General features: G+C 69.6%; 104 protein-coding genes and 1 pseudogene (2 of these 105 cut by a window edge). 47 read left to right on the top strand and 58 right to left on the bottom strand.

What is annotated here, in order from left to right:
- Positions 1 to 1,274: the 5' portion of a glycoside hydrolase family 2 protein gene (locus tag ACFLIM_RS27950; RefSeq protein WP_393170405.1), read on the bottom strand. The gene continues 2,161 nt to the left of window position 1, outside the view; the window shows 1,274 of its 3,435 coding nt (coding positions 1-1,274); the start codon lies at positions 1,272 to 1,274; its stop codon lies off the left edge, out of view.
- A 26-nt stretch (positions 1,275 to 1,300) separates the two neighbouring features.
- Positions 1,301 to 3,034 (bottom strand): apiosidase-like domain-containing protein, encoded by a 1,734-nt coding sequence (locus tag ACFLIM_RS27945; protein WP_393170403.1) that lies wholly within the window; start codon positions 3,032 to 3,034, stop codon positions 1,301 to 1,303.
- Positions 3,035 to 3,296: 262 nt separating this feature from the next.
- On the opposite strand from ACFLIM_RS27945, the gene ACFLIM_RS27940 reads away from it, so the two are divergent.
- Positions 3,297 to 5,036: an apiosidase-like domain-containing protein gene (locus ACFLIM_RS27940; protein ID WP_393170401.1), complete on the top strand. Its 1,740-nt coding sequence runs from the start codon at positions 3,297 to 3,299 to the stop codon at positions 5,034 to 5,036.
- A gap of 16 nt (positions 5,037 to 5,052) precedes the next feature.
- On the opposite strand, the gene ACFLIM_RS27935 is transcribed toward ACFLIM_RS27940, so the two are convergent.
- Complete coding sequence (locus ACFLIM_RS27935) at positions 5,053 to 6,099, bottom strand: LacI family DNA-binding transcriptional regulator (RefSeq protein WP_393170460.1); 1,047 nt, start codon at positions 6,097 to 6,099, stop codon at positions 5,053 to 5,055.
- Positions 6,100 to 6,254: 155 nt separating this feature from the next.
- On the opposite strand from ACFLIM_RS27935, the gene ACFLIM_RS27930 reads away from it, so the two are divergent.
- Genes ACFLIM_RS27930 through ACFLIM_RS27905 form a run of 6 tightly spaced genes read left to right on the top strand, consistent with a single transcriptional unit; the run spans position 6,255 to position 12,492 of the window.
- Positions 6,255 to 7,355, top strand: coding sequence for a sugar ABC transporter substrate-binding protein (locus ACFLIM_RS27930; RefSeq protein WP_393170400.1), 1,101 nt, complete (start codon positions 6,255 to 6,257; stop codon positions 7,353 to 7,355).
- The gene (locus tag ACFLIM_RS27925) at positions 7,352 to 8,440 is read left to right on the top strand and encodes an ABC transporter permease (protein WP_393170398.1); all 1,089 of its coding nucleotides are present in this window, start codon (positions 7,352 to 7,354) and stop codon (positions 8,438 to 8,440) included. Before ACFLIM_RS27930 ends, ACFLIM_RS27925 begins: the two co-directional genes overlap by 4 nt.
- Complete coding sequence (locus tag ACFLIM_RS27920; protein WP_393170397.1) at positions 8,437 to 9,219, top strand: ATP-binding cassette domain-containing protein; 783 nt, start codon at positions 8,437 to 8,439, stop codon at positions 9,217 to 9,219. Before ACFLIM_RS27925 ends, ACFLIM_RS27920 begins: the two co-directional genes overlap by 4 nt.
- Positions 9,216 to 10,409, top strand: a complete 1,194-nt coding sequence (locus tag ACFLIM_RS27915; RefSeq protein WP_393170395.1) for a glycoside hydrolase family 99-like domain-containing protein — start codon at positions 9,216 to 9,218, stop codon at positions 10,407 to 10,409. The genes ACFLIM_RS27920 and ACFLIM_RS27915 overlap by 4 nt, the downstream gene beginning before the upstream one ends.
- Entirely contained in the window at positions 10,406 to 11,560 is a 1,155-nt protein-coding gene (rhaI, locus tag ACFLIM_RS27910) for an L-rhamnose isomerase (RefSeq protein ID WP_393170393.1), read from the top strand. Before ACFLIM_RS27915 ends, rhaI begins: the two co-directional genes overlap by 4 nt.
- Positions 11,557 to 12,492, top strand: coding sequence for an alpha/beta hydrolase fold domain-containing protein (locus ACFLIM_RS27905; RefSeq protein WP_393170391.1), 936 nt, complete (start codon positions 11,557 to 11,559; stop codon positions 12,490 to 12,492). Before rhaI ends, ACFLIM_RS27905 begins: the two co-directional genes overlap by 4 nt.
- Before the next feature lie 115 nt (positions 12,493 to 12,607).
- On the opposite strand, the gene ACFLIM_RS27900 is transcribed toward ACFLIM_RS27905, so the two are convergent.
- Entirely contained in the window at positions 12,608 to 13,795 is a 1,188-nt protein-coding gene (locus ACFLIM_RS27900) for an MFS transporter (protein ID WP_393170389.1), read from the bottom strand.
- A 31-nt stretch (positions 13,796 to 13,826) separates the two neighbouring features.
- Here ACFLIM_RS27900 and ACFLIM_RS27895 point away from each other — a divergent pair, with 31 nt between their 5' ends.
- Positions 13,827 to 14,885, top strand: coding sequence for a LacI family DNA-binding transcriptional regulator (locus ACFLIM_RS27895; RefSeq protein ID WP_393170387.1), 1,059 nt, complete (start codon positions 13,827 to 13,829; stop codon positions 14,883 to 14,885).
- 324 nt (positions 14,886 to 15,209) lie between these two features.
- On the opposite strand, the gene ACFLIM_RS27890 is transcribed toward ACFLIM_RS27895, so the two are convergent.
- Positions 15,210 to 15,692, bottom strand: coding sequence for a GbsR/MarR family transcriptional regulator (locus tag ACFLIM_RS27890; RefSeq protein WP_393170385.1), 483 nt, complete (start codon positions 15,690 to 15,692; stop codon positions 15,210 to 15,212).
- Positions 15,693 to 15,780: 88 nt separating this feature from the next.
- Here ACFLIM_RS27890 and ACFLIM_RS27885 point away from each other — a divergent pair, with 88 nt between their 5' ends.
- Positions 15,781 to 16,596 carry a class I SAM-dependent methyltransferase gene (locus tag ACFLIM_RS27885; protein WP_393170383.1) on the top strand — a complete coding sequence of 272 codons (816 nt, stop codon included), beginning with the start codon at positions 15,781 to 15,783 and terminating at the stop codon, positions 16,594 to 16,596.
- Between the two features lie 159 nt (positions 16,597 to 16,755).
- Here ACFLIM_RS27885 and ACFLIM_RS27880 read toward each other — a convergent pair.
- The 3 genes and pseudogenes from ACFLIM_RS27880 to ACFLIM_RS27870 form a co-directional block, all read right to left on the bottom strand.
- A pseudogene (locus tag ACFLIM_RS27880) lies at positions 16,756 to 16,985 on the bottom strand (transposase family protein); the annotation flags it as partial.
- Positions 16,940 to 17,611: a class I SAM-dependent methyltransferase gene (locus tag ACFLIM_RS27875; protein ID WP_393170381.1), complete on the bottom strand. Its 672-nt coding sequence runs from the start codon at positions 17,609 to 17,611 to the stop codon at positions 16,940 to 16,942. The pseudogene ACFLIM_RS27880 and the gene ACFLIM_RS27875, both read right to left, overlap by 46 nt.
- Entirely contained in the window at positions 17,587 to 17,790 is a 204-nt protein-coding gene (locus tag ACFLIM_RS27870) for a winged helix-turn-helix transcriptional regulator (protein ID WP_393170379.1), read from the bottom strand. Before ACFLIM_RS27870 ends, ACFLIM_RS27875 begins: the two co-directional genes overlap by 25 nt.
- 71 nt (positions 17,791 to 17,861) lie before the next feature.
- Between ACFLIM_RS27870 and ACFLIM_RS27865 the strand changes: the two genes are divergently transcribed.
- A complete protein-coding gene (locus ACFLIM_RS27865) occupies positions 17,862 to 18,485 on the top strand; it encodes a hypothetical protein (RefSeq protein ID WP_393170377.1) in 624 nt (207 codons plus the stop codon).
- A gap of 127 nt (positions 18,486 to 18,612) precedes the next feature.
- On the opposite strand, the gene ACFLIM_RS27860 is transcribed toward ACFLIM_RS27865, so the two are convergent.
- Both ACFLIM_RS27860 and ACFLIM_RS27855 read right to left on the bottom strand, forming a co-directional pair.
- Entirely contained in the window at positions 18,613 to 19,662 is a 1,050-nt protein-coding gene (locus ACFLIM_RS27860; protein ID WP_393170376.1) for a zinc-binding dehydrogenase, read from the bottom strand.
- A 41-nt stretch (positions 19,663 to 19,703) separates the two neighbouring features.
- The gene (locus ACFLIM_RS27855; RefSeq protein WP_393170375.1) at positions 19,704 to 21,857 is read right to left on the bottom strand and encodes an amidase family protein; all 2,154 of its coding nucleotides are present in this window, start codon (positions 21,855 to 21,857) and stop codon (positions 19,704 to 19,706) included.
- Between the two features lie 274 nt (positions 21,858 to 22,131).
- Here ACFLIM_RS27855 and ACFLIM_RS27850 point away from each other — a divergent pair, with 274 nt between their 5' ends.
- From ACFLIM_RS27850 to ACFLIM_RS27810, 9 genes are read left to right on the top strand one after another with little or no spacing between them, the layout of a single operon-like run.
- Positions 22,132 to 23,745 (top strand): ABC transporter substrate-binding protein, encoded by a 1,614-nt coding sequence (locus tag ACFLIM_RS27850; RefSeq protein ID WP_393170373.1) that lies wholly within the window; start codon positions 22,132 to 22,134, stop codon positions 23,743 to 23,745.
- A 40-nt stretch (positions 23,746 to 23,785) separates the two neighbouring features.
- Positions 23,786 to 24,682 (top strand): ABC transporter permease, encoded by an 897-nt coding sequence (locus tag ACFLIM_RS27845; protein ID WP_393170371.1) that lies wholly within the window; start codon positions 23,786 to 23,788, stop codon positions 24,680 to 24,682.
- A complete protein-coding gene (locus ACFLIM_RS27840) occupies positions 24,679 to 25,545 on the top strand; it encodes an ABC transporter permease (RefSeq protein WP_393170369.1) in 867 nt (288 codons plus the stop codon). The genes ACFLIM_RS27845 and ACFLIM_RS27840 overlap by 4 nt, the downstream gene beginning before the upstream one ends.
- On the top strand, positions 25,542 to 26,567 hold the full coding sequence (locus tag ACFLIM_RS27835) for an ABC transporter ATP-binding protein (protein ID WP_393170367.1): 1,026 nt from the start codon (positions 25,542 to 25,544) through the stop codon (positions 26,565 to 26,567). The genes ACFLIM_RS27840 and ACFLIM_RS27835 overlap by 4 nt, the downstream gene beginning before the upstream one ends.
- Complete coding sequence (locus tag ACFLIM_RS27830) at positions 26,564 to 27,625, top strand: ATP-binding cassette domain-containing protein (protein ID WP_393170365.1); 1,062 nt, start codon at positions 26,564 to 26,566, stop codon at positions 27,623 to 27,625. Before ACFLIM_RS27835 ends, ACFLIM_RS27830 begins: the two co-directional genes overlap by 4 nt.
- Positions 27,622 to 28,569 carry a N(4)-(beta-N-acetylglucosaminyl)-L-asparaginase gene (locus ACFLIM_RS27825; protein ID WP_393170364.1) on the top strand — a complete coding sequence of 316 codons (948 nt, stop codon included), beginning with the start codon at positions 27,622 to 27,624 and terminating at the stop codon, positions 28,567 to 28,569. The genes ACFLIM_RS27830 and ACFLIM_RS27825 overlap by 4 nt, the downstream gene beginning before the upstream one ends.
- The gene (locus ACFLIM_RS27820; RefSeq protein WP_393170362.1) at positions 28,566 to 29,390 is read left to right on the top strand and encodes a M55 family metallopeptidase; all 825 of its coding nucleotides are present in this window, start codon (positions 28,566 to 28,568) and stop codon (positions 29,388 to 29,390) included. Before ACFLIM_RS27825 ends, ACFLIM_RS27820 begins: the two co-directional genes overlap by 4 nt.
- Positions 29,387 to 30,673 (top strand): methylaspartate ammonia-lyase, encoded by a 1,287-nt coding sequence (locus ACFLIM_RS27815; protein ID WP_393170360.1) that lies wholly within the window; start codon positions 29,387 to 29,389, stop codon positions 30,671 to 30,673. The genes ACFLIM_RS27820 and ACFLIM_RS27815 overlap by 4 nt, the downstream gene beginning before the upstream one ends.
- Positions 30,670 to 31,899, top strand: a complete 1,230-nt coding sequence (locus ACFLIM_RS27810) for a CaiB/BaiF CoA transferase family protein (protein WP_393170358.1) — start codon at positions 30,670 to 30,672, stop codon at positions 31,897 to 31,899. The genes ACFLIM_RS27815 and ACFLIM_RS27810 overlap by 4 nt, the downstream gene beginning before the upstream one ends.
- Before the next feature lie 45 nt (positions 31,900 to 31,944).
- Here ACFLIM_RS27810 and ACFLIM_RS27805 read toward each other — a convergent pair whose 3' ends face one another.
- A complete protein-coding gene (locus tag ACFLIM_RS27805; RefSeq protein ID WP_393170356.1) occupies positions 31,945 to 32,514 on the bottom strand; it encodes an Lrp/AsnC family transcriptional regulator in 570 nt (189 codons plus the stop codon).
- A gap of 234 nt (positions 32,515 to 32,748) precedes the next feature.
- Between ACFLIM_RS27805 and ACFLIM_RS27800 the strand changes: the two genes are divergently transcribed.
- The 7 genes from ACFLIM_RS27800 to ACFLIM_RS27770 are packed head-to-tail and all read left to right on the top strand — an operon-like array spanning position 32,749 to position 40,249.
- Positions 32,749 to 33,462: a creatininase family protein gene (locus tag ACFLIM_RS27800; protein WP_393170354.1), complete on the top strand. Its 714-nt coding sequence runs from the start codon at positions 32,749 to 32,751 to the stop codon at positions 33,460 to 33,462.
- Complete coding sequence (locus ACFLIM_RS27795; RefSeq protein WP_393170353.1) at positions 33,447 to 34,157, top strand: SDR family NAD(P)-dependent oxidoreductase; 711 nt, start codon at positions 33,447 to 33,449, stop codon at positions 34,155 to 34,157. Before ACFLIM_RS27800 ends, ACFLIM_RS27795 begins: the two co-directional genes overlap by 16 nt.
- Positions 34,144 to 35,523, top strand: coding sequence for a dipeptidase (locus ACFLIM_RS27790; protein ID WP_393170351.1), 1,380 nt, complete (start codon positions 34,144 to 34,146; stop codon positions 35,521 to 35,523). Before ACFLIM_RS27795 ends, ACFLIM_RS27790 begins: the two co-directional genes overlap by 14 nt.
- Entirely contained in the window at positions 35,520 to 36,719 is a 1,200-nt protein-coding gene (locus tag ACFLIM_RS27785; protein ID WP_393170349.1) for a dipeptidase, read from the top strand. Before ACFLIM_RS27790 ends, ACFLIM_RS27785 begins: the two co-directional genes overlap by 4 nt.
- An 18-nt stretch (positions 36,720 to 36,737) precedes the next feature.
- Entirely contained in the window at positions 36,738 to 38,456 is a 1,719-nt protein-coding gene (locus ACFLIM_RS27780; RefSeq protein WP_393170347.1) for a DUF885 domain-containing protein, read from the top strand.
- Between the two features lie 27 nt (positions 38,457 to 38,483).
- Positions 38,484 to 39,341 carry an alpha/beta fold hydrolase gene (locus ACFLIM_RS27775; protein WP_393170346.1) on the top strand — a complete coding sequence of 286 codons (858 nt, stop codon included), beginning with the start codon at positions 38,484 to 38,486 and terminating at the stop codon, positions 39,339 to 39,341.
- The gene (locus ACFLIM_RS27770; protein WP_393170344.1) at positions 39,338 to 40,249 is read left to right on the top strand and encodes a succinylglutamate desuccinylase/aspartoacylase domain-containing protein; all 912 of its coding nucleotides are present in this window, start codon (positions 39,338 to 39,340) and stop codon (positions 40,247 to 40,249) included. Before ACFLIM_RS27775 ends, ACFLIM_RS27770 begins: the two co-directional genes overlap by 4 nt.
- 179 nt (positions 40,250 to 40,428) lie before the next feature.
- Here the strand turns inward: ACFLIM_RS27770 and ACFLIM_RS27765 are convergent, their stop codons facing one another.
- A complete protein-coding gene (locus tag ACFLIM_RS27765; RefSeq protein ID WP_393170342.1) occupies positions 40,429 to 41,682 on the bottom strand; it encodes a serine hydrolase domain-containing protein in 1,254 nt (417 codons plus the stop codon).
- A gap of 416 nt (positions 41,683 to 42,098) precedes the next feature.
- On the opposite strand from ACFLIM_RS27765, the gene ACFLIM_RS27760 reads away from it, so the two are divergent.
- The gene (locus ACFLIM_RS27760; RefSeq protein WP_393170340.1) at positions 42,099 to 43,142 is read left to right on the top strand and encodes a trypsin-like serine peptidase; all 1,044 of its coding nucleotides are present in this window, start codon (positions 42,099 to 42,101) and stop codon (positions 43,140 to 43,142) included.
- 329 nt (positions 43,143 to 43,471) lie between these two features.
- Here ACFLIM_RS27760 and ACFLIM_RS27755 read toward each other — a convergent pair whose 3' ends face one another.
- The 3 genes from ACFLIM_RS27755 to ACFLIM_RS27745 all read right to left on the bottom strand — a co-directional run bounded on the left by ACFLIM_RS27755 (position 43,472) and on the right by ACFLIM_RS27745 (position 45,613).
- The gene (locus ACFLIM_RS27755) at positions 43,472 to 44,020 is read right to left on the bottom strand and encodes a hypothetical protein (protein ID WP_393170338.1); all 549 of its coding nucleotides are present in this window, start codon (positions 44,018 to 44,020) and stop codon (positions 43,472 to 43,474) included.
- Positions 44,021 to 44,197: 177 nt separating this feature from the next.
- On the bottom strand, positions 44,198 to 44,647 hold the full coding sequence (locus ACFLIM_RS27750) for a hypothetical protein (RefSeq protein WP_393170336.1): 450 nt from the start codon (positions 44,645 to 44,647) through the stop codon (positions 44,198 to 44,200).
- Positions 44,648 to 44,659: 12 nt separating this feature from the next.
- Positions 44,660 to 45,613: a helix-turn-helix transcriptional regulator gene (locus ACFLIM_RS27745; protein WP_393170334.1), complete on the bottom strand. Its 954-nt coding sequence runs from the start codon at positions 45,611 to 45,613 to the stop codon at positions 44,660 to 44,662.
- 310 nt (positions 45,614 to 45,923) lie between these two features.
- On the opposite strand from ACFLIM_RS27745, the gene ACFLIM_RS27740 reads away from it, so the two are divergent.
- Positions 45,924 to 47,921 carry an ATP-binding cassette domain-containing protein gene (locus ACFLIM_RS27740; protein ID WP_393170332.1) on the top strand — a complete coding sequence of 666 codons (1,998 nt, stop codon included), beginning with the start codon at positions 45,924 to 45,926 and terminating at the stop codon, positions 47,919 to 47,921.
- A gap of 57 nt (positions 47,922 to 47,978) precedes the next feature.
- Here the strand turns inward: ACFLIM_RS27740 and ACFLIM_RS27735 are convergent, their stop codons facing one another.
- The 10 genes from ACFLIM_RS27735 to ACFLIM_RS27690 form a co-directional block, all read right to left on the bottom strand.
- A complete protein-coding gene (locus ACFLIM_RS27735; RefSeq protein ID WP_393170331.1) occupies positions 47,979 to 48,152 on the bottom strand; it encodes a hypothetical protein in 174 nt (57 codons plus the stop codon).
- 41 nt (positions 48,153 to 48,193) lie between these two features.
- Positions 48,194 to 49,084, bottom strand: a complete 891-nt coding sequence (locus ACFLIM_RS27730) for a carbon-nitrogen hydrolase family protein (RefSeq protein ID WP_393170329.1) — start codon at positions 49,082 to 49,084, stop codon at positions 48,194 to 48,196.
- A 47-nt stretch (positions 49,085 to 49,131) separates the two neighbouring features.
- The gene (locus ACFLIM_RS27725; protein WP_393170327.1) at positions 49,132 to 49,776 is read right to left on the bottom strand and encodes a transaldolase family protein; all 645 of its coding nucleotides are present in this window, start codon (positions 49,774 to 49,776) and stop codon (positions 49,132 to 49,134) included.
- Positions 49,773 to 51,248, bottom strand: coding sequence for a polysaccharide deacetylase family protein (locus ACFLIM_RS27720; protein WP_393170326.1), 1,476 nt, complete (start codon positions 51,246 to 51,248; stop codon positions 49,773 to 49,775). Before ACFLIM_RS27720 ends, ACFLIM_RS27725 begins: the two co-directional genes overlap by 4 nt.
- Before the next feature lie 25 nt (positions 51,249 to 51,273).
- Positions 51,274 to 52,194 (bottom strand): carbohydrate kinase family protein, encoded by a 921-nt coding sequence (locus ACFLIM_RS27715; RefSeq protein ID WP_393170324.1) that lies wholly within the window; start codon positions 52,192 to 52,194, stop codon positions 51,274 to 51,276.
- Entirely contained in the window at positions 52,191 to 53,015 is an 825-nt protein-coding gene (locus ACFLIM_RS27710) for a BtpA/SgcQ family protein (protein WP_393170323.1), read from the bottom strand. The genes ACFLIM_RS27715 and ACFLIM_RS27710 overlap by 4 nt, the downstream gene beginning before the upstream one ends.
- Positions 53,008 to 53,820: an ATP-binding cassette domain-containing protein gene (locus ACFLIM_RS27705; RefSeq protein WP_393170321.1), complete on the bottom strand. Its 813-nt coding sequence runs from the start codon at positions 53,818 to 53,820 to the stop codon at positions 53,008 to 53,010. The genes ACFLIM_RS27710 and ACFLIM_RS27705 overlap by 8 nt, the downstream gene beginning before the upstream one ends.
- Positions 53,821 to 53,843: 23 nt before the next feature.
- Entirely contained in the window at positions 53,844 to 54,848 is a 1,005-nt protein-coding gene (locus ACFLIM_RS27700; RefSeq protein WP_393170319.1) for an ABC transporter permease, read from the bottom strand.
- A 22-nt stretch (positions 54,849 to 54,870) separates the two neighbouring features.
- Entirely contained in the window at positions 54,871 to 56,040 is a 1,170-nt protein-coding gene (locus tag ACFLIM_RS27695; protein WP_393170317.1) for a substrate-binding domain-containing protein, read from the bottom strand.
- Positions 56,041 to 56,144: 104 nt separating this feature from the next.
- Positions 56,145 to 56,894 carry a GntR family transcriptional regulator gene (locus tag ACFLIM_RS27690; protein ID WP_393170315.1) on the bottom strand — a complete coding sequence of 250 codons (750 nt, stop codon included), beginning with the start codon at positions 56,892 to 56,894 and terminating at the stop codon, positions 56,145 to 56,147.
- 278 nt (positions 56,895 to 57,172) lie between these two features.
- Between ACFLIM_RS27690 and ACFLIM_RS27685 the strand changes: the two genes are divergently transcribed.
- Entirely contained in the window at positions 57,173 to 57,664 is a 492-nt protein-coding gene (locus tag ACFLIM_RS27685; RefSeq protein WP_393170314.1) for a nitronate monooxygenase, read from the top strand.
- 125 nt (positions 57,665 to 57,789) lie between these two features.
- Here ACFLIM_RS27685 and ACFLIM_RS27680 read toward each other — a convergent pair whose 3' ends face one another.
- The 6 genes from ACFLIM_RS27680 to ACFLIM_RS27655 form a co-directional block, all read right to left on the bottom strand.
- Entirely contained in the window at positions 57,790 to 59,163 is a 1,374-nt protein-coding gene (locus ACFLIM_RS27680; RefSeq protein WP_393170312.1) for an MFS transporter, read from the bottom strand.
- Positions 59,164 to 59,229: 66 nt separating this feature from the next.
- Positions 59,230 to 60,846 carry an FAD-dependent oxidoreductase gene (locus ACFLIM_RS27675; RefSeq protein ID WP_393170310.1) on the bottom strand — a complete coding sequence of 539 codons (1,617 nt, stop codon included), beginning with the start codon at positions 60,844 to 60,846 and terminating at the stop codon, positions 59,230 to 59,232.
- On the bottom strand, positions 60,846 to 61,454 hold the full coding sequence (locus ACFLIM_RS27670) for a CoxG family protein (protein WP_393170308.1): 609 nt from the start codon (positions 61,452 to 61,454) through the stop codon (positions 60,846 to 60,848). The genes ACFLIM_RS27675 and ACFLIM_RS27670 overlap by 1 nt, the downstream gene beginning before the upstream one ends.
- A gap of 13 nt (positions 61,455 to 61,467) precedes the next feature.
- On the bottom strand, positions 61,468 to 62,697 hold the full coding sequence (locus tag ACFLIM_RS27665) for an alcohol dehydrogenase catalytic domain-containing protein (protein ID WP_393170306.1): 1,230 nt from the start codon (positions 62,695 to 62,697) through the stop codon (positions 61,468 to 61,470).
- The gene (locus tag ACFLIM_RS27660) at positions 62,694 to 64,262 is read right to left on the bottom strand and encodes a phytoene desaturase family protein (RefSeq protein ID WP_393170458.1); all 1,569 of its coding nucleotides are present in this window, start codon (positions 64,260 to 64,262) and stop codon (positions 62,694 to 62,696) included. Before ACFLIM_RS27660 ends, ACFLIM_RS27665 begins: the two co-directional genes overlap by 4 nt.
- 40 nt (positions 64,263 to 64,302) lie before the next feature.
- Positions 64,303 to 65,754 carry an aldehyde dehydrogenase family protein gene (locus ACFLIM_RS27655; protein WP_393170304.1) on the bottom strand — a complete coding sequence of 484 codons (1,452 nt, stop codon included), beginning with the start codon at positions 65,752 to 65,754 and terminating at the stop codon, positions 64,303 to 64,305.
- Between the two features lie 312 nt (positions 65,755 to 66,066).
- Between ACFLIM_RS27655 and ACFLIM_RS27650 the strand changes: the two genes are divergently transcribed.
- Both ACFLIM_RS27650 and ACFLIM_RS27645 read left to right on the top strand, forming a co-directional pair.
- Entirely contained in the window at positions 66,067 to 66,873 is an 807-nt protein-coding gene (locus ACFLIM_RS27650) for an SDR family NAD(P)-dependent oxidoreductase (RefSeq protein ID WP_393170302.1), read from the top strand.
- On the top strand, positions 66,870 to 67,868 hold the full coding sequence (locus tag ACFLIM_RS27645) for an ABC transporter substrate-binding protein (RefSeq protein WP_393170300.1): 999 nt from the start codon (positions 66,870 to 66,872) through the stop codon (positions 67,866 to 67,868). Before ACFLIM_RS27650 ends, ACFLIM_RS27645 begins: the two co-directional genes overlap by 4 nt.
- Positions 67,869 to 67,931: 63 nt before the next feature.
- Here ACFLIM_RS27645 and ACFLIM_RS27640 read toward each other — a convergent pair whose 3' ends face one another.
- On the bottom strand, positions 67,932 to 68,687 hold the full coding sequence (locus tag ACFLIM_RS27640; RefSeq protein WP_393170298.1) for an IclR family transcriptional regulator: 756 nt from the start codon (positions 68,685 to 68,687) through the stop codon (positions 67,932 to 67,934).
- Between the two features lie 246 nt (positions 68,688 to 68,933).
- Between ACFLIM_RS27640 and ACFLIM_RS27635 the strand changes: the two genes are divergently transcribed.
- The gene (locus ACFLIM_RS27635; RefSeq protein ID WP_393170297.1) at positions 68,934 to 69,905 is read left to right on the top strand and encodes a hydroxyacid dehydrogenase; all 972 of its coding nucleotides are present in this window, start codon (positions 68,934 to 68,936) and stop codon (positions 69,903 to 69,905) included.
- Here ACFLIM_RS27635 and ACFLIM_RS27630 read toward each other — a convergent pair.
- A complete protein-coding gene (locus tag ACFLIM_RS27630) occupies positions 69,902 to 70,774 on the bottom strand; it encodes a LysR family transcriptional regulator (protein ID WP_393170295.1) in 873 nt (290 codons plus the stop codon). The genes ACFLIM_RS27635 and ACFLIM_RS27630 overlap by 4 nt on opposite strands.
- A gap of 136 nt (positions 70,775 to 70,910) precedes the next feature.
- Between ACFLIM_RS27630 and ACFLIM_RS27625 the strand changes: the two genes are divergently transcribed.
- The 9 genes from ACFLIM_RS27625 to ACFLIM_RS27585 all read left to right on the top strand — a co-directional run bounded on the left by ACFLIM_RS27625 (position 70,911) and on the right by ACFLIM_RS27585 (position 83,361).
- Positions 70,911 to 71,840, top strand: a complete 930-nt coding sequence (locus tag ACFLIM_RS27625; RefSeq protein WP_393170293.1) for a 5-dehydro-4-deoxyglucarate dehydratase — start codon at positions 70,911 to 70,913, stop codon at positions 71,838 to 71,840.
- 13 nt (positions 71,841 to 71,853) lie between these two features.
- Complete coding sequence (locus ACFLIM_RS27620; RefSeq protein WP_393170291.1) at positions 71,854 to 72,936, top strand: isocitrate/isopropylmalate dehydrogenase family protein; 1,083 nt, start codon at positions 71,854 to 71,856, stop codon at positions 72,934 to 72,936.
- 82 nt (positions 72,937 to 73,018) lie between these two features.
- The gene (locus ACFLIM_RS27615; RefSeq protein WP_393170289.1) at positions 73,019 to 74,014 is read left to right on the top strand and encodes a tripartite tricarboxylate transporter substrate binding protein; all 996 of its coding nucleotides are present in this window, start codon (positions 73,019 to 73,021) and stop codon (positions 74,012 to 74,014) included.
- Positions 74,015 to 74,025: 11 nt separating this feature from the next.
- The gene (locus tag ACFLIM_RS27610) at positions 74,026 to 74,610 is read left to right on the top strand and encodes a tripartite tricarboxylate transporter TctB family protein (protein ID WP_393170287.1); all 585 of its coding nucleotides are present in this window, start codon (positions 74,026 to 74,028) and stop codon (positions 74,608 to 74,610) included.
- Positions 74,607 to 76,112, top strand: a complete 1,506-nt coding sequence (locus ACFLIM_RS27605; RefSeq protein ID WP_393170285.1) for a tripartite tricarboxylate transporter permease — start codon at positions 74,607 to 74,609, stop codon at positions 76,110 to 76,112. Before ACFLIM_RS27610 ends, ACFLIM_RS27605 begins: the two co-directional genes overlap by 4 nt.
- Positions 76,109 to 77,830: a thiamine pyrophosphate-dependent enzyme gene (locus ACFLIM_RS27600; RefSeq protein WP_393170283.1), complete on the top strand. Its 1,722-nt coding sequence runs from the start codon at positions 76,109 to 76,111 to the stop codon at positions 77,828 to 77,830. Before ACFLIM_RS27605 ends, ACFLIM_RS27600 begins: the two co-directional genes overlap by 4 nt.
- Before the next feature lie 49 nt (positions 77,831 to 77,879).
- The gene (locus ACFLIM_RS27595; RefSeq protein WP_393170281.1) at positions 77,880 to 78,092 is read left to right on the top strand and encodes a hypothetical protein; all 213 of its coding nucleotides are present in this window, start codon (positions 77,880 to 77,882) and stop codon (positions 78,090 to 78,092) included.
- A gap of 191 nt (positions 78,093 to 78,283) precedes the next feature.
- Entirely contained in the window at positions 78,284 to 82,096 is a 3,813-nt protein-coding gene (locus tag ACFLIM_RS27590) for a Pls/PosA family non-ribosomal peptide synthetase (protein ID WP_393170279.1), read from the top strand.
- A complete protein-coding gene (locus ACFLIM_RS27585; RefSeq protein ID WP_393170456.1) occupies positions 82,093 to 83,361 on the top strand; it encodes a M1 family metallopeptidase in 1,269 nt (422 codons plus the stop codon). Before ACFLIM_RS27590 ends, ACFLIM_RS27585 begins: the two co-directional genes overlap by 4 nt.
- Here the strand turns inward: ACFLIM_RS27585 and ACFLIM_RS27580 are convergent.
- Positions 83,358 to 84,971: a glycosyltransferase family 2 protein gene (locus ACFLIM_RS27580; RefSeq protein WP_393170277.1), complete on the bottom strand. Its 1,614-nt coding sequence runs from the start codon at positions 84,969 to 84,971 to the stop codon at positions 83,358 to 83,360. The genes ACFLIM_RS27585 and ACFLIM_RS27580 overlap by 4 nt on opposite strands.
- Before the next feature lie 301 nt (positions 84,972 to 85,272).
- Between ACFLIM_RS27580 and ACFLIM_RS27575 the strand changes: the two genes are divergently transcribed.
- Positions 85,273 to 85,710, top strand: a complete 438-nt coding sequence (locus ACFLIM_RS27575; RefSeq protein WP_393170275.1) for an anthrone oxygenase family protein — start codon at positions 85,273 to 85,275, stop codon at positions 85,708 to 85,710.
- A 125-nt stretch (positions 85,711 to 85,835) separates the two neighbouring features.
- Here the strand turns inward: ACFLIM_RS27575 and ACFLIM_RS27570 are convergent, their stop codons facing one another.
- A complete protein-coding gene (locus ACFLIM_RS27570) occupies positions 85,836 to 86,852 on the bottom strand; it encodes a phage baseplate protein (protein ID WP_393170273.1) in 1,017 nt (338 codons plus the stop codon).
- 123 nt (positions 86,853 to 86,975) lie between these two features.
- Here ACFLIM_RS27570 and ACFLIM_RS27565 point away from each other — a divergent pair, with 123 nt between their 5' ends.
- A complete protein-coding gene (locus tag ACFLIM_RS27565) occupies positions 86,976 to 87,200 on the top strand; it encodes a hypothetical protein (protein ID WP_393170271.1) in 225 nt (74 codons plus the stop codon).
- A 79-nt stretch (positions 87,201 to 87,279) separates the two neighbouring features.
- Positions 87,280 to 87,813: a carboxymuconolactone decarboxylase family protein gene (locus tag ACFLIM_RS27560; protein WP_393170269.1), complete on the top strand. Its 534-nt coding sequence runs from the start codon at positions 87,280 to 87,282 to the stop codon at positions 87,811 to 87,813.
- A gap of 58 nt (positions 87,814 to 87,871) precedes the next feature.
- Here the strand turns inward: ACFLIM_RS27560 and ACFLIM_RS27555 are convergent, their stop codons facing one another.
- Entirely contained in the window at positions 87,872 to 88,393 is a 522-nt protein-coding gene (locus ACFLIM_RS27555) for a phospholipase (RefSeq protein WP_393170268.1), read from the bottom strand.
- Positions 88,394 to 88,572: 179 nt separating this feature from the next.
- On the bottom strand, positions 88,573 to 89,253 hold the full coding sequence (locus ACFLIM_RS27550) for a GNAT family N-acetyltransferase (protein ID WP_393170266.1): 681 nt from the start codon (positions 89,251 to 89,253) through the stop codon (positions 88,573 to 88,575).
- A gap of 21 nt (positions 89,254 to 89,274) precedes the next feature.
- On the opposite strand from ACFLIM_RS27550, the gene ACFLIM_RS27545 reads away from it, so the two are divergent.
- On the top strand, positions 89,275 to 90,312 hold the full coding sequence (locus tag ACFLIM_RS27545) for a helix-turn-helix transcriptional regulator (protein ID WP_393170264.1): 1,038 nt from the start codon (positions 89,275 to 89,277) through the stop codon (positions 90,310 to 90,312).
- On the opposite strand, the gene ACFLIM_RS27540 is transcribed toward ACFLIM_RS27545, so the two are convergent.
- Both ACFLIM_RS27540 and ACFLIM_RS27535 read right to left on the bottom strand, forming a co-directional pair.
- The gene (locus ACFLIM_RS27540; RefSeq protein ID WP_393170262.1) at positions 90,294 to 91,391 is read right to left on the bottom strand and encodes a Gfo/Idh/MocA family protein; all 1,098 of its coding nucleotides are present in this window, start codon (positions 91,389 to 91,391) and stop codon (positions 90,294 to 90,296) included. The two genes, ACFLIM_RS27545 and ACFLIM_RS27540, sit on opposite strands and share 19 nt — an antisense overlap.
- Positions 91,376 to 92,071 (bottom strand): ThuA domain-containing protein, encoded by a 696-nt coding sequence (locus tag ACFLIM_RS27535; protein WP_393170260.1) that lies wholly within the window; start codon positions 92,069 to 92,071, stop codon positions 91,376 to 91,378. The genes ACFLIM_RS27540 and ACFLIM_RS27535 overlap by 16 nt, the downstream gene beginning before the upstream one ends.
- 399 nt (positions 92,072 to 92,470) lie before the next feature.
- On the opposite strand from ACFLIM_RS27535, the gene ACFLIM_RS27530 reads away from it, so the two are divergent.
- Complete coding sequence (locus tag ACFLIM_RS27530) at positions 92,471 to 94,501, top strand: SpoIIE family protein phosphatase (protein ID WP_393170258.1); 2,031 nt, start codon at positions 92,471 to 92,473, stop codon at positions 94,499 to 94,501.
- A gap of 35 nt (positions 94,502 to 94,536) precedes the next feature.
- Here ACFLIM_RS27530 and ACFLIM_RS27525 read toward each other — a convergent pair whose 3' ends face one another.
- The 18 genes from ACFLIM_RS27525 to ACFLIM_RS27440 all read right to left on the bottom strand — a co-directional run bounded on the left by ACFLIM_RS27525 (position 94,537) and on the right by ACFLIM_RS27440 (position 112,987).
- On the bottom strand, positions 94,537 to 95,163 hold the full coding sequence (locus tag ACFLIM_RS27525) for a dihydrofolate reductase family protein (RefSeq protein WP_393170257.1): 627 nt from the start codon (positions 95,161 to 95,163) through the stop codon (positions 94,537 to 94,539).
- 223 nt (positions 95,164 to 95,386) lie between these two features.
- Entirely contained in the window at positions 95,387 to 97,627 is a 2,241-nt protein-coding gene (locus tag ACFLIM_RS27520) for a prolyl oligopeptidase family serine peptidase (protein ID WP_393170255.1), read from the bottom strand.
- Positions 97,628 to 97,850: 223 nt separating this feature from the next.
- Positions 97,851 to 98,915, bottom strand: coding sequence for a Gfo/Idh/MocA family protein (locus ACFLIM_RS27515; protein ID WP_393170253.1), 1,065 nt, complete (start codon positions 98,913 to 98,915; stop codon positions 97,851 to 97,853).
- Entirely contained in the window at positions 98,908 to 100,071 is a 1,164-nt protein-coding gene (locus tag ACFLIM_RS27510) for a Gfo/Idh/MocA family protein (RefSeq protein WP_393170251.1), read from the bottom strand. Before ACFLIM_RS27510 ends, ACFLIM_RS27515 begins: the two co-directional genes overlap by 8 nt.
- Before the next feature lie 25 nt (positions 100,072 to 100,096).
- Positions 100,097 to 100,963, bottom strand: a complete 867-nt coding sequence (locus ACFLIM_RS27505) for a carbohydrate ABC transporter permease (protein ID WP_393170250.1) — start codon at positions 100,961 to 100,963, stop codon at positions 100,097 to 100,099.
- On the bottom strand, positions 100,960 to 101,826 hold the full coding sequence (locus tag ACFLIM_RS27500; RefSeq protein WP_393170248.1) for a carbohydrate ABC transporter permease: 867 nt from the start codon (positions 101,824 to 101,826) through the stop codon (positions 100,960 to 100,962). Before ACFLIM_RS27500 ends, ACFLIM_RS27505 begins: the two co-directional genes overlap by 4 nt.
- Positions 101,827 to 101,912: 86 nt before the next feature.
- Positions 101,913 to 103,193, bottom strand: coding sequence for an extracellular solute-binding protein (locus ACFLIM_RS27495; protein ID WP_393170247.1), 1,281 nt, complete (start codon positions 103,191 to 103,193; stop codon positions 101,913 to 101,915).
- A gap of 259 nt (positions 103,194 to 103,452) precedes the next feature.
- Complete coding sequence (locus ACFLIM_RS27490; protein ID WP_393170245.1) at positions 103,453 to 104,808, bottom strand: xylulokinase; 1,356 nt, start codon at positions 104,806 to 104,808, stop codon at positions 103,453 to 103,455.
- Positions 104,805 to 105,854, bottom strand: coding sequence for a zinc-dependent alcohol dehydrogenase (locus tag ACFLIM_RS27485; RefSeq protein ID WP_393170243.1), 1,050 nt, complete (start codon positions 105,852 to 105,854; stop codon positions 104,805 to 104,807). Before ACFLIM_RS27485 ends, ACFLIM_RS27490 begins: the two co-directional genes overlap by 4 nt.
- A complete protein-coding gene (locus ACFLIM_RS27480) occupies positions 105,854 to 106,660 on the bottom strand; it encodes a class I fructose-bisphosphate aldolase (RefSeq protein ID WP_393170242.1) in 807 nt (268 codons plus the stop codon). Before ACFLIM_RS27480 ends, ACFLIM_RS27485 begins: the two co-directional genes overlap by 1 nt.
- Complete coding sequence (locus ACFLIM_RS27475) at positions 106,657 to 107,682, bottom strand: alcohol dehydrogenase catalytic domain-containing protein (protein WP_393170241.1); 1,026 nt, start codon at positions 107,680 to 107,682, stop codon at positions 106,657 to 106,659. The genes ACFLIM_RS27480 and ACFLIM_RS27475 overlap by 4 nt, the downstream gene beginning before the upstream one ends.
- Positions 107,679 to 108,611, bottom strand: coding sequence for an amidohydrolase family protein (locus ACFLIM_RS27470; protein ID WP_393170239.1), 933 nt, complete (start codon positions 108,609 to 108,611; stop codon positions 107,679 to 107,681). The genes ACFLIM_RS27475 and ACFLIM_RS27470 overlap by 4 nt, the downstream gene beginning before the upstream one ends.
- Positions 108,608 to 109,567: an acetylxylan esterase gene (locus ACFLIM_RS27465; RefSeq protein WP_393170238.1), complete on the bottom strand. Its 960-nt coding sequence runs from the start codon at positions 109,565 to 109,567 to the stop codon at positions 108,608 to 108,610. Before ACFLIM_RS27465 ends, ACFLIM_RS27470 begins: the two co-directional genes overlap by 4 nt.
- 11 nt (positions 109,568 to 109,578) lie before the next feature.
- Positions 109,579 to 110,232 carry a type 1 glutamine amidotransferase domain-containing protein gene (locus ACFLIM_RS27460; RefSeq protein ID WP_393170236.1) on the bottom strand — a complete coding sequence of 218 codons (654 nt, stop codon included), beginning with the start codon at positions 110,230 to 110,232 and terminating at the stop codon, positions 109,579 to 109,581.
- On the bottom strand, positions 110,229 to 111,275 hold the full coding sequence (locus tag ACFLIM_RS27455; RefSeq protein ID WP_393170234.1) for a phosphotriesterase family protein: 1,047 nt from the start codon (positions 111,273 to 111,275) through the stop codon (positions 110,229 to 110,231). The genes ACFLIM_RS27460 and ACFLIM_RS27455 overlap by 4 nt, the downstream gene beginning before the upstream one ends.
- The gene (locus ACFLIM_RS27450; protein ID WP_393170232.1) at positions 111,272 to 111,709 is read right to left on the bottom strand and encodes a DJ-1/PfpI family protein; all 438 of its coding nucleotides are present in this window, start codon (positions 111,707 to 111,709) and stop codon (positions 111,272 to 111,274) included. Before ACFLIM_RS27450 ends, ACFLIM_RS27455 begins: the two co-directional genes overlap by 4 nt.
- 54 nt (positions 111,710 to 111,763) lie before the next feature.
- Positions 111,764 to 112,171, bottom strand: a complete 408-nt coding sequence (locus ACFLIM_RS27445; RefSeq protein WP_393170230.1) for a GlcG/HbpS family heme-binding protein — start codon at positions 112,169 to 112,171, stop codon at positions 111,764 to 111,766.
- Between the two features lie 66 nt (positions 112,172 to 112,237).
- Complete coding sequence (locus ACFLIM_RS27440) at positions 112,238 to 112,987, bottom strand: SDR family NAD(P)-dependent oxidoreductase (RefSeq protein ID WP_393170228.1); 750 nt, start codon at positions 112,985 to 112,987, stop codon at positions 112,238 to 112,240.
- A 139-nt stretch (positions 112,988 to 113,126) separates the two neighbouring features.
- On the opposite strand from ACFLIM_RS27440, the gene ACFLIM_RS27435 reads away from it, so the two are divergent.
- A complete protein-coding gene (locus tag ACFLIM_RS27435; protein ID WP_393170226.1) occupies positions 113,127 to 114,248 on the top strand; it encodes a C45 family autoproteolytic acyltransferase/hydolase in 1,122 nt (373 codons plus the stop codon).
- Here the strand turns inward: ACFLIM_RS27435 and ACFLIM_RS27430 are convergent, their stop codons facing one another.
- A protein-coding gene (locus ACFLIM_RS27430; protein ID WP_393170224.1) for a FadR/GntR family transcriptional regulator crosses the window boundary here: on the bottom strand, positions 114,249 to 114,427 show its 3' portion. Its footprint extends 502 nt past the window's final position; only the last 179 of its 681 coding nucleotides appear in the window; its start codon lies off the right edge, out of view — the gene reads right to left on this strand; its stop codon occupies positions 114,249 to 114,251.

The raw sequence follows: 114,427 nt of genomic DNA, 5'->3' as shown, positions 1-114,427 counted from the left end.
GGGTGGTTCCGCACCCGCCGGATGACGTCGATCATCTCCTCGTACCAGGCGTCGACGTAGACCTGGGCCGGTGCCGGTTCGCCGCTGAAGGCCCACTGGCGGATGCCCTCCATGTCCACGCCGAACCCGATTTCGTCGGTCAGGTCGAACCAGGGTGAGGGAGCTGGACCCATGTGCATGCGGGTCACCCGCACGTTGTCGTCGCGTAACAGCTCGAGCCACTGGCGCATCTGCGGGATCTTCTCCCGGCCGACCATGACCGTCGGCAGGTGGCCGGCACCGCGCATCCAGTACGGGTTTCCGTTGAGGTGGAAGGTGTTGCCCCGCACTTCGAACGTCCGGAACCCGACCCGGATCGTCACCTCGTCGAGGACCGTGCCGTCGCGCTCGACCGTGGTGGTGAGCAGGTACAGCCTGGGGTCGTCCGGCGACCACAGCCGGGGTTGCACGCCGGACGCCGACGCGGTGATCATCCCGGTGGCACCCGCGCCCACCGTGACCTGGTCGACACGCTCGAACAGCGTCGCACCGCCGTCGACCGCGGTCGCCACGTTCCGGACGGTCAGCGTCGCGCCGGTCGACGAGTGGTTGGCGACCGTCACGTCGATGTCCGCGCCGTCGGTGCGCGGCTTGAAGAACACGTCGTCGACGAGGATCGGGTCGGTCGCGACGAGCCGGACCGACTCCCAGATGCCCATCGCCTTCGACGTCGCCGCGCGGCTCAGGCCGCCGAACTCGCCGTGTGAGTAGGTGTCGGCCCGCTGATCCATCTTCACGTAGACGTCGATAGTGAGCGGCTGGCCCGCCTGCACGTGCCCGGTGACGTCGAGCCGGTGGGTGCGCCACATGCCCCACGACGACTCCGTCAGCGTGCCGTTGACCCTGATCTCGGAGTACATCGCGATGCCGTCGAACCGCAGCTCGACCCGCCGGCCCGCCCACGCCGCCGGGATGGTGACCACGCGGCGGTACCAGCCCTCGGTCAGCGTCGAGGCGTCGTAGCCGTAGCTCGCGATCCGGTTGACCTCCTCGGGGAAGTCGTCCGGCGTGTAGATCCACCAGCCGACCGGCACGAGGAAGTTCGGCACGGCGACCGAATGCGGATAGGTCGCGCCGTCGGTGCCGAACTCCCACATACCCGCCAGGTCCAGCGTCTGCCGCGTGGCTGACGTCTCGGCGGACGCGTACGCCGTGGCGCCAGCGGGTACGGCGAGCACCACCGCCGCCGCCCCCATTCCCTTCAGCACATCGCGCCGGGTGACATCGAATGACATTTCGGCTCCTTCACGAGTGGCGGGTGCTAGTGCCTGGTGACGAGCAACGTCCAGTCGTCCGCGGCGGTGAGTTGGGGCGGGAGTTGTGCCGAGCCGTGCGCGGTCGTGACCGTGAACGAGCCGGCCGAGGTGTACTGACCGCTGCGGGGGTTGAACCACTTCATGACGTAGTGGCCACGCGGCAGTCCGGTGAGGGAACCGCGGTAGGGCGCGCCCCCGTCGAGCCGGTGCGGGTAGTACACGACCGTGTGGGAACGGTCCGGGGTGGCGGACGCGAACGCGAGTTGCGTGTCGGTGGGAACGGTGGCCGCCCAGGTGATGGCGGTCGGCGCCGGGGCGAGCCTCGACCACGGCAGCGCGGTGAAGAACGCCTTCAGGTAACCCATCTGCGCCGCGCCCGGCAGGAACAGCCCCTCGTTCCAGGGCGTGCTGCCGAAGTTCTGGCAGTTCCAGTCCGGGTCGTCCGGGGTGTAGCACGCCCACCAGACGCCGGCCGCGCCGTAGTCGTTGCCGGCGACGCCGCCGACCCGGGCCTTCCACGCGCTCTCCCGTGTCTGCCACGTCTGCACGATCGCGTGGTTGTCCCAGAACACGTCGATGCCTTCGTAGTTGGCCTCGGCCTCCACGACCGGGCGGACCGGCGTTTGCTGGTACTGCTTCAGCCAGTAGTCCGATACGCCGTCGACCCGGTTGTGGCCTTCCTGCAGCGCCACAAGTCCGTACCAGGACTCATCGCGTGGCTGCACCCCACCGCCCGCGTAGATGGGGTAGTTGTGCAGCGTCGTGGGCTGGCGGTAGGGATCGGTGTCGGCGAACACCTGCGCGACCTGCTCCCAGCACTGGGCGCAGTTGCCCGGTGCGTCGAACTCCTGCGCGGTCAACCAGACCATCGGGTAGGCGGCGTAGCGCGCCACCATGTAACGCGCAAGGCGTTGGTACTCCGGCAAAAGGTCCTTGCTCGCGTCGGTCAGGCTGCTGCCCACGCCCATCGCGATCGCGTCGACCACACCCTTGCCGGCGATGTAGCCGATCCGCTCGTCGATGTTGTCCCAGAACCCTGGGTTGAGGGTGTGGAACGTGCCGCCGATCCAGTCCGGACCGCCCTCGTTCGCGTTGCCCCCGTTGTTGGCGAACGTCTCGTTCCAGATCACGTTGAAGCCCTGCTTGACCCGGGTGTCGACGATGCCTTTGAACATGGACGGGAACCGCGGGTCGTTCGATTCGTAGAGCCGGGTCTGGCCGGCCAGGTTGCTCTGCTGGTTGTCCCCGAGCCAGAAGAACGGTGTGCCGTCCGCGTAGGTGAAGTAGCGGTTGTTCGCACTGGTCTTCAGGAAGCCATGCCGGTAGATGGCCAGGTTTCCCGTGTACCGGGCGGCCAGGATCGTGCCGTGGTGTCCATTGAGGCCGGTGTTCGCGGCGTCGGTGCTCGATGTCGTGTACTGCCAACGGCCCGGCGTGGGGGCCGCGAACCGGACGCGCCACGTGGTGCCGCCGTCCCAGAAGCCGGGCATGGTCAGCCGCTGGCCGTTCGGCCCGGTGAAGGTGGCGACGAGATCGACGTCCCGGTACGGATCCGCGTAGTCGACCGTGCTGTGCAGCGTGAACTCGACGGCCCGCCAGGTCTGGGCGTGCAGCGTCGGGCCTTGACCGACCGGGTGCACCGAACCCGCGCCGCTCGCTTGGGCGTTGGGGCCTGCCGCCAGCAGGGCCAGGAGGGTGATTGCCGCGGGGATTACCAGGCGGCGCCGACGTAACGACACAACTTCACCTCTTGAACCGTTTCTACCGCGACCTCCAGCGGCACGTGGCCACGTGGTCGATCGCGTGGGAGGGAAGGCGGACGATGCTTAGAACGTTTCAAACGAGCCGTAGGTTATGTGGCTGTTAACGGAGCCGTCAAGAGGCAGACCTGGGGCGACTCGCATGGGGGTTCGTGGCCGGCACTCTTGACGTGAGTGTTGGCCCAGGGTTACGGTCCGCCGGGCAGCGTTGAAACATTCCAACTCGATCCGCGGAGCGCCCATGAGCAGAACCACTCCCCGGGTGCTGGGCATCGTCGTCACACTGGCGGTGTTCGTCACGTCAAGCACGGTTGCCTCAGCGCACGCTGAGCCGACAGCCACGGAGTCCCCGGCCCTGTCAGCCAAGCCGTGGCGGCCGGTCGACATCGCCCTTCATGCCGCCCGCCCCTATGGAAATCCGTACACGGACGTGGACGTCAGCGCGACGTTCACCGGCCCACGTGGCCAGATCATGACGATGCCGGGCTTCTGGGACGGCGGTGCCACCTGGCGCGTCCGCTTCGCTCCGCCGACGGCGGGCAGGTGGCGTTACACGACGGCCGGCACCGACAGCGGACTCGCGGGCAAACACGGCACCATCGACGTGAGTGCCTCGGGTGGGGACCTCGACATCTACCGCCATGGCTTCCTGAAGACCAGCGAGAACAACCGCTACTTCACCTATGCGGACGGCACTCCGTTCTTCTGGCTGGGCGACTCCGAGGCGTCGAGCCTGATTGGCCAGACCCGGTTGAACGAGTCCAATGACCCACGCTTCTCCTCGCAGTTCACAGGAATCGTCGACACACGCGCCAAGCAGGGCTTCACGGTGGTCGCCGAGAGCGAGCTGTTCGCAAACAACCCCGGCAACATGAACGAGGGTGGGCCGACCTGGAACAACGGCGACGCCGGGTTCCTACGCGATCTGAATCCGGGCTTCTGGCAGAACGCCGACAAGCGCATCGGCTACATCTCGAGCAAGGGGATGGCGACGTTCCTCGCCATGGGCGTCGGGGTGAGTCTCTCGGGCGTCGACCAGACCGCGTGGGCCGCCGGCCTGCGCGCCGACTACGAGCGGCTGGCCCGCTACATGGTGGCCCGCTACGCCGCCTACCCGGTGGTGTGGATGACCGCGCAGGAGTTCGACACGCCGGGCAACTGCGCCCAATGCTGGGCCGACATCGCGCGGTACGTCCACGCGGTCGATCCGTACCACCGTGCGACCTCGCTGCACAACTACCCGATCTACGCCGGTGGCGGAATCCAGTACCGGGATCAGCCGTGGTACGACTTCGTCACCCTGCAGGAAGGCCACAATCGTGTCGACAAGGTCGCCGACTACTGGCTGAAGCAGTATCAGGCCACGCCCGCGAGGCCGGTACTCGAAGGTGAGGCGAACTTCGAGGGCATGGACGTGTTCTGGGACAACCACGCGATCGTGCAGAACTGGCAGTCGCGGGAGAGCGCGTGGAAGGCGCGCGTCGGCGGAGCCGCCGGCAACGACTACGGTGCGGCCGGCGTCTGGTGGACGTGCTGGACCGCGCAGGATCCGAACGGGAACTGCCAGAGCTTCGGTAGCACGCCGTGGAACGAGGGGCTGTTCCTGCCGGGCGCGGCACAGATGGGTTACCTGAAGGCGTTCTTCACCGCGCTGCCGTGGTGGCAGCTCGTACCCGCCCCCGACGCCACGTCATGGGCGCCCAACGTCCCGACGGACACGCAGGCGCCGTTCGCGTCCGCGACCTCCGACCGCGATGTCGTGGTCGTCTACTACCCGCACCGTCTCGACGGCGGCGGAACCTACACCGGCACGGTCGGCGGTGTTCACCGCGGGCACTACACGATGCGCTGGTACGACCCGAGAACCGGCTCGTACGGCCGAGGGACCGAGGTCGTCGTCACCTCGAACGCGGGACAGATCACGCTGCCCGCCCAACCCGATGCCGCTTCCGACTGGACACTGCTGATCCGCAAGGGCTGATCCGCCGCTACCGCCGCTAGCGTCGCCCGGCGCGCCGCCGGGCGACGGGGCGCAACCGGCTCGTCGTGTCGCGGACGACGAGGTCCGGCTGGAAGACGACCTGTTGGTGCGCGTGGGCGGCGCCGCGTTGCCCTTCGTCGATGAGCAGGTTGGTGGCGATGCGGCCGAGCTCCTGCTTGGGTTGCCGGATCGTCGTGAGCGGCAGCGGGCTCTGCTGGGCGAGCTCGATGTCGTCGTACCCGACGACGGAAATGTCGTCGGGCACGCGGGTGCCGCGCCGCACCAGGCCGGCGATGAGGCCGAGCGCGAGCAGGTCGTTGCCACAGACGACGCCGGTCACCTCAGGATGGTTGTCGACCAGGATGTCGGACGCCGCGCGTCCTTCGACCGCGTTACCCAGCGACCCGACCTCGACGACGTCACACGCGTCGTCGGACAGCCCGCGCCTGGCGAGTGCGCGGCGCACGCCGGTGAGGCGTTCGTGGTACTGCGGGATCGCCAGCGGAGCCGTGACGAACGCGAGCCGGCGATGACCCAGGTCGAGAAGGTGGTCGGCCGCCAGCTCGCCGCCGCTCACGTCGTCGACGCGAACGGAGCAGAAGTTGCGGCGCTCGCGCCCCAGCAGCACCACGGCCGTACCGCGATCTCGGAGCCACTGCAGGGAGTTGTCCCGTTCGTTGACCGGGCTGATCAACACGCCGTTCACGCGCTGCTCCTCCAGGACCTCCAGATACCGCTTCTCCTGCGCGCGGTCCTCGTCGGCGTTGCAGAGGATGAGCAGGTAGCCGAGCTCGCGCACGGCGTCCTCCACCCCCCGTGCGAGCTCGGTGAAGAACGGGTTGCGGATGTCCAGCGTGATGAGCCCGATCGTGCGCGCCCGTCCACCGCGCAGCAGGGAAGCGCCCGCGTTCCGGACGAACCCCAGCCGGTCGATCGCATCCAGCACCCGCAGGCGCGTCTCGTCGGAGACGACATTGGGACGGTTCAACACATTGCTCACCGTGCCAACGCTGACTTCCGCCGCCTCCGCGACTTCCTTGATCGTGGCGGAACGGCCTGGCACCACACCGTCGGCCGGGCTTTTCTCTTTCCGCACCGCCACCGAACCTCCAAACCTTGACGCACTTGTCACTCAAGGCTACCGTACCGCCGTACTGAATCATTTCAATAATCGCCCGCCTTGAGTTCAGCGGGATCGCCCTGGAAGGGGGCAGGAACGTGAGATCGCTCTGGCGCAAGTCCATCGTGGTGCTGTGCGGCGTGGCACTCATCGCGTCCGGCTCGGCATGCTCGTCGAGCAGCGAGAACGGTGACGGCGGTTCCCCGGCCGGGGGCGGCTCGGGCGGCGGGACCTACTCCGCCGCCGAGGTCGCCACCGCGACCGGTGTGTACAAGGTACGACCGCTGTTCGCCGTGCCGAAGACCCTTCCGGAGCGCTACCGGTTCGCCTTCATCAACCCCAGCCTGAGCTACCCGTACTTCGCGACGTGGTCGCAGGGGATGAAGGACGCGGCCAAGTTCTACGGCGTGGATCTCGACGAAGCGGACATGAACTTCAAGTACGACACGGAGTTGAACGCCTACCAGCAGGTCGCCGTCAAGCAGCCCAAGGTGATCGGCTCGGGCCAGATGAACGACGCGACGTACCACGCGGCCCAGCGCGACGGCACCAAGATCGTCCTGATCGACGGCACCTTCAAGGACGTGCCCCATTTCGGGGTCGACGACAAGCAGGTCGGCAAGCTGGCCATCGACACGATGGCCGACCAGGCGAAGGCGAAGATGGCCGGCGCGTGGCAGGGCCGCAACGTCGTGGTCGCCGGGATCACCTCGGCGAACTGCACGCCCTGCGACACCCGGGTCAAGGCGTCCTTCGCCGAGGCGCAGGCGAAGCTCGGCATCCCCGCGAAGAACACCACGATGCTCACCCCGCCGGGGCAGGACCCGACGTCGTCGGCGGCGAGCACGTTCACCGACTTCCTCACCGCCCACCCCGGGGACGTGGTCCTGGTCGTGTCCTACGGCGACGAGCCGGTCATCGGCGCGATCAACGCCGCCAAGGCCGCCGGGCGCAAGGACGACATCCTCGCGGTGTCCAACGGTGGTGACTCGGCGGCGCGCATCGCGCTCCGTGACCCCAGTAACGCCGGGGTCCTCGTCGCGTCCATCGACTACCAGCCGTACGCGGAAGGATGGAACTGGATCGAGGCGGCGATCGCCACGGCGATGGGCCAACCGTTCGACACCTACCGGGTCGACCGGGTCCTCACCGCCGCCAACGTCGATCAGTTCTACCCGAACGACAAGACCGGCAAGTGAGCTCCGACACCGAGCGGGGCCCCGTGCAGGACACGAAGCAGGCCCCGAAAGCTTCGTCGCACAGCCTCGGCGTGCTCGACCCACGTGGTTGGCTGCGCCGCAGTGCCATCGTGTCGGCCCATGGCCCGGACGAGCGGGCCGGCCGGCGCACGGTGGTCGACCGGGTGCTCGACCTCGGCATCTACGTCGCGCTGATCGGCCTGATCATCTACTTCTCGCAGGCGTCGCCGTACTTCCTCTCCGAGCGGAACCTGCTCAACATCGGCTCGGCGGTCGCGGTCACCGGGGTGCTCGCGGCCGGCATGACCATCGCGCTCATCGCGGGCCAGCTCGATCTCACCGTGGGCGCCAACGTGGCGCTGACGAGCGTCGTCGTCGCCATCCTCATCGAGGACGGCTGGTCCACCTGGCTCGCCGTCGCGGCCGGCATCGTCGTCGGTCTCCTGATCGGTCTGGCCAACAGCACGCTGATCGTCAGCGTCGGCATCAACTCGATCATCGCGACGCTCGCGATGGGCATCGTGATCCGCGGTCTCGCCCTGATCTTCACCGACGGGCAGAACAAACCGTTGACACACCTGGCGTTGACCGACTTCGTCAACGACCGCCCGCTCGGCATCCCCACCACGGTGTGGCTGCTGCTGGCGGTCTTCGTGATCGGCACGATCGTCATGACGTTCACCCGCGCCGGGTGGCACGTCTATGGCGTGGGCGGCAACCCGAGCGCCGCCCTGCGGGCCGGCATCCGCACCAAACGGCTCTACACCACGGTCTTCCTCGTGACGGGGGCGCTGGCGGCGCTCGGTGGCGTCATGACCGCCGGCACCTCCAGCAGCGGCGGCCCGAACTACGCCGTCGGGGCCGAGTTCGACGTGCTCACCGCCGTCCTGCTCGGCGGGATCGGGCTCGGCGGTGGCGCGGGACGTCTGGAACGCACGCTGGCGGGTGTCGTCGTCATCGGCGTGCTCAACAACGGACTCACCCTGCTGTCGGTCGAGTCCTACTACCAGCAACTGGCTCGTGGCGCGGTGTTCGTGTTGGCCGTCGTCATGGGTGCGATCTCGGAGCGACGGAGGACACGATGACCGACGACGAACCGATCCTTGCCGCCGTTGGCATCGGCAAGTTGTTCGGCCACGTGCGTGCCCTGCGTGACGTCAGCTTCGACCTCCGCCCCGGCGAGATCCTCGCGGTGGTGGGTGACAACGGCGCCGGGAAGAGCACGCTGATCAAGATCCTCTCGGGCGCCTACGACCCGACCGAGGGGCAGGTGCTGGTGCGGGGGCGCCCGGTCGCCTTCGGCAAACCGGCCGATGCCACCGCCGCGGGCATCGCGACCGTGTACCAGGACCTCGCCCTGGTCGACACCCGGGACGTGGCCGCCAACCTGTTCCTCGGCCGCGAGTTCCACAAAGGACCGTTCGTCGACCGCCGCCGCATCTACCGCGAGGCGGAGAAGCTGCTCGCCACGCTGACCATCAAGCTGCCGTCGGTGCGTGTCCCGGTCTATCTGCTCTCTGGTGGCCAGCGGCAGGCGGTCGCCATCGGCCGGGTCCTGGTCGGCGGCCCCGACATCGTGATCATGGACGAGCCCACCGCGGCACTGGGTGTGCAGGAGTCCGAACGGGTCCTGCGACTCGTCCGGGACCTGCGGGACGCGGGCAAGGCGATCATCCTGATCAGCCACAACCTCCAGCAGGTCTGGCGTACCGCCGACCGCATCCTCGTCATGCACCTCGGGACGGTCGCCGGGATCCGGGAACGCGAACACAGCACCGTGGACGAGATCGTCAAGCTCATCGTCTACGGCAACGAGGACGACGCCACCACGAGCGGCCTTCCCGACTCAGGAGCCTACGCATGACCGTGCCCAACCAGGATGCCGCCGACCCCCTTTCCTTTGCGGGCGCGGTGATCCCGGCGTCCGCGCCACGGCCCGCGGATCGAACCGTGCAGGTGCTGGCCTACTACTACCCGCAGTGGCACACCGATCCCACCAACGACCTGATGTTCGAACCCGGGTGGACGGAGTGGGGCCTCCTGCGTACGGCCACGCCCCGATACCCGGGGCACTACCAGCCGAAGGTTCCCGCGTGGGGCTACGCCGACGAGGCGGACCCGGGTGCCGCCACCCGAATCGTCGACACCGCGCTGGCCCACGGCCTGACCGGCTTCGTCGTCGACTGGTACTGGTACGACAACCACCCGTTCCTCAACCGGGCCCTCGACGACGGGCTGTTACACGCGGAACGCGTCGACGAACTGCGGTTCGCGCTGATGTGGGCCAACCACGAGTGGCTCGACATCTACCCCGCACGCGACCTCACCTCGCCGGCGCTGCTACCCGCACCGAACACCCGCTACCACGCACGCAACGCGTTCCGCCACGTCATCGACCGGTACCTGCACCACCCGTCCTACTGGCGCCTCGACGGCGCACCGTACTTCTCCCTCTACGACGTGCCCTCGTTCGTGCGCGGGATGGGCGGGGTCGACGCCGCGGCCGACATGCTCGCCGCGTTCCGCGCGATGGCCGGTGCGGCAGGCATCCCCCGCCTGCACCTGAACGGCGTGACGACGTTCAACATCGAAGACACGCCGGCCATGGCAGCCCGGCTCGGCTTCGACACGGTCACGCACTACACCTGGTGGCACCACCCCGATGCCGGGTTCGACACCTTCCCGACCGCCGACTACCGGCGCGTGCTCGACCGGGCCCATGCCGTGTGGGACGAGTTCAGCACGTCGCTGAACGGCCGCTACCTGCCGAACGTGACGATGGGCTGGGACCCCAGCCCGCGCACCGTCGACTGGCCCATGGACAAGGAGTGCGGTTACCCGTTCACCAGCATCCTGACCGGCAACACCCCGGAGGCTTTCGGCACCGCCGTCCGGGACGCGGTCCGGCACGCCCGCACCCACGCGCAGCACCCGGCGGTCCTCGTCAACGCGTGGAACGAGTGGACCGAGGGCAGCTACCTCGAACCGGACGACCAGCACGGGCTTGCCTATCTGGAAGCCATTCGATCGGCGATCGAGGGGGCCGCGTCATGACCGTGTCCGAAGTCCTGCGCACGCAGCGCATCGAGCTTCCGTCCTGGGCCTTCGGCAACTCCGGGACGCGGTTCAAGGTGTTCGCCCAGGCGGGCGTGCCGCGCGATCCGTACGAGAAGATTGCCGACGCCGCGCAGGTGCACAGGTACACCGGCGTCGCGCCGAGCGTCGCGCTGCACATCCCGTGGGACAAGGTGGCCGACTACCCCGATCTCGCCGCCGCGGCGAAGGACGACGGCATCGAGCTGGGCACGATCAACGCCAACGTCTTCCAGGACGACGACTACCGGCTGGGCAGCGTCTGTAACCCCGATCCCCGGGTGCAGCGCAAGGCGCTGGACCACCTGCTCGAGTGCGTCGACGTGATGGATGCCACTGGCTCGCGCGACCTCAAGCTGTGGTTCGCCGACGGCACGAACTACCCCGGCCAGGACTCGATCCGGGCCCGGCAGGACCGGCTGGCCGAGGCGCTGCACGCGGTGTACGAGCGGCTGGGCGGACATCAGCGGCTGATCCTGGAGTACAAGCTGTTCGAGCCGGCGTTCTACGCGACGGACGTGCCGGACTGGGGCACGGCCTACGCGCACTGTCTGCGCCTCGGCGAGCGGGCCAAGGTGTGTGTGGACACCGGCCACCACGCGCCCGGCACCAACATCGAGTTCATCGTCTCGTTCCTGCTCCGCGAGCGGAAGCTGGGCGCGTTCGACTTCAACTCGCGCTTCTACGCCGACGACGACCTGATGGTGGGCGCCGCCGACCCATTCCAGTTGTTCCGCATCCTGCTCGAGGTGCGGCTCGGCGGCGGGTTCGAGCCCGACGCCGGCATCGCGTTCATGCTCGACCAGTGCCACAACATCGAGCCGAAGATCCCGGGCCAGATCCGCTCGGTCATGAACGTGCAGGAGGCGACGGCCAAGGCGCTGCTCGTCGACGTCGAGGCGCTGACCGCGGTCCAGCTCGCGGGAGACGTCCTCGGCGCGAACGCGGTCGTGATGGACGCCTACAACACCGACGTCCGGCCCCTGCTCGCCGACCTGCGTGCCGAACAGGGGCTGGCCCCCGACCCGATGGCCGCCTACGCCGCGTCCGGCCACGCGGAGCGGATCGTCGCCGAGCGGATCGGCGGCACGCAGGCCGGATGGGGCGCGTGAACGTCGTTTCCCTGCCACGGGTGCCCGACGAGGCGGACGAGTTCATCCGCCTGCACACGAAGGACTACGGCGCGGTGCCGGACGAGGAACGCATCCGCTTGCAGCGCAAGGACGTCGAGGACTCGATCGTCCTTGCGCCGGAAGCGAACGATCGACTTATCGTCCACAATGGACACCAGGTCGGGGTCCGGATCATCCGGCCGACCAGGCGGGCGCGCGGCGTGGCGCTGGACGTCCACGGCGGCGGATGGTTCACCGGTCGCGCCGCGATGAACGACCAGTCCAACGCAGCCCTCGCGCACGCACTCGGCATCGCCGTGGTCAGCGTCGACTACCGGCTGGCTCCGGAGTGGCCGTTCCCCGCCGCGGTCGAGGACTGCACGGCCGCGGCACGGTGGCTGCTTGCCAACGCCACCATCGAGTTCGGCACCGATCGCACGGTCATGATCGGCGAGTCCGCGGGTGCGCAGCCCGCGCTGCTCGCCCTGCTCGCATTGCGAGACGAACCGGAGCCGTCCGGCTCGTTCCGGGGGGCGGCGTTCAGCTACGGCATGTTCGATCTCGGCCACACGCCCAGCCAGCGCGGCGCGGGCGCCGGACCCGACGTCCTGAGTCCACAAGGGATCGAGTTCTTCACGCGCCTCTACGTCGGCGCGATGGGCGACGAGAACCGGCGCCACGAACGCGTGTCGCCGCTCTACGCCGACCTCACGGGGCTGCCACCAGCGTTGCTGATGGCCGGAACGGCCGACCATCTCGTCGACGACAGCGCGTTCCTCGCCGCCCGCTGGCAGCGAGGCGATCCCGGCACCCAGCTCGTTCTCTACCAGGACGCGCCGCACGGCGCGGACCACCTGCCCTCGATCGGACCCGACTGGGTCGCCCGCCGCAACGACTTCCTCGCGAGCCGGCTGGCACTCGCCACGCACTGAAGGACCTCATGAGCAACCCCATCGTGGACGAACTGATCGCCCGGTCGAACCGGCTCGGGGCCGACCCACGCAACACGAACTACGCCGGCGGCAACACCTCGGCGGCCCGCGGCCGTCAGCTCACCGTGCGCTCGAGCGCTGACAGTGCCGGGATCGTCGCCAGGAGCACGGCGGTCAGTGCAGCGATGCCGAGAAACGCCTTCTGCACTCCGGTGGCGTCAGCGAGCAGGCCGAAATATGCCGGGCCGGCGAGGTAGCCGAGATAGGCCACCGTGGAGATGGCGGAGGTGGCTCGTCCCCGTGACTCGTCGGCGACGGGTCGAAGCCCGTAGGACAGCAGGGTGGGAAAGAGCACCGAGGTGCCTGCGGCGGCAGCGACGATGCCCATCAGTGCGAACGGTAGCGTGGACGCGAACGCGGTTAAGACGCCTCCTGTCGTGGCGATCATGCTTGCCACGACCAGCGTGGCGATCGGGCGGCGTAACGTGATCGTGGCGGTGGCGAGACGGGCCAGTGCGGCCGTGGTGGCGAACGCGGCCGGCGCGACGGCGGCCAGCGCCGGCGAGGCGGTGAACGCGTCGGTCAGCAGGACAGCAGCCCAGGTCTGGTAGGCGTTCTCCGACGCGAACGCCAGCGCGCCGATCGTGCCGATCACGAGCAGGGCGATCCGCCAGGACACTCGACCGGCGTGCGTCGGCGCATCCTGGCCCCCGGGCGCGACAGCGTCCTGAGTGGGGGCCGAGCGCGTCGCGGCGACGACGGCCAAGCCGAGAGCCACGACGACTATGGCGGCCGCGGCGAAGGTCACCGGCAGGCTGTCCGTCATTGCGGTAAGCGCGCCGGTGCCCAGGCTCGAGACCGCGACCGTGGCGGAGAACGCCGCGTGCGAACGGGCCACGACGGGGCGTCCGGTCCGCTTTTCGACCGTCGCCGCCAGCGTGTTGATCGCCACATCAGCCGCTCCCGAACTGGCTCCCACCGCGAGGATGCCGACGCACAACGCGGCATAGCTCACCGAGGCGACGGAAAGCACGACGCCCATGACGCCCAGCAGTGCGAGCAGTACCCCGGCGACCCGCAGCCCGAGCGCGTCGACGAGCCGCCCGGTCAGCAGCATGGCGGGCAGAGCTCCGGCGCCCACGAGGAGCAGTGCGACGCCGAACTGTGCATCGCTCACACCGGCTTGGGCTCGCAGCAGGGGCAGGGTGGCACCCCACACCCCCCAGAAGGCGCCGAATCCGGCGAAGCCGAGGAACGGCGCCGCACGGAACCCCCTGGCGGGGCGAGCGATCACAGTCGACATATGTGTAACGCTACACAAATAGGATAGCTCCGTGCCAACTAACCGCAGACGCGTGACACTGAAGGATGTGGCGGCTCGTGCGGGGGTGTCACCCATGACCGCCTCCTACGCCTTCAACCGGCCTGCCCGGGTCGCGGCCGCCACTCGCGAACGCGTGCACCGCGCGGCGAGCGAGCTGGGGTATCGCCCCGATGCCGTGGGCCGCGCGCTGAAATCCGGTCGAACGCAACAGATCGGGGTGGTCTTCAGCGAGCACCTGGCGTACGCCTTCGACGATCCCCAAGCGGCACAGTTCCTGGCCGGGGTCGCAGAGGTCTGCGTCGAGGAAGGCCGGGGCCTGACCTTCATCCCCACGCGGGGCGACACCGCCGATGCCGATCGTGTGCTGTCCGCGGCAGTCGACGGCTTCGTGTTGTGGACCACCGCAGAGGACGATCCGGTGCTGGCGGCAGTCGCCGGCGACCCCCGCCCCGCCGTCATCCAGGGCGGTCCACCACGCCAGGGAATCGCATGTGTCACCCAGGACGACTACCGGGCCGCCCTCGCAGTCGCCTCCCAGGGACTCCGCGAAGGCCGGACGCCCGTAGTGATCTCATTCCCTCTCGATCGCAACCGCGAGCGCATGGTGACGATCGGCGCCAATCTGCCGCCACGCGCACCGTTCCCCGTCACCGACGCCCGTCTACGTGGCTACCGCACTGCCATCGAACAGGCCGGGCTCAGCTGGACGAGTACACCGATCGCTGTCGTGGCTCGCAACACTCAACGAGATGGCGTCGCGGCAGCGCGCGAACTCGCCCCCCAGCTCACCCCCAATGCGCTCATCATTGCCATGAGCGACGAACTCGCCCTGGGAGCCCACCAGGCCCTCCGGGAGACTCACCCGGAGGCTGCCTACCTCGGTTGGGATGCATCACCAGCCGGCCAACAGCTCGGCATCACCTCCGTCACGAACCCTCTACGAGACCAAGGTCGCCGCTGCGCGCATGTCGCACTCAACCCCGGCCAACCGAACAACCAAGAGATCCCGTGGACCATCACATCCGGATCCGCGCCCGCGGCCGGCGCCTCGGCCACCCACGGGCGATGACCGAGAGCAGATCCGCCACGCCCGTGACCTGCTCACCCGACCGCAGGACACCCTGTCCTCCATCGCCCGCCTGCTCGGCGTGAGTCGCTCCACCATTGACACGTACGTCCGAAACTCAAGACCGGCCGCCCTGCCCAAAACCAACCCCCGAAGCGCGCCGAGCTGGAGCCGGGCCGGACGCAGCGACGCTGCCCTCACTGGGCTGACAACTTGTAGATACACGTTCGGACCGGTCAGTGGAAGTCGGAGATGCGCAGCACCGCCAGCATGTCCGACGCCCGGGAGCCGGTCGAGAAAGAGGCCTCCTTATCCTGCTGACCGTCTCTAGCCGGCCTCGCGTTCGGCCGCCTGGAGCCGCCGCCACTTCGCCATCGACCGCTCGATCTCCTCGCGTAGGAACGCGAAGAACCGGCGGGTCTCGTCCAGCCGCTGCCCGGCGAGGGAGTCGAGACCCAAGAGCGCGATGCCCTCGTCGGCGCCGGCCTGCACCCGGACCAGCACCGGGTCGGACTGACTGACGAAGTGACTCCAGGTGTGCTCGTGGATCCGGCAAAAGTCGTGCCGGGTACCGGGTTCGCGGCCGCGTTCGACCAGCCGCACCTGCACCAGGTATTTGACCGCCCCCGAGATCGCCGACGCGCCGACGCCCAGTCGCTCGGCGAGCTCGGCGGCCGACAGCTTGCCGGAGTCGGTAACCAGCAGCGCGGCGTACACGCGCGAGGCCATCCGGGGCATGCCGGATTCGACCATGATCTGCGCGAACCGTTCCCGGAAATCGGCGATGGCACCCTCGTCCGCTCGCGTCACCAAAGCTCCCTTCATCGTCGCAGACTCACCAGTTTAAGATGATTCACGAACTTCACGAAATTCGTGAAATAAGAGTATCGTCGCTGTCGTGAAAGACACCGAACTCGTCGGAGTGCAGAAGACCCTCAGCCCCGTCCTCAAGGCCAAAGCACTGGACAACCGGCTGCCGGACCCGATCCTCGGCGACGAATACGCCGAGCAGGCGATGCGCCGCCTCGACCCCGACTACGACAAGCGCAGATTCGGCACCAGCCAGATGGGCCTCGCCGCCGTGGTGCGCGCCAAGGCCCACGACGACTGGGCCCGAAGCTTCCTCGCCGATCATCCCGACGCGGTGGTGCTGCACCTAGGCTGCGGCCTCGACGCCCGGGTGTACCGGATCGACCCGCCCGCCACTGTCGACTGGTACGACTTGGACTACCCCTCCGTCATCGAACTGCGGCAACAATTCCTGCCGCCGCGCGAGCATTACACCCTGATCGACTCCAGCGTCACCGACCTGACCTGGCTGGAACGTATCCTCCACGGCCGGCCGGTGCTGATGATCGCCGAGGGACTGGTGCCCTACCTGACCGAGACCGACGTCCGGCGGCTGCTGACCAGCGTCGTCGACGCCTTCCCCACCGGCCAAATACAGTTCGACACGGTGGCGGTCTGGGCATGGCGCACCTCGAAATGGGACCCCACGCTGCGCAAATACGGCACCCAGTTCCACTGCGGCTTCAACGACCCGGCCGCGCTGGCCGATTGGCACCCACGGCTCGAATACGTCGACGAGGCACCGATGAACGACTCACCTGTGCTGATGGCCAAGGCATCCGCGAACGTACGCCGCATGTACCGCCTCATGAACCTGCTGCCGGGCATGAAACGGTCCACCCGCATCGTGCGGTTCCGGTTCTAACGCGCCGACGGTCAGTACAGGCTGGACAGCAGGGGGGTGAACGCGGGGATCTCGTTAACTCTGGTCGCGATCTGACGCTGAGTTGTTGAAGGAGTTTTTGAGGGGTTTCCAGGGCTTCAGACGGCCCCGTTTCAAGATCTTCAAAAAACGATGCCGGTTGAACGGCGTGCGGATCGTGCCGCCCGCTCCTTGGTAGCCCTTGTCCGCGAAGGTCTTCACGCCGGCGCTGGTCAAGCGTCGATCAGGCCGACCGTACGAGCGGCGGTCACATCGTGTACGGCGCCCGGCAGTGCAGGTGAAGCCCACACCGGCCGGCCCATGGGATCGGCCAGCAGTTGCACATTCATTCCATGCTGCTTGTGTTTGCCGCTGCAGTCCGGCCGCTGCGCATCAGCAAGTGGCCGCGGCGGAATCGTTCATCCTCCAAAGGCTCGCGCAACATCCGCGCCACCTCGACGAACTCTTCCTTGCGGGCCAGGTCGGCCAAGTCGTCGATCGGCCACCGGTAGGCCGGCGTGACCTTATGGTCGAACTGCAGCACCGGACCGCCCTCGGATTCGAAGAAACCGAGCAGGAGGTAACCACCCGGGCCCAGCACCCGGCGGAACTCGGCAAAGTACGGCGGCAGCTCCGGTGGTGGGATGTGGATGACGGAGTACCAGGAGAGCAGACCGCCCAGCTCGCCGTCGGCCACGTCGAAGGCGCCCATCGAACCGACCTCGAAACGCAGGTCAGGATGGTCTTTGCGGGCGATGTCGATCAGTGCGGGAGACAGATCGATGCCGAAGGCGTCCAGTCCGAGGTTACGCAGGTGTGCCGTCATGTGCCCGGGACCGCAGCCGGCCTCGGCGACGGGCCGGGGTCCGGCGGCCCGTACGAGTTCGGCGAACACGGCGAGTATCGCGCGATCCAGTGGCAGGCGGTCGAGCGAGTCTCGGGCGAAGTCGGCGTAGAGGTCGGCGACGGCGTCGTAGGCGTCCGCCGTCGCTGTCAGATAGGGGGAGGATTCGGCCATGGCGGACGACTGTAGTTCATCGGTCGGCAAAGGTCGTCGATGCCCTCAATCGACCCGGTGAGCAGCGCGCGGAAGTATCGGCGGTCGCCGAAGATGACGTCGCGCAGCACGAGCAACGACCAGCGATCTCCGAGCACCTCGACGGCGGCGTTGATCGGACACCCGGACCGTGGTTCCACGACTCCTCCTTGACAGGTATTTCGCTCCCAATATAGTAGTTGCAGAATGCAAGCACTATGCGGAAGAGGAGATGATGGGTCGCTTCTTATATTGGATGAACGTGTCCCTCGACCTGCGGATCGAGCAGGTTCCGGGGGACAACGGTGCGGGCGAATGGCTTCGCATCAGCGAGGAACTTCACCGCGAGTTCAACGCACGGGCGCGGGCGCTCACGTTGATGGTCCACGGCCGGGTCATCTACGAGACGATGGAGGAATATCAGCCGCGGGCGCGCGAAGACGCGTCGCTGCCGGACGTCCTGCGTGAATACGGCGAGATCTGGACCGCAAAGCCCAAGGTGCTTGTCTCTCGCACCCGCAGCAGCGCCGATCACAACACCCGGATCATCGGCGGAGACGACGCGATCGAGCAGCTCGCCGGCACACAGCTCACCGTCCCGTACGGCAACAACGACCACGGTCAGATCGTGGGCGTGACCTCCAGCAGCCCGAACACCACGACGAGCTCTGGATTCCTGCGGGATGCACGGGGCCACGTCACTACGATCAACCGCCCCGGCGCCGCCATCACCGCGGCGTTCGACATCAACGACCGCGGCCAGATCGTCGGTGTCGCCGTGAATCCCGAAGACCTGGGCCGGCCCGCAGGCAACCCGGCGATGGACATGCCCGCCCTGCCGGGATCGGCCGGCTGACTGCCTGGCGCAACGTCACCGTGTGATCTCCGGCGTCACGGCAGCGGAAGGACGCGAAGTGGCTCGCGTCCTCGATGATCAATCGGCACCCGCAGCGTGAGCCGGGCCCGCGCGGCGGGCCCGGCCGTCAGGACATGGTGAGCATGATCTTGATCGACTCGCGGGCGGCCATCGCGGCGTAGCCGCGGGCGACGTCCTCCAGCGGGAGGACGGTGTCGAAGACCGGACCGGGGTCGAGGGTCCCGGCTGTGATCCGCGAGATCAGGTCGGGGAGGTACCGGCGCACGGGGGCGATGCCGAGGTTCAGGCTGAGGTGGTGGATGAGCGGCTGGAACAGCGGCAGCGTGGGCGCGGTGTGCGGCACGCCGACGGCGCCGATCGAGCCGCCCTCGCGGGCCATGCCGACGGCCATGGACCACGACTCGGGGGTGCCGACCGCCTCGACCACGTGCCGTACCCCGAGGCCGCCGGTCAGCTCGCGCACCGCCGCGATGCCCTCGTCGCCCCGCTCGGCGATGACGTCCGTCGCCCCGAACGACTTTCCGACCGCGGCGCGATCCGGGTGCCGGCTCATCAGGATGATCCGGTCGGCTCCAAGTACGGCCTTCGCGCCCAGCACCGCGCACAGCCCGACGGCTCCATCGCCGATGACGGCCACCGTCGAGCCCTCGGTGACGCCGGCCAGCACTGCTCCGTGCAGGCCGGTGCCCATCACGTCAGAAGCCGACAGGAGGGCGGCGTAGAGCGACTCGCCGGCGCCGTCCGTGCCGCCGGGCACGGCCATGAGGGTCCCGTCGGCCCACGGCACCCGCACCGCCTCGCCCTGGCCGCCGTCGGTGCCCGGCGCGCCGAAGGTGCCGCCCTTCTCGCACGACGACTGGATGCCGTCGAGGCAGGCCGGGCAGGTGTTGTCCGACCACTGGAAGGGCGCGACGACCAGATCGCCCGGCCGTACGGTGCGGACCTCGTCGCCCACCTCCTCCACGACCCCGATGAACTCGTGGCCCAACCGGGACCGCTCCGCGCGGTTGATGATCCCGCGGTATGACCACAGGTCCGAACCGCAGACGGCGGCGCGCACGACGCGCACCACGGCGTCGGTCGGCTCGGACAGCGAGGCATCGGGCACGTCGTCGACGACCACGTTGCCGGCGGACAGGTAAAGGGTGGCGCGCATGGGGGATATCGCCTTCGTTCGGGGCGGATGGTTCGGTTCGGTCAGTGGACGGCGGGAGTGCGGGACTCGACGGCCAGCGCCGACTCCACGTGCCCGGCCATGGCCAGCAACTCCATGTCGGTGCCCCGCGGCGACGACAGCTGGAGCCCGATGGGCAGGCCGTCGGCGCTCCAGCCGCAGGGCAGCACCAGCGCCGGGCCGCCGGTGAGATTGTGAACCGCGGTGAACAGACCTTCGGCGGCGCCCTCGGGGGTGTCGACCGGCGGCGTCGTGACGGGCGCGACGAAGGGCGCGGCCGGGGTCAGCAGCACGTCGATGTCCGCGTAGACCTCGGCGACGGCGGGCAGCAGCCGCTCCCGCTCCGCCATGGCCGCGCGGTAGTCGTCCTCGCTCACCTCCGCGCCTGAGCGCAGCAGCCGCAGCGTCTCGGGGCCGTAGTGGCCGGGATCGGCGCTCACCCGCGCACCGTGCTCCCGCCAGGCCTCGAACAGCAGGATGCCGGAGAACGTCTTGTCGAGCGCGTCGAAGGCCGAGCCGTCCACCTCGGTGATGGAGCAGCCGGCGGCCCGGAGCGCGTCGATCGACGCCCGGATCGCGGCGGCCACGTCCGGCTGCATCTCGGCCCGGTCGAGCTGGCCGGACACCACCCCGATCCGGAGCGCCCCGGCGCCCCCCGCCGGAGCTCGGGCGGGCTCGCCGCCGCTCAGCGCCGAGAAGACCTCGGTCGTGGTCGCGACGTCGCGGGCGAGCAGTCCGACGTGGTCGAGGGTGGGCGCGAGCGGTTCGACGCCGTCGAGCGGCAGTGCACCGTGGCTCGGCTTGAACCCGACGATCGCGCAGTAGTGTGCCGGGATGCGGATCGATCCGCCGGTGTCGGTGCCCAGCGCCACCGCGCAGGCGCCGACCCCGACGAGCGCGGCCGACCCGCCGCTGGACCCGCCGGCGGTCCGGAAGGGGTCGAAGGGGTTCATCGCCTCGGGCACGTCCGGGTGGGTCGCGCCCGCCGCGTACTCCAGCAGCGAGGTGGCCGCGAAGACGTCCGCGCCGGCCGCGCGCAGCGCCTCGACGACCGGGGCGTCGGCCGTGGCCGGCTCGGCGCGCATGGCATGGGGGTTGCCGTTGCCGCGCGGGTGCCCGGCGATGTCGATGAGGTCCTTGACCGCGACCTGCACGCCGTGCAGCGGGCCGCCGGGCGCGCGGAGCGGCGCGTGGAACAGCTCGACCACGGCGTTCAGCGGGCGGCCGAGCCGCTCGGCCCTCTCGTAGGCGGCGAGCAGTTCGAGGTTGGCCACCTCGCAGGTGCGCTCGCCCCGCTCGATCGCCTTGATGATCTCGCCGGTGCAGGTCGTCAGCGGGCCGGCCAGGTCGTGCAGCAGGTCATCGACCTCGGTCTTGCGCTTGCGTACCATCAGGTCGCGGTAGATGCCGCTGTGCGACTTGGCGCTGCCGCGGTTGAAGGTGACCAGCCGGGCCAGCGAGCCCTCCAGGTCGTCCGGCTCGAAGCCGTCGAATCCCTCGGGCTGCACCGGCGACTGCGCGAGCACCTCCCTCGCGATGCCGAGCATCAGCGGCCGCCACTCGGGCGCTTCGAGGGAGTCGGCGATGGACAGGTCGGAGACCGCGCCGGCGTAGAGCATCGCGCCGTACGCCTCCTTGCCCCACAGGAAGCCCATGATGTTGCCGGTGGCCTCGGCGTACGGGAGGGCTTCGACGAGTTCGCGCACCCTGGGGGTGATCTCCCCGCCGGCCGGCTCGCCGACCCGGAACGTGCCGATGTTGCCCTGCATGATCCGGCCGGGGGCCAGCACGTCGGCGCCGAAGTTCACGAAGCTCACCAGCAGCCGGTCCGGGCCGACCACGGCCGAGAGCGTGTCGGCGGTCAGGCCGTTCTGGAAGCTGACCAGGTAGCCATCGGGGTCGAGGCGGTCGCGGACGAGCTCGGCGGCCGAGGCGGTGTGGTGGCTCTTGACGGCGATCGCGACATGGCGCAGCCTGCCGGGCAGGTCATCGGGCGTGACGGCCCGCGCCGCCACGGTGAAGTTCTCGACCGGTCCCTCGACGGACAGCCCATCCCGGTTGATCGCCTCGACGTGCGCCGGGTCGGCGTCGCAGAGCAGCACGTCGTGGCCGGCGCGAATCATGTGGGCGCCGATCGTCCCGCCGATCGCGCCGGCACCGATGATGGTCAGTTGCATCAAGAGGTCCGCCTGGTTTGGTAGTGCTTGGGTCTTTTGCCGTCGGACACTACCTGAACCGATTTGAATGCTCTAGTCTGCATCTGCTGATGAGTTCGGGACGGCGACCTTACGTATGCCAGCTGATTCACGCGTAATCTTTACGAAATGTAGCGTTGCTCGATGCTTCGTGCCGGACGGTCAGCGCCTCCTATCGGATCCCCCGGGCCTCTCCGGGGCCGCTCTGCCATACCGCGACCGCTGGAGCACCCCGCGAAACCCACGAAGGATAGCCATGTCTGACCTGAACCCATCGGCTCCACAGGTGCCCGCCGGCCTCCGAGTCCCCGCGATCAGCCGGCGCCGCATGCTGCAGCTGAGCGCCCTCGGCGTCGGAGTCTTCTCCGCCGCGCCGCTGCTGGCCGCTTGCGGCTCGACCGCACCGCAGATCTCGGCGGGCGGCACCAAGAAGGGAGGCGATCTGGTCATCGTCCGCGCGAACGACTCGGTGGACATGGACAAGACGACGGTGTTCAGCAACGCATCGATCTGGGTCTACCAGCAGATGTTCGAGACCCTGGTGGCGATGACCGATGACGGCCAGGGCGTCAAGCCGTGGCTGGCCGAGAGCTACGAGATGTCCGCGGACAACCTCTCGTGCACCCTGAAGCTCAGGTCCGGCGTGAAGTTCCACAACGGCCAGCCGTTGACCTCGGCCGACGTCAAGTTCTCGATCGACGAGTCGAGCAAGACCAAGGGCGGCTGGGAGTTCATCAACTCGGCGATCAAGGAGGTCACGACGCCCGACGACCTCACCGTCGTGGTGACCACCAAGTATCCGTGGGCGCCACTGCTCGCCGACCTGAGCTGCCCGAACAACGGCATCATCCCCAAGGACTACGCCGGGAAGTCGTCGAAGGAGTTCTACGCCGCGCCGATCGGCACCGGCGCCTTCATGTGGGACACCTGGAAGAAGGGCGACTTCATCCGGCTGAAGAAGAACCCGTCGTACTGGCAGGCCGGCAAGCCCGCGCTCGACACGGTCACCTGGAAGGTCGTCACCGACGACAACGCCCGCGCGATCCAGTTGCAGGGCGGCCAGGCGCAGATCAACGAGAATCCCCCGTTCTCCAGCCTCGCGCAGCTCAAGAACACGCCCAACGTCAAGGTAGACCTCTTCCCGTCCACCAGGACCGACTACATCCTGATGAACCAGACGAAGACGCCGTACGCGGACGTGCACGTGCGCCGGGCCATCTCCTACGCGATCGACCGCGCGGCGCTGGTCAAGAACATCCTGTTCGAAAACGGCGCGGTGGCGAACTCGTTCATGATGCCCTCGACCCCCTACTACGACAAGAACACCCCGGGCATCCAGTACGACATGGACAAGGCCCGCGCGGAGATGAAGCTGTCGAGCGTCCCGGGGGGCTTCAAGACGACCTTCCTCGCGATCTCCGGCGACTCGGTCGACTCGGCCATCGCCCAGGTGCTCCAGGCGTCGCTGAAGGAGCTCGGCATCACCATGAACATCCAGAACGTCGACGCGAGCGCGCAGCACGACATGACCACCAAGCTGCAGTACGAGATCGCCCACTCCTACTGGACGATGGACCTCGCCGACCCCGACGAGCTGGTGCAGTACGCGCTCGACCCGACGTCCGGCGGCCACTCCTTCAACACCGGCTACGACGACAAGGACCTGATCAAGCTGGTCCACGACGCCCAGAAGGAGTTCGACAAGACCAAGCGGCAGGCGCTGTACACCGAGATCCAGAAGCAGGCCGCCGACTCGGCCTTCCTCGCTTTCCTCTTCTACACGCCGTTCCCGTACTCCCAAAGCTCGGGAGTGAAGAACTTCAAGGTTCTGCCCACCGGCTCCTACCACATGGAAGACGTCTCGCTCTGATCCGCGGCACGCCGATCGAACACACGGAGTGACGGAGTCGATGAAGTACCTGGTCTACATACTCAAACGGCTGGTGGCCCTGATTCCGGTCCTGCTCGGGATCTCGTTCATCGTGTTCTTCCTGATCCGCCTGATTCCGGGCGATCCGGCGGCCACGCTGCTCGGCTCGCACGCCACCCCGGACGCGGTCCGGGAACTACGCGCCCAGCTGGGCCTGAACGAACCGTTGTGGAGCCAGTACCTGACCTTTCTCGGCCACCTGCTGAAGGGCGACCTCGGCTACTCCTACGTGTACGACAGCCCGGTCGGCGGCCTGATCGGCACCAGCCTGCCGGTGACGATCTGGCTGCTGGTCTCGGGGACCGTCTTCACGGTGCTGATCGCCGACAACATCATCAGGGCCGTGCCGATCGCGGGGCTCGGGCTGCCGGCGTTCTGGCTCGGCATCATGCTGATCCTGATCTTCGGGCTGAAGCTGGGGCTGTTCCCCGTGGCCGGGTTCGGCGACACGCTGGGCGCGCACCTGCACGGCATGGTCCTGCCGGGCATCACGATCGCCCTGACGCTCGCGCCGATCCTGATCCGCAGCCTGCGCGCCAGCATGATCGACGTGTTGAGCAGCGACTACATCGTGACTGCGCACGCCAAGGGCATCAGCACGTCACGGGTGGTGCTCGGCCACGCCCTGCGCAACGCGGCCGTGTCGTCCGTGACGGTCCTGGGCGTGAACATCGCCTACCTCACCGGGTCGACGCTCGTGGTCGAACGCGTCTTCTCGCTGCCCGGCATCGGGCAGCAGATGATCAATTCCATTCTCGGAAGGGACTTCCCCACCGTGCAGGGAATCACCCTGGTATTCGCGATCATGGTCGTGGTCGTGAACCTGCTGACCGACGTGGCGCACGCCGCCCTCGACCCGCGGGTCAAGCTCGCATGAGCGCGGCAACCAGCGTCGGTCCCATCGTCTCGGCCGTACCGGACGCGCGCCGCGGCGCACGCGGGCGGTGGAACGCGCCTCTCGTGGCCGGGCTGATCCTGTTCGCCCTCATCGTCCTGTGCGCGCTCTGCGCGCCCCTGCTGACGAGCTACGACCCGATCAAGCAGGACCTCGCGAACGCGTTCCTCGAACCCGGTTCGAAGGGGCACCTGCTCGGCACCGACTCGCTCGGCCGCGACGTGCTCGCCAGGCTGCTCTACGGCGCGCGGGTCGACCTCCAGGTCGGCGTGTTCGCGGTCATCTCGCCGTTCGTCATCGGCAGCCTGATCGGGCTGATCTCCGGCTGGTTCGGCGGCTGGGTCGACGCCGTCATCGGGCGCGTCGTCGACATGGTGATCGCGTTCCCGTTCCTGGTGCTGGTCATCGCGCTGGTGTTCGCGATGGGCCCCGGCACCACCAGCATCTACACGGCGATCACTCTCGTCGGCTGGGTGGCGTACTGCCGCATCGTGCGCGGCCAGGTGCTGGTCGCCAAGGAGCAGGAGTACGCGATGGCGGCCCGGGCCAGCGGCCTGCCGACGTGGCGCATCCTGATCCGGCACCTGCTGCCGAACGTCCTGCTCCAGGCGATCGTGTTCTCGATGAGCGACATCGTGCTCACCCTGCTGGCGATCGTCACCTTGGGCTTCCTCGGCCTCGGGGTGCCGCCGCCCACTCCCGACTGGGGGACGATGATCCAGGAGGGGCAGCAGTTCATCCTGACCAAGTGGTACATGTCCACGATCCCGGGCCTGGCGGTCGTCCTCACCGGCCTGGCACTGGCGCTGATCGCGGACGGCATCGTGGAGAAGGCGAACCGATGACCGAACCGGTGCTGGAGGTCCGCGACCTGCACGTGGACATCCCGCTGTCGCACGGCAGGCTGCACGCGGTCCGCGGGGTGTCGCTGTCGGTCGGCGTCGCCGAGTCGGTCGGGCTCGTCGGCGAGTCCGGCTCGGGCAAGAGCCTGACGCTGCGCGCGCTGCTCGGCCTGCTGCCCCGCCCGGCCCGCATCGTGTCCGGCACCGTCCTGATCGACGGCGAGGACGTCACCGGCCTGCCCGCCAAGCGGCTGCACCGCCGGCTGACCGACACGATGAGCATGGTCTTCCAGGACTCCCTGACGGCGCTGAACCCCGTCATGCGCGTGGGCGACCAGATCGCCGAGGTCCCGCTGCGCAGGCTGGGCAAGTCGCGCGGCGAGGCCAGGGCCATCGCGATCGACCTCATGAACAAGGTGGGCATCGCCGACCCGGAGCGGCGCTACGAACTCTACCCGCACCAGCTCTCGGGCGGGATGCGGCAGCGCGTCTGCATCGCGATCGCGCTGTCCACCAAGCCGCGGCTGATCCTCGCCGACGAGCCGACCACCGCGCTGGACGTGACGATCCAGGCCCAGGTGCTGCGCGTGCTGCGCCAGCTCAAGCAGGAGGAGCACGTCGGCCTGCTGCTGGTCAGCCACGACCTCGCGGTGGTCAGCCAGACCTGCTCGCGGCTCTACGTGATGTACGCCGGCAAGGTCGTCGAGTCGGGCGCGCTGCTCGACCTGATCGCCGAACCCAGGCATCCCTACACGTTCTCGCTGCTGCGCTCGGTGCCGGATCCCGACCACCGCGTCCCCCGGCTGCTGACCATCCCTGGCCAGCCGCCCGACCTCAGCGACGCGATCTCGGGATGCTCGTTCGCGCCCCGGTGCCCGTTCGCCGTGGACGCCTGCCACCACGAGGAGCCGTCGCTGGCGCCGGCCGGTCCGGGCGCCGCCGTACGCCAGAGCGCCTGCCTGCGGGTGGACACCGCGGCGGCCTGGAGCGAGATGGTCGCGGAGGAAGCGGTGAGCAAGCAGTGACTGCGGGAAACGAGATCCTCTCGGTCGAGGGCCTGGCCCGGCACTTCACGTCGCCCGTGTCGGTCACCGACCGCATCTTCGGCAAGAAGCCGACGGTGAACCACGCCGTCGACGGCGTGGACCTGGTCCTGCGCAAGGGAGAGACGCTGGGCCTGGTGGGCGAGTCGGGCTGCGGCAAGTCGACGCTCGCGCGCACCATCGTGGGCCTCTACCACCCCACCGCCGGCACGATCCGCTACGACGGCGAGACCGTGCCGGCCAAGCGGCCGCGGGCGCAGCAGCGCGCCATCCAGATGGTGTTCCAGGACCCCTATAGCTCGCTCAACCCCCGGATGACGGTCGAGCAGACGCTGTCCGAGCTGCTGAAATACCACAAGATCGTCCCGAGTAACAAGGTCGGCGAGCGTAACCGCGAGCTGATGCACCTGGTAGGGCTGCCCGAGCGGGCGCTGAAGCAGCGGCCGCGGCAGTTCTCCGGCGGCCAGCGGCAGCGTGTGGGCATCGCCCGCGCGCTCGCGCTGGAGCCCACCGTGCTGATCGCGGACGAGCCGGTGTCGGCCCTCGACGTCTCGGTGCAGGCCAACATCATCAACCTGCTCACCGACCTGAAGGAGACGCTGCACCTCTCGGTCGTCTTCGTCTCGCACAACATGGCGGTCGTCCGGCAGGTGAGCGACCGGATCGCGGTGATGTACCGCGGGCGCATCGTCGAGACCGGTGACACCGACACCCTGTTCGACGACCCGGTCCACCCGTACACCAAGCTGCTCATCGGCTCGGTGCCGCGGCTGGCCGAGGGTGCCGGCGGGCCGGTCGAGCCCGGCGAGCCTGAGCCGGTCGAGGTGGACGGGGCGACGGTGGCCGACCCGGCCGTCGTCGAGGAGGTCGCGCGCTCGGCGGCCCGCGACGGCACCACCCCGTGCCGCTACGCCGCGAGCTGCCCGGCCGTCGTCGCCGCCTGCGCCGCCGAACCGTCCCTGATCGTCGATCCCCGTGACGGCCGCCGTTCGGCGGCCTGTGTCCATGTACCAGAACGCGCTGAAAGAGTGATCGAGTGAGTGGCCCCATCGTCATCGGCAGTGAACGTAGCGAGGCGGGCCTCCCCGCGGCGATGGAGATCCTCGCCCGCGGCGGCTCCGCGCTGGACGCCGTGGAGGCCGGGCTGCGCCGCTGCGAGGACAACCTGGACGACCATTACGTGGGCACCGGCGGGCTGCCGAACGCCCAGGGCGTGGTGGAGCTGGACGCGTCGCTGATGGTCGGCTCGACCAGGGCCTTCGGCGCGGTCGGCGCGGTCAAGGCATTCCCCAATCCCATCTCGATCGCCCGGGCCGTGCTGGAGCGGCTGCCGCAGCACAGCCTGCTCGTCGGCGCCGGCGCCGAGCTGTTCGCCGAGGAGAACGGGTTCACCCGGGCGGAGCTGCTGACGGAGGAGTCGAAGAAGCTGTTCGTGTCGGCCCTCCAGCCGTCCGGCGAGTCGGTCGAGGGCGAGCAGACGGATGCCCAGGCCGGTGACGAGCTCTACCGGCAGGCCGCGCTGGAGCTGGTCAACCGCTTCGCCCCGCACGACGGGCCGTGGGGGACCATCAACATCCTCGCGCTCGATTTGTCGGGCGAGCTGGTCGTGGGCGTGTCCACCAGCGGCTACCCCTGGAAGTATCCGGGGCGGGTCGGCGACTCCGCCCTGCCTGGCGCCGGCAACTACGCCGACCTGCGCTACGGCGGCGCCGCCTGCACCGGCCGGGGCGAGCTGAGCATGCGCGCGCTCGGCGCCCGCGGCATCGTCGCCGACCTCGCACGCGGGCTCGACCCGTCGGCCGCGTGCCTCGCGATGCTGGCCGACGCGGCGACCCTGCCCGACGACTACCGCGCCGAGCTGCGCTGCCTGGCGCTCACCCCGGACGGCCGGCACGGCGCGGCGGCAAGCCAGAGCGGCTCTGTCTACGCGGTGATGACCGAGACCTCGACCGAACCCGAGCTGCACCCAAGGAGCGTGCTATGAAGATCTTCATCTCGTCCGACATGGAGGGCACGGCCGGGGTCGTCGACTGGGACCAGTGCATCGTCGGGGGAGCGCAGTACCCCTACTACACCGACCTCCTGACCGGCGAGATCAACGCCGCCATCGAGGGCGCGGCGCAGGCCGGCGCGACCGAGTTCCTGGTCAACGACGCGCACTCGAAGATGGCCAACCTGAAGCCGGACGCGCTCGCCGGGCGGGCCGGCTACCTGTCGGGCCGCTACAAACCGATGTACATGATGCAGGGGCTCGACGAGAGCTTCGACGCGATCTTCCTGGTGTCGTACCACGGCTCGATGGGCAGCAGGGGCTCGGTCCTGTCGCACACCTACTTCCCGACGGCGTTCGCCGAGGTCACCGTGAACGGCGTCGTCGCGGGAGAGGCGGGCATCAACGCGCTGGTGGCCGCCGCGTACCAGGTGCCGATCGTGCTGGTCTCCGGCGACGCGACGACCGCCGAGGAGACCGCGCGGTTCTGCCCGCGCATCGAGACGGCGGTGGTGAAGAGGTCGGTCTCCCGGTTCGCCGCCGAGTCGCTGCACCCGGCGGCGGCGAGAGACCTGATCCGCGAGCGGGCCAGGTCGGCCGTCGAGGGGCTGAAGGACGCCGGGCCGCCGGACATCGCCCTCCCCGTCACCCTCGGCATCTGGTTCCGCAGCAGCGACTACTGCGAGCTGGCCGCCAGGATCGCCGGCGTCGAGCGGACGGGCGACCTGTCGGCGACCATCACCGGCGACGATCCCCTGCGGATCTACCAGACCTTCATCACCGTCGTGCTGCTGTGCCGGGGTCTCGTCGAGTGAAGATCGTCGACGTTCTCACCCAGCCGGCCCGCGCCGGGTTCTTCGCGGACGACCAGGCGGCCATCAGGGCCGGCGCCGGGCACGACGGCTTCGCCTACACGGGCGACCCGCTCACGCGGGGCTTCACGGCGATCAGGCAGGCCGGCGCGGCGCTGTCGGTGCTGCTGCTGCTCGAAGACGGCTCGGTCGCCTACGGCGACTGCGCCGCCGTGCAGTACAGCGGCGCCGGGGGCCGCGACCCGGTCTTCAGCGCGGCGGCGGCTCGCCGCGATGTCGAGGAGCACCTCACACCGTTGCTGAGGGGCGCGGAACTCGGCTCGTTCCGCGAGCTGGCCGGTCGCGTGGAAGGCTGCCGCACCGCCTCGGGGCCGCTGCACACGGCCGTGCGCTACGGCGTCTCCCAGGCGGTGCTCGACGCGGTCGCGCAGAGCCGGCGGCTCACCATGGCCGAGGTCGTGCGCGACGAGTACGCGACCGGCGTGGACCTGGCGCCCGTGCCGATGTTCGCCCAGACCGGCGACGACCGGTACGCCAACGCGGACAAGATGATCCTCAAACGGGTCGACGTCCTGCCGCACGGACTGATCAACAACGTCGAGACCAAGCTGGGCCGCCGGGGTGAGCTGCTGGAGGAGTACGTCCGCTGGCTGGTCGGGCGGATCGCCCGGCTTCGCTCCGACGACGCGTACGAGCCGAGGCTGCACTTCGACACTTACGGCACCGTGGGCCTGGCGTTCGGCGGCGACGTCGAGGCGGTCGCCGGCTACCTGGCCCGCCTCGGCGACCTCGCCGCGCCGCACGAGCTGGTCGTCGAGCACCCGATCGACGCCGGCGACCGCGAGTCGCAGATCGAGACATACGTGCGCCTGCGGGCGGCCCTGCGCCGCCTCGGCTCGCCGGTCAAGATCGTCGTGGACGAGTGGTGCAACACGCTGGAAGACATCGAGATGTTCGTCGAGGCGGGCGCGGCCGACGTCATCCACGTCAAGACGCCCGACCTCGGCGGCATCGGCAACACCATCGAGGCGCTGCTGCTGGTGCGCGACCGGGGCCTGGTGGCGTACTGCGGCGGCACCTGCAACGAGACGGACCGCTCGGCGCAGGTCAGCGCCCACGTCGCGATGGCCTGCGGCGCCGGGCAGGTGCTGGCCAAGCCGGGTATGGGAGTGGACGAGGGGTTGATGATCGTGGGCAATGAGATGGCACGGGTGGCGGCGCTCGCCGCGGCCCGCCGGTCGGGCGGCGCGGTGACGGCGCGCGCCGGTCGGGAGGTGCTGTCATGACGGCGTCGAAGCTGCCGCTGTCGGACGTCAGGGTGGTCGCGATCGAGCAGTACGGCGCCGGGCCCTTCGGCAGCGTCCACCTGGCCGATCTCGGCGCGGAGGTCATCAAGATCGAGGACCCGTCGTCCGGCGGCGACGTCGGACGTTACGTGGTTCCCGAGCAGCACGGCGAGGACAGCCTGTTCTTCGAGACCTTCAACCGCAACAAGCGCAGCCTCGGCCTCGACATCTCCACCCCGGAGGGCCGGGCCGTGTTCGAGGACCTGATCAGGGTCAGCGACGTGGTGCACTCGAACCTGCGCGGCGACGTCCCGGCCAAGCTGCGCATCCGTTACGACGACCTCAAGCACCTCAACCCGGCGATCGTGTGCAGCTCGCTCAGCGGTTTCGGCATGACCGGGCCGCGCAGCGCGGAGCCCGGCTACGACTACGTCCTCCAGGGCATGGCCGGCTGGATGGACCTCACCGGCGAGCCCGACGGGCCGCCGACGAAGTCGGGGCTCTCGCTGGTCGACTACGCGGGCGGCCTGGTCGCGGTCGGCTCGATCCTGGCCGCGCTGCACGCCGCCCGGCGTGACGGGGTGGGCGCCGACTGCGACATCAGCCTGTTCGACACGGCCGTCTCGATGCTGACGTATCCGGCCGCCTGGCAGCTCAACGGCGACTTCGTGCCCAGGCGCACCCACCACTCGGCCCACCCGTCGCTCGTCCCGTTCCAGGCGTTCCCCACGGCCGACGGCTGGCTTGTGGTCGCCTGCCCGAAGGAGAAGTTCTTCCGCAGGCTCGCGGCGGCCGTCGGGCATCCGGAGTGGCCGGACGACCCCCGCTACGAGAACTTCGCGGCCCGCAGGGAGAACGCCGAAGCCCTGCTGGCCGAGCTGGAGAAGGTGTTCGCGACCGGCACCGGCGACCACTGGCTGGCTCTGCTCAGGACGGCGGGCGTGCCGTGCGGCCCGGTGAACTCCGTGGCGCAGGCACTGGACGATCCGCACACGCTCGCCCGTGGCATGGTGGTGCAGACCGAGCACCCCTACTTCGGAACGGTCCGCCAGGTCGCGAGCCCGCTGCGGGTGCGGCCGGGCGGTCCGGAGGAGCCGGCGGAGCGCCGGCACCGGCGTGCCCCGCGCCGCGACGAGGACGCCGACTACATCTACACCGAACTGCTCAAGTACGACGCCGAGCGTGCCGAGCGGCTACGCGCGGCCCGGCCGGGAGGGGAGCGATGATTCGGCCCCGGGACGGCGGGATGACCACCGGCCACCCGGCGCCCCTCAGGCGTCGTCTTCCACGGGCGGGCCCGACAGCAGCTCGGCCACCAGGTTCTTCGGCTCGATCTCCATGATGCTCAGCGACGTCTCCGTACGCTGCACGCCCTCGATCTGCCAGATGCGGTCCATGAGCAGCTGCCGCAGGTGCAGGTGGTCGCGTACGCGGAGCCGGGCGAGCAGGTCGATCGCGCCGGTGACGATGTCGAGCCCTTCGAGCTCGGGTATCAGGGAGAGCTTCTCGATGAGTTCTTTCTGCTGGTAGCCCTGTACGGCCGTGATGGTCAGGTAGACGGTCATCGGGAACCCCGCGGCGCTCCAGTCGAGGCGGACGCCGTAGCCGCGGATCACGCCGAGGCGCTCCAGGCGCGCGATGCGCTCTCTGACCGCGGGCGCGGACATCCCCAGCTCGCGGGCCAGCGCCCGCTGCGAGCGCCGGGAGTCCGTACTGAGCAGCACGAGTATCTGCCTGTCAACGTCGTCGAGCGGCACCGCCGGCACCGGCACCGGACCCTCGGTCAGGTCTCGTAGCGGAGCGGGGGAGGCGCTGGCGGTGGCGCGGCGTCTTGGGGGCATGGCGGGAAGGCTACCTCGCCGCAAGTACGCGAACCACGGTTCCCCCCAAGTCGATCGTACGACTTAACCGATCTGATGCATCTGAAGGGGGATGGACTGGTAATTGAGGGACGAATGGTTAGTATTGGCTCTGATCTCCTTACAGATGACCACCTTTCAGGCCGACATGGGTTTCACTTCGCAAACCGTCGAGCCGGGCGGTGCGTCAACCCCCAGAACGGAGTGTGCGGACCGGTGCGGGTCTTCGACAGCAACTGGATGCAGATCGCCGACTATCTCGAGCGCGACGATCGCATCGTGCTCCCGGTCGGCTCGACCGAGCAGCACGGGTACCTCTCGCTCGGCACCGACGCGCTGCTGGCCGAGCGGGTGTCGGTGGAGGCGGCCGAGCCGCTCGGCGTGCCGGTGCTGCCGGTCCTGCCGTTCGGCATGGCCCCGTACTTCACCGCGTACCCCGGCACCATGAGCCTGCGCATCAGCACCTACATCGAGGTGGTGCGCGACCTGCTGGACTGCCTGGCCGGTCAGGGCTTCCGGCGGATCGCGGTGGTCAACGGGCACGGCGGCAACGCCCCCGTTGCCGGGCTCATCCGCGAGTGGATCAACCGGCCCGGCGCCGACCGGGTCCAGGTGCTGTTCCACAGCTGGTACAACGCGCCGAAGACGGCCGAGGCGGCGAGCCGGTTCGACGACGACCAGTACCACGGCTCCTGGCTGGAGAACTTCGCCTGGACCAGGGTGGCCGGCGCCGAGATCCCCGGCGGCGCCGCCCCCGTCATCGACCGGGCGACGGCGAACAACGTGACGGCCGGGGAGATGAGGGCGCTCTCGCTGGACGGCAGTCTCGGCGGGGCCTACCAGCGAAGTGATGAGGACATGCAGATCGTCTGGGACGCCGGCGTGGCCGAGGTCCGCGAGCTGCTGGAGAAGGGATGGCTCGACCAGTGACATCAGGCAACGGCAGGATCGCCGTCGTCACCGGCACGGCACACGGGATCGGCTCGGCCATCGCGGCCGCGCTCGAAGCCGACGGCGTCCGGGTGCACGGCATCGACAAGGACACGGTGGACGTGACCGACTCGTCCGCGGTCGGCGCCTTCTTCGCCGAACTCGGCGACGTCGACATCCTGGTCAACAACGCGGGCGGGGTCGTCGGCCAGGTGCACCACCCGATCGAGGAGATCACCGACGACGACTGGGCAGCCGTGGTCGCGGCCAACCTGACCAGTACCTTCCTGTGCACCCGGGCGGTGGCGCCGGGCATGAAGCGGCGCGGCTCGGGCCGCATCGTCAACATCTCGTCCGGCGCCGGCCGCAGCGTCAGCCTGACCGGCATCCAGGCCTACGCCAGCTCGAAGGCGGGGCAGATCGGCTTCACCCGCCAGATGGCCCACGAGCTGGGCCCGTACGGCATCACGGTCAACTGCATCGCTCCCGGATTCGTCCTGTCGAACCCCACGACGATCAAGCAGTGGGAGAGCTACGGCGAGGAGGGCCAGGCCGCGCTCGTCGAAGGCATCGCGGTACGCCGGCTGGGCGCGCCCGGGGACATCGCGCACGGGGTGCGGTTCTTCGTCTCCGAAGCGTCGTCCTGGATCACCGGCCAGACCCTCTCGATTGATGGCGGACATGCTCTCTTTTAACCCTGCCGACGCCGAATACCTCGACGAGCTCGCCGGTTACGTCGCGGTGCCCAGCGTGAGCCGCGACGCCACCGAGGAGACCATGCGCTCGGCCGCGGAGTGGCTCGCGGGCCGGCTCTCCTTCGCCGGCGGCCGCGTCGTCGCCACCTCCGGGCACCCGGTGGTGCGGGGCGAGTGGCTGGGGGCTCCCGGGGCGCCCACCATCCTGGTCTACGGCCACTACGACGTGCAGCCGACCGGCTCGGAGGCCGAGTGGCGCACCCCGCCGTTCGAGCTCACCGTCGACGGCGACGTGATCCGCGGGCGCGGGGTCACCGACGACAAGGGCCCGGTGTTCATCGTGCTCAAGGTGGCCCAGGCGTTCATCGCCCAGGAGGGCGCGCTCCCGCTGAACGTCAAGTTCCTCTTCGAGGGCGAGGAGGAGATCGGCAGCCCGCACCTCCCGGCCTACCTGCACGAGCACGCGGACGAGCTGGCGGCCGACCTCGTGATCTCCGCCGACGGAGCCATGTGGCGGCCTGGCGAGCCGTCGCTGTCGATCGCCTCCAAGGGCCTCGTGACCCTGGACATCGAGGTCACGGGCGCGAACGCCGACCTGCACTCCGGCCGGTTCGGCGGCACCGTGGCCAACCCGCTGCACGCGCTGTCCGAGATCCTGGCCGGGCTGCACGCGCCCGACGGCCGGGTCGCGGTCGAGGGCTTCTACGACGGCATCCCCGAGCTGAGCGATGAGCGCCGCGCGGCCATCGCGGCGGTGCCCTTCGACGAGGACGGATACCGCGCCGGCCTCGGACTCGACCACGTCTTCGGCGAGGCCGGCTACAGCACGCTCGAACGACTGTGGGAACGCCCCACGCTGGAGATCAACGGAGTCTCCGGCGGCGGGAAGTACACGGTCATCCCGCACACCGCGCGCGCCCACATCTCGTGCCGGCTGGTGCCGGGGCAGCGGCCGGAAGCCGTGCTGCGGGCGATCACCGACCACGTGCTCGCCCACAAGCTCACCGGAGTGAGCGTCGCGGTCCACCCCGACGAGGGCGGCGTGCCCGCGTACACGATCTCGCCCGGCCACCCGGCGATCCGGGCCGCCGGCGCCGCGCTGGAGCACGTCTACCCGGGCCAGGACGTGCTGCTGGCCGTCATCGCCGGCACGCTGCCCGCCACGGCGCTGTTCGAGGAGGTGCTCGGCGCGAAGACGCTGTTCTTCTCCTTCTCGACCGCGGACGAGAACCTGCACGCCCCGAACGAGTTCATGCGGATCTCGCGGCTGCGCGAGGGCATGCGCGCCTGGGAACAGTTGTGGCGGCTGCTCGCCGACGGGCCGCATCGGCTGGCGCCGGTCTCGCGCGACGGGTCCGCGCGATGACCGGTGAGCCGTACCGGTCCTACGGTTACCTCACCCCCGGCGAAGACCTCCCCGAGTTCGAGCTCGCTCCCGAGTTCGGCCGCCTCCCGCCGTACGACGGCGGGCTCGACGCGGCAGAGCGGTCGCGGGCCGCGCGGCTGCTCCGCGACAACATCGTGATCAGCCTGCACGACCATCCGGTACGCTTCCCCGCCGACATGCGCCAGACCCCGGAGTACAACCGCACCGGACGACAGCACACCGCGTTCGCCGGGCTCCTCGCCTCCGGCATGACCGTCGTGTTCGACAACATGATGGACGGCACCGCCTGCGTCACCGGCAACGCGCCGTGGCGCTGGCTCGACGTCATCACCGACCTCGGCATGCGCCAGGCCGACATCGCCCACCAGGGCGACGTCATCGTGGTCAGGAACATGGCCGACATCGAGCACGCCCACCGCACCGGCAAGGTGGGGCTGCTGTTCGGCCTGGAGGCGGCCACCCCGATCGAGAACGAGATCGACCGGCTCGACGTGCTGTACGGCCTCGGCCTGCGGCAGATCGGCATCGCCTACTCCGAGGCGAACGCGCTCGGCAGCGGCCTCAACGAGAGCGTCGACGGCGGCCTGACCGGCTTCGGCCGACGGGCGGTCGCCAGGATGAACCAGCTCGGCCTGGCCATCGACATCTCGCACTCCTCCGACCGGACCGGCCTCGACGTCTGCGCCGCCAGCGAGCGTCCGGTGTTCATGACGCACGCCGGGGCGCGCGCGGTCTGGGACACGCCGCGGATGAAGCCGGACGACGTCCTCCGCGCCGTGGCCGAGACCGGCGGCGTCATCGGGATGTCCGCGGCGCCGCACACGACACTGTCCGAGGCGCATCCCCGGCACGACATCCTGTCGGTGATGGACCACTTCAAGTACTGCGTGGACCTGGTCGGCATCGAGCACGTCGCGTTCGGGCCCGACACCCTCTACGGCGACCACGTCGGCCTGCACACCGTGTTCGGGCACCTGCTCAAGGTCGGGGCCGCCGCCCCCGGAGGCCCCTCCTTCGAGAAGGTGGAGTACGTGGACGGCCTGGAGAACCCGACCGAGAACTTCGGCAACATCTGCGGCCGGCTGGTGCGCGACGGGTTCTCCAACGACGAGATCGCCGCGGTGCTGGGCGGCAACATCCTCAGGGCCCTCGACCGCATCTGGGCCCTGCCGTGACCCCCTTTGGAGTGAGTGGTGGCTGACAACACCCCCGCGGCGGCACCGAACGACGAGCTGGCCCGGCTGAGCGCGGAGTTCTTCCAGGTCAAGCATGCCGCCGACCCGTTCAGCGCCACGCTGCTCGGGGTCTCCGGCTTCGACGGGCTGGTGCCCGACCCCAGCCGCGAGGGCTCGGCGGCCGTCGCCGCCGAGATCTCCGGCATCGAGCGGCGGCTGGAGGCCGTCGACCCGGCCGGCCTGAATCCGGCCGACCGGGTCAATCACGCGGTGCTCGGCCGCCTCGCCTGGGCGACCAGGTCGGACCTGGAGCACGCTTTGTGGGAGAGCGGGGCCTCGGCCGACGGCTACTCCGCGCCACAGGCGATGATGTTCATGTCGGTCCCGGCCGCGTCCGTCACCGACGCGGCGGCGGCCGAGCACTACATCCGGCGGCTGAGCGGCCTGCCCGCGTTCATCGACGCCATCCTCGACCGCTACCGCGCGGCGAAGGACGAAGGACGCATTCCCACCCGCGTCGGCGTCGGCCAGGCCATCGACCAGCTCACCGGCCACCTCGCGCTGAGCCTGACCGACGACACGCTGCTCAGCCCGCGCCTGCCGGACGACGTGGACCGCGACCGGGTCAGGGCACGGGCGGCGGAGATCGTCGACGGCTCCGTCCGGCCCGCCATGCGACGCCTGCTGGCCGGCCTGCGCGACGAACTGCTGCCGGTGGCCCGTCCCGACGACCGGGCCGGCATCCGGTTCGTCCCGGGCGGCGAGGAGGGCTACCGCGACGCGGTGCGGCGGCACACCACCACCGGCCTGTCGCCGGAGGAGATCCACCAGATCGGGCTCGACTGCCTCGCGGAGCTGCGGTCCGAGTGGGCCGAGCTGGGCGGCCGAGTGCTCGGCACGAGCGACGTGGCGGAGATCCTCGCCCGGCTGCGCGACGACCGCTCGCTGCGTTTCACCGACAGCGCGCAGATCGTCGACACGGTCACCGGGGCGCTGCGCCGCGCGGAGGAGGCCCGCGACGACTGGTTCCCCGCGTACGACATCGCCGGCTGCGTCATCGAGGAGATCAACCCGATCGAGGCGGGCAACGCCGCGCTCGCCCACTACCGGCCGCCGGCCGGCAACGGGTCGCGGCCGGGCGCCCACTGCGTGCTCACGACCGACCCGCAGGAGCGGTTCGTGTACGAGTACGAGGCGCTGGCCTTCCACGAGAGCACGCCGGGGCACCACCTCCAGATCGCCTCCGCGCAGACTCTGACGGACCTGCCCGAGTACCGGCGCTTCCTCGATGCCGAGGTGTGCGGCTACGTCGAGGGATGGGGCCTGTACAGCGAGCGGCTGGCCGACGAGATGGGCCTCTACACCTCCGACCTCTCCCGCCTGGGGATGTTGTCGTTCGACGCGCTGCGGGCCTGCCGCCTGGTCGTCGACACGGGCATGCACCACCTGGGCTGGTCGCGCGCGCAGGCCATGCGGTTCATGTGGGACAACACCGCGACCACCCGCGCCAACGTCCGCAACGAGATCGACCGCTACATCGCGTGGCCGGGACAGGCGCTCGCCTACATGATCGGCCGCCGCGAGATCCGCCGCCTGCGCGACCTCGCCCGGCAGCGGCTCGGAGCCCGGTTCGACGTTCGCGCCTTCCACGGCACGGTGCTCGGCAACGGCGCGGTACCGCTCGGCGTGCTCGACCAGATCGTGTCCGACTGGATCGACCACGTCGACGCCGCCTGACGTCCCCCTCTTCGCAAGGAGTTGCCAGTGTACGTAGACATCAACGGAGCGCGCCTCAACGTCGAGGTGCTCGGCCGGGAGGGCGCGCCGGTGCTGATCGCCCACCACGGCGGCGGCGGCATCGGCTCGCTCGCGGAGCCGAAGTCGACCTTCGGCCCGCTGTCCGACCTGTTCCGCGTCGTGGTGTTCGACGCCCGCGGCTGCGGGCTGAGCGAGGGCGTGCCACCGTACTCGCATGCCCAGTGGGCCGCCGACGTCGACGCGCTGCGCGAGTGGGCCGGCGCCGAGAAGATCGTGATCGCCGGCGGGTCGTACGGCGGGTTCATCGCCATGGAGTACGCGATCGCCTACCCCGACCGGGTGAGCGCGATGATCCTGCGCGACACCTCGCCGGACCGCACCAACCTGGCCGTCGCCACCGAGAACGCGCGCAAGCAGACCCGGGTGAAGCTGAACTGGGAGAACTACGAGCGTTACTGGAGCGGCAACATCCGCGACGACGAGGACCTCAAGGCCTGCTGGGCCGAGCTGATCCCCCTGTACGACTTCGAGTACGACCCGGTCGCCGCCGCCGCGCGGGTCGAGGCCGGCAGCTACCGCCACGAGGCACACAACTGGTGCTTCCAGCACAACGCACCGATCTACGACATCAAGCCGCAGCTCCCGTCGGTCACCTGCCCCACCCTGGTCACCGTGGGCCGCGCCGACTGGGTGACCCCGGTGTCGTCGTCCGAGACGATCGCCTCGCTCATCCCGAACTCGAAGCTGGTCGTCTTCGAGAAGTCCGGCCACTCGCCGCAGACCGAGGAGGCCGAGCTGTTCCAGCGGACGATGCGCGACTTCCTGGCCGAGGCGCTGCCCGAGATCGCGGCGGTGCACCGGTGATCACCCGGCGCACGCTCGACATCCCCGAGCTCGACCTCGCCATCCCCTACTTCGACATCCAGGGGCGCGCGGACGGGCCGCGGCTCACCGTGCTTTCCGGCGTGCACGGCGCCGAGTACGCCTCGATCGCCGCTGTCCGCGAGTTCGTCCGCGACCTCGACGCGGGCGCCGTCTCGGGGCGGATCGTCGTCGTGCCGGTGGTGAACGTGCCGGGCTTCTGGGCCAGGGCGCCGTTCGTCGTCCCGGCCGACGGCGAGAACCTGAACCGCAACTTCCCCGGTGACCCGGCCGGCACGTACACGCAGGTGCTCGCCCATCACGTGTACGAAACGTTCGTTCTCGGCTCCGACTACCTGGTCGACATGCACGCGGGCGACGTGCCCGAGGCGCTCGAACCGTTCACGATCTTCGAGGAGTCGCCGGTCGAGGCCGCCTCGCTCGACCTCGCCACGGCCTTCGGGCTCGGACACATCGTCCGGCAGGCGGCGGCGGCGCGGACCGTCGCGGGCAGCACCTGCGCGGCGGCGGCCGACGCCGGCATCCCGGCGATCATCGCCGAGTCGGGTCAGAACGGCCTGCTCGACCGGGCGGCGATCGACCGGCACCTGGCCGGGCTGACCAACCTCGCCAGGTCGATCGGCGTGCTGGACGGCGAGCCGTGGCCGGCGCGCGAGGCCCGCCGCCACGAGGGCTGGCACTGGCTGCGCACCGACCGGGCCGGCTGGTGGGAGCCCGCGGTGTCGGTCGGGGAGTCGGTGCCGGCCGGCGGGCTGCTCGGGACCATGGCCGACGTGTGGGGCGAGGTGTTCGCCGAGATGCGGGCGCCCGAGGCGGGCACGCCCCTGTTCCTGACGAGCAGCCCGGCCGTCTCCGCCGACGGTCTGCTGCTCGGCCTCGCCCGCGACTGAACGCCACGGGGCCGTGCTCCGGCGGGAGCACGGCCCGAGGCCGGGTCAGCCGAACATGCCTTCGCATGGGCAGTCCTCGAGCTGCCGGGCGGCGGTCACGGCGCGGTCGCCGCAAGGGGTCAGCCCCGGGGACTGGTGTGCTCCCGGGGCTGTACGGATACGTCTCGGTTATGTCGTGGTTACCGCTTGGTGCACAGAGCGGTGTCCATCGCGTCGATCACGTGCTGCATGGTGTCCGGGGTGGCGGGCAGCGCGGTGACGGCGACGGTGGCGGCCCGGCCGTCCTCGGTCACCCCGTTGCGGGTCTCGTAGCCGTCGATGTCGCCGCCGTGGCCCCACGCGACGCCGCCGCAGGTCAGCGGCATCTTCACCAGGCCCAGCCCGTACTCCCAGCCGGCCGGCATCCCGGTGGCCTTCACCGTGTGCTGCATCGCCGCCAACTGCGCCGGCTTGAGCAGCTCGCCGCCCAGCAGCGCGCTCATGAAACGGTTGAGGTCGCTCGGGGTGGCGATCAGCTGCCCGGCCGCCCACGCCCGCGACGGGTCCTGGTCGGTGACGTCGACCAGCGTGCCGCCAGGCTTCTCCGAGCCGTACCCCTGCGGGTGACGCCCGCGGATCGTCGCATCCCCCTTGGCCGGCCAGTACGTGTGGTGCAGCCCGATCGGCTTGATGATCCGATCGGTGATCGCCTCAGCCAGCGGGCGGCCGGTCACCTTCTCGATCAGCAGACCGGCCAGCACATAGTTGGTGTTGCTGTAGGCCCAGCTCGTGCCCGGCGCGAACGACGCCTCGTGCGCGAACGCCACCTTCAGCAGGTCCTGAGGCGAGTAGTAGGCGTCACGGGCAGTGAAGACGTTCGGCATCCAGCGGACATAGTCCGGCAGGCCGCTGGTGTGCTGCAACAACTGCCGCACCGTGATCTTGCTGCCGTCGATGCCCTGACCGCGCACCACCTTCGGCAGGTACCTCTCCACCGGCTCGTCCAGGCTCACCTTGCCCTCCCCGACGAGCTGCAGCACGACCACGGCGGTGAACATCTTGGTGTTACTGGCGATCCGCACCCGGCCGTCGACCGGGACCCTCGCCTTGGTCGCCAGATCCGCGACCCCGGCGGTGTAGTAGCGCATCCGACGCCTGCCGTCCTGCACCGCGGCCAGCGCCGCCGGGAACCTGTCCTTGCTCACCAGCGCGTCCAAACTCTTCTGCACCGCGTCGGGCCGGTGGTTGCGCTTCAGCTCATCCCGCATCTCGGCCAGCTTGGAGGACAGGTCCTCGTCCGGGCTCTGCCGCACCACGTTCGCGCTGCGGTCAAGGCCGGTAGCCGCGGCGGCCGGCGTCCCCGCCACGACCAGCCCCGTCAGCCCGGTCAGCACCGCCGCTGCCAGAACCCGCACGCGCCGGGGGGACTTCGACTCGGAAGAGGTACGCGACATGGGGAAACACTCCTGATTTCTTGGTGAGGGGTTGTCCGCTTCGGACATCACCAAGCATGTCGGTGGACGGCACCCTTGATCCATCCCGTGCACTGCAGCGCTCAAGGTACGGCCAGCCCTACCCCCGGGCAACGGCTGACAGGAAGGTACAGCGCCGTCCGGCGACCGACACGCCCGCGCGACGACTTCGATCGGTGCCCTCGACATCGCGCCCCCCGGTTACGAGGCGCTCACCACATCGAGGTCGGGCCGAGCCCTTTCCGAATCCGAACATAGGATCTATAAAACGGCTTCACATGGCACCCAGCAGGAGTTACGATCATGCTCCAGGTCGGCCGGATTGATCACTCGGGCCGATTCTCCATGCTGACGAGGGCGCCGTGAAGGACGCCCCTGACTGGACGAGGAGATCAATTATGAGGCGCACAGCGATCGCGTTAGGCATCGGCTTGGGCCTGCTGGGATCCACCGTCGTCACCGCACCGGCTCAGGCCGCGAACGTGGTGACCACCCCTCTGGCCGCCACTACGACGACCGCTCGGCAGGTCGCGACGTTCTGGCTCACCGACGGGGCCGCCAACCTGAAGAATGCCACCCCCTATGCCGTGCAGACCGTGGTCCACGGAGAACGCTTGTCCAACCCCGTCGTGCAGGACGGCAAACCCGGCCAGGTCTCGCCGGTGACGAGCCCGGTCTCGACGACCGCGAAGTCGCCCACGACCTCGGGCAAGGTGTTCTTCGTCGGCGCCGACGGTCAGCCACACTGGTGTACGGGCACCGCCGTACAGTCGCAATATCGCAACCTTGTCGCCACGGCCGGCCACTGCGTGTACGACATCCAGCGCTCTGACACCATGTTCGACAAGTGGGTCTTTGTTCCCGGCTACTCCGAGGGCACGACCCCGTGGGGCCTGTACGTCGGAAAGCAGGTCTCCGCCCATTACGACTTCGACGCGTACACGGACTACGACCGCGACTTCGCCTTCGTGAATGTGTACAGCGGCGTCGTCTCCTCCTCTGACGGCGTGCTGACCAACAAGGGAAGGCTTGGCGACAACGTCGGCGGGCAGGGCTTCTCCTGGAACCAGCCGATCGGTTCCTCCAGGGACGTCTTCGGCTACCCGGCCGGCGCCAACCCCGACGGAACCAAGCCCTACACCGGCGAGACCCTGGAAGGATCCACCGGGCCGACGTTCACCATGACGCTTTCCGATCTCCCCGCCGACCAGCCCATCGGCGTTGACTCCCCATTCCCCGGTGAAGGCTCCCTCGGCTCCTCCTGGCTGGAGCGCTACAGCAACGACGTGGGCGTCGGCTACCTCAACGGCATCACGATCAGCGTCTCCGACACCGACGGCGACAACCGTTACGACACCGGTGTCTCGCCATACTTCGACGCCCAGACGAACGAGATCTACCGGGCTGCCGCCAACCTCTGGTCCGGTTCCATCCTCATATAGACGGCCGACGCCGTGCCCCGCCGCACCCGCCCACCCGGGCGGGCGCGGCGGGCCGCTCATCCGCTGAAGCGGGCCGGATGGCCCCGCGGCCTGCGTCTGGCGGTCTCCCGCTGGCCAGCAGGCGGGCCGACGTGGTTCTCGCCGGTGCGCGTCCGCGGACCGGCGAAGACTCCTACGTCGTCGTCGAGCTCACGCAATGGAGCCGTGCCGAGCCCTCCGGGTCGGGCGAGCATCTGGTCATCGTGGACGGCGTGCCGGGCGGTGAGACGCTCCACCCTGTCGAGCAGGTACGCCGGTACTGGGAGTACGTGTGCGGCTTGGGTAACGCGTCAGCGCCAGAAGAACACCAGCGCGGTGAGGCCGAGGCTCAGTGCCACGAAAGCCGGTGTTCTGGGGTGGCGGGCGGCCTCCCGGTGCGAAGAGATCACCAGCGTGGCGGCCAGGGCCAGCGCCGCCAGCACGTGCAGGCCGTACCACAAGACGATGGGGAGCTTGCCCAGAACGGTGCCGGACAGCAGGTCGTCGGCGGATCCGTAACCGGCGAGTCCGCCGAGCAGGCCCAGGCCCAGGCCCAGCAGCGCGGGCGCGTACCGGAAACGGCCGAGCAGAGCCCACACGACGGTTCCCAGCACGAGCAGGACCGAGGAGCTGTGGTGCAGTTGCCGGATGAGCAGGCCGCCGCGCACGTCGAAGCTGATCTTCAGGACGGAGTCGTAGGCAGCGCTCATCGGGACACCTCGTAGCGGCTCGTAGCCGCCGTCGTACGACACCATCTCGCCGTCGGGGGCGTAGAAGAAGGCCAGGAAGCCGCCAGTGAGCAGGACGACCACAAAACAGTAGATGAGCATCTCGCCGACCAGCTGCCTCGCCCGCTCCATTCGGCATATTCCACCACAAAACCTTTGCTGGCCGTACGTAGTGATCCATGCGGCTGATGGTGTCTCCGAATCCGCGCAGATAGGCGGCATCACAAAGTTGCCTGATGGTCATTCCGGTCGCGATGTGATCCTTGGTGATGACTTGGGATGATATCGGTTCGGATATCAATGGATGATTCATATCAGTCTTGGACAGTATCTGGGCGGCTGTGCTGTCATGGCCGCCATGTCCAGCTCGCATCCTCGTACCCGCATGTCCAGCATTGCCCGACTGGCCGCGGCCGCCACCGCGGCCGGGCTGGTGACCGCGGCGCTCGCGCTGCCCGCCGTGGGCGGCTCGGGGGCGGTGGTCGTCGCGGCGACCGAGGAGCTGAACCTGCGACCGGAGGAGCTGGCAGAGCCGCGATTGGCGGAGAAGACGACGGTGTATGACGCCGAGGGCAACAGCACCAGGACCCGAACGACGCGACGACGGATGCGCCGCTGGACGAGGCCGGTCAGCAGCCGTACGAGGACCTGCCCGGCCAGTAAGGGATCATGCTCCACGAAGACCAGCGTCGCGTACCAGGGTCTCCACGCTGAAGGAGCGACGACCAGCCAGGACTCGTTCACGTCACCGAGACGCACCGGATGGGGTTGTCACTCGCAATCGAGGAGGCGGGCGCCGAAGGCCCGGCAGGCGGTTCGGAAGTCGCGCGATTCATGGATGGTGAAGTCGGCGTTCAGGAAGGCGAGGCTCAGGAGCAGCCATTCCCAGGTGTCGAGCATCAGGACGACCTTGGTCCGGCGGTCGTCCAGTGTCGCGAGTTCGGCCTCTTGGTACTTGAGGGCGTCGGCGACCGCCGGGAGGGGCGCGTCCACGGTGAGAACGACGCGGTTGCGGTGCTTGTTGAGTCCTTGCCGGAGATAGTCCACGGCGGTGTCGGCGGGCAACGGCCTTGGCGTGTAGGTGCTGGTTGACGTCTGGAGACGGGTGATGCGATCTATGCGGAAGAGCCGCCAGTCGTCTTTGCAGGTGTCCCAGGCGAGGAGGTACCACCGCTGGTGGTGGTGAATCTGGCGGTGGGGTTCGACGCGGCGGGAGGAGGCTGGGCCGTCCTTGCCGCTGTAGTCGAAGGTGACGATCAGGCCGCGCTGGATGGCGTCGGCCAGGGTCGATAGGTCGTCGGCGCTGGTGCTCGGGCCGAGCGAAATGCTGGTTTCCAGGCTTGCGCGGAGCTGGGTGGCGCGGTGCCGGAGGCGCTTGGGCAGGTATTGGTCGACCTTGCCGTAGGCGCGGGTCGCGGCCTCGTCCACGCTTCCCTCGGTGGCGCTGCCAGTGGCGGCGAGGGTGGCCAGCCCGAGGAGAGTCGCGATCGCCTCGTCGTCGTCGAGCACAAGCGGTGGCATGGCGTTGCCTGCGGTAAGCCGGTAGTGGCCACCGGGGCCGGGCTGAGTCTGGACCGGGTAGCCGTAGCCGCGGAGGCGGTCGATGTCGCGGCGTAGGGTCCGGGGACTGACGTCGAGCCGTGCGGCGAGCTCGTCGCCGCTGAACGCCCGTCCGGACTGAAGCGTGGTGAGCAGGGCGAGGATGCGTTGGGTGACGTCCGCCATGCATCCAGTCTCACCAACGTTGCGGTCGCTTTCTGTCCACATCTGTTCATAGCCTCACCGACATGCAGAGGCGAACGATCCGCATCCGGGGTGCCCGGACCAACAACCTGAAGTCCGTCGACGTGGACATCCCTCGCGGCCGGTTGGTCGTGTTCGCGGGCGTGTCAGGGTCGGGGAAGTCATCGCTCGTGTTCGACACGATCGCGGCAGAGGCCGGGCACCAACTGAACGAGACATTCCCGCCATTTGCCGTAATCGACTGCCGAAGTGGACTCGCCCCAATGCAGACGAGATCAAGGGACTGTCGCCGGTGGTGGTGATCGATCAGCGCAGAATCGGCGGGAACGCCCGCTCCACCATCGGCACCATCACCGATACCTGGACCTATCTACGGCTGCTGTTCTCTCGCATCGGCTCACCGCATGTGGGCGAGTCGAACCACTTCTCGTTCAACGACCCGGCCGGCATGTGCCCCACCTGCGCTGGGCTGGGCGAGGTCGTGGTGAGCGCCGTCGACCGGTTCCTGGACCTGGACAAGTCGCTCGCCCAGGGGGCGATCCTGCTTCCCGGGTTCGGCAACGGCGGCTACTGGTACTCCCAATACGCCGAGATCGGCAGCTTCGATGCGGACTCCCCGCTCCGGGACTGGACCGAGGGGGAACGCCAAGCCCTGCTGTACGGCGGTGAACACGCTGCACGCCTGGGCACCAGGCCTCCCACGGATTACGAAGGCATCGTGGAGCGCTTCGAACGGATCTACCTGCACACCTCCGACAACCTCTCCGATCGCAAGCAAGAGACGATCGCCCAGTTCACCCGCTCAGAGATCTGCCAGGACTGCCGCGGCGACCGGCTCAACGAGGCCAGCCGCACCGCCACCGTCCTCGGGTACACCATCGGGGAAATGGCCCGCATGGAGATCACCGAGCTCGCCGACCTCGTCCAGCGGGTAGCCGACCCGGCTGTCGCGCCTGTCACGGCCGCCCTCAGGGACCGGCTCGGAGCCATGGTCACGATAGGGCTTGGTTACCTCCACCTCGGCCGCGCCACCACCAGCCTGTCCGGCGGGGAGTCACAGCGAATCAAGACCGTCAAGCACCTCGGCAGCAGCCTCATCGAGATGCTCTACGTCTTCGACGAACCCACCGTGGGCCTCCACCCGCACGACATCAAATCGATGATCACCCTGCTGCAGCAGCTCCGCGACCAGGGCAACACCGTCCTGGTCGTCGAGCACGACCCCGCAGTCATGGCCATCGCCGACCAAATAGTCGAGATCGGACCCGACGCCGGCGCAGACGGCGGCGAACTGGTCTTCCAAGGCACCTTCGACGAGCTCCAGACAGCGCGAACGGCGACGTCCGCAGCCCTCGCCATGCAGACGCCGATCACCACTGACCCGCGAGCAGCCACCGGTGCGATCACGGTGGCCAACGCCACCCGCAACAACCTCAATAACCTGACCGTCAACATCCCTACCGAGGTCCTCACAGTCCTCACCGGCGTCGCGGGGTCAGGCAAGTCCAGCCTCGCGACCGAGCTGGTCACTCAGCAGGGCGCGGTCGTGATCGACCAGCGGCCGGTCAGCACCAACCGGCGCTCCACCCCCATCACCTACACCGGCATCGCCACCCCGATCCGCAAGCTCTTCGCCAAGCACAGCGGCTTGCCCGCCGGCTTCTTCAGTGCCAATTCCGAAGGCGCCTGCCCCGACTGCAAGGGTTTGGGCGTCATCTACACAGACCTAGCCTTCATGGACGGCCAGGAGACCGTTTGCGAGACCTGCCAGGGCCGACGGTTCACCAGCGATGTGCTCCGCCACCGAGTCAACGGTCTGTCCATCGCTGACATCGACGACCTGACCATCAGCAACGCCATCCAGCAGCTGCCCGACCGCACGATCCGCAAGGCGCTGCAACACCTCGGCCAGGTCGGACTCGGCTATCTCCGCCTCGGCCAGCCATTGACGACGCTGTCCGGTGGTGAATGCCAGCGAGTCAAGATCGCTAAGGAGCTGCGCGACACCGCGGAGCCGACCCTCTACGTCCTCGACGAACCCACCACAGGTCTGCACCTGCGCGACATCGCCACCCTGCTCCAGATCCTCGACCAGCTCGTCGACCAAGGCCACACCGTCGTCGTCATCGAACACAACGTCGACGTCATCCGGCACGCAGACTGGATCATCGACCTTGGCCCCGGCCCCGGCAAGCACGGCGGCCAGATCCTCTACCAAGGGCCAGTCGCCCAGATAGACGGCACTGTCACTGCTGCTGAAGTCATCCCGAGCTCGGGTATTCAACGATGACATTCGCTCGCCGGCCACGGAGCTCGAACAGGCGACAGGGAACATCGATGAGCATGATCAGTCGTCGGCGTACGACATCCCGCAGCAGCCGCTGATCCGGAAACCGTCCGGATGCAGCCGCATGCCGATGGCGTCGTCGGGGTCGATCACCAGGCCGGGCGGTTCGATCGAGAACTCACGGGGACGAGGCCTGCCCTCGTCCGTGTTGGTCCCCCACGAGCAGGTCGACACGAGGGACGGTTGCTGCCTGACGTCGGATGGTTGGAACTCTCTCAGCCGTCCACTCCGGCCGGGCGTTCACCCCGCAAAGCGAGATAGGTGTCGGGACGCCGGTCGCGGACGAGGAACGGGCCCAGTAACGCCGCCCGCGCGGCCGCCATCCCACCGAGCACGTCGATCTCCCCATAGACCAGCCCGACCGTGTCGGTCCCTGTCGAAACGACCACGTCACCGACCGGGTCGATGATCTGGCTCATTCCGAAGAACTCCACTCCGCCCAACTCGCCGATGAAGTTGCTCGAGACGAACCATCGGCCGTTCTCCATCGCCCGGACACGTTCGAGCGCGTCGTACTGGCGGACCCACAGGTTGTCCCGGCCATCGCCGTGACCCGGCATCATCGGCCATGCCGTGGACATCACGAAGATGTCCGCTCCACGTAGCGCCAGCTCCCGGCACGACTCGGGAAACGACTTGTCGTAACAGATCAGCATGCCGATACGACCGAAGGGCGTTTCGAACACGGGCCAGTCGTTGCCGGGCCGCCATACCAGCTGCTCCACGGGAGTCACGTGGACCTTGCGGAAGGTGCCGACGAGCCCGCGCGGGCCGGTGAGCACCATCGTGTTGTAGACGATGCCCGGACGGTCGCTCGCCTCGGTGAGCCCGTAGATCACGTGGATCCCCCGCTGGGCGGCCTTGGCCGCGATGGCCTGCACGCTCGAACCGCCCGGTACGGGCTCGGCCACCTCGAACATGCGCGTGATGGCGCCTTCAGGATCGAACGCACGGAAGTTCGGCGGATAGCCCTGCAGGCTGGTCTCTGGGAACACGACCAGATCCGCACCGTTGCCGGCCGCTTCGTCGATGTAGGACAGGTGGAGTTCGAGGCTCTTGGCGATGTTGTACGTGGGCGGAAAAGCACAGGTCGCGATCTTCGTCACACTCGTTCTCCCTGTTCGTATACCGCGGGTCCGGGTCGCCGCGGTCGTCACGACCCTCGCACGGCGGCGCGGAACTCGTCGACCGCTGAGTCCGTCAACGGGTGTCGCATCAGACTCGACAACACCGTCCAGGAGGTGGTGACGCCGCCGGCGCCGTCTCGTACCGCCTGCACAGCCTGCTCGGTGCTCTTGATGCTGGCCGCGAGCAGCACCATCCCGTCCGGGACGAAGGGCGCGAGCCGGGATACGAGCGGCCCGTCCGCGCCGTCGAGCCGGGCGGCGCGGTCGACGTACCCGATCACCCAGCGCGCGCCGGCCTGCGCCGCGCACAACACCTGGCCCGGCGAGTACACCGCGGTGAAGGCCACCTCGCTGCCGGCGGCGGAGAGCTGGGCGCCGATGGCGTACAGCCACGGTTGCGCCGCCAGCTTGAACACGACTCGCTCGCGGTCGCCAGGGCCCAGCCGGTCGATTGCGGCGATCTCCTGAGCCGCCTGATCCGCGTCGGTGGCGGTCAGCTGGTAGAACACCTTGCCCGCCGGGAACGCGTCGAGCAGCGCCGACAGGTGAGTCACATGGTCGGCGGACACCTTGGACATCAACGCCGGGTTGGTGGTGATCCCCGCCGCGATGCCGGAGGCGGCGGCGCTGCGGGCGTCGCCCAGGTCCGCGGAGTCAAGGTAAAGGCTCATGTGTTCTCCTCAATCAAGGTCGTGCCGGCTGGCAGCCGCGTCTCGCGCTCCCGAACGCGTACATTTGTGGGTTCCCACACCTCGATGATCAGGGGCAGGGACGAATCCGCAGGTGAAGCCTGCAGGGTGCCTGCGGCGAGGTCGTACCGCACCGTGGGGTACGCCTCTTCCCGGCGCTGCCAGAACGCGGCGTAGGCGCCCAGCGTCAGGCACGGGGTCTGCTCCCGAAGGGCGAAGGCGGCCATGGCCGGCACGACCGTGTCGGCCATGCCGCCGAGCACCTCCGGATGGCCGTAGACGTGCATGGGCCGGCCGAGTGCCAGCTGCCGGCGCATCACGGCAAGGAAGTAGTCCCTGGTCTCCTCGCCGCCGGGTGGGGTGACGCCGCGCTCCTCGGCCCACCTGCTGGCCCGCTCCGGTGAGTACGGGTGCACCGGCACCTGCAGAATGCCGCCCTCCGCTCTGAAGGGCAACGAATCGAAGTCGAGGCCGAATTCTGACGAGTACGAGTAGCCGATCTGGGCCAGTGCCTCACCTAGCGAGGCGTTCCACATGCCTCTAGGCGCGACGAAGGAGGTCACGTCCCGGCCGACTCTCGCCTCTACCCAGGCGCGACCTTCCTTGAGGTTGGCGAGGTTCTCCTCGTAGGTGTCGAAGAGGGTGTGCGCCTGGGCGTGCTGGCCCACCTCGAACTCCGCCGGCCAGCTGTCGGGCAGCCCGGGGAACCGCGAGCTCAGGTCGGCGTTGACGTAGAAGGAGGCCGGCAGGTTCGCCGCTCGGGCGGCGTCGACGAGGTTCTGGGTGTGCGGCGCGTACGCTCCGTCGACGTCGACGCGCAGGATGAACACCGACCTCGCGCCGCCGGGGAACCGTGGGAGCCGCACCATGGGCAGCCCCGCGCGCTGGAACCCCAGGCGCAGCATGTGCAGCAGCGTATCGGCCACGTCCGCCTTGTCGACGGCCGCGACCCGCTCCGTGACCTCGGTGAACTCGCAGAACGCACGCAGGCGGTCGCCCTGCGCCATGAGCAGCTCGGTGAGCGCCACTCCGCTGTAGACGATCGCGCCGGCTCCGATCCTGCGGCTCAGGACGACGGGGAATCGATCGGGGTCCGAGCCGTACTTGACGATCCGGTCCTCGTGCAGTCGCAGCACGCCCTCGCCGGCCCCGGGGAATCGCGTGACCAGGCCAGGAGCCGCGCAGAACCGGCCGCCGACCGGGGTCTCGAAACCTGAGACCACGGCTGAACCGGCGTCGTCGATGTCGAACGGCAACTGGCGTGCTCCGCTCACCACCGCGACGCCGCCCTTGGCGACGTACGCCTCCAGCCAGGCCGGCGACCGGCCGGACACCAGCACGACGGGACTATCGGGGATGTCGGCGATCTGATGCGCTATGCCCTCCTGGGCAAGCACCCGCAGCCACCCGGCGGCTCCCCCGTCGGCCACGACTCCGACCGTGATGTCTTTCAAAGGCAATGCGCTACTCGTTTCTCTATCACTTGGAGCCGCTTCGAGATCGCTTCGGGCGATCCGCGAGCGCGGCGGTGACCACGTCGCGGTCCGGAACTCCCTGGCTGCCGCCGATCGCGCCGATCGCGAACGCCGCTGTCGCCGCGCCGAACCTCGCGCTGTCGAAGGCGTTCGCGCCGTCGAGGTACGCCACGAGGAACCCGGCCGAGAAGCAGTCGCCGGCGCCGGTGGTGTCGACGACGTCGGCCGGCATGGCCTCGACCGTTTCCACATCAGATCCGGCGGCGACCACGGCACCATGGGCGCCGAGCGTCATGACCACCACGGACGGACTGAGGGTACGCAGGAAGTCCAAGCCCGCGGCAGCCGCGGCGAACTCGTTGACGAACAGCACGTCGACAGGTGCGACCAGCGCGTCGAGGTCGGTGATGCCATCGAGCATGCCGGCCTCGATGTCCATGGCCACCAGGCACCCCGCGTCCCGGGCGGACCGCGCCGCCCACCGCGCCTCCGCCTCGGCGAACGGTGCGATCTGCACCGCGCGCACCGCCCGGAAATCGATGTCCCTCAGGTGGTCGAGAGTGGGAAAGAAAGCGCTGGTACGGGCGACGGTCAGCGACTTCTCGCCCTGCTCGTCGAGCTGCACGACGCTCATGTACGTACGCGCGCCGGCGACCTGGCGGACATATCGCGTGTCCAGCCCGACTTCGGCGTAGTAGGCCAGTGCCGCACTCGCGAAGGGGTCTTCCCCGAGCGGGGCGGCAAGGCCCGCCCGCGAGCCGAGCCGGGCCGCCGCGCACGCCACGTTGGCGCTCATGCCGCCCGGCGCGACGTCCAGCAGGTCACCGAGCACCTTCTGTCCCGGCTCCGCCCGTGGCCCACGCAGGTACACGTCGACATCGGCGTCGCCGATCGCCAGCAGGTCGAGCTTACGGGGACCCGTCATCGGACCGCCTTCACCAGCTCCCGCGTCCGCGCCGGGTCGACCGGGTTCCACCACAACCCGTCGTGCTTGAGGCCGGCGCCGACGATGGCTCCGTCGGCGGCCTCCAGCAGCGGCCGGCCGTTGTCGGCGGTCAGTCCACTGCCGACCAGCACCGGCAGGTCGGTGGCGCCCTTGACGGCCAGCACGTCCTCGACGCTGGTAGCGTGCCCGGTGCGCAGGCCGCTGACGATCACCGCGTCCGCGCAGTACATCTGCGCGTCGCGGGCCAGCTCCTCGATGCCCCGGTCGGCGGTGAGCGCGTGCGCCCCGAACTTCACCTTCACATCGGCGAGGAACACCAAGTCGGCGGCGCCGATCGTGTGGGCGTAGCGCACCGCCTCGGCCGCCACCCCGTCGAGCAGTCCCTCGTTGGCGACGTAGCTGGTGACCCAGATGTTCGCGCGGACGAAGGATGCCCCCGTCGCCTTCGCGACGGCGACTCCGGGGATGACACCGTTGGCGACGCACGTGATCCCCACCGGCACCGGCACCGCCTCGACCACCCGCAACGTCGCCGCCGTCAGCGCCGCCACCGTCTCGGGGCCGATCTTCTCCGGCCGCACGTACGGCAGGTCGCCGGCGTTCTCCACGACGATCGCGTCGATGCCACCGTCCACCAGGGACAGAGCGTCGCGGACCCCCTTGGCGTAGATGGCCTCGACGTCCTCCCCCCGGTAGCCCGGCGCACCGGGCAGCGGGTCGAGGTGAATGTTGCCGATCAGCGGTTTGCGACCGTCGAAGAGCCGGGTGAAACGGTCGGTCGGATGAGGGGTGCTAGGCACCGGTGTCCGCCTCCTTCAAGGGAACGTTGCCGGCCGGCCCGTCACTACGCAGGCCGGTGATGTACTCGACAAGGGATCTACCGTCGACCTCGCTGGTGGGCCGGTCGGTGACGAGGCGGCCCAGCCGCAGCACCAGCACCCGATCGCACACCTGGAGCACGTGCTCCATATTGTGTGTGATCATGAGTACGGCGACTCCGCGCCCGGCGAGCCGGCGGACCAGCTCCAGCACGAGGCCGGTCTGGTGCACGCCCAGTGCGGCGGTCGGCTCGTCCAGCATCACGATCTCCCGGCTCCACGCCACGGCGCGGCCGATCGCGACACATTGCCGCTGCCCACCGGACAGATCGCGGATCTTCGTCCGCACCGACGAGATGTTGATGCCGAGCTCGCTGAGGATGTCCCTGGTGTCCCCATGCATCTTCTTGTGGTCCAGCCAGCCGAGCTGGCGCAGCACCGGCACGCGTGTGCGGATCTCCCTGTTGAGGAAGAGGTTCTGGGTGACGTTGCTGTGCTCGATCAGCGCCAGGTTCTGATGCACCGTCTCGATGCCGACCGCTGCCGCTGCCCGCGCGCTCTTGAGGGTTACCGGTTCGCCGTGAATGAGGGTCTCCCCCTCGTCTGCGGGCTGCAGGCCGGACAGGGCCTTGACGAGCGTGGACTTGCCGGCGCCGTTGTCGCCGACGAGGGCCGTGACCTGGCCGGGCATGAGGTCGAAGCTGACGTCCCGCAGAGCGTGCAAGCCACCGAACGACTTGCTCAAGCCTCGTACGGCGAGCGCGGGCCTTCTTTCTTCGCTGGTCATGATGGTTCCTCCGACTCCCGCTCTCAGTCCCGCGTCTGGCGCTGGCTGATCGCCACGGCGACGACGATGATGAGTCCGATGGCGACCCGCTGCTGGGAGGCGGAAAGCCCCTCCAGGATCAGGCCGTTGCGGATGATGCCGATCAGCACCGAGCCCACCAGCGCGCCGGCCATCGATCCCCGCCCGCCGAAGAGACTGGTGCCCCCGATGACGACCGCGGCCAGCGTGGTCAGCATGTCGGTGGCGCCCAGCGTGTGGATGGCGCCGTGGATCTCACCGGTGTAGATGAGACCGGCCAGCGCCGCGGCGCCGCCGCTCAGGGTGAGCACGGCGATCCGTACCCGGTTGGTGTCGATCCCCACCGAGCGGGCGCTGGTGGGATTGTCGCCGGTGGCCAGCACCCGCTGCCCGAACGCCGTCTTGCGGTATACGGCGTGGGCGACGGCCAGCCCGGCGGCGCACCAGAAGAAGGTGACCGGCACCCCGGCGATCAGTCCGGACCCGAAGATGGTGTTGAAGGCGACGTTGCTGACCGGCACGTCCTGCAGCCGGGTCACCAGCTCGGCACAGCCGGCGAAGAGCTCCATCGTGCCCAGCGTGATCAGGAACGAGGGCACCTTCAACCGCACGACGAGCACACCGTTCAGCAGACCGGCGAGCAACCCGACGCCGATGCCGGCGATGGTGCCGGCGACCACTCCATAGCTGTTGACCGTCGTGGCGCCGACCAGAGCGGCCAGCGCCACCACCGAGCCGATGGACAGGTCGATCTCCCGCGCGGACAACACGAACACCGTCGCGAAGGCCATCAGCGTGATAGGCGTCGTCTGCTCGATGATCGTGATGAAGTTGCGCCCGGTGAGGAACCCGCTGTCGCTCAACGTCACCGAGAAGTAGATGAAGACCACCACGAAGCCGAGATAGACCGCAAGGTCGGACCAGCTCAGGTGCGCGGGCACCGCCCGGAGGCGGTCCGTGATGGACCCGCCCCGGACGTCCTCCGCCTTGCTGTCAACGTTGGTAGTCATGTCAGACACCTGGGTTCTGTGATCACTTGGCGACCGCGTCCACGACCTGCTTCGGTGGCGTCGCGCTGTAGTAATCGCGGTAGCCCTGCAGCAGGTTCTCCCGGGTGATCGGCACGGCGGGCACCTGGACGTAGGCCGGCACCTCCTTGCCGAGCAGAGCCATGCCGATCTCGGTGGCCATCGCCTGGCCGATGCCGTACGGATTGTCGATCACCAGGCCGCGGACCGCGCCGTTCTGGGCCAGCGAGAGCGCGACGGTGTTCGACAGGTCCATCGTCCCGACGTACACGTCATTGCGCCGGGACGAGCCGATCGCCTGGACGACGCCCGCCGCCGGCTCGGCCCACGGCGCGTAGATCGCCTTGATGGACGGGTTCTGCAGCAACATCGCGCTGGCCATCTGGAACGCCTGGCTGGGGTCGGAGAAGCCCTGCTTCGCCACGATCTTGATGTTGGGGTGGTCCTGCTCGATCGCGGTGCGGAATGCGGCGTCGCGCTGGTTGACCACGTACGCGTTGGCGTTGAAGTAGAGGAAGCCGATGTCGCCGCTGCCGCCGATGGCCTCGGACAACTGGTCGGCCACCACTTTGCCCATGCCGTACAGATCGTCGCCCACCACGCCGACGTAGTCGCTGCCGTGCTTGAACCCCGTGGGCAGGTTGCTGATGAAGGCCAGCTTGACACCGGCGGCCGTGGCCTGGCGGAGCGACGGCGCCAGCTCCTGCGGGTTGATCGGCCAGGTCAAGATCGCGCTGGGCTTCTTGGCCAGCACGGTTTTCACCGCGTTGGCCTGGTCCGCGGCACTGTAGTTGGAGTTGCTCGTGGCACTCAGGCTGATCCCAAGCTCGGCGAGCCGCTTCTTGGCGCCCTCGGTGACCGCGTTGGACCAGTCGCTCGTGGTCTGCAGCAACAGGGCCGCGGAGTAGTTGCCCGCCTTCAGTTTGGCGATGTCGTCCGCGGTCAGCTGCAGGTCCGACATCGGGACGCCCGTGGCGCCGTTGGGTCCGACGGTCTTGGTGACCTTGCCGGAGGCTGCCAGCTCACCGGGCGCCGCATCGGACGTGGTGGCCGCGACGGAGGAGTTGGGAGGCGTGGTCGAGTCGGCGGTCGTACAGGCGGTGGCGAGAAGCGCGCTCATCGCGATCGGCACCGCAAGGGTGACCGCGCGGCGCAGCCTGCTCAGGGTTGTCATGGTTTCTCTCTTCCGAACGCAGGCATGGTTGTGGCAGACCGGCCGGTCCGCGTGCCGCGAGCCACGCCGGGTGGGGGTTTCATGCTCGGAGGGTCGGCACCAGGTCAGTTCGCCAGATCGACCCGGTACACGTACCTGTTGCCGACGAACTTCATCCGGGTGAACTCGGCGATCGTGTCGTCGTGCAGATAAGAGGTGCGCTCGGCGATGAGCAGCGCCTCGCCGGTGGCGCAGTCGAGTAGTTCGGCCTCTTCGGCGGCGGCAAGTCCGGCGTAGACCATTTCGACGCCACGTCGCAGTTCGAGGTTGATCGGCGGTGCTGACAACACGGCGTAGAGCGATTGGTCGGCGAGCCGGGTGAACTCCAGCACCTCGTCCCGGCCGCCGAGCGTGGCCAGCGGAAGCCACGTCTCCTGGATGCCGATGGGCCGTCCGTCGGCGAGCATCAGCCGCCGCAGGTAGCGGCACTGGCCGCCGAACTCGTCATCGGTGGACGCGAGCTTCGGCGACAGAGGTCCGTCGACCCTGGTCGAGGTCAACATCAGTCGTGATGGAACGTGCCCCTGCGCGAGCATGTTGTCGGTGAAGGAGGTCAGCCGGGGCACGTGCGAGACGCCGGGCTCACGCAGGAACGTGCCCTTGCCCTGGATACGGTGTACGACTCCGTCCGACGCCAGGGCGTTGAGCGCCTGACGGATCGTGGTGCGGGAAACTCGGTAACGGTTCTCGATCTCCGGCTCGGAGGGGAGCTGGTCACCGGGCCGCAACTGTCGTTCCCTTATCTCGGCCAGCAGCGCTCGCTTTAACTGCACATGGAGCGGTTCGGTGGCGCTTCGGTCGAGATAACTTGTCATGACAAGATGATGAGACCACAGGATAAGGAGTGTCAATATGCCCATGTTTCGGCTAAGTAAAGATGTGCTCGCTTGTCGGCTGTAGTGCTAGTTGTCCGTTTCCCGACCAGCCGTCGATCATGTGTTCGTGGTGGTCGACGGCACTTTCAGCCTGATCGAGGGAGACGGTCGCGGTTGATCACCGTCGAGATCGGAGCGGCCGCCTAACCTCGGTCTTGTCGGCGCCGGTCCAGCTGTTTGATACCCCGGTACGCCGGCCCGGGGTGATGATGGTGGTTATGGCGTTGTCCACGGCGTTCACGAAGTTGTTCGGGATGGAGCATCCGATTGCGCTGGCGCCCATGGGCGGGTCGGCAGGTGGTGAGCTGACGGCGGCGGTCTCTCGCGGCGGGGGGCTCGGGTTGCTGGGTGGCGGCAATGGGGATCGGGAGTGGCTGGCCCGCGAGTTGCCCATCGTCGCGGAGGGCACCGCAAAGCCGTGGGGCGTCGGTTTCCTGAGCTGGGCGATCGATGTCGGCGCGAAATACACCGCCCGCACCCTCGGCCACCCCTACCTTGACCAATGGCGCGGCCGGGAAGCGGAACTCGCCGCTGACCCTCAGGCCAAACGGGCCTATCAGGATGCCGTGGCACGAGGCGATCTGCCGCCGTTGCCGGTGTGGGCCGGCGAAGCCGTTGATCTCATCACCGACCTGCCATCCGCAGCCGAGCTGGTCGCCACCCTGGCCGCGCAGGCCGAGGACGCCCTGGCGCGAGCAGGAAGGCACTGACCGGAACGATCCGCCGGGAACGAGGCGCTCGGGCAGGACACCGACGTCGATGCACGCGTAGCCGCCTCAGCAGCCGGGTGCGTTCGGGGCCGGCTGCAGGCCCGCCCCGATGGACGCCGGTGTCGTCACGGTGTGACCCGGCCGGGGGCTTGCTGCGGATCATCGGCCGCCGCCGTGGTTTCCTCCTGTTCCTTGATCGAGGCCTCCACGGACTCCAGTTCGATCTTCCGGCTGTCCGGCAGCCCCCACGCCGCGATCAGCCCGATCGCCGCCGTCCCCATGATCACGAACGCCGGCGACAGCGGCATGTGTGACTGCGTGGTGAGCACATTGACGATGACCGGCGGCAGGCCGGAGAAGACGAAGGTGCCGACGGTCGACGCGATGCCAGCCGCCGTGGCCCGCACCTCGGTCGGGTAGAACTCCATCGACACGGCGTGGATCGCGCCGAGGCACAGCGGGACGCTTATCAGGATGAGCATGCCGCCCAGCACGGCGGCGGGGAAGCCGCCGCTCTGGGCGACCAGGAAGCCCGGCAGGACGAAGAGCATCGACGCCAGCCCGCCCAGCAGGAGCGGAACCTTCCGGCCGAACCGGTCTCCGAGCAACCCGACCAGCGGGTTGAAGACCACGAGCATCGAGATCAGGATCAGCGGCACGACGCGGGCCTGCCCGGCCGAGAGGTTGCTCTCCTGGACGAGGTAGGTCGGGTAGTACACGAACATGATGTAGAACGTGCTCCCCAGCGCGCCGACGCAGCTCACGCGGAGGATCATGCGCCAGCTCCGCCGCAGGGCCGTACCGATCGACGCGGACTTCACCCGGGCGCGCGCGGCCACGTACGCCGGCGGCTCCTCGAGGCCGTAGCGGAAGTAGAGGCCCACGAGGGCCAGCGGCGCGGCGATCAGGAACGCCACCCGCCAACCCCACGCGTCGAACGTCGCCGCGTTCACGAGCAGGCCGGTGATCACACCCGTGGCGGCCGCCGCGAGAGTCCCCAGGTTGCCCGCGATGGCGATGAACGACGTCACGAATCCACGCCGCTTCCGGGAGGCGAACTCCCCGAGGAACACCGGGGCGACCGTGGTCTCGCCGCCCGAGGCGAAGCCCTGGAGCAGCCGGCAGAGGACGAGCAGGATCGGCGAGAGCAGCGCCGCCGTCTCGTAGGTGGGAATGACGCCGATTCCGGCGGTCGACACTCCGACGAGGAGGATCGACAACATCATCGCGTTACGCCGGCCTATGCGATCGGCCATCACCCCGAAGAACAGGCCGCCCGCCGCCCTCGACAGGAAAGAGACGCCGAAGACGGCGAGCGTGGCGATCAGCGCGGCCTCCGCGTTTCCGGCGGGGAAGAAGGCCGTCGAGATGGGCGCTACGAAAAGCCCGTAAAGGGCCGTGTCATAAACTTCGATGAAATGACCGAGGACCAATGCCGCGACCGTTCTGGGACGCGAGGTCTTCGTCTTCATAACACGCTCGTGGGGTGGTGTGGGCATGCCGGTTCTCCTGGTCATCCAGTTTTGGCAGAATCCCCCGATACGGTGTAATGCACGTGGAAGGAGTCAGGCGCCGGCCAGGGCCTGACCGCTCAGATAGCCGAAGACGATTCCCGCGGCGAGCGTCGCCCCCGCTCCCGGGTATCCCGGGCCGAACGGGCTGGCCGCGACGTTCCCGCACGCGTAGAGTCCGCGAATCCGGGCTCCACGGGTGTCGAGAACGGCGCCCTCGGTGTCGGTGAGCGGGCCGCCCTTCGTGCCCAGGCAGCCCAGGAACAGCCGCACCGCGTAGTACGGGCCCGACTCCAGGGGCCGCAGGTTGCGGTTCGGCGTCACCTCCGGGTCTCCGCGGTAGAGGTCGTAGACCGATTCGCCGCGATGGAAGACCGGGTCCACGCCGTCCGCCGCATGCCGGTTGAACTCCTCGACCTGCGCCGCGAGACCGGCCGGATCGATTCCCGCCGCTTCGGCGAGCTCGCCGAGGGTGGGCGCCGTGAGCATCCACTTGGGCGTGGGGGTCTCCGGGGTCACTGTCGCTATGGGGTACGACCGGCGGAAGCGCTCGTCGAAGACCAGCCAGCACGGGAGGTTCGAGTATTCGTAGTCGTGGGAGTCGAAGGCCGCGAGCATCTTGCCGAAGTCGTTGTAGTTCATGGCTTCGTCGAGGAACCGGTGGCCCCTGCGATTGACGATGATCCCGCCCGGTAGCGTGCGCAGGCCGCTCGTCGGCCGGTACAGCGGCACGCCGTCGTAGGTGTCACCCGATGCGGCGATCATGGGTCCCCACCACGCCTCGCTCATGTTCCCGAGCGCGGCTCCGACGGACATCGCCATGGTCAGACCGTCGCCCTCGTTCGCCGGAGGGCTCGCCGGCGCGTCCATCGGCACCCCGAGGAAGGTGTTGACGAGGTCCTTGTTCCACTCGAACCCGCCGGAGGCCAGGACGACCCCCTTGCTCGCCCGGAACGACCGCCGCTCGCCGTCCACCACCGCGTGCACGCCGACCACCCGGCCTTGCGCGTCGCGTTCGAGCTCGTCGGCACGGGCGTTGACGTGTACCTGGACGCCCTTCTTCAGGCAGGCGTCGAGCAGCGTGCCGGCGAGGGCGGCGCCCATTCCTACCAGGCCGTTCGCGACGCGCTCGGCGAGCAGCTTCCAGTCCCATCGTTCCGGCCGCTCCATTCCCCATTCGTCGCCCTCGAGCCGGGTGATCGGGACCGAGCTGTGCCCCTTTCGCAGCTGCTGCGTGTGCTCGCCGAGGAGCTTGGTGTCGAAGAGGCCGACCTGCAGCGTCCGCCCGCCCGGGCGGGCACCTGGAAGCTGCGGCTGGTAGTCGGGATGGTGCGGATTCGAGGAGAACTCGATCGGCGTTTCCTTCTCGAGGAAGTCCAACGCCGGGTTGATGTTGTCCACGAATGCCTCGAGGAGGCGGTCGTCCACCCGGCCCAGGGCCAGCGCCCGCACGTATTCCAGACCGTCCTCGCGGCTGTCGGGCCGGCTCCCCTCCGCCGGGTATTTGCTGTTCGGCGCCCACACGGAGCCACCGGAGACGGCGGACGTGCCGCCGAACACCGGCGCCTTCTCCAGCAGCGTGACCCGCAGCCCGCGGGAGGCCGCCGACAGCGCCGCCGTCAGGCCGGCCACCCCTGATCCGATGACGACCGCGTCGGTTTCTTCGGTCATTACTGTTCCCGTCCTTCCAGCTCCTTGCGGATGCCGACCGCCAAGTCCTTCGCCGCCGGTTCGAGCAGCGGCGACATGAGCAGCTCGATCATGGGTGCCATCGGCCCGCCCGGGCTCACTTCGAGGTGGAAGTCGAGCCTGGACGTGGGACCGCCGTCCCCGGCGGCGGGAGCGGTCTTCGTGGTGCCGGTCGGCGTCTTCGCGCCGCCACTGACGATCTTGAACAGGAGTTCCGCCCAGAGCCGCCGGAGTCGCCGTCGCCACGATTCGCGGGGGGCCGGTGCCACGCCTGCGGGGGCGGCCGGGGAGCCGTCCTCGACCTCGCCGATCCTGAACGTCCCGCCGCCCGTGATCTGCTCCGTCAACCCGTTGACCGTGAAGTTCAGGAAACTCCTCGGCTCCCATGCGTCGATGGTCACCTCGAGGTCGACCTCACGGCTGAGCACTCCGACGTCGCCCTTCAGCGTCCAGACGGAGTGGGTCTCGTCGACCACCTTGACCGTCTGATAGCCGATCATCAGGTGCGCCCAGTTCGGGATGTGCCAGAGGTATTCCCATACCTCGTCGATCGAGGCCGCGATCTCGACGGTGTAGTCGATCTCGATCATGCCGCGCCGCGGTTCACTCGTCGTAGGTGATGATCGGAAGCAGGCTCTCGCGGTTCAGCGAGTTCCACAGCGCCTCATCTCCCTTCTCGAAAGGCAGGATGGGATCGCACAACGACTTCGCGTCCAGGTAGCCCATTTCGATGAGCTTGGCCAGGCGCGGAATGTCCCGGAGCACGTTGGCGCCGCCGTAGGACGCGGAGAGGTACTTCTTGCCCTCGTAGTCGAAGGGGCCCGGCGACGGCGGCCAGAATCGCGGGTCGCTCGTCGGCTCGATCCATCCGGTGTGCACGAACGTGCCGCCTCGCCGGGTCGCCTGGTAACCCCAGCCGACCGGCGCCGCTCCTGTGGTGTCCGCCGGCTTGCCCGTCGTCGGGTCGCCGATCGTCTTGCCCGCGGCCTCGTAGACGTGGTCGGCGCCACGCCCGTGGTAGAAGCCCTGGTACGGCTTCCCGCCGGCGGCCATGTTCGGCGTGTCGGGGGCGCACAGCTCGTGGATCTTGCTGACGACGCCGGCGCCGAGCTCGTCCGAGTTGAGGACGATGTGCGCTCCAGCCCGCTTGGCCGCGTCGATCCGATGCGGGATGCGCTCGACCGCGATGATCAGCTGCGCGCCCATCATCCTGGCCGCCTGGATGATCGAGAGGCCGAGCGCGCCGCAGCCGATCACGGCGACCTTCGAGGCGATCTCCACCGGCATTCCGAAGAGCCCGAAGCTCCAGCCGGGCCCGGGGACGCAGGCCAGCGACGCGAGCTCGACGTCGGACAGTGGGGAGTCGTACACCGGTACGACCCAGGCCTCGGGGCAGACCGCCAGCTCCGCGAACCCGCCGGTGTGGTCCTGCCAGACTGGCGTGCCGTCCGCCAGCTCCGCGAACGGCGGGGCGTCCTCGGTGGCGAAGTCGAGGTCGTTCTTGTGGCCGCACGCGTGCCACTCCCCGCGTACGCAGCTGTAGCAGGTGCCGCAACTCGGCAGCACCGGCGTCACGACCCTGTCGCCGACCTTGACCCGCCGGACCTGGGAGCCGACCTCCTCGACGATCCCCATGGCGCCGTGGCCGGGGCTCCTGGCCTTGCCCTGGTGCGCGGGCAGGCTCGCGACGTTCGGCACGAGCGTGTAGCACGCCTGTGCCGCGAGGTTGCGGATCACCACGTCGGTCGGCCGCCTCGGCCGCAGCCTGAGATCGCGGATCTCGAACCAGTCCTGATACCGCACCCAACCCCGGAAACCGGTTATGTCTGTCATGTCCAACCTTTCTCAGCGGCCTTCTCCATGGCGGCCCGGGCGTCGACCGGCTCCCACCACGGGGTGAGCCCGAGATCCTCCGCGATGATCCGCGAGACGATGTAGCCGGCGCCGCCCGAGATCGCCCCGCCCGGGTGGGTGGGCGACCCGGCCATGTACAGGCCGTCGATGGGAGTCCGGTAGCCGAAGTGGTTCCACATGCTCTGCTCGCCGGCGAAGGATCCCATGAAGATGTCGCCCTGCCGCATGTTGATCAGCGTGCGGCTGTAGTCGTTCGCCGTCATGGTCCAGGCGTGCAGGATGTTGTCGCGGGTCATGTTCGGCGCGTACTCCCGCCATTTCTCCAGGACGCGCTCGGTGAACTCCGCCTTGACCGGCTCGATGTTGTCCGGGCTGCCCTCGGGCGCGTATGGCATGACGTGCCAGGCGTACGCGGTGTGGTGCCCGGGCGGCGCCTGCGAGGGGTCGAACTGGGTGATGTGCCCGGTGCCGAAGGAGATGTGCTCCGGGATCTTGTTCGCCGCCACCTCGTCGTGCAGGGCGAACAGCTCCTCGACGCTCTCGCATCCGACGTTGTACTTGAGGGCCCGGTTCACGTTCGGGTCGAAGTCCGAGCCGAGGTAGTCGGGCGCTTCGCGGAGCGCGAGGTGCACGCCGAACAGTGTCCAGGCGGTCGGCTTGAAGTTCGCGACCTTCGTCCGGTAGCCGGCGGGCAACTGCTCGGAACCGACGAGCCTGGTGAAGGTCTGCGGGACATCGAGGGTGCTGGCGACGAACCGCCGCGCGGTGAGCTCGCGCCCGTCGGCCAGTTCGACGCCCTTCGCCTGGTTGTCGTCGACGACGATGCGTTCCACCTCGGCGTGGTTGAGGAACGTGCCGCCGGCTCGGATGTAACTCTCCATCAGCCCGCGCGCCAGGTTCCAGCTGCCGCCGACGCACACCTGATAGCCGGCGGCGAGGTCGAAGCCGCGGATCGCCGCGCCCATCGGGCTGCGCTGGCTCACCGCGTCGTACAGGACGGTGCCGAAGATCGAGAGCTTGAACAGCATGAGCAGCTTGACGCGTTCGTTCTCGAACAGCTCGTTCATCAGGTCCAGCGGCTGCCGTTCGATGATCTCCAGGAAGTCACGCCCAACGGCGCTGCCGGAGAGCAGGGCGTTGCGCTCGTCCTCGGGGAGCGGCTCGGAGTACCGCTCGGCCATGAAGATCGCGTCACTGATGGCGTCGGCCCGGCGGTTCCACTCGCGGAAGGTCTCGGCGTCGCGCTGCGAGAACCGGGCGATCGACGCGCAGGTCTCGTCGACGTCGCGGGAGAAGACCAGCGACGTGCCGTCGGCGTGCGGCTGGGCGAAGTCGAAGCGCGGCGTCGCGTACGGCACGGTCGCCGCGAGGCCGAGGTCGCGGTACCACGGCGCCTCGGTGATGTTGAAGTGGTTGATCGAATGGGGGTTCTGGTAGAACCCGGGAGGCCCGGGCTCCACGGTGCTGAGGCCGCCGCCGAACATCATGCGCCGTTCCAGCAGCGCGATCTTGAGTCCGAGCCGCGACAGGTAGGTGCCGAGGATCAGGCCGTGCTGGCCGGACCCGATGATGATCCCGTCGTATTCACCGTTGATGGCAATCGCCCTCTCGATCGAACTTGATGTAGACGTTCTTCTGCTGCGCGTAGGAATAGAGCTCCTCGATCCCTTCCTCGCGCCCCACGCCGCTGTTCTTGAATCCGCCGAACGGCGCGCCCGCGATGTGGATCGAGCTCGCGTTGACCCAGACGTAGCCCGCTTCGAGGTCCTGGACCGCCCGCATGGCCGTGCCCAGGTCCGTGGTCCAGACGCTGGCCGTCAATCCCAGCGGGAGCCGGTTCGCGCGGGCGATGGCCTCGCCGTACTCGTCGAAGGGCACCACCGACAGCACCGGGCCGAAGATCTCCTCCGCCAGCAGGGGCGAGTCGCACTCGCCGCCGTCGAAGGCGAAGACGGTAGGGGGCACGAAGAAGCCGGCGCCGGGATCCTTGACCTCGCCGCCCGCGATCAGGCGCGCTCGCGGGTCCGCGAGTCCGGCCTCGACGAAGCGGGCGATCCGCTCGAACTGGGACCTGCACACGATGGCGCCCACGTCGGTGTCGTCGTTCTGCGGATCGCCGACCTGGAGCCTGCCGACCGCCTCCTGGAGCCGCCCGAGGAATTCCGCCCAGAGTGTGCGGTGCACGTAGGCGCGCGAGGTCGACCCGCAGCTCTGTCCCTGCCAGGTGAAGTTCATGCCGTTCACGGCCCCGGCGACCGCCGCCTCGAGGTCGGCGTCGGGGAAGACCAGGAGCGGGTTCTTGCCGCCCAGCTCCAGCGTCACCGTCTTGACCCGGTCCGCGGCGGCCTGCCGCTGGATGGCCAGTCCGGTCGCGACACTGCCCGTGAAGGCGATCCGGCTCACGTCGGGGTGCGCGGTCAGGCGTGCGCCGGCGGTGACGCCGAGCCCGGTGACCACGTTCAGCACGCCGGGCGGCAGGATCCCCGCGCACAGCTCGCCGATGCGCAGCGCCGACAGCGACGTGTGCTCGGACGGCTTGAGTACCACCGTGTTGCCGGCGATCAACGGTGCGGCGATCTTCGTCGCGGCGAACATCAGCGGATGGTTGAAGGGCACGATCCGGCCGACGACGCCGAAGGGCTCGTGCACGGTGTAGTTCAGCCCTCCCGCCGGCGGGGGGATCGACTGACCGCGCAACTCGAGCGCCAGCCCGGCGAAGTAGCGCAACTGGGTCACCGCGAGCCGGACGTCGTTGCGCAGCATGCTGATCGGCGTGCCGTTGTCGATCGAGTCGATGCGGGCGAGTTCCTCGCCGTGCTCCTCGATCGCGTCGGCCACCTCGTTCAGCAGCGCGGCACGCACGCTCGCCGGAGTACGCGCCCATCCGCCGAACGCCCGCTTCGCCGCCGCGACCGCGCGATCGACGTCGACGTCCGCGGCCGCCGGCACCGTGGTGACGACCTCGGCGGTCGCCGGATCGACGACCTCCAGCCTGCCTCGGCCTACGGCGTCGACCAGTTGGTTGTCGACGACCATTGACCATTCCCGCTCAATGACCGATGCGGCGTCCGGTGGATTCATCATTCGCGCGTCGCTCCTCCCGCTCACTGGGGATATGAGGGCGGTTTCGGATCAGCTCAGGCCCGGGGTCCGTCAACGATCCGGCCTGCGATGCGTTGTCTCTTCGGAGCCTTGCGTTCTATTCTCAAGAACGGTAGACCATGTTGCAGAACGTTTGGATGTTAGGCACCCGCGTCGTACACCGTCAAGACATCCCTCTTCAACCGCTAACACTCAGACGAGCCCCGGTGTGCGGTGTCGAGGCCATGAAGAGACAGGAGACACCTGGTGGACTCCATCGAACAGGAGAATCCCCCACCTGCCCGGACACGGTCCGGGCGGGACCTGGACGGCGAGGTCGTCATCATCACCGGCTCGGCCCAGGGCATCGGCCGCACCTTCGCGCGCGCCTTCGCCGAATCCGGGTCACGCGTCGTCGTCGCCGACCGTGACACCGTCGGCGCCGAAGCCGTCGCGGCCGAGCTGCGCAAGGACGGGCACGACGCCACGGCGGTGACCGTCGACGTCGCCGACGAACGAAGCGTCGAGGAATTACTGCGCCTGACGCTCGAGCACTACGGCCGGGTGGACACGCTGGTGAACAACGCCGCGATCTTCTCGACCATCGTCATGAAGCCGTTCGACGCGATCACCGCGGCCGAGTGGCGGCAGGTCATCGACGTCAACCTGACCGGCGTGTTCCTCTGCTGCCGCACGGTCGGCGGCCACCTGCGGGCCCAGGGCCACGGCAGCATCATCAACGTCTCGTCGGCGGCCGTGCTCCAAGGCCGCCCGAACTACCTGCACTACGTGGCGTCCAAGGCCGGCGTGGTGGGCCTGACGCGATCGCTGGCGCGAGAACTGGGAGCCGCGCAGGTCACCGTCAACGCGCTGATGCCCGGCTCGGTGGACACCGGCATCCCCCGCGACTCCGTCAGCCCGGGCCAGGCCGAGCAGATCATCGCCGGCCAGGCCGTGCACCGGCGCCTGCGGCCCGCCGACATCGCCGGCGCGGCGGTCTTCCTCGCGTCAGAGGCCGCGCGCACGATCACAGGGCAGAGCATCGTCATCGACGGAGGGATGAATTTCCTGTGAACGCGTCTTCCAACGTCCGCCTCACGCTCGCGATCAACGATTCCGATCAGGTGCGCGATCTGGTGACAGGGCGGGTTCCGGTGAACGGAATCGACCTGACCTGCCTCCTCCTCGAGGTCGAGGAGATCTTCTTCCGGTTTACGAAATTCCGCGAGTGGGACATCTCGGAGATGTCGCTCGGCAAGTACTCCGCGCTGCGCGCCCGCGGCGACGACTCCCTCGTCGGGCTGCCGGTGTTCCCGTCCCGCTCCTTCCGGCACTCCGGCATCTTCGTCCGCGCCGACGGCCCGGTGGACAAGCCGGCCGAGCTCGCCGGGGGGCGGATCGGCATTCCGGAGTGGACGGTGACGGCGACCATCTACCAGCGGGCGCTCCTGCGGCACGAGTACGGCGTGGACCTGACCGGCATCACGTGGGTGCAGGGCGGGATCAACGAGCCCGGACGGATCGAGACGCTGCCCGTGGGGCTGCCCGACGGCATCGACGTCCGGCCCGAACGGCAGAAGTCGCTGAATCAGCTGCTGATCGACGGCGAGCTGGATGCGATCATGGTGCCGCATCCGCCCGCCGGATTCGTGGATCGCTCGGGACGCATCGTCCAGCTCTTCAGCGACTGCCCCGCGGTCGAGGAGGCGTACTATCAGAAGACCGGCATCTTCCCGGTCATGCACCTGGTGGTGCTGCGCCGTGAGGTGTACGAGCGCTATCCATGGGCGGCCCGGAACCTGACCACGGCGTTCACCGTCGCCAAGGACCGAAGTCTGGCCAGGCTGCTCGACCCGACCGCACCGCACTTCCCCCTGCCGTGGGGGCCGGACCGTGCCCGCGCGGCGGAGCAGGTCTTCGGGCGCGATCTGTGGCCGTATGGGATAGCACCGAACCGCACGACCCTTGAGGCGTTCCTCCGTTACGCCCACGAGCAGGGGGTGTGCGAGCGCCTGGTCGCTCCCGACGACCTCTTCCCCTCGTCATTCGCCGAATCCCACGTGGTCTGAGCTCGGACGGGCGCGAGCCGGCCGGTCCCCGCACCTCGGGCGGGCCCGGCCGGCCACCGCACCTCAGGCGGGCAGCACGGCGCTGATCCGCTCCGCGCCCTTCCGCAGGACCGTGGCGACACCCGCCACCGCCTCCTCGTCCAGCCGGGACGGTGGAGCCGAGATGGCCAGCGCCGCGCGTACGTTGCCACCCGAGTCGCGAACCGGCACCGCGACCGAGCGCACCTCCTCCTCGCTCTCACCGAAGTTCGAGGCGTATCCCAGCTCGCGGACCCGCACCAGGTGCGCCTCCAGGTCACGCCGGCTGGTCAGGGTACGGCCCGTCAGGGCGGCGAGCCTGGCCTGCCCCAGCAGGCGCCGGACCTCGCCCGGATCCAGCGCGGCGAGCAGCACCTTGCCCGCCGCCGTCGCGTGCGCCGGAAGCGTCATCCCCGTCCGCGAGCCGACGCGCAACGATTTCGTCGTCTCGATCGTCTCCACGAAGAAGATGTCGGAGCCGCGCAGGACGCTGATGTGCACCGTCTCCCCGAGCTCGCGCACCAGGTCCGCCATGATCGGACGGGCGACCGTGCGGAGGTCGAGCCCGCCCACGAGCCACACGGCCATGCCGATCAACTCGGGCCCGGCCGTGTAGGCCTTGGAATCCGGATCCTGGCTCACGAAGCCGTGGTACTGCAGCATCTGCATCAGCCGGTGTGCCGTGGATCGGGCGACCCCGATGTCCCGGCCGGCCTCGGCCACCCGGACGGTTTTCTGCCTGCCGAAGAGTCTGAGCAGACGCAGCGCGTTGTCCACCGACCCGATGGGATAGTTCGGCACGTCTTCGGATGCTGGGCGCTCCATGCCTCTATCTAACATGCAGAACGCAATCCCACATGCCAGAACGCCGGACACGTCATGCAAAGCTCCTCGGCGAGCGCCGGGGTGGCGGACCTCGGCCATCACCCTCCTCCCCCTGCTCGGCATCGCGGGCCTCCTCCTGGTCGACCCGGCCAGGATGGTCCTCCCGCGAGCCCCCAGGTAAGGCCGAGCCCCGGCGGCCAGGGCGGTTGTAGCCTCGTGGCTGTGACAGACAGACCCGTGGTCTACGTGACCCAGGCGATCCATCCCGACGCGCTGGCGCTGCTGCGGGAGCAGGCCGAGGTGCACGTCGGGTTCGGGGTGGCGGCCGAGTCCCTGGACGGTGTGCTGGACCGGGTCGAGGGGTTACTGCTGCGGCACGACGGCGTCGCGGCCGAGGTCATCAGGGACGCGCCCAGGCTGCGGGCGGTGTCCCGGGCCGGGGCCGGTTTCGAGAACGTCCCCGTCGAGGCGGCGCGCGTTCGCGGGATTCCCGTGCTGGTGCCGTCCGACGCCAATTCCCGTACGGTGGCCGAGCACGTCTTCGCCCTCACCCTCGCCGCCCTGCGGCGGATTCCCGCCTGGGAGCGGCGCACCCGCGCGGGCGAGCCGGGCCTCGCGCTGGCTCGTGAAGGGGAGTTGTCGCACGACCTGTCCGGCAGGACGCTCGGCGTCATCGGCATGGGACGGATCGGCAGGGAGGTCGCGCGGATCGCCCGGCACGGGTTCCTCATGGAGGTGCTGGCCTTCCACCCTCGCCGTACGGACGACGAGGTGCGGGCGCTCGGCGCGGAGCCGGTCGGGAGCCTCGACGACCTGTTGCGGCGATCCCATGTCGTGACCGTTCAGGTGCCGTACTCCGAGCAGACCAAGGGGATGCTCGGGGCGGCGCAGTTCGCCCGGATGCGGGAGGACGCCGTCCTGGTCAACGTCTCACGTGGTGGCGTCGTCGATGAGGAGGCGCTGGCGAAGGCCATTGCCGAGGGCCGGATCGCGGGCGCCGGCGTCGACGTCTGGGAGGGCAAGGTGCCCCGGCCGGACAACCCGCTGCTCGCCCTGGACCAGGTCGTCGCCACGCCCCACCGCGCGGGCCGCACCGAGGAGGCGCAGCGGCGGTCCGGCCTGCTGGCGGCGCAGGGCCTGCTCGACGTGCTGCGCGGCCTCGCGCCGACCGGCACGGTCGATGTCACCCACTAGCCGGTGACCTCGTCCAGGACGGCCAGGACGGCCGACAGCGTGGGGTTGTCGCTGTGCGCGCGCCAGGAGCAGTGCAGTTCCACGTGGTCCTCGGGCATCCCCGCGACCTCCAGGAAACGCACGTTGGGCGGGCCGAGGCGGGCGGCGGAGCGCGGGACCAGGGCGATCCCGATCCCCGCGTCGACCAGCACGAGCAGGCTGTGCACCTGGGAGACGTACTGCACGTAGTTCGGCGCCGCCCCGGCGTTGTGGAAGGTCGAGATGACCAGCTCGTGGAAGTAGCGCGCCGGCGCGGGACCGTACGTCACGACGTCGTGGTCGGCGATCTCCGTCAACGTCGGCGGCCGGCCGAACGCGGTCAGCGGGTGCCCGTCCGGGACCGCCACCACCAGCGCCTCCGCGTGGATCAGCCGGGCGTCGAGCACGTTCGAGCGCGGCACCCCGCGCATGATCCCGACGTCGATCTCGCTCGCGAGCAGCGCCTCGACCTGCGCGCTCGTCATCATCTCGGTCAGCACGACGTCGATGTCCGGCAACTGCCGGTGGATGCGGCGGATCCAGTCGCCGAAGACGTTCAGCGCGGCCACGGCGGTGAAGCCGATCCGGATCTGGCCCGCGGTGCCGCGCGCCACCCGCCGCGCCAGCAGCGGCGCGGTGTCTGCCAGGTGCAGCACCCGCCGCGCCTCTTCGAGGAAGATCCGCCCGGCCGGGGTGAGGGCGACCGAGCGCGAGGTACGGACGAACACCTCGAAGCCGACGGCGCGTTCGAGCCGCTGGATCTGCCTGCTGAGCGGCGGCTGGGTCATCCGGAGCCTGATGGCCGCCTTGCCGAAGCTCCCTTCCTCGGCTACGGCGACGAAACCACGCAATTGGTCGAGTGTGTACACGAGCGTCCTTTTCGATCGATGCACTAAGTGTATTAATCGATGCCAAGACTGAGTTGGACGCGCAATGATACGGGGTCCTAGCCTCCGAGAATCACCTAGCGTGCGGAGTGCGAAACAAATGTCCCGATACGAACCAGACCAGCTCAAGGCTGCCCTGCGCAGCGGGCTGCTGTGCTTCCCCGTGACCCACGCCACTCCCGACCTGCGTTTCGACGAGAAGGCGTACCAGGCGCACCTGGAGTGGCTCGCCTCGTACGGCCCCGCGGGCATGACCGCGGCCGGTGGCACGGGAGAGTTCTTCGCCCTGACGCTCGCCGAGGCGGCGCAGGTGATCCGCGCGGCGGTGCGGGTGGCCCCGCGCGGGACCGCCATCATGGGGGCCGCCGGGTACGGCACCGCCACCGCCGTCGAGATGGCCAGGGACGTCGAGCGGGCCGGGGCGGACGGCCTGTTCCTGTTGCCGCCGTACCTGACCGAGATCGACCAGGAGGGGCTGGTCGAGCACGTTCGGCGGGTGTGCGCGGCGACCAGTCTCGGCGTGCTGGTATACCACCGTGCCCAGGCCCGCTTCACCGCCGAGAGCGTGGCCAGGCTCGCCGAGGAGTGCCCCAACCTGGTCGCGTTCAAGGACGGCATCGGGGACCTCGACCTGATCTCCCGCCTCGCCGCGACCGTCGGCGACCGGCTCGTGTACGTCGACGGGCTGCCCACGAGCGAGATCAACGCCTCGGCGTACCTGGCGGCGGGGGCGGCCACGTACTCGTCCGCGATCTTCAACTTCCTGCCCGGGTGGGCGATGGAGTTCCACGCGGCGGTCCGCGCCGCGGACCGCGACGAGGTGGCGCGGCGGCTGCGCGACTTCGTGGTGCCCTTCCTCGGCATCCGTGACCGCCGGCCCGGATACGCCGTCTCCATCGTCAAGGCCGGCATGCGGGCGGTGGGCCGGCCCGCGGGCCCGGTGCGGCCCCCGCTCACCGACCTGACCGGCCCCGAGTACGACCAGCTCGCCGCGCTGATCGGCCGGGCCACCGTTGAACCTCCCAATTGAGAAAGGCTCGCTAATGGACAAGCCCTACCGGGTTGGCTACATGTTGGGTGACGGCATCGGGCCGGAGATCGTGCCCGCGGCGCGGTTGACGGTGGAGCGGGCGGTGGCGGTGGCCGGCGCTCCCCCGCTCGAGTGGGTCGAGTTGCCCATGGGCGCCTCCGCGCTCGAAGAGCACGGCAGCCCGATGCCCGCGGCCAACAAGAAGATCCTGGCCGAGTGCGACGGCTGGCTGCTGGGACCCCATGACAGCGCCTCGTACCCGAAGGAGTGGCTGGAGCGGCTGGAGCGCCCGCCGGGCGGCGAGCTGCGGCACTTCTTCGACCTGTACGCCAACCTGCGGCCCAGCCGGAACCGGCCGGGGGTGAGCGGCGTCGTCGGCGGAGTCGACCTCGTGACGGTCCGGGAGAACACCGAGGGCTTCTACGTGGACCGCAACATGGTCCGCGGCTCCGGCGAGTTCATGCCGACCCCGGACACCGCGCTCGTGGTGGGCGTCTTCACCCGCAAGGCCATCCGGCGCATCGCGGTGACCGCCTTCGAGCTCGCCAGGACCCGGCGGCGGCACGTCACCGTCGTGCACAAGTCCAACGTGATCCCGCTGGCCTTCGGCCTGTTCGTCGAGGAGTGCGAGGCGGTCGGGCGGGACTACCCGGACGTGCGGCTCGACGCGTACCTGTTCGACGCCATGACGGCGCACCTCGTACGGCACCCGCAGGACTTCGACGTCATCGTCGCGGAGAACATGTTCGGTGACACGCTGTCCGATCTGGCGGGCGAGCTGGTCGGCGGCCTCGGCATGTCGGCGGCGCTCAACGCGGGCGACGACCACGCGATGGCCCAGGCCGCCCACGGCTCGGCCCCCGACATCGCCGGCCAGGGCATCTCCAACCCGGTCGGGATGATGTTGTCGTCCGCGATGCTGCTCACCTGGATGGGTACGAAGCACGCGGACCCGCGCCTGCACGAGGCGGCCACCCGGATCGAGAACGCGGTCGACCTGACCCTGGAGAACGGCCCGCGGACCGGCGACCTCGGGGGGTCCGCCACCACCGTGGAGTTCGCCGAAGCGGTCGAAGCGGCCATCACCGACGCCTGACCTCACGCGATACCCGGGCCTGCGGTCGAGCGTGAACCTTCGAAGCCCCACCCCCTCCTGAAGGATTGTCATGATGTCAAGATTGCGATTGTTCGCGGTTCTCTCCGCGGCTTGCCTCGCCGCCACCGCCTGCGCGACCGGTGGCCCGGCCGCGAGCGCGGGAGGGGGCCCGGCCGCCTATCCCGACAAGGGGAAGAGCATCCGGCTGCTGATCCCGTACGGCGCCGGCGGCGGCACGGACCTGGCGGGCCGGCTGCTGGCCTCCGGGCTGGAGAAGGACCTCGGCGCCCGCGTCGTCGTGGAGAACGACCCGTCGGGCAGCGGCCAGAACGCCATGCGCAACCTGGCGGCGGCGAAGAAGGACGGGTACACCCTGGCCTTCACCCCGCTGCCGGCCACGAACATGATGTACCTCGACAAGGAGCGCGGTGCCACGTTCTCCGGCAAGGACTTCGAGCCCATCGCGAACCACGACACCGACCCGATCGCCATCGGCACCTCCGCCAAGGGCCCGTTGAAGTCGCTCGCCCAGCTGGTGTCCGAGGCGAAGGCCGCCCCGGGGAAGATCACCGCCGGCAGCAACGGCGTGCTCGCGGCCGGTCACCTCGGGCTGCTGCAACTGGAGCAGCTCACCGGCATCAAGATCACCTGGACCTCCTTCGACGACGGCGGCCAGCTGCGGACCAGCGTGCTCGGCGGCAGCGTGAATCTGGAGGTCCAGCCGGTCTCCGAGCTGACCGCGGCCAAGGCGAACGGGGACATGCGCATTCTGGCGATCATGTCCGACAAGCGGTGGCCGGGGCTGGATGACGTACCGACCGTGCAGGAGTCCGGTTTCGCCGACTCCAGCCTGGCCACGAACCGCGTGCTGGTGGCCCCCGCGGGGACGTCGAAGGCCATCATCGACAAGCTGTCGGCGTCGATCAAGAAGTCGATCGGCCAGCCCGACTACCAGGCGCAGGCCAAGAAGCGCCTGCTCCAGCTCAACTACATGGACTCGGCCCAGGTCGCCGCCCTGTGGACACAGTTCGACACCACCTTCGCCCCCATCGCCCAGCAGTTCCGCGCCAGCAGTTGAGCCGATCCGAGATGCCTGCGAAACACGGCGAATCGGCGGCGGCGGACCGGGAACACCGCGTCCGGGCCGTCGCGGAGCCGGCCACCATGGCCGCCATCGCCCTGCTCGGCGTCGTGGTGGTGGTCGCCTCCGTCCACATGGGCCTCACCAACGCGCTCGGCGTGGGGCCCGGCATGTTCCCGTTCGTGTCGGGGCTGCTGCTGGCGGCCCTCGGCGTCGCCGGGGCGGTCACGGCCACCGCCCGGCGCCGCCCGCCGCCCGAGGCCGAGCCGGCCTCCGGTGGGGAGCCGGCCTCCGGTGGGGAGCCGGCCTCCGGTGGGGAGCCCTCGACCTTCACCGCGGTCTCCTGGCCCAGGCTCGCGACCGCGGTGGCGCTGCTGGTGGCCTTCGTCGTCGCCATGCCGTACTTCGGCTTCGTGGTCACCCTGACCGTGCTGACGTTCGCGCTGATGACGCTGGTCGCCCGCCGCGGCCTGGTGTTGTCGATCGTGCTGACGCTGGCCCTCTCGCTGGGCGTCTACTACGGGTTCGGCGTCCTGCTCGACGTCTACCTGCCCGGGCCCACCGTCCCCTTTCTCGCCTGGATGAACCCATGAGCTCCGTCGAAGGTCTGATGCACGGCTTCGGTGTCGCCCTGACACCGCAGAACCTGCTGTTCGCGCTGATCGGCTGCCTGGTGGGCATGCTGGTCGGCGTGCTGCCCGGCATCGGGCAGAGCGCCGGCATGGCCCTGCTCATCCCGCTGAGCTACTTCCTGCCGCCGGCCGGCTCCATCATCATGCTCGCGAGCATCTTCTACGGCGCCGCCTATGGCGGGCGCATCACCAGCATTCTGATGAACGTGCCGGGCGAGTCGGAGTCGGTGGTGACCGCCTTCGACGGCTACCCCATGGCCCAGCAGGGACGCGCGGGCGTCGCGCTGAGCACGTCGGCCATCGCCTCGTTCGCCGGCGCCGTGTTGTCGGTGGTGGCGCTCGCCTTCGCGGCGCTGCCGCTGAGCCGGCTGGCCCTGCACCTCGGGCCGCCCGAGTACTTCTCGCTCATGGTCCTCGGCCTCTGCCTGGTCGTCGCGCTGATCGAGAAATCGCTGATCAAGGGCGTCATCATGCTGATGCTGGGGCTGTTCCTGTCACAGATCGGCACCGACCCGGTGCAGGGCAGCGCGCGCTTCACGCTGGGGCTGCCGGAGCTCCTCGGCGGCATCCCGCTGCTCGCCGTGATCATGGGCTTCTTCGGCGTCTCGGACGTGCTGCTGAGCGCGGGGCAGCGGCACGGCGGCCAGGTCATGGCGAAGATCGAGCGGCTGACTCCCGGGCTCGCCGACCTGCGCGCGTCCACCGGGCCCGCGATCCGCGGCACCGTCATCGGCTTCGTGCTCGGGCTGATCCCCGGCATGGTGGCCGCCGTGTCGACCTTCGCCTCGTACGTCGCCGAGAAGCGGGTCTCGAAGCGCCCGGAACGCTTCGGCCGCGGCGCCATCCAGGGAGTGGCCGGCCCCGAGACCGCCAACAAGGCGTTCGAGATCGCCAGTTTCGTCCCCCTGTTCACCCTCGGGATCCCCGGGTCGGCCGCGCTGGCCATCCTGCTCAGCGCGTTCCTGATCCAGGGCGTCACGCCGGGGCCGGCGATGTTCACCGACTCGCCGGACGTGGCGTGGGGGGTCATCGCCAGCATGATCGTCGGCAATGTGATCCTGCTCGTCCTGAACTTCCCGCTCGTCAGGATGTGGGTGCTGATCCTGCGCATCCCCGCCGACGTGCTGGGCGTGCTGGTCGTCGTGGTGAGCGTGGTCGGCATCTACAGCGTGAACAACAGCATCTCGGACGTGCTGCTGCTGGCGCTGTTCTCGGTGGTCGGCTGCCTGCTGAAGCTGCTGGAGTTCCCGCTCCCGCCGATCGTGCTCGCCTTCGTGCTGGGTGACCGGCTCGAAGGGGCCTTCCGGCAGAGCCTCGTCCTGACCGACGGGAACCCGCTGGTCTTCTTCACCAGGCCCATCTCCGGGTCCATTCTCGCCATCGCGGTCATCGTCATGGTCGTGCTCAAGGCCCGGCGCTCGCCGGCCGGGAAAGCCCCCACGACGCCCGTCGAGGCGCCGTGAAACACGAGCAAGGAGGGCTGATCGGAGTGCGTACCGGTGGCCGGCTGTTCGTCGACTCCCTGATTCGCAACGGGGTCGACTTCATGACATGCGTGCCGGGAGAGAGCTTCCTGCCCATCCTGGACGCCCTGTACGACGTGACCGGGACCGGAACCGGGCCGAGGCTGGTGACGACCCGGCACGAGGCCGCCGCCGCGAACATGGCCGAGGCCGCGGGCAAGCTCACCGGCCGGGTCGCCGCGTGCCTCGTCACCCGCGGCCCCGGGGCCATGCACGCGAGCATCGCCGTGCACACCGCCTACCAGGACGGCACGCCGATGCTCCTGGTGGTCGGCCAGGTGGCCCGCGCCACGCGGGGCCGCGAGGCGTTCCAGGAGATGGACTACTCCGCCGTGTTCGGCACCACCGCCAAGTCGGTGGTCGAGATCTCGGACGTCGACCGGATCCCCGAGCACGTGGCCCGGGCCGTGTACCTGGCCACCTCCGGCCGCCCGGGACCGGTGGTCCTGGCGGTTCCGGAGGACGTGCTCTCCGACATGTCGGACGCGGAGCCGATCCCCGCGCCCGTGGCCGAGCCGGTGCCACCGGCCGCGGGCGCGGCCGACCGCCTGGTCGCGGCGCTGGCCGCGGCGGAGCGGCCGCTGCTGATCGTCGGCGGCCCGAAGTGGTCGCAGGAGACCGGCGAGCACGTACGCGCGTTCGCGGAACGGAACACGATCCCGGTCGCGGCGGCGTTCAGGTGCCAGGACGCGGTGGACAACCGCAGCGGCGCGTACGTGGGCTACCTCGGTCTCGGCGGATCGCCCGAGCTGCGGAGCGCGGCCCTGGAGGCCGACCTGATCGTCGCGCTCGGGCCGCGGCTGGACGACCCGACGACCGACGGGTTCGCGTTGACCGAGCGTCCTGTGCCCGGCCGGCGGGTGATCACGGTGAGCGACGACCCGGACGAGGCGTGCCGCGCGCTGATCCCGGACGGGGTGCTCGTCTGCTCCCTCGAACCGCTGGCCCGGCTGCTGTCCGAGCGCTCCGCCGAGCCGCCGGCCGGCCGGGACAAGTGGCTGCGCGCTCTGCGGGCGAGCCACGAGCGCTTCTCCGAGCCTCCCGCGCCCGGTGGCGGGGTCGATCTCGCGCGGATCGTCCGGCACGTCAGGTCGGTGCTCCCCGACGACGCGGTCGTCACCAACGGGGCCGGCAACTACACCGTGTGGCTGCAGCGCTTCTTCGAGTTCCGCCGGCACGGCACGCAGATCGCACCGCACAACGGCGCCATGGGGTACGGGTTCCCCGCGGCGCTCGCCGTGTCGGCCGTCCGCCCCGAGGCCCCGGTGGTCGCCTTCGCGGGCGACGGCTGCTTCCTGATGAGCGGCAGCGAGCTGGCGACGGCCGTACAGGAGCAGCTCGACCTCGTCGTGATCGTCGTCAACAACCGCATGCTGGGCACCATCCGGATGCACCAGGAGCGCCACTACCCGGGCCGGGTCATCGCCACCGACCTGCGCAACCCCGACTTCGCGCAGTACGCCAGGTCGTTCGGGGCGCCGGCCTGGGTGGTGGAGGAGACCGGCCAGTTCGCGGACGCGTTCGCGGCGGCACGGGCGCATCCCGGGCCGGCCGTCGTCGAGATCCGCACCGACCCGGCGCAGATCACGCCCGACCGCAGGCTGGAGGCCCCGGGGGCAGAGCGGGATGGCCGTGCCGCTGGGTGGGGAGCACAATGAGCGGTGCCGGGGGGTGTTCAACCCACCAGAGAAAGAAGCGGGAAAAGCAGTGAAATCATGGATTCTGCTAGTCGTCGGCGTGCTCTTCGTGCTGCTCGGCGGGGTGTGGACGCTCCAAGGACTGGGCGTCATCGGTGGCAGCGTGATGAGCGGCGTCACCATGTGGGCGATCATCGGTCCGGTCGTCGCCATCGTCGCCCTGGTCGTCGCGTTCCTCGGCGTACGCGGGCTACGCGACCAGGCCAAGAGGCAGCGCGACTGACCTGGGGTGTGTCGCACCCGCGGAATAGCGGTGGATAGGGGGCCGTTGGGCACTTGGTGGCGCGAACGCCACGATGGTGGCGGATGATTCGGATGCCGCGGCACATGCCCTTCAGGGGCGGCCGCCCCCGGACCGCCTGACTCAGGGAGCAGCGTTTGCCTGGTAACTCGGCCGATTTGCGCCCCAGAACCGTGTCCGCGATCTATCCCGCGGGCCTGCTGGCGCCGCCGCCCCGCACGTTGCTCGACATCCTCGACGAGACCGTGCGCCTTCATCCGGAGGCGCCCGCCCTCGACGACGGCACCGTGCGCCTCGGCTACCGCTCGTTGCGGGCCGAGGTGGACCGGGTCGCCGCCGAGCTCGCGGAGGCCGGGGTCGGCCGCGGTGCCAGGGTCGGTGTGCGCGTCGCGTCGGGAACCGCCGAGCTGTACGTCTCCATCCTGGCCGTGCTCGCGGTCGGCGCCGCGTACGTGCCCGTCGACGCGGACGACCCGGACGAGCGGGCCGAGCTGGTCTTCGCCGAAGCCCAGGTCGACGCCGTCATCGCCGGCGAGCTGACGGTGCACGGCGGCGCGGCGACGGCTCCCGCGCCACCCGTCCCGGACGACGACGCGTGGATCATCTTCACGTCCGGATCCACCGGCAGGCCGAAGGGCGTCGCGGTGACGCATCGGTCCGCGGCCGCGTTCGCCGACGCCGAGGCGGGGCTCTTCCTGCCGGAGCGGCCGCTGGGCCCCGGCGACCGGGTGCTGGCCGGGCTTTCCGTGGCCTTCGACGCGTCGTGCGAGGAGATGTGGCTGGCCTGGCGGAACGGCGCCTGCCTGGTGCCCGCGCCCAGAGCCCTGGTACGCACCGGGATGGACCTGGGACCCTGGCTGGCGGCCCAGGGCGTCACGGCCGTGTCGACCGTACCGACGCTGGCCGCGCTCTGGCCCGTCGAGCACCTCGGCGGGATCCGGCTGCTCATCTTCGGCGGGGAGGCCTGCCCTCCCGAGCTGGCGGAGCGGCTGGCCGTACCAGGGCGTGAGGTGTGGAACACCTACGGGCCCACCGAGGCGACGGTGGTGGCGTCCGCGGCGCGGCTCACGGGCGACGCACCTGTACGCATCGGGCTGCCCCTCGACGGGTGGGACCTGGCGGTGGTCGGCGGTTCGGGCGAGCCGGTGGCCATGGGCGAGACCGGCGAGCTGGTCATCGGCGGCGTGGGCCTGGCCCGCTACCTGGACCCGGTGAAGGACGCCGAGAAGTACGCGCCGCTGCCGTCGCTGGGCTGGGAGCGCGCCTACCGCAGCGGTGACCTGGTACGCGCCGACCCCGAGGGCCTCGTCTTCGTCGGCCGGGCCGACGACCAGGTGAAACTCGGCGGGCGCAGGATCGAGCTGGGCGAGGTGGACGCCGCGTTGCGGGCGCTACCCGGTGTCACCGGCGCGGCTGCCGCCGTACGCACCGCGGGCGCGAGCTCCGGCGGTCACCAGGTGCTCGTCGGCTACATCGTCACCGAGCCCGGCTTCGACGCCGGCGAGGCCCGCAAGCTGCTCACCGATTCGTTGCCCGCCGCCCTGGTGCCGCGCCTGGCGCCCGTCGACTCGCTCCCGACCAGGACCTCCGGCAAGATCGATCGTGACGCGCTGCCCTGGCCGCTGGCCGAGCCGTCCGCGCCCGCGGCCGAGCTGAGCCCGGCCGAGGCGCTGCTGGCGGAGCGATGGACCGGCATCCTCGGCGTGGCGCCGGAAGGACCCGGCGCGGACTTCTTCGCCGACGGCGGCACCAGCCTGGCCGCGGCCAGGCTGGTGTCCGTGTTGCGCCCCGACTATCCGGACGTGGCGGTGGGCGACGTGTACGCGCAGCCGACGCTCGCCGGGCTGGCCGGGCTGCTGGCCGAGCGGGGCGAGCCCGAGGCCGCCCGGCCACCGGTGGCCCCCATGCCCCGGCGGGCCGCACTGGCGCAGTCGGTGCTCATGATCCCGCTGCTCACCGCCGGTGCGATGCGCTGGATCGTGCTGCTCGCCGCGCTCAACAACCTCCTCGCGCCCAAGTGGGCGCCGGCTCTGTCGTGGTGGTGGGTGGCCCTGGGCGCGCTGGCGTTCGTCACTCCCATGGGACGGATGGGCCTGTCGGCGGCACTCGCCCGGCTGTTACTGCGCGGCGTACGGCCGGGCAGCCACCCGCGTGGCGGCGGCGTCCATCTGAGACTGTGGTTCGCCGAGCAGTTCGCGGTCAGGCTCGGCGTCCCCGACCTGGCCAGCGCACCCTGGATGGCCTGGTACGCCCGGCTGCTCGGCGCCCAGGTCGGAGCGGACGCCGATCTGCACTCGCCCCCGCCCGTCACAGGACTGCTCAAGCTGGGCAGGGGCGCGTCGGTCGAGCAGGAGGTCGACCTCAGCGGCCACTGGTACGACGGTGACCGCCTGCACATCGGCGAGATCCGGATCGGCGCGGGCGCCACGGTCGGTTCCCGCACGACGCTGCTGCCCGGCGCGAAGATCGGGAAGAACGCCCAGATAGCGCCCGGATCGGCGGTCGCCGGCTCCGTACCCGCGGGAGCGCTCTGGGCCGGCGCGCCGGCGTTCAGGCAGGGCAAGTCACGCCGGACGCGGCCCGCCGAGCGGGCCGCCCGTTCCCGCTTCTGGGTGTCGCTGTACGGCCTGACCGCCATCGCGCTCAGCCTGCTCCCGGTGGTCGCGGCCGGAGCCGCGCTCGCGGTCCTGGCCGCGTTCGCCGGGGATGCCCGCACGCTCGGCGCGGCGCTCACCGCCGCCCTTCCCGCCGTGCCGCTCGCGACGATCGCCGGCCTGGCCGCCTTCGCCCTGATCACGCTGGTCAGCGTGCGGCTGCTGGGCCTGCGCCTGCGCCCGGGCCATCACCCGGTGCACAGCCGTCAGGCCTGGCAGGCCTGGGCGACGGGACGGCTGATGGCCTCGGCCCGCGTCTGGCTGTTCCCGCTGTACGCGAGCGTCCTGACACCCGCGTGGCTGCGGGCGCTCGGCATGAAGGTGGGCCGGGGCACCGAGTTGTCCACGGTCCTCGCGCTGCCCACGATGACGTCGGTCGGCGACGGCGCCTTCCTGGCCGACGACACGATGGTGGCCCCTTACGAGCTCGACGGCGGCTGGATGCGCATCGCGTCCGCGCGGATCGGCAAGCGCGCCTTCCTGGGCAACTCCGGGATGACCGCGCCCGGCCGCAAGGTGCCCAAGGACGGCCTGGTCGGGGTGTTGTCGGCGACGCCGAAGAAGGCCAAGTCCGGCTCGTCGTACGTGGGCATGCCGCCTATGGAGCTGCGCCGCACCACGGAGGAGGGCGACAGGAGCCGCACCTACGACCCGCCCGCGCGGTTCAAGGCGGCGCGGGCGCTGGTCGAGGTGTGCCGCGTGGTGCCCGCGATGTGCGCGGTCGCGCTCGCCGTCCTGGCCGCCGCCGCCGTGGAATGGCTCGCGGCACGGTACGGCTTCGCCGCCGCGGCCACGCTGGGCGGCGTGGTCATGCTGGCCGCCGGGGCACTCGCGGCCATGGTCGCGACGGCCGCCAAGTGGGCCCTGGTCGGCCGGATCAGGGCGGGCAACCGGCCGCTGTGGAGCTCGTTCGTGTGGCGCAACGAGCTGGCGGACAACTTCGTCGAGATGCTGGCGGCGCCCTGGTTCGCGCAGCCATGGCTGGGGACCGCGCCGTTGAACGTGTGGCTGCGCTCGCTCGGGGCACGCATTGGTCATGGGGTCACGTGTGACACGTACTGGCTGCCCGAGGCGGATCTGGTGACCCTCGGCGACGGCGCGTGCGTCAACCGGGGTTGCGTGCTGCAGACGCACCTGTTCCACGACCGGGTCATGAGCATGGACACGGTGACGCTGGAGGCGGGCGCGACGCTGGGCCCGCACGGCGTGGTGCTGCCCGCCGCACGGGTCGGCGCCGACACCACGATCGGGCCCGCCTCGCTGGTCATGCGCGGCGAGGCCGTGCCCGGCCGCACCCGGTGGTTCGGCAACCCCATCTCGGCGTGGCGATGACCCCGTACTTCCCCGGGCACGGCGACCACCGGTACCGCGTCTCGCACTACGACCTGACGTTGAGATACCGGGTCCCGGCCAACCGGCTCGACGGCCTGGCCCGGCTGACGGTGTCGGCCGCCGAGCCGCTCGACGCCCTCGACCTGGACCTCGGCCAGTTCCGGGTCTCGGCCGTCACCGTGGACGGCGTGTCCGCGCGCTACTCGTACGGGCGGGGCAAGCTGCGGGTGACCCTCCCCCGGCCGCTGCCCGCGGGAGCGCGTGCCGGTGTCGAGGTCCGTTACTCGGGCAGCCCGGTACCAGTGCGGAGCGCTTGGGGCGACCTGGGCTGGGAGGAACTGACCGACGGGGCGCTCGTCGCCAGCCAGCCGATCGGCGCGCCCTCCTGGTTCCCATGCAACGACCGGCCCGACGACAAGGCGTCGTACCGGATCTCGCTGACCACCGCGTCGCCGTACCAGGTCATCGCGAACGGCGTGCTCGCCGCCAAGCGCCGCGCGGCCGGGTCCACGACGTGGATCTACGACCAGAGCGAGCCCATGGCGAGCTACCTGGCGAGCGTGCAGATCGGGCGCTACCAGCTCTCCGAGGTCGCGGGAACCCGGCTCGCCCACCCGTCTCGCCTCGCCACGCGCGCGCGGCACGACTTCGGCCGGCAGGGCGAGATGATGGTGTTGTTCACCGACCTGTTCGGGCCCTATCCGTTCACCGGTTACACCGCCGTGGTCGCCGACGACGATCTGGACATCCCGGTCGAGGCCCAGGGCATGTCGATCTTCGGTAGAAACCACGTCGACGGCGTGCGCGGCTTCGAAAGGTTGATCGCGCACGAGCTGGCGCACCAGTGGTTCGGCAACAGCCTCACCGTGGCCTGCTGGCGCGACATCTGGCTGCAAGAGGGCTTCGCCACCTACGCCGAGTGGCTCTGGTCGGAGGCCTCGGGCGGCCCGCCCGCCGGCGACCACGCCCAGCGCTGGCACCAGAGGCTCGCGCAGCTCCCGCAGGACTTCGTGCTGGCCGACCCCGGCGCGGCCATGTTGTTCGACGACCGCGTCTACAAGCGGGGCGCGCTGGCCCTGCACGCGTTGCACCGCGCCCTGGGCGACCAGGTCTTCTTCCCCGTCCTGCGCGCCTGGACCGCCCAGCACCGGCACGGGAACGTCACCACCCAGGAGTTCGCCGGGCACGTCCAGCGGCACACCTCGCGACCGGTCGGGCCGCTGCTGTCCGCCTGGCTGCACGACAAGCCACTGCCGGGTCTTTAGCGAGGTTTGCGGCGGAGGGCGCGTTTCACCGTGCCGGCCACGATGGCGCGCATGCCGCGCCGGGCGCGGGTGGCCGCGTGGACCTGGCGGCGCAGCGTGCCGACCTCGCGGCGCAGCTCCACAGTGCTCTTGCGCCAGCGCGCCGCCTCGTCGCGCCACTTGGCGACCTGGCCGCGCAGCCGCTCGGTCTCCCCTGCCAGGCGGGCGGCCTCGGCCGCGGCCCGGGTCCTGGCCTGGTACGCGGCCCGCCGCCCGAGCAGCTCGGCGGGCTCGCGGGTGAAGCCGTACTTCTCCCCGATGACCCACCGGACCGCGGAGACGTCGTCCACGGCGTCGTCGAGCGGCTCATCGGGCCGGGCGACGAGGCGGGCGCGGGCGAAGGCGGACACGCGTTCGAGCCGCGCCGCCACGATCCCTTCCGTCGACTCCTCCAGCAGCACGTTGACCAGGCCCGCCCCGTCGGCGCGGGCCACGTTGAGAAGCCGGCTCACGCTGTCCTCGCCGGGCACCCAGCCCGGCGGCAGGCGCAGCACGAAGGGTACGGACGGGTGCACCTCCTCCTCGGCCGCCAGGCGCACCCGGCTCTCGTGCTCGTAGTGCCCCTGGACCAGCACGAGGTCGAGGTCCGGATCCTGGAGCGGGGCGCGGCGGTCACGGTCGAGCTTGTCCCATGGGCCGACCAGGACGACGGACAGGTCCGCGACCGTACCGGCGAGCAGCGCGTCCACGGCGGCGCGAACGGCCTCGTACCCGGCCGTGCCGTCCAGGACGGCGGTCACGTTGGGGACCTTCCACTGCCGGTACGGGTGCGTACGCAGCCACTGGTAGGCGGGGATGCGGTCGGCGACGAAGGCCTGGCTGACCCGGTCGATGCGCTGCTGGTGCCGCATCCGCATGGTGGGGCCCAGGTGGTAGGCGCGGGCCTGCGGCTCGGGCACGAACACCGCTCCGGCCTGCGCCAGGCGGTAGCCCATCTCGGTGTCCTGGCCGAGGATCAACTCGTCGTCCATGGGGCCGGCGGCCTCGACCAGGCGGGCGCTGACCGAGGTGGCGCCGCCGACGTGCAGGCTGAACGGGCGCGGCGAGTTGGCGGTGAGGCCGTCGGTGCGCTCGACCAGGCCGACGAGCCAGGCGTGCGGCTCGGCCGGCTCGAACGCCGCCTCCAGGTCGTCGGGGAGCACGGCCGGCGGCTCGACCTCGGTGAACCTGATGTAGCCGGTGACGGAGAGGTATGGGGCGGTGTGGTGCCAGCGCATGTGCGCCTCGATCGCCCCAGGCGTGAGCACCACGTCGGAGTCGAGCCAGTGGATGACCTCGCCCGTGGCATCGGCCAGCCCCGCGTTGCGGGCGCTGGCCCGCCCGGGCAGCTCGCACCGGATCAGCCGCGCGTCCACGCCCGCCGGCAGCCGCAGCGGGGGCAGGCTGCCGTTGTCCACGACGATGATCTCGGTCAGCTCCGCCGGGTACGTCTGCCGCGCCAGCCCCTGCAACACCAGGTCCAGCTTGTCCTGGGCGCCGTAGGCCGGGATGATCACGCTGACCCGCAGCTCGGGGGTGAAGCGCTCCGGCGGCTGGAGAACCCGGTAGTCGTTCCCGCGTACCCGCCTCACGCCGCCTCCATCGAGCGGAATCCGGGCCACTGGCCGGCCGGCGTATGCGTGAATCCTCGGGGAGTGGCGGACATGCGTGGTGGCGCTCCTTGGCGGTCGGCTCCGGGGACGGCGGCAGGTCACCTTACGCCGCCTTCCTGGGAGAATCGCCTGGTCACGCCCCTTCGAACCGGTGTTTACGCTGGTCAAGTCTGACAGTAATCACACAGGAACCGGTTAGGGCTTCGGCCGTAGACGCCCGCGTATGCGATTGAGCGGGTCAGGCATGGACCGTCTCATCCGGCGGGAACACCATATGACCATGTTGGTACTGGCTCTTGTCGCACTTGCCTTGCACGGCGCCCTCGCGGGCCTCTTCTACGCCTTCTCCATGTCCGTCATGCCGGGCCTGAACGCCATCGAACCCGCCCAGGCCGAGACGGCGATGCGAAGCATCAACAAGAAGATCCTCAACCCTTGGCTCTACATCGCCTTCCTGGGCGCACCGCTCACTGCGCTGGCGGCCGGACTCCTCGCGGACGCTCCGGCCGCCCTCTGGTTCTTCGCCGCCGCCGCGGTGAACTTCGCCGGCTCGTTCCTGGTCACCGTGGCGATCAACGTGCCCATGAACAACGCCGTCAACGCGGGCACGATGTCGTGGAAGGACTATTCGCCGAGGTGGACCGCCTGGAACACGCTGCGTGCCATAGCGTCCTTCGCCGGCCTGGTCCTGATCGGGATCGGCCTGGCCGGCCTGTAAGACCCGCCTTCCAGGCGGAGCGGGCTCTCACGCTGGCACTGGCCGCGGCCTTCGTCACACCACCCGAACCGGCCTCGACGCCGGTGAACGCATAAGGAGATCAAGTTGTCCGACAAGCTCCCCGGTCAGACGAACTCACTCTTGTAGAAGACGCTGGCCTGCCGCACACCGTCGGTGTTGGAGTGGAACCCGAAAGCCAGCCGCGGACCGCTGGAGTGCAGCCAGACGGCCATGCCCTGCGGCTCGCGGCCTGACAGCGACTCGCCGGCCGTGGTCTGCCATCTGTCGATCACGGTCGACTGCCCGGTGTCGTTGAGGTCGATGACGGTGATGTACGACGGGCCGTTGGCCCTGCCCTCCAGCAGGTACGCGTAACGGCCGTAGGCGGTGTATCCCTGGAACGGGTTGTCGGTCCCCCAGGATCCGCGGGCCGGCAGGGCCCGCTCGACCAGGCGGTTCTCGCTGGCCAGCCGGCCCGCGCGGGCGTCGCTGAGCGGGAAGGCGACGATGCGCGGCTGATCCGTGCCGGTCTTGTAGCGCACCAGCAGCCGATCGGTCGAGGGGTCGATCGCGGGCTGCGGATTGATCATGGTGTCGCCGATGGAGGGCGTACGATCCTGGATCGCACCGCTGGTCTTCTCCAGAACAGCACCGTCGGCGAACGCGAACCGCCCGATCTTGGTGCCGAACCCGCTGGAGCTCGACATCCACTCCGTCCACAGATACACCGACCTGTTGTACGGCTCGACCGCGATCGACACCCCATGCCCGAAGTTGTGCAGCGCCATGGAACCCAGCTGGTTCCCGGCCGTGTCGGTCTTGGTGATCCACAGGTCGCCGACGCGGTCGGGGTCCGAATTCTGGGAGTTGACCTGTGCGAAGTAGATGTGCTGGTGCACGTTGTCGTACGCGAAGGACTGCATCACCCAGTTGGCGTGCAGCGACTTCTTCCAGACGGGGTTGCCTCCCGCGCCGACCAGGTCGAAACGGGGAGAATCCGGCACCTCCGCCCACGCCGGGCCGGCCCCGAGGAGCACACCGGCCGATCCGAGGGCAGCCCCGGCCGCCAGTCCCCCACCGGCCCTGAACAACCCCCGCCGGCTGACGGAACGGCGATTTGCGGCGGAAGGGATGTTACGCATGGACTGCCTCCCATGGGCTCGGATGCGCTGGCTCGCGATCATCGTCACACATCGCACCGATCTTGTAGACCCTCAAGTACGGCCGAGGTGACGCAATGCAACGCACAGCATGTGCGTTAAATCGTGGCCCGTGGATCCACCCTCCTTCCAGCGCGCCCGCTCCCCGGAGTCGTCGTCATCGCGGCCAATGCGCTCGCGGCGACGTTGTGGCAGGTGGCGCACCCAGCCGACGGCTTGGTGGCCGCCTATCGACGCGACCCGTCGCTCTCGATCGTCGGTGTCGACGACTTCACGGCCACGCTGACCCGGCTGCTCGCCGCCACCTGCGCCGGGCTCGCGCGCCGGTGACGGCCCTTCCTGTCACACCTCCCGTGAGGTAGTCAAGGAGGGTCCCCACAACCCGGACAGACCCTCGAAAGGAAAACCGATGCCGTACATCGAGCTGGGCAACGACGCCCCGGGCATCATCGGGCTGCTGCGGTACCGGCCCGAGACCGGCAGAGTGCTGAGCGAGCTGGCCGAAGTCCTGCTGCGTGGCGACAACACGCTGCCGCGGGGCGAGCGCGAGCTCATCGCCTCGTACGTCTCCACGCTCAACGGGTGCCGCTTCTGCGCGATGTCCCACGGTGCCTTCGCCGCCGCCCAGCTTTCCGGGGGCGAGCCGGTCGTCGCCGAGGCCTGCTCGGCCCCCGACACCGCCGATATCTCCGACAAGCTACGGGCGCTGCTGCGCGTCGCGGCGGCCGTACAGCGCAGCGGGACCGCCGTCACCCCCGAGGACGTCGCGGCGGCCCGGAAGGCCGGAGCCACTGACACCGAGATCCACGACACGGTCCTGATCGCCGCCGCGTTCTGCATGTTCAACCGGTACGTGGACGGCCTGTCCACCACCACCCCCGACGACCCCGCCCTCTACGCCCACCGCGCCGCCCACGTCGTCACCCACGGCTACCTCCCCTGACGAGGATGTGCAGGGACGAACAGGGGCGGGGATGCGATCGCATCCCCGCCCCTTTCTTTCAGGCGTCGGAATTCTGCGCGTTCAGTTCGGCCTGCCGCCGGACCTGCTGGATCTGCTCGTCCGTGACGCGGAGGTCACCGAACTGCCGGACCGCCTGGTAGTACGTCCAGGCGAGGCCGTCACAGGTGGACTTGGAGATTCCCGAGTATCCGGCGCACACCTGCCGCATATCGAAGTAGAAGGCGCTGTCGATGCGATCCTTGTTCGCCGGGAATTGGTTTACGACCTTGTAGTTGCGGTAGCCGAAATCGTGCCGCCGGCAGGACATCCGGAAATCGAAGCCGAGCGGTTGGTCGGGGCTGCTGGAGCACAGGTCGGTGGACCAGTCGAAGGTGTAGTCGGTCCATGACGCCTGGTTCTGCCAGGCGCTGCGCCAGGAGGCGGCGCTGGGGGCGGTGGGCTGGGTGAATCCGGAAAGCGCGGCGAGTTTCTGCTCCAGAGTCACCGCATAAGCCGGTAAGGCGAACGCGAGGACGCTGAGGACGATGGGGGTTAGCACTGCCAGGGATCGTCTGACCATGAGAACCTGCTCCTGTTGCCCGGGTGCCGGATACCTGTCGCGGCAAGATTCGCCCGACCTCCTAACGATGAAGCGAAATTCCGGGAAACACGGAAGCAGATCTTGCTCAATTTCGTTGGCAGAATTCACGGAAGACGGCTCTTTACATCGAGTCGCTATTCTGTCAATAGCCGTGTCAGTCAGTGGACGGCGGGAGGCGGGCCGAACGGGACGCCTCCATCGCCTTCTCTCTGGTGGCCGTTGTGCGGGTCGCGGCCATCGAGCCAGAAGTCGATCCGCATGACCACCCGCCGGACGGTGGGCCGGCTGACCTCCTCGAACCCAGCGTCCTCGAACACCTGACGAGCTCCCACGTGCACCTCGCCCCAGGTGATCTCCTTGCCCGGCTGAGTGATCATCGGGTACGCCTCCAGAGCCCTGGCGCCGCGCTCCCGGGCGAAGTCGATCGTGGCGCGGGCGAGGGGATAGGTGAGGCCGCGGCCCCGGTAACGCTTCCGGACCACGAAGCAGGTCACCGCCCAGACGTCGTCGTCGTCCTTGTCCTCGTCCCGGCCGCTCCACGGGACACGAGAGGTGCGCAGCTTGGGGTACGCCGTCCGCGGTTCGACCGCGACCCAGCCCGCCGGCTCGTCGTCGACGTAGGCCACCAGCCCGCTGGTGTCCGCGCAGGCGGTCTGCGCCCGGAGCCTCGCGGTCCGCTGCTCCTGTGTGGAGTCGCGCCAGATCCAGCCGACGACCTTGAACCTCTGGCACTGGCAGTGGCCCGCGTCGGTGGTGCCGAAGATCGCGACGAGGTCGTCCCACGACGCCTCGTTGGCAGGCACGATGGTCAGCCGCTCGACGGGAATCGGCGCGATCATAGTTGAATCGTGGTGTCCAGCATGAGCAGCATGTTAGGGTCCATTCCGGACGTTCTGCTGCCGGATTGCGGGGATGTCGTGAAGCCCGACGAAAGCCCCACGGCACGGGCGCTGCTGGCCCTCGAACTGGTCCAGGGCAGCCCGGGCATCACCGCGGACCGGCTCGCCGGCAAGCTCGGCGTCTCGGAGCGCGCCGCCCGGCGCTACGTCGGGATCCTCCGCGAGGCCGGCATCCCGATCGAGTCCGTACGCGGGCCCCACGGCGGCTACCGCCTGGGCCGCGGCCTGCGGCTGCCGCCCCTGATGTTCACCGCCGCCGAGGCCCTCGGCCTGGTCATGGCCGTGCTCGACGGCCACCGCGACGCGAGCGATCCCACCGACCCGGTCGGCAGCGCGCTCGGCAAGATCGTGCGGGCACTCCCGGAGCCGGTGGCCGCCCAGGTCGAGGCCGTCCGCCGCACCACGGCGCCCGTCCCCGACCGCGGCGCCGCCCGGCCCGACCCCGAGACCACCACCGCGCTCGTGCACGCCTGCTCCAACCACCGGCAGGTGCGGCTCGGCTACCGCTCCGAGGCCGGGTCGGAGCGGGTCATCGAGGTCGACCCGTGGGCGGTCGTCGTCCGCCACGGCCGGTGGTACCTGCTGTGCTGGTCCCACCACGCGCACGCCCGGCGCGCGTACCGCATCGACCGGGTCACCGCCGTCGAGGTCCTCGACGGCGCCTTCACCCCACCCGCCGGCCTCGACCCGGTCGCGGACCTCGAGGCGCACCTCGCCGTCGGATGGGAGTACGACGTCGAGGTCGTCATCGACGCGCCCCTCGACACCGTAGCGCCCTGCGTCTCCCGCGCCATCGGACTGCTCGAACCGCTCGATGCCCACACCACCCGCCTGGTCGGCAGCACCAGCAACCCGGTGTGGTACGCCGAGCAGCTCGCCACGATCCCGGCGCCGTACCGGATCGTGCGGTGCCCCGCGATCCAGGAGGCCGCGCGCGCCCTCGGGCAGCGGCTGCTGGCCGCGAGCGAGCTCCGGCAGGCCTACCGGGGGACCACCTGATCGAGCAGGGCCACCGGCCGGGGGCGTTCGCAGGTGCTGGTGATGTGCACCGCCGTGCCGGAGTGGGCCGAGGCCAGCAACGACTCCATCACGTCGAGCACGTGGAAGGCCAGCGTTCCGCCCGCACGGGGCTCCTCGCCCGCGGGAGTGGACGCGAAGTCCGCCAGGCCCACGCCGCGCCCGGCACCGACGTACCCGGCCGCCGCGGGAAGAGCCCGCCAGCCCTCATCGCCCACGCCTGACAGCAGGACGTCCCCGTCGAAGTGGTTCGGGTCGGGTACGACGAGCGAGCCTTCCTCGCCGTGCACTTCGATGCGGGGCGCCTTGGTCGCCGCCGCGTCGAAGCTCATCACCAGCGTGGACAACACTCCCGAGGCGTGTACGAGCACTCCGGTGACGTGGGTGTCGACGGTGACCGGGATGTCCTCACCCCGGCGGGGGCCCGAGCCGATCGTGCGCTTGGCCCGCGTCCGGCTGGCGGCGCCGATGACCGTCGCCACCGGCCCGAGCAGCGTCACCAGGCTGGTGACGTAGTAGGGGCCCATGTCCAGGAGAGGGCCGCCGCCGGGGGCGTAGTAGAAGTCGGGGTTCGGATGCCAGCGTTCGTGGCCGGGCGTCATCATCGTCGCGGTCGCGGCGACCGGTCTGCCGATCAGGCCGTCGTCGATCGCCTTGCGCGCGGTCTGCGTACCCGTCCCTAACACCGTGTCCGGCGCGCAGCCCACGCGCACCTGGGCGGCGTCGGCCGCCCGCAACATGCGCCCGGCGTCCGCGGCGGTCGCGGCGAGGGGCTTCTCGCAATAGACGTCCTTGCCGGCCGCGATGGCCTGGAGCGCGATCTCGGCGTGGGCGGCTGGGATGGTGAGGTTGAGCACGACGTCAATGCGGGCGTCCGCCATCAGCTCGGCCACGCTCAGCACATCGACGCCCGCATAGGACCGCACCGCCTCCCGCGCCCGGTCAAGGTCCAGGTCGGCCACGGCCACCAGCCGCAACTGCGGCAGCCGGTCGATGGTCCGGAAATATTGCGCCGAGATGGCACCGCACCCGACGACGCCGACGTTCACCGGCTGGCCCACAACATTCCCCTTTCGACGATGATGCGCACATTGTCATCCTGCAGCACGTCGAGGCTGTGTCCCGGGGTCGTGACGAAGATCTTTCCGCTGCCCCACCGCCGGGTCCAGATCGCCGGCGAGGTGACATCCCGGTGCCAGGGGTCCCACGGGCGTACCTGCTGCGTCGTGGTCGCCAGCACGTCGATGTAGTCGTCGGTCAGGACCCAGTACTGCTCGGTGACGAGGCTGAAGTCCGCGATGCCCTCGGTGATGGGGTGGCCGCTCGCCTCGGGCAGCATGTTCACCGTGTACGGCACGAAGTTGTCGGCCTGCGAGCCCTCCCGCTCGGCCGGGTGCTTGCCCGGATGGCAGGCGAACTGCCCGCCGATGAGGTGCAGGTAGTCGGAGGAGTTGCGGAAGGAGTCGGCGATGCCGCCGTGCCAGCCCGCCATTCCGGTGCCCGCGCGGATCGCGGCCTCCAGGCCCTGGAACTCCGCCGGCTCGATCGTGCCCATGGTGTAGCACTGCACGATGAGGTCGACACCGGCCATGAACTCCGGGTCCGCGTACGGTGCCGGAGAGTCCGCCCGGGACACCTCGTACCCGTGTTCTTCGAGGAAGGGAACGAAGAGGTCGGTGGCCGCGACCGGGGCGTGCCCTTCCCAGCCGCCCCGCACCACCAGGGCCTTTCTGCCTGTCATGCTTCCGCCTATCGCTCAGGGGTCAACGACTCTGATGGTCGCATCTCATACCGGCACGGTCGCGGGCAGGCCGCCGGTCTAGCGGCGTGAACGGGCGAAGAGAGTGATCATCGCTCCGGCGGCGAGCAGGGTCGCTACGCCGATCATCCAGGGGAGGGCGGCGTTTCCCGTGGCCTTTACCGCGGCCACGGGGCGGGGCTGCGCGGGGTGAGGCGCAAGCCTCGTTGCCGATCCATATTTCTGCCATTCAGAGGTCAATAACTGCCCGGGTGGATGAGTGAGGTCGTGCTCACAGGGTGAATAGTGACGTACCGTCCCTTAATGGGGCAAAAAACCCCAACGGATGGACCATCCCGGGGGCGGCGTGTGCGCTGGGGTGGTGAGGAGGCGTAGGCACGGATGGGTGATGCTGACGAGAGAACGCTCAGCGGCCTGGCCCTTCACGTCTTCGATCCCGCGCCGGTGGGGGTGGCGGCGACCAGCGGCCCCGACCACCGGCTGGTTTACACCAACAACGCCTTCCAGGAGATCGTCGGCGAGCGCGAGCTCGGGCTGCCGTTCCGCGAGACGTTCGGCGACCTGCGCCCACGGGACTGCTTGTGCCTGCTCGACCGGGTGCTGGAGACGGGGGAGTCGCTCTGGCTGAGGGAGCTTCCCTTCGAGTTCGAAGGTCGCTCGGGGCATCAACCACACTGTTCGCTCAGCATGTCGAAGATCTCTCTCGAAGCCGGCGAAAAGGGCGTGTTGCTGGTGGCGCCGGAAGTCGCCGGTCAGGACGACTCCGGGGAGATGTTCGACTCCATCGCCGAGGAACGGCGCAGGTTCCTCCAGCGTTACCAGAGCCTGCTGCAGGTCGAGACCCAGGTCGTGTGGGTGATGGAGCCCCTGGGACACGTGGCGGAACCGAGTCCGGGCTGGGAGCAGCTGACCGGGCAGAGCTGGGAGGGCTACCGCGGCGAAGGCTGGCTGCGGACCGTCCATCCCGACGACCTGGCACCGCTGCGCGAGAGCTGGCGCCAGGCCCGGCAGGTGAGCCGGTGGGACCACGTCTTCCGGTTGAACGTGGCGGGCGTCGGCTACCGGCACGTCCGCTCGCGTGCCGTTCCCGTGATCGAGAGCGGCACGGTGGTCGAGTGGGTCGGCACCTGCGCCGAGATCGAGCAGGAGTGGCAGGAGGCGCGGCGCAGGAAGCTGCTCGATCGGGCGGCCGCGGCGACGGCGGACATCGCCGGGCTGGACGAGGTGCTGGAAATGCTCACCAACGTGATCGTGCCCTCGGTGCTGGACGGATGCGGGATCTACCTGGTTCCCGAGTTCGACGGGCCGCCGCCGATGCCCCTGGTCGCCGAAAGGTTCGTCAGCATCGTGCGGGAAGATCTCAGGCCGGCGCCGCAGCCGGGGACGGTGCGCTTCGATCATGACTGCGGTTTCGTCCAGGCGGTCGCGACCCGCCGCCCGGTGCACGGTACCTTTCCGGTGGGAGAGCCCTCACCGGGCCTGGCGCCGCACGGCGCGGAAGAGTGGTTCAGAAGATCCGGGGCGAACAGCGTCGCGCTCGTGCCGGTGATCGTCGACGGCGCCGTGGCGGCGGTGCTGGACGCGGTGATCTGCGGGTCCCGGGAACCGATCAGCACGTCGGACGTCGACCTGCTGGGGCGGATGCTCGACCACGCGCACGCTCACCTGAGCAACGCCATGCGCTTCCAGCGTACGCAGCGGGTGGCGCTCGCCCTGCAGAACTGCCTGCTTCCCGATCCGCCGGATGTGCCGGGGATGGAGATCACCGCTCGTTACCGGCCGAGCGCCACCGCTGTCGAGATCGGCGGCGACTGGTACGACTCGTTCCTGTTGCCCGACGGCGCGACGATCCTGACCATCGGTGATGTCGTCGGGCATGACCTGGCCGCCGCGGTGACCATGAGCCAGTTGCGCAACATGCTCAGAGGGCTCGCCATGGACCGTCGCGAGCCGCCCGGTGACATCCTGCGGCGCCTGAACATCGCGACCGAGGCCCTGTACGGCGACGGCACGGCGACGTGCATCCTGGCCCGGCTGGAAGGTCCCGAACATGGCCGATGGTGGCTGCACTACTCGGTGGCCGGCCACCCGCCGCCGCTGCTGGTCACCCATGAGGGCGAGGGACGTTTCCTGGGGGGCGCGCTCAACCCCATCCTCGGCGTCGGTAACGACCAGCCCCGTACCAGCACCGTCGCGGCGCTGCCGCCGCGCAGCACCCTGTTGCTCTATACCGACGGACTGGTGGAGGTTCCCGGTGAGGACCTGGACGAGGGACTGGAACGCCTGCGCCGCTACGCCACGTCACTGGCCCGCGCGCCTCTCGACACCTTCTCCGACCAGTTGCTCGCCCGGATGCCCATAGCCAAGAAGGACGACATCGCCATGATCGCCGTACGGCTGCCCGAACTCTGAGACGTACCCGATCGAATGTCGGGCCCGCGGCCGGATTACCAGTTGCCGGTCTCCGGGCCCATCGCGCCGTACTCGACCTTGCCCGCCCGCTGGTACGTGGCCACGATGACACCGCTGCTCGACGTCGTGCTGTCCACGAGCCGGAGCCCGGCGGGGATGGTTCCTTCCGCGAAGAGCCGTTTGCCGGAGCCGATGAGCACCGGGAAGACCAGCAGGTGGAACTCGTCGACGAGGTCGTGCTCGACGAGCGTCTGGATGAGGTCGCCGCTGCCGTGAACCTGGATCTCGCCGCCCTCCCCCTGCTTGAGCTCGGCGACCGCCGCCGCGACGTCGCCGGTGAGCAGCGTGGAGTTCTGCCAGGCCACGCGGTCCAGCATCCGCGACGCGACGTACTTGGGCATGCTGTTCAGCTTCGCCCCGATCGGGTCATCGGCCTCGGCCAGCGGCCAGGAGGCGGCGAAGATGTCGTACGTTTTACGCCCGAGCAGCAGCGCGTCGCCCCGGTCGACCAGCGCGGTCATCACCTGCATGAGGTGCTGGTCGAAGTGCGGCACGGACCAGCCGCCGTGCTCGAACCCGCCGTCGCGATCCTCGTCGGGCCCGCCCGGCCCCTGCATGACGCCGTCCAGCGACAGGAATGTGGTGACCATCAGTTTCCGCATGCCGTTCCCTTCGCTCCAGGGCATCGGTGTGACGCCCTCACTGAATACGAGGAACGGGACCGGCCGCAATCGACACCTGCGAGCGAGATTCTTTTCCGAGCCGTTCGCTCAGGTCCGAGAGACTGCGGGTCGACAGCATGCGCGACGGGGAGGCCGTACCGTGATCATAGTCCGGCGAGTGCCCTGACCTGCCAGGACACTCGCCGGCCCATGCCTCGGGAAACTACGCGGGGCCGCCTGGGTACACGTGGCGTCCCTTGTGGCCGCAGCCGTCGAGGGTGACGACGATCGGGCCGTCGCTTCGCACGTTGAGGTCGGCCTTGCAGCTCACGCGGGCTCGGTCCACGTTGACGGTCAGCTCGGTGATGTTCGTGGCGGTGATGTCGAGCCGGTTGCGAGTGGGGATCTTCGGAGCCGCTTCCCAATCCCGCGACTGCATCGTGTACGAGATCGGCTGGGTGGCGCCCTGCAACTGGCCCGACTCCGTGTGCGTCGGCGTCGCCGCCGGGTCGCCGCGGCCGAAGCCGTGGGAGAAGACGTCGACCGTACCGGTCGGCGGGCCGGCCGCCGCGTCCCGCAGCTTCAGGCCGGACAGCCAGTACGCGTGGTCGGCGTTCAGACCGACCCCGGGCTCGTGCATCATGCCGTTCATGACGTAGGTCACGTGGGCGGGATCCCGGACCACCTGTCGCGTGCCCATCCAGTCGACCATCGGCTGGAACTCGTTGCCCAGCGGGAAGGCGTGCCCGACCGGGAAGGAGAAGAACTCGTACCGGTAGCCGAGCGTGTCCAGCTGGTTGATGTACTCCGTCTGGGCCCAGTACGAGCAGACCGTGTCCTGGGTGCCGGCCCAGACCAGTTGCGGCACGTTACGGAACGAGGGTGCGCTCAGCCGGGTCAGGGACGCCTCGCCGCCCGGCACGGGTCCCCCCTGCCGGTACGCGACGCCGGCGCTGGGGCAGGGCACGATCGACGGCGTGGCGGCGAACAGGTCCGGGAACTGGCCGGCGAGCTTCCAGGTCGCGTACCCGCCCATGGACAGGCCGCCGATCATGGTGCGGCTCGGGTCCAGCCTGTAGCGGTGCGCGACGTCGGCCCAGACCTCGAAGACCTCGGCACCGGCCTGCCCGTAGTACCAGTAGGTGGTGCCGCGCGCGTTCGGGGTGACCGAGATGTACGGGGTGTCCCGTTCCCCGATCTCCTGCTGCCAGCGTGACTGGCCTCCCGCGTAGCTGTTGTGGTTGCCGCCCGCAGCATGCGGGTTCAACATCAGGCCGTAGCCGTCGCGCGGCGCCGCCGTCTGCGGCACGTAGATCTCGTACGGCTGCAGCCGGCCGGCATAGCTCGGCGGCTGGCAGCCCCCGGCGGGGCACAGGTCCGGCTGCAGGGTGGTGGCGGCGCCACGACCCTGGGCGGACTCGAAGTGGCTGGCCAGGATCCGGTTCATGTATCCGGTACGCGGCACCCCGCTGTCGTCGTTGACCCCGTACGCGAGCTTGACGAAGTCGACGTCGGCGAAGAAGGGGCTCAGGTCGTTCGTACGGAGAACGGCGAGCTGCCGGCCGGTGCGGAAGCCGCTGAGCGGCTCGTCATAGCGGAAGGCGGCGTTGAAGAAGGCGGGCGGGTTGGTGAGGGTGCCGGCTCCGCCGGGATGGGTGGCATCGGCCGGGGCAGCGCCCGGAACGAGGTATTTGTCGCCGGCCTGGTCCCACAGGCCAGTCCCCGCCGCCACCCGTACGGAGCGCTGACCGCGCGGGTCGAACGCGTCGTACGGCACGCACACGTGCACCTGGCGGCGCTCCGTGTCCACCGCGACCTGCGGTGGCGTGCCCGCGATCGGCTCACCGGTCGCCGCGTCGGTGATCGTGGCCGTCGAGCCGTGAACGGTGACGAATACGGTGGCAGGGGCCTGCGCACCGGCGCCGTACGGGAGGGGGCGGACACCCGCGGCGTCGCCCAGGGCGATCGTCGTGGCGGCCAGGTCCGGGTTCAGCATCGTGTTGTAGGTGAGGCGGATGGCGGTGCCGCGCTCGAGCGGCTTCAGGCGTAACTCGACGAGGTCCGCCGCGTTCCTGGCGTAGACCGGATCGGTCGGATAGGTGTACGGGCCCGCGCCCGCGTCGTCGTACAGGAAGTCCTGGTAGAGGAACTCGCCCCGCCGGTACGCGCTCGTTCCGGAGACCAGGATCGGGTCGGCCTGCCACGGCGTCGTGTTCCGTAATTGCGGGGCGTCGGCCAGCGGGGCGTACAGCAGGTCGGGTCCGGGACGGGGATCGCCGCCGGGCAGGGAGCCCTTGACGGGGCGTGGCGTGGGCGAGTGGACTTCGCGGCCGAACTTCGGCCCGAAGCACGAGGCGCCCGCCGGGTCGGCGGGCGCGGCGAGGGCTGGAGGTGCTGACGTCACGGTGAGTGCGGCGGCGAATACGATCGCCATGGCCAGTCGGGTGCTGTGCTGCCGTTGCATGTTCGTCCTCCCGGGACCGCAAGCATGCGATGTGATCATTTGTCACGGTACGGGCGGATTTCACAGCCGAGAATGACCTTGTGATAGCGCTGCGACGAACGGCCGATCACCGTCGCCTACACACGCGACGCCGCGACGGACGGCGCTCAGAGAGCGCCGAACGGTCTCCTCGCCGGTCGCGCGGCGGCGCCGCCGAGGGGGCCGCGGCGACGCCACCCCCGGGTCAGGGCGCGGGGTCGACGAGCTGAGCCGTCCCCTGTTCGACCGACGCGTAGTAGGCCGCGATCATCGACTGGACGTGCAGCGCCGACTCCACCGACACCGCCCGCTTCATCGGCTCGCCGCTCCGTAGGTGCTCGACGAAGTATCGGGCCTCGTCGTCATAGCCGGATCTCGGCTGGACCGCCCGCCGGAACCCGTGCAGCCCCGGCGGCGCGGGCATCGGATCCCAGCCGTCGAGCCGGGCCGCCTCGGTGACGATCTCCCATCGGTCGTAGAAGCACGACACGGTGCCCTTGCCGCCGTGGAAGGCGTACCGCAGCGGCAGCGGCCCGATCTGCCCCCACCGGGTGTCCACGCTGCCCAGCGCCCCCGACTCGAACTCCACGATGGCGGCGGTGTTGTCCTCGATCCGCGCGGGCAGGCCGGGATCGATGCGACCGCCGAACCCACTGATCCGGCGGACGGGCCCGACGTAGTCTGCGAAGGCGGTCAGCACGTACCCGGCCTGGTCCACGAACGACCCGCCACCCCCTCGCTCCGGGTCGGTCAGCCAGGCCCGGAAGTCGCCGGACACCCCGAGCCCGGTCAGCCCGGCGTGCCCGGCCAGGCCGCGGGCGAACCGGACGTCCCCGATCAGCCCGCCGCGGACCAGTTCGCCCACCTCGTCGTACAGCGGGTCGAAGACGGTGTGCCAGGCGCACATCAGGGTCCCGCCGTGCTCGGCCAGCGCCTTGGCGATCGCCGACGCCTGCGCCACGGTCGCCGCCAGCGGCTTGTCCTGGTACACCGCGATGCCCCGCGCGAGGGCGGCCGGGACGACGACGGCCTTGGCGGCGTTGTCGCAGCAGACGAGCACGGCGTCGAGCGAGCCGCAGTCGAGCAGTTGCCCGGCGGACTCGTGGCCGGTCACGCCGGGGATCTCCGTGGCCGCCCGCTCGCGCAGGGCGGGCGACGGCTCGGCCACCGCGACCACCTCGACGCCGTCCTGCCGGCGCAGGGCGTCCAGCAGGTGCCAGACGTGATCGCTGCTCAGGCCGACGACGCCGAACCTGAGCACGTCAGCCATGGACCAGGGCCTCCTCCTTGACGCTCGGGTCGAACCGAATCGGCTCGAACGTGGTGGTCAGCTCGATCGCCTGCCCGGTCTGGCTCGCCTCCTCGGCCCTGAGCATGATCTCCAGCGCGTGCCTGGCCTGGTCGAGGGGCAACTCGTTCTGCCGGTCGCCGCGGACCACGTCCACCAGGTGCTCCACGATCAGGGCCCGCTTCAGGTTGTCCACATGCGTCTGCGCGAAATTGAGGTCGCCGAGCGCGACGTCCCACCAACCCCGCACGGAACGTTCCTTGTCCACCCGGAACACCTCGAGCTGCTGCCCGGTCGTCTCGTTCAGGTTGCGCCACATGTTCAGGACGCCTTCCCTGCCGAAGATCTCCATACGCGGGGACTTGGCCGCCCAGACGTTGTAGGTCCCGTCCACCACGCCGAACAGCGAGTCACCGAAGTCCATCAGCACCAGGTTGTTGTCATTGGCCGTCACCGGGATCTCCAGCCCCCGGTACGGCCCGGCCGGCACGGTCCTGATCGCCTCGGTGATGCCGAAGAACCCGAAGACCCGCTTGACCGGCCGGTTCAGGATGCCGATCATCTCGTGCATGCTGTAGACGCCGATGTCGAACATCGGCCCCGAACCCTTCTCGTAGAACCAGCTCGGGTCGCTCGGCCACGCGATGCTGCCAGGGCCGGGACCTGAGGACCGGTGCCGTACGAAACAGAGCTGGCCGATGGTGTTGGCCGCGAGCAGCCGACGCGCCTCCCTGCGGGTGGGGTAGAGCATGTTCGGCGGCGCGCAGACGATCGTCAGCCCGTTGGCGGCGGCCGCCTGCTCCAGGGCGTCGACCTCCTCGATCGTGACGCCGACCGGCTTCTCGGTGGTGAGGTGCTTGCCCGCCTGCAGGATCTTCAGCGAGGTCTCGCCGTGCACGGGGATCGGGGTGAGGTTGACGACCGCGTCGAAGTCGCCGTAGTCGAGCATGTCCTCCAGGGACATGAACGACTTCGGGATGCCGAAGCGCTCAGCCGCCCAGCTCGCCTTCTCCTCGACCGGGTCGGCGATCGCCGTGACGACGGCCTTGTCCGGAATGTGGTGCAGGTTGGGCAGCACGCCGTTGGGTTGGATGGCGATGTTGCCGGCGCCGAGCACGGCGACCTTCATGGGTTCCATCAGGGGGTTCCTTTCTTGGCGGGGTTCAACCTTTGAGCGCTCCCATCGCCATCCCGGCCACCAGGTAGCGGCGGATGGCGATGAAGAAGATCATCACCGGCACCGCGAAGATCGTGCTGGCCGTCATGATGCCGCCCCAGTCGGTGCCGTACTGGTTGGTGAACTGCTGGAGCGCGCCGGGCAGCGTCTTCATCTCCTCCTGCTGCAGGAACGTCATCGCGATCAGCAGCTCGTTCCACGACGTGATGAAGGCGAAGATCGCGCTGACGCCGATGCCGGGCAGCGCCAGGGGGAAGATGATGTGGATCAGCACCCGGTTGCGGCTCGCGCCGTCCACCATCGCGGCCTCGTCGAGCGCCACCGGGATGCCGGCCAGGAAGCCGCGGACGAGCCAGACCGCGAGCGCCACGGACAACGCCATGTGCGCGATGATCACGCCCGCGTACGTGTTCAGCAGCCCCACCGTACGGTAGAGCGTGAACAGCGGGATGATCACTACGATCGCCGGCAACATCTGGATGGCCAGTAGCGCCACCGCGATGACGTGCCGTCCCGGCACGTCGAACCGCGACAGCGCGTACGCCGCCAGCGTCCCGAACAGGATCGCCAGCACGGTCGCCCCCAGGGCGATGACCAGCGAGTTGAGCAGCTGCCTGCCGATCTCGCCGGACAGCAGCAGCTCGAACCGCTCCAGGGTCGGGTGGAAGGTCCACAACTGCGGGGTGACCGTGAAGATCTCCCGATCCGGCTTGATCGACGTCAGGATCATCCAGAAGAACGGGAAGACGCTGACCACGCCGATGCCGATGGCGTACAGACCGAGGGCCGAGCGGCCGACCCGGCGCAGCACCCGGCGCCTGCGGACGCCGGGCGGGACAGTGGGGGTGCTCACCGCAGCTCCTCTCGTTGCATGCGGACGTAGACGTAGGTGATCAGCGCCAGCACGGCGAAGCTGAGCAGCGCCAGCGCGGAGCCCATCCCGCCGTCCAGGAAGGCGAACGCCTCCAGGTACGTCAACAGCGAGAGGATCTCGGTCGAGTGGTTGGGTCCGCCGGGCGGCACCGTCATCACGAAGATGTGGTCGAAGGCCTGGAACGCCTGGATGGTGGCCAGGATCAGCAGGACCATCACCACCGGCCGCATGATCGGCAGCTTGATGCGCATGAGCGTCTGGAAGGCGGAGGCGCCGTCCAGCCGCGCCGCCTCGACCAGGTCGCCGGGCACCGACTTCAGGGCCGCCAGCAGGGCCACCGCGAGGAACGGCACCTTCGCCCAGATGATCGCGATGGACACGACGACCAGGGCGCTGGGCCCGGTGCTGAACCAGCTGAACCCGTCGAACTGGTCCAGGCCCAGCGCGACCAGGACCCAGTTGACCAGCCCGTACTGGCTGTCGAACGCCCACTTCCAGAGGATGGCCGCCGACACCCTGGGCATCGCCCAGGGCAGGACCACGAGGACGGTGAGGATCTGCATGCCGGGCAGCCCCGAGTTCAGCACCAGCGCCGTCAGGAACGCGATGAACATTGCGCCGCCCACGGTGACCGCCGTCAGCACCAGGGTCCGCAGGAACGCGGCCTGGTTGGCGGGCGTGCTGAACATCTCGACGTAGTTGTCCAGGCCCACCCACTCGCCGGTCATCAGGCCCTGGCCCTCGTGGAGGGAGAGCCAGACCGTCTGCAGCAGCGGGTACCCGATGACCGCGATGACGCTGATCGCCGTCGGCGCCATCAGCAGCCAGGGCACGAGCCTCATCCGCCGGATGTGGGACGCCGATGGTCGCGTTGCGACCCCGGACCGGGGACGCGGGCGGGTAGCGAGCCTCTGGTCGGCCACGTGCCTCACCCGCCGAAGGCGGCGTTCATCTCGGTGTTGAGATCCGACATGGTCGTGTTGACATCCGATTTGCCGCCGATCAGCGCCTGCATGGCGTTGATGATCGAACCCTTGCCCTCGATCCGGCCCCAGCCTGGATCGGTGGGGATGTAGCGGGTGTGCTTGGCCTGCTCGACGAAGGGCCGGTACAGGTCGTCGGCGAACGAGCCGGTCTCCGCCTCGGCCTTCATCCCGTCGAGCCCGGCCGGCAGCATGCCGATGCCGGAGGTGTACTTGGTGACGTTCTCGGGCTGCACCATGTAGTGCAGCAGCGCCGTGGCGTCCTCCTTGTACTGGCACTGGTTGAAGATGACCAGGTTGCTGCCGCCGGCGAAGGTGTCGTTGTTGCCGCCGGGACCGTTGGGGATGAGGGCGACGCCGAGCTTGTCCTTGAGCTCGGGCTTCTGCGCGACCAGCGACTTGACCTGCCAGGGGCCGTACAGACCCATCGCGACCTTGCCGAGGCTGAGGCTCTGGACCGCGTCCGGGCCCAGCCAGCCGGCCGACTCGGCGGGGGCGACCTTGTCGTCGCGCACCATGCTCGCGTAGAAGTCGAAGGCGGCCTTGGCCTGGGGCGTGTTCATCGTCGCCTGCCACTTGCCGTCGGCCTGCCGGGTGGCGATCTCGCCGCCCCAGTTCCAGACCATCGGCAGGTAGTACCAGATCTCGCCGCCGACGATGCCGAACCCGGCGACGCCGTCCGCCTTGTTGTCCGCGGCCAGCTTCTTGGCCGCGGCCTTGGTCTCGTCCCAGGTCTTGGGCACCTCGAGGCCGCTCTTCTCCAGCAGGTCCTTGCGGTAGACGAGCGCCCGGTTGGCGACGTTGTAGGGATATCCGTAGATCTTGCCGTCGTTCGTGACGCTGTCCACCATCGAGCCGACGAACTTCTGCTTGGCCTGGTCAGGCGTCAGGTCCACCGGCGCCAGAGCGCCCATCTGGGCGAACTCGGGCGTCCAGGTGTTGCCGAGGGTCGCCACGCAGGGCGGCGCCCCGCCCGCGATCGCGGTCACGAACTGCTGGTGGGTGTCGGCTCCGCCGATGAATCGCAGGTTGACCTTCACCCCCTGGTGAGACTTCTCGAAGCCGGTTATCAGCGTCTTGACCGTGTCCTGCAGCTTCGGTCCCGGATCGTTGAACCAGACGTTCAATTCCTTCTGCTCGGCGGCACCCGTCCCCCCGCCACCGCACGCGGTCATCGCTACCGCGGCAGTTACGATCACCGCCGCCAGGCTGTGTTTCTTCCCCATCTCGAATCCTTCTTCGTGCGTTGAATGGGCGTCGTCTCGAGTTGGATCGCCTGCCGGCACCGGTGTGCCAATCACCTGCCTGATCAGCGACGGGTTCCAGTTGAGATGCCTGGCTACCCGACTGTCAGACAGGTTCCTATCTTGTCCACATTGCGTTACCTGCGCAAGAGATCTGCGGAATTGTTAGCGGGAGGGTTGGGGTGTATGCGGCGTAACTGGCCATTCATCCCTTGTATGCCAGTCTGCTGGGACGCGGCAACTATTCGGCGGCGAACTCGGCGCAGAGCGCCGCGTACTCGGCCGCGAGCTCAGGCCGGGGCTCCACCGTCACCGTCGCGGGGGCGGGCGCGGGCCAGTCCGCCGCCGCCCCGACGGCCTTCCACGCCAGTACGGCCAGCCCCGCGATGGCCGCGTCCGGTTCGCCCGACACCGTCAACGGCCGGGCCAGGACGTCGGCCAGCACCTGGACCCAGCGCAGGTCGCGCGTGCCACCACCGCACACCACCAACTCCCCCGCGAGGTGCGGTTCCAGGCACCTGCGGATGCCCATCGCGACACCGTCAACCACAGCCCTGGCGGCGTCGTCGCGGCCGACGTCGAGGCTGAGCCCGCGCAGCTCGCCCCGGCCCAGACCACGCTCGCGTGGCCCGGTCGCGACGGCGAACCCAGGGATGAACCGGGCACCGCGAGCACCGGGCCTGCCGCGCTCGGCCGCGTCGAGCAACGCCGCAACCGCCGCACCCTCGTCGGCCTGCGGCCCGACCAGCAGCCGCCCGGCCCAGCCGAGCAACGCCCCACTCCCGACGGCCACGGCCAGGCAACGCGGCGGCGCTGCCTCTCGCAAAGACTCCTCGTCAGGGAACCCACCGTAGGCGGCTGAAGTGCCCAGATAGAGGCACCCACGCTCGGGCAGCACGGCCCGCACCCCCAGGCAGGTGGCCGCCCAGTCACCGGTCCCGACGGCGACGGGAGTCCCGGCGGGCAGGCCGGTCAGCCGGGCAACCGCCGCGCTGACCGTGCCAGCGACCTCGGCGGGCCCGAGCACGGGCGGCGGCTCGGCCCCCAGGCCGCGCAGCAGCGCGGCGGCGGCCGGCTCCGGCTCACCGGTCTCCGCGACCAGCAGCCCGCATCCGGCGCCGTCGTAACGGTCGGTCGCGATCGCATCGGTCAGCTTGGCGCGCAGGTAGTCCTTGACGGTGACGGCGGTCGTCAGATCGCGGTCGGCTGCCCAGGCGGCGAACCGGGCCAGCGCGGCGCGCCCCCCGGCCGAACCCACGCTGCCGAAGCCGGACTCGTTCACCCCGGGACGCCGGTCTCCGGGCAGCGGGATGGCCAGTTCGTCCAGCGGTCCGGCGCGGCCGATCGGGACCAGGGTGTGCATGAAGCCGCAGATCGCGACGGAGCGGACGTCGGCCAGCGGGATCCGGTCGCCGAGCTCGCCGATCAGCCCGGCCACCGCCGCCCACCAGTCGCCCGGCCGCGCCTCCACCGTTCCGTCGCCGCGGCGCACGGCGGTCTCCCGGGACGCGCGGGCGACGACGCGACCCGCGCCGTCCACAGCGGCCACCTTGGTCGAGGTCGTGCCCTGGTCGATGGCCAGCACCAGAGGCGTCATGGCGCGGGTCCCGGCTTGATGAGGATCTTCACGGCGCCGGCCGTCCGGTCGAGCTGCGTCGTGAACGCGGCGCCGATGTCCTCCAGCGCGAACCGATGGGTGATCAGCTCGGCGGCCCGGACCTCGCGCCGCGCCAGCAGGTCCAATGCCCGCTGGAAGTCCGGCACGCCGCCCACGCACCGCCCGTAGCTGTTGGACCAGCGCACCGAGACCTCGCGCTGGTAGGCGAGGTGCGGGTCGAAGCGGGGACTGGTGGCGAACACGCCCACGACCACCACCTCGCCACCCGGGGCGACGAAGTCGAGTGCTTCGGCGAGCGAATTGTCCGAGTTGCCGGCGGCGTCGTACACGGTCGAGAAGCGCAGGCCGCTCAGCGCGGCGCCGGAGCGGGTGTCGTGGGTGGCGTCGGCGGCTCCGGTCTCGACCGCGAGCCGGAGGGAGCCGGGGCGGTGGCCGAGCATCGTGACCGGATGTCCGCGCGCGCGAGCCACCTGCCCGAGGGTCAGCCCGATCGTCCCGCTGCCGATGACCAGCACCGGCGAGCCGGGAGGCGGCGAGCTGACGTGCAGGGCGTGGACCGCGCAAGCGTAGCAGTCCAAGATCGACGCCTCCTCCAGGCCGACTCCGTCGGGCAAGCGGTGGACGTGGTCGGCCGGGGCGAGGTCGTATTCGGCGAACCCCCTGCTGTGCGTGTGGACGCCGCCGATCAGGCCGCGTTCCGCGCACAGGTAGGTCCGCCCCGCCCGGCACCGCTCGCACACGCCGCAGCTCGCCAGGTGGATCGGCTCCACGGCCACCCGGTCGCCGATCGCGAGCCCGGTGACCTGCGTTCCGAGCGCGGCGACGGTGCCGCTCAGCTCGTGGCCGTCGCCGTCCGGATGCTCCGGGCTCGCCTGCCACGGTCCGAGGCCGCGGTAGGACAGGACGTCGCTGCCGCAGATGCCGGCCGAGTCCACCCGGATCAGCACGTCACCGGGCCCGGGCGACGGCGGCGGTACCCGCTCGACGCGGATGTCGCGACCGCCGTGGAAAACAGCAGCGCGCATCAGAGAGGTACGTTGAGCAGCTTCGCCGCCGCGTCGACCGACGAGCCGCCGTGCACGATCTCGACCAGTGCGGCGACCATCCGGTCGGGACGCTCGGCCTCGACGATGTTGCGGCCGTACACGACGCCCCTGGCGCCGGCCTCGATCGCGTCGGCCGCCATCTGGAGCGCGTCGCGCGGCGTCTTGCGCGGCCCGCCCAGGGCGAGCAGCGGTGCGGGGCAGGCCGCCACGACCCGGCTGAACTGCTCGACGTCACCGACGAACTGCGCCTTGACGAAGTCGGCCCCGGCCTCGGCCGAGAGCCGGGCGGCGTTGGCGACGTTCTCGACGGTGTGGGCCTGCAGCTCCTTGAACCCGACCGGGATGGGCTCGGCCATCAGCGGCATGCCCCACTTGTCGGAGATCGCCGCCAGTTCGCGCAGCTCGCCGAGCTTGGTCACCTCGGGGTTGCCGGGGAACACCTTCAGCTCGACGCCGTCGGCGCCGAACCGTACCGCCTGCTCGACGCCGTACCCGGCGGACGGGATCTCGCTGTCCAACGCCAGGATCAGCCCCCGGCCGCCCAGCTCGCCCGCCACGGCGCGGGCGAACCCGATCGTGGCCAGTATCGCGTCGATCCCGCCGTCGACCACGCCGCGCACGGCGGCGTGCGCGTCAGACAGGCCCGGCGGCACCCCTTTGATCCCGGCGTCCATGGCCGCGATGACCGCCCGGCCGTCCGGCCCGAAGATGTGGTGCATCCGGCGCCGGGGCCAGGCCGGCAGGGTTTCGGGAAAACAATAGGGGCCACTGGGCTTGCTGCTCACTTCTCACTCGCTTCACTAGGGGTGATGACGGATTTGAGGCCCTTCTGCGACATGGTCATCTCAAAGGCGTCCTTGACGGCCGTCAGCGGGAACCGGTGGCTGATCAGCAGCGCGGGGTCGACCAGCCCGAACCGCAACATCCGCAACGCGGTGCTGAAGTCGCCGGGGCTGAAGTCATGGCTGCCGTTGATCGTCACCTGGTCGTAGTGGGGCACGTCGGGGTCCAGCGATACCGATCCCTTGGGGTGGGTGCCGGCGAACAGGTTGACGACCGCGTTCTTGCCCGCCATCCGGAACGCCGACTCGATCGCCGCCGGTGCGCCGACGGTGACGATCAACGCGTCGGGTCCGTAGCCGTCGGTGAGCTTACGTATCTCGTCGAGCCCGCCGTCGTCGCCGACCTGGACGACGTCGTGCGCGCCCAGTTGCCCGGCCACCTTCAGCCGCTCGGGGATCCGATCGGCGACGATCACCCGGGCGCCGCGCCGCAGGGCGACCTGGGTGTGCAGGAGGCCGATCGGCCCCGAGCCGAGGACCAGCACGTCGGCGGCCGGTTCGATGGGGATGGCGCGGTGGGCGTTCAGCACGCAGGCCAGCGGCTCGCAGAAACTGGCCGCCTCGAACGACACCTCGTCGGGGATGATCCGGAGCTGGGTGACGGGCATCTTCGTGTACTGGGCGAACCCGGCGATCGGATATTTGATCACCGCCTCGCAGAAGTTGGCGGCGCCCCGGCGGCACTGGCGGCACCCGCCGCAGACACCCCGCCAGTCCAGCACGACCCTCGCGGCCACGTCCCACGGGGCGTCGACCTCTGGCCCGGTCTCCACGATCGTGCCGGCGACCTCGTGGCCGGGCGTCCAGGGCGCCTTCGAGGATCCGGCGCCGGTGAAGCTGCGGATGTCGCTGGGGCAGACGCCCGAGCCGCGTACCTCGATCACCACTTCGCCCGGCCCGGCGACCGGGCGGGGGACCTCTTCCACGCGCAGGTCGCCGACGCCGTACAACAATGCTGCCTTCACTGCGTTCCTTCCAGTAGTGCGCGGCCGTTGCCGCCGAGCGCGGCCAGGCCGGTACGCGGCCCCAGCCCGGCCAGCAGCTCGATCTCGGCCTTGATCGTCGCCTCGTCCACGAAGGGGAAGTCGGAGCCGAACACCACACGCGTGTCGTCCACGACCGACAACAACGCGCCCAGGCCGGAGGCGCTGGCCGACAGCGCGCAGTCGTAGCGGAACTCCCGCAACGTGCCCTCGACTCCGCGGACGCGGCGCAGCTCGGGCAGCGGTTCGGCGATGGCGAGCCGGTGGGCGACGAAGGGGACGACGCCGCCGCAGTGGGAGAAGACCCAGCGGATCCGGGGGAAGCGGTCCACCGCCCCGGCCAGCATGAGGTTGGTCAGCGAGCGGCTGGTGTCGAAGACGTACTCCAGCAGGGAGGGGCGCAGGTCGATCGCCCCCTCGGCCCACCACGGCGGCAGTGTGGGGTGGACATGGACGAGCATGCCGAGCGCGTCCAATTCCGCCAGGAGCGGGTCGAAGCGGGGGTCGCCCAGGTAGTGCCCGCCGTAGTTGGACAGCAGGCTGACGCCGGCGAAGCCGGGCTGGCCGGCCAGCCGCCGTACCTCGGCGACCGCGTCCGCCGCCGACGGCAGCGGCACGGCCATGAACGCGCGGAAACGCCCGTCCGAGGCGGCCACGACGGCGCTCAGGTCGTCGTTGGTGTCGCGGCACAGGGAGGTGGTGAAGTCCTGGTCGCCGAAGAAGAAGCCGGGAGAGGCGACGGACAGCACCGCCGTCCCGATGCCGAGGCGGTCCATCATGGCCAGGGACACCGCGGCCGACCAGTCGGGGAAGTCGATGCCGGGCTGGGCGCGTACCCCGATCTCGGTCAGCCGCCGCCGGTATCCCGGCAAAATGGCGTGCTGGTGCAGGTCGACCGGGCCGTCTTTCACGTCAGGGCCCTGACGGCGCGGATCGTGCGGAGCTGATCGTACGGTCCCCCGGCCTCGTGGCCGTTGAACTCCCAGACCGTCATGTCCTTGGCCCCGCCGTAGTCGTTGTAGGCGGCGAACACCGTCGAGGGCGGGCACACCAGATCGCTCAGCGCCACCGAGAAGCTCGCCTGGCAACGGGCCCGCCGGGCGAAGAACACCCCGTCGAAGTAGTCGAGCGTGCCGAACGCCTCCTTCACCTTCGTCCGGTGGGTCGCCATCCAGCGGGTCAGCTCGCCGTACGGGCTCTCCGCGGTCATCCGCAGCGCCCGCCGGAACGCGCACAGGAACGGCACATGCGGTACGGCCAGCGCGATGTCATCCCGCAACCCGGCCGCCACCAGCGACAGGCCACCACCTTGGCTGCGCCCGGTCACCGTGACCCGGCCCGGGTCGACGTCCGCCGACGCCTTGACCACGTCCACGAACCGGTAGGCGTCCACGAACAGCCGCCGATAGTAGTAGTCGTCCCGTGAAAGCACGTCGCGAGTGAGATGCCCTGGGATGGCGGGCGCGCTGCCTTCCGGGTCGGGGGTGTCACCGGTCCGCCAGGTGCTGCCCTGGCCCCGGGTGTCGAGGATGAAATGGGCGAACCCGGCCGAGGCGTAGGCCAGGGACTCCAACGGGAGCCCACGGCCACCGCCATAGCCGAGATACTCCACCACGGCGGGCAACCGGCCCGAGCGCCGGCGCGGCAGCAGCGCCCAGCCCTTGATGCGCGCGCCGCCGTACCCGGTGAACTCGAGGTCCAGGACCTCGACCGTCTCCAGCTCGGCGTCGTACGGCTCGACGGCCACCGCCAGCGGGCGTTCGGCCTCGCGGGCGATGGTCGAACGCCAGAAGTCGTCGAAGTCGGCGGGCTCGGCGCTGGCGTAGTGGTACCGCTCCAGTTGGTCCAGGGGGAGATCGACCTGCACGTACGTCCCTCTCAGCCGAGCTGGGCGTACGCCCGGTAGTTCGCCGACCCCGGCCCGGCGGCCCGGCTGCGCAGCACCGCGGGCCGGTCGTAGGCGGCCGGGCTGGGGCGCAGGTCGGGCAGGGGCGGGCGGTCGGCGGGTTCGGCCGCGGCCAGCAGCTTGAGCAGTTCGCGCATGAACTCGGGCAGGTCGTTGGGCAACTGGCCGGTGATCAGCTTGCCGTCCACCACGACCGGGGCGTTGATCCATTCGGCGCCCGCGTGCCGGACGTCGTCCTTGATCGTCGCCACCGAGGTGGCCCGCCTGCCGTCGAGGAGTTCGGCGGTGGCCAGCAGCCAGCCCGCGTGGCAGATCGCCGCGAGCGGCTTGTCCACGGCGGCGGACTTCTGCACGAACTCCACCATCGCGGGGTTGCGGCGCAGGTATTCCGGCGAGAACCCGCCGGGCACGACGACCGCGTCGAAGTGGTCGGGGGTCACGTCGGACACGGCGACGTTGGCGACCGCCGGGTAGCCGAGCTTGCTGGCGTACACCTCGTCCACGGACGGGCCGACGATGACGGCGGTGGCGCCGGCCTCGCGCAGCCGCAGCACCGGATACCACAGCTCCAGCTCCTGGTACTGGTTCTCGACCAGAACGGCGACGCGTGCCTCGGATATGTTCACGACTCCCCCTCTATGGCGAAGATCCGCCGCGGGTTGTAGATCATCATCTGGTCGAGCTGCTCGTCGGTGACGCCCTTGCCCTTCAGGCGCGGCACCCAGCTGGTGAACATGTAGCCGAGGTCGACCTTCTCGTTGAGCAACTGCGGGTCCCGCTCGGTGACGCCGGCCCGCGGGTTCATGAACCAGCGGTCGAACGACATCACGATGCGGTCGCCGTACCCCTCGTTGAGCAGCGTGACGAGGGCCTCGGCCATCGCCTCGTCGAGCTCCTCGGCGCTGTCGACGCGCCAGGGGATGCCGATGTGGTCGAGCTGGACGTTGGCGCCCAGCTTCAGGATCTCCCGCATCGACTCCACCTGGGGCGGCACGAACGCGTGCCCGATGATCACCTTGGCCGGGTCCATGCCCTCCTCCAGCAGGATCTCCAGCTGTTCCCGGCCGGGGTTGGTGACCTCGAAGTCCATCGGGTCGATGTGGGTGTTGATGGCGCAGCCGACGCGCGTCGCGGCCCGCCCGGCGGCCCGGATGACCCGGTCCTCCACCTCGTGGATGTGGCGGCCGTTCGGACCGAGCGGGCTCGGCCTCGGGGTGACGCTCTCCTGCCCGGTCGCGATCTTGATCGCGCCGGCCCGGTAGGGCGTCTGGCTCCAGGCGAACACCATGCCCCTGGTCAGGTCGCTGACGAAGAATTCGGTCAGCTCCTCGATCGTCTGCCGCCGCCAGTAGTACGGAACGCCCATGCGCTCGGGGAAGAACCCGGTGATCGCGATGACGTTGATGCCGGTCTTCCTCGCGACGTCCACCATGAACTGGGGGTGCCGCCCGACCTCCGGCGGCGTCATGTCGACGATCGTGCCGTAGCCGTAGTCGTCCTTACCGCGCTGGACCTGTCCGGCCACGAAGTCCACGGCCTTGTCGTAGTCGAGCACCGCGCGGTGGTCCAGCTCCGCCCCCGGGTACCCGTAGAGCAGATGCTCGTGCGACAACATCAGCCCGGAGCTCTCGGCCGGGACGTCGCCGAGCACCGTGCGCAACACCTTCATGAGAGGCCCTCCTCCGAGAGATCGCGGTACAACCGGCCGAACAGCTCCGGCAGGTCGTCGGCGGACTCGAAGGCGACCCAGCGCTCGTGCCGTTCGGCGCCGAGCGAGCGCCGGACGGCCGCCGCCGAGTTCCCGACCGAATAGACCCGTGCCGTGCCCTCGAATGCGGCGCGGATCAGGGCCGACTGGGCCGCCGAGTACGCCGGCTCACCCGTCACTGTGCCGGCCACCACGAGGGCGTCGAGCGCAGCCGGGTCGGCCTCCCCGTCAGGGAGCAGCGGGTAGCCCAGGTTGCTGTCCACGCCGTCCGGATCGGAGCTCACGATGACGACCCCGGCGCCTTCCTCGCGGGCCCGCAGGACCGGATACCACAGCTCCAGCTCCTGGTAGCCGCCCGCGGCGAGCACGGCGACCGTACGACCTTCCAATGACATGTCCGGCTCCCTGATCACAAACCTGTCTGCTTGCCTGACAGGCTAAGGAACTCCTCAGCCAGACGCAAGGATTGCCGACAAATCGACCGCGGCAAGACCGGCCTCGGCGCACGCGAGATCGACCGCAGGAGCCGCTCCGCTCACTCCGAGAGCGCCGATGAGCACGCCGCCCGCCTTGATCGGCAGGCCGCCGGGAAGGACCAGCACCCGGCCGCCCGCGGCCCCCGCCATCCCCCAGTCGGCGCCGCCCGGCGCGGTCGCCTCGGCCCAGGCGTGGGAGGGCGCGCCGAAGGCCGCGGCGGTGAACGCCTTGTCCGCCGCGAGACCGGCGGCGACGGCGTTCGCGCCATCCATCCGCGCCGTCGCCACCGGAGCTCCGGCGGGGTCGGACACCGTGACGGCCAGCGCCGCGCCCCGTTCGGCGGCCGCCGCCTCCACGCCCGCGATGATCTCGCGAGCCACGGAAAGCGTTATGACCTCCATCGAATGACTAAATCCCATCTGTTCACCTATGTCCACATTGGAGGGTTATGAGGCGAGAAGGCCGCCGTCCACGACGTACGACTGGCCCGTGATGTAGCCGGCCTCCTCCGACACCAGGAAGGCGATCAGCCCCGAGACGTCGCCCGGCCGGCCGAGCGCGCCGAGCGGGATCCTGGAGGTCAGCGCGGCCTCGGCCGCCTGCCGCTCCCCGCCGACCCGCTCCCAGTACGGGTCGTTGAACGGGGTGTCGATCCAGCCGGGGCACACGCAGTTCACGCAGACGCCGGCCGGACCGAGCGCGACCGCGAGCGAGCGGACCAGGGCCACCAGGCCGCCCTTGGACGCGGCGTAGGCGAAGGAGCCACCGCCGCCCCTGAACGCCGCCGTCGATCCGGTGAGCACGACCCGCCCCCGTCCGGACGCGGTCAGATGCGGGGCCGCGGCCTGCGTGATCAGGAACGGCGCGCGCAGGTTCAGCGCCATCACCCGGTCCCAGTCGGCCGTGGGGAAGTCGTCGAGTTCGTGCTCCACCAGCAGCGCCGCGCATACCACGACGGCGTCCAGGCTGCCGGTGAGCCGCAGCGCGTCGCGTACCGCCTGGGCCGGCCCCTCGGGGGTGGCCAGATCGCAGTACGCCGCCGAGCCCCTGCCCGGACCGTCGACGCCGTGCACCGCATTCTCCGCTCCTTCGAGATCGATGTCCGCGATGTGCACGTCGTATCCCGAGCCCAGCAGCTGCCGTGCGGTGGCACGGCCGATGCCGGTCGCGCCACCGGCGATCAACGCAGTCGCCACGTGCTTACCTCCCGGTATGGAATTCCAGCAGCCAGGTTGTCCGACTGCCGGACATTATGCTTAGATTCACTTCGGCTTCGCAAGCATCCACTCCTGTCAGACAACCTGACGGGTTTGGTGTCCAACGAAAGGCACGTCGATGTCGCTGCCGGCTCCTGGGCCCGCTCGTGGGCCGTCCTTTCCCCGATACCGGATCACTGGAACACCGGCCCAGCGCGGACTCATGTACGGGCGGCTGGCGCGCAGGGAGATCCAGGCGGCGATCGCAGGCTACGCGGCCGTCTTCAAGCACTACCAGAACTGGGACTGGGCGCGGGTACGGCAGCACGCCACCCGGTTCCGGCCGTACATCGAGGACTTCTCTCCGGCGTCGGCGCAGGAGATGACCGGCATCGCCGAGGGCGCGCAGGTCGACACCGCCGACATCCTCGCGCTCAACACGCGCAGCGAGATCATGTTCGCCGCCGGGGCGGAGGCGGAGCGCATGCCGATGGAGTGCACGTCCTTCGGCCTGACGGCGGCGGTGACCGCGGACGACACCGTGCTGGCCGGGCAGAACTGGGACTGGATCCTGCAGGCGCGCGAGACCGCCGTGCTGGTGGAGGTGGCCCGCGAGGACGGCCCGGACTTCGTCACGCTGGTGGAGGCCGGGATGCTGGCCAAGATCGGGCTGAACGAGAGCGGCGTCGCCCTCTGCACGAACACGTTGATCAGCAGCCACCTCGAAGGCGACCTGGGCGTGCCGTACCACATCCTGCTGCGCTCGGTGCTGGACAGCGACGACGGCGCGAGCGCCGCGAGCGGCATCAGTAACGCCTCTCGATCGAATTCCGCCAACTATCTCATCGTTGATAAATCAGGTTTCTGCCAGGATTTGGAGACGACGCCGCAGGACGGCGGTGTGCAGGTTTTTCTGCCTGACGACGGAATAATCACCCACGCGAATCACTTCCTGGCGGATCACCTCACGCCACGAGACGTCTATCTCGAACGGAAGCGGCATACCCTGGCCCGCAAGGACCTCATCGACCGCAACCTGCGGGCGACGGAAAAGCTCACGATCGACCGGATCAAGGCCGTGCTCGGAGATCACACGGGCGAGCCGGACAACGTCTGCCAGCACCCGAACGAGAGCCTCCCCCGCGCCGAACGCACCTGTACGGTGGCCGGCGTCATCCTGGCCCCCGAGAGCGGGACGATGCACGTGGCGGCCGGCAACCCGTGCGTGGGCGAATGGCACGAGCTCCGGCTGGGCGGCTGATCAGCTCTTCTTCTTCGCCTGCTTCGTCGTGTGTCCCTCCACCGCCTCCAGGTGGGCGTCCATCGCACGCGCCGCCGCGTCCCCGTCACCGGCCATGATCGCGTCGAAGATGTCCTGGTGCTCGCGGGCGGCCTGCGCGGTCCGGCCCTCGATCGTGGCCAGCTCCAGGGCCTGCTCCT

This window comes from Nonomuraea marmarensis, assembly GCF_043197025.1.
GTDB classification, from domain to species: domain Bacteria; phylum Actinomycetota; class Actinomycetes; order Streptosporangiales; family Streptosporangiaceae; genus Nonomuraea; species Nonomuraea marmarensis.
The sequence above is the reverse complement of the archived record's forward strand: the minus strand, read 5'-3'. Positions and strand labels throughout refer to the sequence as shown.

What these genes read in the sequence shown, in the direction of transcription:
- ACFLIM_RS27535 (WP_393170260.1), bottom strand. Translation starts at nt 92,071, where the DNA reads ATGACAGGCAGAAAGGCCCTGGTGGTGCGGGGCGGCTGGGAAGGGCAC.
- ACFLIM_RS27570 (WP_393170273.1), bottom strand. Translation starts at nt 86,852, where the DNA reads ATGCGTAACATCCCTTCCGCCGCAAATCGCCGTTCCGTCAGCCGGCGG.
- ACFLIM_RS27915 (WP_393170395.1), top strand. Translation starts at nt 9,216, where the DNA reads ATGACCGTGCCCAACCAGGATGCCGCCGACCCCCTTTCCTTTGCGGGC.
- ACFLIM_RS27855 (WP_393170375.1), bottom strand. Translation starts at nt 21,857, where the DNA reads ATGCAACTGACCATCATCGGTGCCGGCGCGATCGGCGGGACGATCGGC.
- ACFLIM_RS27490 (WP_393170245.1), bottom strand. Translation starts at nt 104,808, where the DNA reads ATGACGCCTCTGGTGCTGGCCATCGACCAGGGCACGACCTCGACCAAG.
- ACFLIM_RS27700 (WP_393170319.1), bottom strand. Translation starts at nt 54,848, where the DNA reads ATGACTACCAACGTTGACAGCAAGGCGGAGGACGTCCGGGGCGGGTCC.
- ACFLIM_RS27495 (WP_393170247.1), bottom strand. Translation starts at nt 103,193, where the DNA reads ATGGGGAAGAAACACAGCCTGGCGGCGGTGATCGTAACTGCCGCGGTA.
- ACFLIM_RS27840 (WP_393170369.1), top strand. Translation starts at nt 24,679, where the DNA reads ATGAGCGCGGCAACCAGCGTCGGTCCCATCGTCTCGGCCGTACCGGAC.
- ACFLIM_RS27485 (WP_393170243.1), bottom strand. Translation starts at nt 105,854, where the DNA reads ATGCGCGCTGCTGTTTTCCACGGCGGTCGCGACATCCGCGTCGAGCGG.
- ACFLIM_RS27620 (WP_393170291.1), top strand. Translation starts at nt 71,854, where the DNA reads ATGGACAAGCCCTACCGGGTTGGCTACATGTTGGGTGACGGCATCGGG.
- ACFLIM_RS27760 (WP_393170340.1), top strand. Translation starts at nt 42,099, where the DNA reads ATGAGGCGCACAGCGATCGCGTTAGGCATCGGCTTGGGCCTGCTGGGA.
- ACFLIM_RS27610 (WP_393170287.1), top strand. Translation starts at nt 74,026, where the DNA reads ATGCCTGCGAAACACGGCGAATCGGCGGCGGCGGACCGGGAACACCGC.
- ACFLIM_RS27675 (WP_393170310.1), bottom strand. Translation starts at nt 60,846, where the DNA reads ATGACCGAAGAAACCGACGCGGTCGTCATCGGATCAGGGGTGGCCGGC.
- ACFLIM_RS27785 (WP_393170349.1), top strand. Translation starts at nt 35,520, where the DNA reads ATGACCGGTGAGCCGTACCGGTCCTACGGTTACCTCACCCCCGGCGAA.
- ACFLIM_RS27515 (WP_393170253.1), bottom strand. Translation starts at nt 98,915, where the DNA reads ATGGCTGACGTGCTCAGGTTCGGCGTCGTCGGCCTGAGCAGCGATCAC.
- ACFLIM_RS27725 (WP_393170327.1), bottom strand. Translation starts at nt 49,776, where the DNA reads ATGAGCCTTTACCTTGACTCCGCGGACCTGGGCGACGCCCGCAGCGCC.
- ACFLIM_RS27625 (WP_393170293.1), top strand. Translation starts at nt 70,911, where the DNA reads ATGTCCCGATACGAACCAGACCAGCTCAAGGCTGCCCTGCGCAGCGGG.
- ACFLIM_RS27450 (WP_393170232.1), bottom strand. Translation starts at nt 111,709, where the DNA reads ATGTCATTGGAAGGTCGTACGGTCGCCGTGCTCGCCGCGGGCGGCTAC.
- ACFLIM_RS27550 (WP_393170266.1), bottom strand. Translation starts at nt 89,253, where the DNA reads ATGATCGCGCCGATTCCCGTCGAGCGGCTGACCATCGTGCCTGCCAAC.
- ACFLIM_RS27745 (WP_393170334.1), bottom strand. Translation starts at nt 45,613, where the DNA reads ATGGCGGACGTCACCCAACGCATCCTCGCCCTGCTCACCACGCTTCAG.
- ACFLIM_RS27435 (WP_393170226.1), top strand. Translation starts at nt 113,127, where the DNA reads ATGTCGCTGCCGGCTCCTGGGCCCGCTCGTGGGCCGTCCTTTCCCCGA.
- ACFLIM_RS27545 (WP_393170264.1), top strand. Translation starts at nt 89,275, where the DNA reads ATGAGCAGCATGTTAGGGTCCATTCCGGACGTTCTGCTGCCGGATTGC.
- ACFLIM_RS27820 (WP_393170362.1), top strand. Translation starts at nt 28,566, where the DNA reads ATGAAGATCTTCATCTCGTCCGACATGGAGGGCACGGCCGGGGTCGTC.
- ACFLIM_RS27795 (WP_393170353.1), top strand. Translation starts at nt 33,447, where the DNA reads ATGGCTCGACCAGTGACATCAGGCAACGGCAGGATCGCCGTCGTCACC.
- ACFLIM_RS27670 (WP_393170308.1), bottom strand. Translation starts at nt 61,454, where the DNA reads ATGATCGAGATCGACTACACCGTCGAGATCGCGGCCTCGATCGACGAG.
- ACFLIM_RS27805 (WP_393170356.1), bottom strand. Translation starts at nt 32,514, where the DNA reads ATGCCCCCAAGACGCCGCGCCACCGCCAGCGCCTCCCCCGCTCCGCTA.
- ACFLIM_RS27685 (WP_393170314.1), top strand. Translation starts at nt 57,173, where the DNA reads ATGGCGTTGTCCACGGCGTTCACGAAGTTGTTCGGGATGGAGCATCCG.
- rhaI (WP_393170393.1), top strand. Translation starts at nt 10,406, where the DNA reads ATGACCGTGTCCGAAGTCCTGCGCACGCAGCGCATCGAGCTTCCGTCC.
- ACFLIM_RS27755 (WP_393170338.1), bottom strand. Translation starts at nt 44,020, where the DNA reads ATGGAGCGGGCGAGGCAGCTGGTCGGCGAGATGCTCATCTACTGTTTT.
- ACFLIM_RS27560 (WP_393170269.1), top strand. Translation starts at nt 87,280, where the DNA reads ATGCCGTACATCGAGCTGGGCAACGACGCCCCGGGCATCATCGGGCTG.
- ACFLIM_RS27705 (WP_393170321.1), bottom strand. Translation starts at nt 53,820, where the DNA reads ATGACCAGCGAAGAAAGAAGGCCCGCGCTCGCCGTACGAGGCTTGAGC.
- ACFLIM_RS27665 (WP_393170306.1), bottom strand. Translation starts at nt 62,697, where the DNA reads ATGACAGACATAACCGGTTTCCGGGGTTGGGTGCGGTATCAGGACTGG.
- ACFLIM_RS27765 (WP_393170342.1), bottom strand. Translation starts at nt 41,682, where the DNA reads ATGTCGCGTACCTCTTCCGAGTCGAAGTCCCCCCGGCGCGTGCGGGTT.
- ACFLIM_RS27455 (WP_393170234.1), bottom strand. Translation starts at nt 111,275, where the DNA reads ATGAAGGTGTTGCGCACGGTGCTCGGCGACGTCCCGGCCGAGAGCTCC.
- ACFLIM_RS27920 (WP_393170397.1), top strand. Translation starts at nt 8,437, where the DNA reads ATGACCGACGACGAACCGATCCTTGCCGCCGTTGGCATCGGCAAGTTG.
- ACFLIM_RS27835 (WP_393170367.1), top strand. Translation starts at nt 25,542, where the DNA reads ATGACCGAACCGGTGCTGGAGGTCCGCGACCTGCACGTGGACATCCCG.
- ACFLIM_RS27690 (WP_393170315.1), bottom strand. Translation starts at nt 56,894, where the DNA reads ATGACAAGTTATCTCGACCGAAGCGCCACCGAACCGCTCCATGTGCAG.
- ACFLIM_RS27850 (WP_393170373.1), top strand. Translation starts at nt 22,132, where the DNA reads ATGTCTGACCTGAACCCATCGGCTCCACAGGTGCCCGCCGGCCTCCGA.
- ACFLIM_RS27810 (WP_393170358.1), top strand. Translation starts at nt 30,670, where the DNA reads ATGACGGCGTCGAAGCTGCCGCTGTCGGACGTCAGGGTGGTCGCGATC.
- ACFLIM_RS27680 (WP_393170312.1), bottom strand. Translation starts at nt 59,163, where the DNA reads ATGCCCACACCACCCCACGAGCGTGTTATGAAGACGAAGACCTCGCGT.
- ACFLIM_RS27875 (WP_393170381.1), bottom strand. Translation starts at nt 17,611, where the DNA reads ATGGCCGAATCCTCCCCCTATCTGACAGCGACGGCGGACGCCTACGAC.
- ACFLIM_RS27695 (WP_393170317.1), bottom strand. Translation starts at nt 56,040, where the DNA reads ATGACAACCCTGAGCAGGCTGCGCCGCGCGGTCACCCTTGCGGTGCCG.
- ACFLIM_RS27500 (WP_393170248.1), bottom strand. Translation starts at nt 101,826, where the DNA reads ATGAGGCTCGTGCCCTGGCTGCTGATGGCGCCGACGGCGATCAGCGTC.
- ACFLIM_RS27525 (WP_393170257.1), bottom strand. Translation starts at nt 95,163, where the DNA reads ATGCGGAAACTGATGGTCACCACATTCCTGTCGCTGGACGGCGTCATG.
- ACFLIM_RS27555 (WP_393170268.1), bottom strand. Translation starts at nt 88,393, where the DNA reads ATGGTCAGACGATCCCTGGCAGTGCTAACCCCCATCGTCCTCAGCGTC.
- ACFLIM_RS27520 (WP_393170255.1), bottom strand. Translation starts at nt 97,627, where the DNA reads ATGCAACGGCAGCACAGCACCCGACTGGCCATGGCGATCGTATTCGCC.
- ACFLIM_RS27605 (WP_393170285.1), top strand. Translation starts at nt 74,607, where the DNA reads ATGAGCTCCGTCGAAGGTCTGATGCACGGCTTCGGTGTCGCCCTGACA.
- ACFLIM_RS27845 (WP_393170371.1), top strand. Translation starts at nt 23,786, where the DNA reads ATGAAGTACCTGGTCTACATACTCAAACGGCTGGTGGCCCTGATTCCG.
- ACFLIM_RS27510 (WP_393170251.1), bottom strand. Translation starts at nt 100,071, where the DNA reads ATGGAACCCATGAAGGTCGCCGTGCTCGGCGCCGGCAACATCGCCATC.
- ACFLIM_RS27585 (WP_393170456.1), top strand. Translation starts at nt 82,093, where the DNA reads ATGACCCCGTACTTCCCCGGGCACGGCGACCACCGGTACCGCGTCTCG.
- ACFLIM_RS27860 (WP_393170376.1), bottom strand. Translation starts at nt 19,662, where the DNA reads ATGCGCGCCACCCTTTACCTGTCCGCCGGCAACGTGGTCGTCGACGAC.
- ACFLIM_RS27790 (WP_393170351.1), top strand. Translation starts at nt 34,144, where the DNA reads ATGCTCTCTTTTAACCCTGCCGACGCCGAATACCTCGACGAGCTCGCC.
- ACFLIM_RS27715 (WP_393170324.1), bottom strand. Translation starts at nt 52,194, where the DNA reads ATGACGGGTCCCCGTAAGCTCGACCTGCTGGCGATCGGCGACGCCGAT.
- ACFLIM_RS27940 (WP_393170401.1), top strand. Translation starts at nt 3,297, where the DNA reads ATGAGCAGAACCACTCCCCGGGTGCTGGGCATCGTCGTCACACTGGCG.
- ACFLIM_RS27575 (WP_393170275.1), top strand. Translation starts at nt 85,273, where the DNA reads ATGTTGGTACTGGCTCTTGTCGCACTTGCCTTGCACGGCGCCCTCGCG.
- ACFLIM_RS27865 (WP_393170377.1), top strand. Translation starts at nt 17,862, where the DNA reads ATGATGGGTCGCTTCTTATATTGGATGAACGTGTCCCTCGACCTGCGG.
- ACFLIM_RS27900 (WP_393170389.1), bottom strand. Translation starts at nt 13,795, where the DNA reads ATGTCGACTGTGATCGCTCGCCCCGCCAGGGGGTTCCGTGCGGCGCCG.
- ACFLIM_RS27530 (WP_393170258.1), top strand. Translation starts at nt 92,471, where the DNA reads ATGGGTGATGCTGACGAGAGAACGCTCAGCGGCCTGGCCCTTCACGTC.
- ACFLIM_RS27655 (WP_393170304.1), bottom strand. Translation starts at nt 65,754, where the DNA reads ATGGTCGTCGACAACCAACTGGTCGACGCCGTAGGCCGAGGCAGGCTG.